The following is a 115,343-nucleotide window of genomic DNA, read 5'->3' on the forward strand; positions in this document are numbered from 1 at the left end:
GTCTGGCTGGCAACCCATTGGTTGTATTGCCGACGCTCGCGAACGATCCGTTGTCGTGCCGTCATTCTTCAATGTTCTTGCATCGATGGCTCACCTAAGCAAGCGATGTGCCAGCCACCTTCTGGAGCAACGCGTAGGCCCGCGACGCCAAAGCTGGTGCAGGTCGTTGCCACATCGAGGTGCAACGTTCAGTTGGCGCGCACAGGAATGGATCATCCACAACGGGCCGCCGCTGTCTCTACGTCAAACACCTCAGACGCTGTGCAGTGAGTACGTCAAATGACGCGTATCCGCACACGACGCGGGCGCATAGCGTTACGCCGCATCTGGCCACGCGAACAATCAACCACAACTCAGGGAACCGTTCATGCGACTCGAATCGATCCGTTTCCGAGGCGCCGCGAGGTGGCGTGCCGCCGCCATCGGCGCCGCGCTAGCGCTGCCTGCGAGCAACGCGCTCGCCGCCGATGTGACTTTGCCACCCATCTCAGTCGGCGCCGGCGTCCGATCGAGCTTCACGCACACCGATCCGGACCTCGGCGAGGACATCAGCGATTTCGAGCTGAACAGCGCGCGCATCTACATCAGCGGCAAGGTGACCGAGAACATCAGCCTGATGTTCAACACCGATTACAACGCCGGCGGCTCGACGCCGGAGACGGTGCGCGTCATCGACGCGGTGGCGCAATTCTCGTTCTCCGACGAATTCAACATCTGGGCGGGCCGCTTTTTGCCGCCGAGCGACCGCGCCAATCTCTACGGTCCGTTCTATGCCAATCACTGGGGCGTGTATCGCGACGGCGTCCAGGACGGCTACCCGTTCGAAACCGAAGGCCGCAACGACGGCGTGATGTACTGGGGCCAGTTCGGCATCGCCAAGATCTCCGCGGGCGCGTTCGACGTGCAAGGTCTCAGCAAAGGCAGCTCGGACGTGCTCTATGCCGGCCGCGTGCAACTGGATTTCTGGGATCCGGAAAGCGGTTATTACCTGAACAGCACCTATTACGGCGAGAAAGATCTGCTCGCGGTCGGCGTCGCAGCTCAGACCGCCGCTGGCGACAACGCCTACTCGGTCGACTTCCTGCTGGAAAAGAAACTGGGCAACAGCGGCGTCGTCACGGTGGAAGCGGAATATGCCAAATACGACGGCTTGGGCGGCTATCCAAGCCCCGCCGCTCCATTCGTTTACGACTCCAGTGACGGCTACTACGTCCTCGGCGCCTATGTGTTTCCGCAAACCGTGGGCATCGGCAAGTTCCAAGTGCTCGCCAAGCACGGCGAGACGACCTACGACTACGGGCCGTTGGGCGACGTCGACCAGACCACCAGCGAGTTGAACCTGACTTATCTGATCAAGGACTTCAACGCGCGCGTCACCCTCTTCTACATCGACTCCAGCTTCGACCCCAACCTGGGCCGCGACAACACCCAGATCGGCGTCGGCCTGCAGGTCCAGATCTAGTCATGCCTTCGGAGCAAACATCCATGCGCAAAACATTCGGGAAATTAGGCGGGCTCGCCGCTGCTGTCGCTTTGCTGGCTACAACTGCCGCGCAGGCCGCCGACACCATCAAGGTCGGCGTGCTGCACTCCCTGTCCGGCACCATGGCCATCTCGGAAACCACGCTCAAAGACACGGTGCTGATGCTCATCGACGAGCAGAACAAAAAAGGCGGCGTGCTGGGCAAGAAGCTCGAGCCCGTGGTGGTCGACCCGGCCTCCAACTGGCCGCTGTTCGCCGAAAAGGCCGAGCAGTTGCTGGTGAAGGACAAGGTGTCGGTGGTGTTCGGCTGCTGGACCTCGGTGTCGCGTAAGTCGGTGCTGCCGGTGTTCGAAAAGAACAACGGCCTGCTGTTCTATCCCGTGCAATACGAAGGCGAAGAGTCGTCGAAGAACGTGTTCTACACCGGCGCCGCACCCAATCAGCAGGCGATTCCGGCGGTGGATTATCTGATGAACGACGTCGGCGTGAAGCGCTGGGTGCTGGCGGGCACCGATTACGTGTATCCGCGCACCACCAACAAGATCCTCGAAGCGTATCTGAAGTCCAAGGGCGTGAAAGACGAGGACATCATGATCAACTACACGCCCTTCGGTCATTCCAACTGGCAGCGCATCGTCGCGGATATCAAGAAATTCGGCTCAGCGGGGAAAAAGACCGGCGTGGTCTCCACCATCAACGGCGACGCCAACGTTCCTTTCTATAAAGAGCTCGGCAATCAGAAGATTTCCGCCGAGGACATTCCGGTGGTGGCCTTCTCCGTGGGCGAGGAGGAACTGTCGGGCATCGACACCAAGCCGCTGGTCGGCCATCTCGCGGCCTGGAACTATTTCATGAGCGTCGATAACAAGGAGAACGCCGAGTTCATCAAGAAGTGGCGCGCCTTCATCAAGAACCCCAAGCGCGTCACCAACGACCCCATGGAAGCGCACGTCATCGGCTTCAACATGTGGGTCAAGGCGGTGGAAAAAGCCAAGACCACCGACGTGAACAAAGTCATCGACGCGATGGTAGGCATCGAGGTTCCCAACCTCACCGGCGGTGTGGCCAAGATGCTGCCGAATCATCACCTGACCAAGCCCGTGCTGATCGGCGAAGTGCGCGCCGACGGCCAGTTCGACACGGTGTGGCAGACCGACGGCCTGGTGCCGGGCGACGCGTGGTCCAACTATCTCCCGGGCAGCAAGGACATCGAAGCGGACTGGGTGAAACTGAAGTGCGGCAACTACAACACCAAGACCATGAAGTGCTCGGGACAGAACTACGAGTAACAGTCTAGGTGAGATCTTTGGGGTGAAATTCCTGAGTTGCACGATGTCGGCGGTCCCGGGCTTGTGTCCGGGACCGCATCTTGTAGCCCGCCACGGCGCGTGGTGGCTCGCATTCCTTGTAGTGCTCGGGATGCTTTCGCACCCCGCGGCCAGCGCAGAAGCGCCCTCCTTCGAGCAGGCGCTCGCCGGCCTCGCTACGGCCAACTTCAAAGAAAAGGAACGCGCGGTGGGCGAGTTGCTCGGCGTACGTCACGCCAACACGCGCACCGTGCTGAACGCCCTGCTGGAAGGCAGTCTCTACTATCGAAAGGCTGACAAGCGCGTGTTCATCGGTGTGGCGCAGGAGGCGAATTTGCAACTGCGCGACGCAGTGAACCTTGCTGCGGTCGGCGCGGCGGACCCCGCGGACTTTTCAAAGATCACGACCAACAACCAGTTGCGGAAGACATTAAGGAGCGCGCTCGCGAGCTTCGATCTAACCGACCCCGACGCGAGTGTTCGGCTCGCGGCCGTGACTCAGATGCTGCGTTCCTTGGATGCGGACAGCATTTCCATCCTGCGTGCGCAGGAACGCACCGAAACCGACGACTCCGTTCGTCAGGCGATCCGCACCGGCCTCGCAATCGCGGACCTGGATCATGAGGACGCCACGAGGCGCCTGGCCGCAGTAGAACAACTCGAAGGCAGTTTGAACCCAGAAGCCTACAACCGCTTGTCCGCCATCGTTTCGCGAGCCGAAGACGGTAGCTATGCGGAGCCTGACGAGAAAGTGCGGAGCGCCGCGCGCGTCGCACTCTCGAGTATCGAGAACTGGCGCAGCTTCTACAGCACGCTCGAAACCTTGTTCTTCGGCCTGAGCCTCGGCTCGGTGCTGGTGCTCGCCGCGATCGGTCTCGCCATCACCTTCGGCGTGATGGGCGTGATCAATATGGCTCATGGCGAGCTGATGATGCTCGGCGCTTACACCACTTACGTCGTGCAGTTGCTGATGCCTCGGCACATCGGCGCATCGGTGCTCGTGGCGATCCCCGTCGCATTCGTCGTGGCGGGCGGCGTCGGAGTGCTGATCGAGCGCGGCGTAGTGCGTTTCCTTTACGGCCGCCCGCTGGAAACATTGCTCGCGACGTTCGGCGTGAGCCTGGTGCTGCAACAGGTCGTGCGCGACATTTTCACCGCCAACAATCGCCCCGTCGAAACGCCGGCGTGGATGTCGGGCTCGTTGCAGATCAACGAAGCGTTCTCTATTACTTACAACCGACTCTATGTCGTGCTGTTCATGCTGATCGTCTTCGTGATCCTGCAATTGGTGCTCAAGAAAACCTCGCTCGGCTTGAAAGTCCGCGCGGTCGCGCAGAACCGAGCAATGGCGAAATCCATGGGCGTGCGCACCGAATGGGTGGACGCACTCACCTTCGGGCTCGGCTCGGGCATCGCCGGCGTCGCTGGCGTGGCTTTGAGCCAGCTCACTAACGTCGGCCCGAACCTCGGCCAGACCTACATCATCGATTCTTTCATGGTGGTCGTGTTCGGCGGCGTGGGCAATCTGTGGGGCACGCTGATCGGCGGCATGTCCCTTGGCGTGGTGAATCAATTCCTCGAACCGTACGCCGGTGCGGTGCTGGCGAAGATCCTCGTGCTCATCGCGCTGATCCTCTTCATCCAGCGACGCCCGCGCGGTCTGTTTCCGCAGCGAGGCCGGGCTGCCGAAGGTTGAACATGCAGACCTCCTCCCATCCTTTGATGAGACTCGTAGCTGGCGGCGGCACAAAAGTGTTTCTAGCGTTGGTGCTCACCGTCGGCGTCGCAGTGCCGATCATGCACCTGGCGTTTCCGGAAGGCTCGGCCCTGCACCTGTCCACCTACACGATGACACTAATCGGCAAGTACATGACGTATGCACTGCTGGCCATCGCAGTCGATCTGGTGTGGGGCTTCTGCGGGATATTGAGCCTCGGCCACGCGGCGTTCTTCGCGCTCGGCGGATATGCGATGGGCATGTATTTAATGAGACAGATCGGCACCCGCGGCGTCTACGGCGATCCGGTGCTGCCAGACTTCATGGTGTTTTTGAACTGGAAGGAACTGCCGTGGTTCTGGCACGGATTCGACATGTTCTGGTTCGCCGCTGCCATGGTCGTCATCGTGCCGGGACTGTTGGCGCTGGCGTTCGGATGGCTGGCGTTTCGCTCGCGAGTCACGGGTGTCTATCTTTCGATCATCACGCAAGCGCTGACCTACGCGCTGATGCTCGCCTTCTTCCGCAACGACATGGGCTTCGGCGGCAACAACGGCCTGACGGACTTCAAAGAGATCCTCGGCGCTGACATCAACGCATCGGGAACGCGAGTCGCACTGTTTCTGGCTTCGGCGCTGGCGCTGGGACTCGGATATCTAGCATGCCGCTACATCACGTTGTCGCGAGCGGGGCGAGTCGTGCAGGCGATCCGCGATGCCGAGAGTCGCACGCGATTCATCGGTTATCGAGTCGAATCGTACAAGCTATGGGTGTTCGCATTCTCCGCCGTCCTGGCAGGCATCGCCGGGGCGCTGTATGTCCCCCAAGTGGGCATCATCAATCCGAGCGAGTTTCAGCCCATCAACTCCATCGAGATCGTGATCTGGGTAGCCGTCGGCGGACGCGGCACGTTGTACGGGGCGGTTGCGGGCGCGGTCATCGTCAATTACGCGAAGACCTATTTCACGGCCGCCATCCCCGAGCTGTGGCTGTACGCGTTGGGTGCGATGTTTGTAATCGTCACGTTGTTCCTGCCGCGCGGCGTCGTGGGGCTGGCCGATCGATTTGCCACACGCACGCGAGTCCAACAACCGGTGACCGCATGAGCGCCAGCACCGCAATCCGCAACGGCTGGCAGAAAGTCTTCGGCGCGGGCGCGAAGAGCGAGCGCCCGCCGCCGGGCGACACTTCGCACGGCACGATCCTGTATCTCGAAGACATCAGCGTCAGCTTCGATGGCTTCAAGGCGCTCAACGCTCTGACGCTTTATATCGACGCGGGCGAGCTCCGCTGCATCATCGGACCGAACGGCGCGGGCAAGACCACGATGATGGACGTCATCACCGGCAAGACGCGGCCGGATGCAGGCTCCGCGTGGTTCGGCCAGAACACCGACCTGTTGACCTTGACCGAGCCGCAGATCGCCGAAGCCGGCGTCGGCCGCAAGTTTCAGAAACCGACGGTGTTCGAACAGCACACGGTGATGGAGAACCTGGAGCTGGCGGTCACCGGCAACAAGGCGATCTGGAGCACGTTGGCCTCCCCGCTCAGTTCCGTACAGCGCGGGCATATCGACGAGGTGCTCGAAACCATTCGTTTACAGGAACACCGCGACATGGGCGCCGGCGTCCTCTCCCACGGTCAGAAACAATGGCTCGAGATCGGCATGTTGCTCGCCCAGCAGCCGCAACTGCTGCTGGTGGACGAGCCGGTCGCCGGCATGACGCCGCAGGAAGTGGAGCGCACCGCCGAGCTGCTGCTTTCGCTCGCCGGCAAACATTCGGTCATGGTGGTCGAGCACGACATGGATTTCGTGCGCTCCATCGCACGCAAAGTCACGGTGCTGCATGAAGGTCGGGTGCTGGCGGAAGGCAGTATCGACGAAGTCCAGAACGATCCCCGCGTCGTCGAAGTGTATTTGGGCGAGTGACGGAGAGACGTGAACGATGCTGGAAATCCGGCGCCTCAATCAGTTCTACGGCGGCAGTCACACCCTGTGGGATGTGGACATGACCATTGCCGCCGGCTCATGCACCTGTCTCATGGGCCGCAACGGCATGGGCAAGACCACTCTGCTCCGATGCATCATGGGATTGCTGCCGGCCACCGGCGAGCTGATGTACGACGGGCAGAACCTTGGCCGCCTCTCGGCCGACCGTCGCGCCGGGCTCGGCATCGGCTACGTACCGCAGGGGCGCGAAATCTTCTCTCAGCTCACGGTGGAAGAAAACCTGCGCATCGGGTTGTCGGCTCGCCGTAACAAACTGCGAGACATTCCCGAGCAGATCTTCGAACTCTTCCCTGTTCTGAAAAAGATGCTACGCCGACGCGGCGGCGACTTGTCTGGCGGTCAGCAGCAGCAACTCGCCATAGGCCGCGCGTTGGTGCTGGAACCGCGTCTGCTGATCCTCGACGAGCCCACCGAGGGCATCCAGCCGAACATCGTGCACGAGATCGGCGACATCATTCTGCGTCTCAACAAAGAGGCGAACCTCACGGTGCTGCTGGTGGAACAGAAATTGCCCTTCGCCCGTCGTGTGGCGAGCGAGTTCCGCATCCTCGACAAAGGCCGCGTCGTTGCAAGCGGCAACATTCCGCAGCTGACGGACGAGCTCGTGCGACAGCACCTGACTGTATGAGCGCGACAGTCGAGCACACTTCTGCACAGGGATGGCGAGCGCAGTTGCAACTGACGTTCGCCGGTCGCGCCGGGCGAACGTGCCTGACCGAGCGACAGCATCATGGCCCCTTGCTCGTGCAGCGGCCTTTTTATCCCGAAGGCAACGTCTGCCACGCTTACATCGTCCACCCGCCCGGAGGTGTCGTTGGCGGAGATGAGCTGACGTTGCAAGTCCACTTACGAGACGCCGCGCACGCCTTGCTGACGACGCCCGCGGCGGCCAAGTTCTATCGCAGCGATGGCCGCACGGCGCGGCAAGAACAAATCCTGCGTGCGAACGACTCCGCGCTGGAATGGCTGCCGCAGGAAAGCATCTTCTATCCCCAAGCCAAAGTTCGCAGCACCACCCGAATCGAACTCACGTCGGGCGCGAAGTTCATCGGCTGGGAGATCGCGTGCCTGGGCCTGCCCGCACGTAAGCAGCCGTTCGATGCGGGCGAACTGCACCTACATCTGGAGCTGTGGGCGGACCACGCGCCGCTGCTCATCGATCGGCTTCGCATCTGCCCGGAGGGCCGATGGGGGCTGGATGGCCACGAAGCAATCGGCACCATGCTCGCGTATCCAGCGACCCGCCCGATGGTCGATGCAGTTCGCGAGCTCGAACAAGCCGGCGTCGAAATGGGCGTGACGCTCGTCGATAAAGTCTTGGTCTGCCGCGCCCTCGCCGCGCAGGGCGAACCGATCAAGCGCGCCTTCATCGAGCGCTGGCAAACATTGCGACCGCAGTTGCTCGATCGCCCGGCAGTGCCGCCGCGGATCTGGGCGACCTGAGGAGAGCCGCTATGGAACTGACACCGAGAGAAAAAGACAAACTGCTGATCTTTACGGCTGCGCTGCTCGCCGAACGGCGCAAAGCGCGCGGCTTGAAGCTGAACTATCCCGAGGCGGTCGCGCTGATCTCGGCGGCCATCATGGAAGGCGCTCGTGACGGCAAAAGCGTGGCCGAGCTCATGAGCTACGGAGCCACCATCCTGACCCGCGAGGATGTGATGGACGGGATTCCGGAAATGATTCCCGACGTCCAGGTCGAGGCGACGTTTCCAGACGGCACCAAGCTCGTGACCGTGCATCAACCCATCGTCTGACGGAAGACCCATGATACCCGGTGAAATGTTTCCAGCCGCAGGCGAGCTCAAGCTCAACGAAGGCCGCGCCACGGTCAGAATCAAAGTCGCGAACACGGGCGACCGCCCGATCCAGGTCGGCTCGCACTATCACTTTTACGAAACCAACGCGGCGTTGCATTTCGATCGTGCAGCGACGCGCGGCTATCGTCTGAATATTGCCTCGGGCACCGCGGTCCGATTCGAACCCGGCCAGGAACGCGAAGTCGAACTGGTGGCTTACGCAGGCGATCGCGTCGTGTACGGCTTCAATCAAAAAGTAATGGGCCAGCTATGACTTCGATCAGCCGTGCCGCCTACGCCGAGATGTATGGACCCACGACGGGAGACCGAGTGCGACTGGGCGATACAGAGCTCATCGTCGAAGTCGAGCGCGACCATACGATCTATGGCGAGGAAGTGAAATTCGGCGGGGGCAAAGTCATCCGCGACGGCATGGGACAAAGCCAGCGCAACGCCGCCGACGTCGTCGACACCATCATCACCAATGCCCTGATCGTCGATCACTGGGGCATCGTCAAAGCCGATATCGGCATCAAGAATGGACGCATCGTTCGCATCGGCAAAGGCGGGAATCCAGATGTACAGCCCGGCGTGGATATCGTCATCGGCGCCGGGACCGAGGTGATCGCCGGCGAAGGCTTGATCGCGACACCGGGCGCCATCGATTCGCACATCCATTTCATCTGTCCGCAGCAGGTCGAAGAAGCCATGATGTCCGGCGTCACCACCATGATCGGTGGCGGCACGGGTCCCGCGACTGGCACGAATGCGACGACCTGCACCTCCGGCCCCTGGTACATCGAACGCATGTATCAGGCGGTCGAGTCGCTGCCCATCAATTTCGGTCTGCTCGGCAAAGGCAACGCCAGCTTGCCCCGGCCGCTCGAGGAACAGATCGAAGCGGGCGTGATAGGCTTGAAGCTGCACGAGGACTGGGGCACGACGCCGGCGGCAATCGACAATTGCCTCGCCGTGGCGGACCGTTATGACGTTCAAGTTGCGATCCACACCGACACGCTGAACGAGTCCGGCTTCGTCGAGGACACGCTGGCCGCATTCAAGGGCCGCGCCATTCACACCTATCACACCGAAGGCGCGGGCGGCGGCCATGCACCGGACATCATCAAAGCGTGCGGCGAAGCCAACGTGCTTCCCTCCTCCACGAATCCGACGCGCCCATACACGGTCAACACCATCGACGAACATCTGGACATGCTGATGGTGTGTCATCACCTGGATCCAGGCATCGCCGAAGACGTGGCCTTCGCGGAATCGCGAATTCGCCGCGAGACCATCGCGGCCGAAGACATCCTGCACGACCTGGGCGCATTCTCGATGATTTCCTCGGATTCGCAGGCGATGGGCCGCGTCGGCGAGGTCATCACACGGACCTGGCAAACCGCGCACAAAATGAAAGTGCAGCGGGGAGCCCTCTCGCCGGACACCGCGCAGAACGACAACTTCCGAGTTCGGCGTTATATCGCCAAGTACACGATCAATCCTGCGCTGACCCATGGCGTCGCGCATGAAGTCGGATCGATTGAAGCGGGCAAGCTCGCTGACATCGTGTTATGGCGTCAGGCCTTCTTTGGCGCGAAGCCCGCCATGATCATTAAAGGCGGCATGATCGTCGCGGCTCCCATGGGTGATCCGAATGCGTCTATTCCCACACCGCAGCCGGTCCACTACCGAGCGATGTTCGGAGCACTCGGCCGAGCGCGCACCTCTACCTCTGTAAGCTTTGTTTCCAAAGCCGCACTTGACAGCGGCATGGCGGAGCGCCTGAAGTTGGACAAGCGACTGGTGGCGGTCCGAGGAACGCGCACCGTGCGCAAGCGCGATCTCGTGCTGAACGATTATCAACCGAGAATCGACGTCGACTCGCAGACGTATGAAGTGCGCGCCGACGGTCAGTTACTGACGTGCGAGCCGGCCAAGGTGCTGCCGCTGGCGCAACGCTATTTCCTTTTCTGACGTGACGCCGTGCTGAATATCACTCGCAAGCTGCCCTCCTCCGGGACTCCCGCCGACGTAAAGCTCGTCCTTCCCTTCCAGCTGCGGAACAAGAGCCGCCTGCGCACCGCGCTGGACACAGGCGAAGAAGTGGGATTGATCCTCGAACGCGGCTCCGTGCTTCGCGACGGAGATCTGTTGCTCGCCGACGATGGCCGTATCGTCGCGGTCGTCGCGGAGCCCGAGACTGTCTCGACAGTGCGGGCGTCAGATCCTTTGGCTTTGTGTCGTGCGAGCTACCATCTGGGGAATCGGCATGTCGCCTTGCAGATCGGCGCGGGCTGGGTTCGTTATCAACACGATCACGTGCTCGACGAGATGGTCCGCGGTCTAGGCCTGAGCGTCACGGTCGAAGAAGCGCCGTTCGAGCCGGAAGCCGGCGCGTATGGCGGGCATTCTCATTCCACCCTCGCACCGCATGCACACGGATAGGCTGCGTCTGCTGCGACTCCTGCATCTGGCCAGTCCTGCGTTGCCGATCGGAGCGTTTCATTTTTCTCAAGGCCTGGAGTACGCGGTCGAAGCAGGCTGGGTAAGAAACGAAGCCGGCGCGCTCGCATGGATCGGCGGTGTGGCGCGGAACGCTATCGGCACACTCGATCTACCCGTGTTACTGCGCTTGCATCGCGCCTGCCGAAGCGGCGACGACGCAAGCCTGCAACGCTGGAGCCGATTTCTGCTCGCATCTCGCGAAACAGAAGAACTGCGCGCGGAAGACCGTCACATGGGCTCGGCGCTCGCTCGCATTCTCAGAGAGCTCGGCTCGTCCGAGCAGCGAGCGGAGCCAGGTTACGCGGAGATGTTCGCTATCGCCTCCGTCCGCTGGAACATCCCTGAAAACGAAGCTCTGCAGGCGTATGCATGGACATGGGCGGAAAATCAGGTCCTGGCCGCGGTAAAACTCGTACCGCTCGGGCAGAGTGCGGGTCAGCGCATCCTGCATTCTCTGATTCCGCTACTAGAAGAGCTCGCGACGCAGGCGCTCGACATTGGAGATGAAGATGTCGGCGCGTGCGCCCTCGTGCAGGGACTGGCAAGCGCGCGACATGAATCTCAGTACACGCGGCTATTCAGATCATGATCGCCGCCGCGTTACCTCTCTGTTGTCCGATCAACGCAATCCGGTTCAAACATAGCTAATAAAAAAATTTCTTGTCAGGGGTGTACAAACGCCGAAGCTCGCGAGTAGTCTGCGGCCCAGAGACGATGACGAATGGCGCATTCAGATGCCATCCATGGGGGAAACCGCAAGACCTTCCGCGGTAGTCAAACCGCCGAGTAGGTATTGTTTTGTTTCAATCCTCGCATTGCTCTGGGTGCTGTTTGCTGAGAGCACCTTCGCCGCGACTTTGCCGCCCGGCTTTCAAGAAGAGATCGTCATCTCCGGACTCACCGAGCCGACCGCGGTGCGCTTTGCATCGGACGGTCGTGTCTTCGTGGCCGAGAAGAGCGGCATCATCAAAGTCTTCGACAGCTTGTCGGATACCACGCCGACGGTGTTCGTGGATCTGCGGACGAAGGTTCATAACTTCTGGGACCGCGGCCTGCTCGACCTCGCGTTGGCGCCCAATTTCCCGAGCAACCCGTGGGTGTACGTCATCTACACTCATGACGCCGCGATCGGCGGCAATGCACCCCGATGGGGATCCGTGGGCGGCACCTCCGATGGATGTGAGATAGATGCTCTCGACGATGGTTGCGTGGTATCCGGACGCATCTCTCGGCTGGAGGCTTCCGGCAACGTCGCCATCGGCCTGGAACAAGTATTGATCGAAGACTGGTGCCAGCAGTATCCGAGCCATTCGATTGGGAGCCTCGCTTTCGGCGCCGATGGTGCGCTGTATGCGAGCGGTGGAGACGGCGCGAGCTTCAACTTCGTCGACTACGGGCAGGACGGCTCGCCGCTCAATCCTTGCGGCGACCCACCGGGAGGCGTAGGTGGAAACATGTCACCTCCCACCGCGGAAGGCGGAGCGCTGCGCAGTCAGGACGTGCGAACGACGAGCGACCCGACCTCGCTCGACGGCGCCATCATCCGGATCAATCCCACGACGGGCGCCGGCATGCCCGACAACCCGATGGCCTCCAGCAGCGATCTCAATGCCCGGCGCATCGTGGCTTACGGCTTGCGCAATCCGTTTCGCATCACCATTCGGCCCGGCACCAACGAAGTGTGGCTGGGCGATGTCGGCTGGAACGATTGGGAAGAGGTCAACCGCCTGATCAGCCCCTCGTCCGCTCCGGTCGAGAATTTCGGCTGGCCTTGTTACGAAGGCGACGGCATTCAGCGGGCTTACGACTCCGCGAACCTCAATCTCTGCGAGAGCTTGTATGCCGCGGGCAGCGGCGCAGTCGTCGCGCCGTACTTTCGATATCACCACAACGAGCTGGTGGTGCCTAACGACATCTGCCCGCTGGGCGGCTCGTCGGTGGCGGGTACCTCGTTCGCCTTCTCGACGGGCGGCTCCTATCCCGCCGAATATCGAGGCGCGTTGTTCTTCGCCGACTACACGCGGCGATGCATCTGGGCGGTTCCGCTGGGCACGAACGGACTGCCCGATATTTCCAGAAGGCGCACGTTCGCTGGCGGCGCCGCGCAACCGGTCCAGCTGCAAATCGGACCCAACGGCGATTTGTTCTATGTCGATCTGGGCGGCACGATCCGGCGCATTCGATATTTCAGCGCGAACCAGCCGCCGGTCGCGGTCGCATCCGCCAACCCAACCAGCGGCGCAGCTCCTTTGACTGTTTCTTTCAACGGCTCCGCGTCGAGCGATCCCGATGGCGACGTGCTGACCTACGCATGGGACCTCGACGGGGATGGCGCATTCGACGACGCTGCAGCCGCCACGGCGAGCTTCACTTATACCCAGCCAGGAACTTATATCGCCACGCTTCGCGTCACCGACACGTCTGGATCGACAGGCACATCGGCGGTGACCATCTCGGTGGGCAATACACCGCCGACGGCGATCATCGATACTCCGCTGGCGAGCACAACCTGGGCGGTGGGCGACAACATCACGTTCTCCGGCCGCGCCACCGATGCGCAGAGCGGCAACTTGCCCGCCTCGGCGCTCACCTGGAACGTCGTGCTGCTGCATTGTCCGTCCACGTGTCATGAACATCCGCTGCAGACTTTCTCCGGCGTCGCAAGCGGCAGCTTCCCGGGCCCCGATCACGAGTATCCGACTCGCCTCGAATTCCGCCTCACGGCCACCGATCCGGGCGGCTTGAGTCACACGACCAGCGTTCAGATCAATCCGCGAACCGTCGATTTGACGTTCCAATCGAGCCCGACCGGGCTGTCGCTCGCTGTGGGATCGACCAGTCAGGCGACGCCGTTTACGCGCACGGCGATTACTGGCTCGACGCTATCGATCAGCGCGACGTCGCCGCAGACGCTCAGCGGTACGCCGTACGAGTTCGTCAGCTGGTCGGATGGCGGCGCACAGACGCACAACATCACGGCGAGCGCTTCGGGATCGCGAGTCGCGACGTATCAGGTGCGAACCGGCGGGCCTGTCATTACCAACGTGGTGGCGCGGCCCGGTCCGAATCGCGTGACCATTACCTGGATCACGGATGTTCCTGCGCACAGCCAAGTGGACTACGGGCCGACCCCCTCCTACGGCAGTTCAATCGAGAACCGCGAGCTAGTCACCAATCATACGATCACCATCATTGGCCTTGCCCGCAAGACACAATATTACTTCCTGGTGCGGAGCCGCGATGCGGTGGGCAGCGAGTCGACCGCCGCGGGGAGTTTCAGGACCAAGTAGCGGAACTTCCCTGGCCACCTGACGTTGCCAGGGAAGGAACGGCAGGTCCTTGGAGGCTTTATGAGCACGCGCGTCACCGTTGCTGGCCATCCTATCCACCCCATGCTGGTCACCCTTCCGATCGGTCTGTGGGTGTTTTCTTTGATCTGCGATTTTGGCTACGTTTTCACTGGCGACGAGCGCTGGGCGACTACCGCGTATTTCACTCTGGGCGGCGGCATCGTCGGGGCGTTACTTGCAGCCTTACCGGGACTGATGGATTTGCTCGGCATCCACGAGGCACGAGCGCAGCGGGTGGCCAAATATCACATGGTGTTGAACCTCGCCATCGTGGTCGTGCAAGCGGCGAGCTTCTGGATACGGACCGAGGAAGGCCTCGCCGAAGTACTCCCGCGAGGGCTTTCAATCGTCGCGGTCGCGGCGCTGATCGTTTCTGGCTGGTTGGGCGGACATCTGGTTCACGTGCTTGGCGTCACACAACCCGAGCACGGTGCGGGAGTTTCCGCGCCACCCCCGACATCCGAAGACCGTCTGCATCCGCGTACCTGATCGCGACGAGATTGACGGCGCGCAGGCGATCGCCGCGATCTACATATATAAACCGGCTACTCCCGGTCCTCTGGAAGCTCGGCGGCGGGTTTCGCGGGTTTGCGCTTTGCCTCCTGCTCGGCCAGCTGAGTGGGCGTGAGCAGGTACGTATCCAGAATCCGTCGAGCGATGGGAGCGGCGAATCTCGAACCGCCGCCGGGTGCGTTCTCCACGATCAGAGCGAGAGCGATCTTCGGTGCTTCGACCGGGGCGAAAGCGACGAACAACGCATGATCGCGTAAATGTTCCTGCAGCTCTCCCGGCTTGCGCACCCGTTCATTGAGCGCCACGGTGAACACCTGAGCCGTGCCGCTCTTACCCGCCATTTTGTAGTACGGCATCGGCTGCAAGAAATAGAACGCCGAACCGCCCGGAGTATTCACGACGTCGATCATGCCGCCGATGGCCACGTCCCATGCAGCGGGATCGGCCGTCTTCGCCGGCGTCAAGGCAACCGGGGGAAGCTCACGAATTTGTCCTGTACGAACGTCGCGAATGGCTCTGACCATGCGCGGCTTGTAGCGCGCTCCGTGAGCCGACAACGTCGCGATGGCATGAGCAAGCTGCAGCGGGGTCATCAGCATCTGTCCCTGCCCGATGCCGACGCTGATCGTGTCGCCGGGAAACCAGACCTGCAGCTCCGGTCGCTTCTGAAAGGCCCGCTTCTTCCATTCGGTCGACGGCAGAATGCCGAGCCGCTCGCCCTGAATGTCGATGCCCGTGGCGCTACCCACGCCGAATTGAGACAGGAAGCCGGCCATCCGATCGATGCCCATCAACCGCGCGACGTCGAAGAAATACACGTCGCATGAGGTCGCAAGCGCTCTGCGCATATCGACCGTGCCATGGCCCTGCGGTTTCCAGTCGCGGCGTGCGCGTCCGTAGCCCGGCGCCGACCACATCCCTCTGCAATAGCGAGTGTCGTGTGGCGTGACGACGCCATACTCGAGTGCCGCAAGCGCGAGGATAGGTTTGACCGTCGAGCCCGGCGGGTAGACGCCTCGAAGCGCCCGGTCGTACATCGGCCGCTTCGGATCTTCCGTCAGCGCAAGATACTGTGCGCGCGTCAGGCCGCGCGCAAAAACGTTTGGATCGAACGCCGGCGTGCTCACGAACGCCAGCACGTCGCCATTGGTGGGATCGATGGCGACGGCCGCTGCACGCTGCCCCCGCAAAGCTTCTTCCGCCACCCGCTGCACGCGCAGATCGAGGGTTAGAAACAAGTCGTTGCCCGCGGTCGGCTGGCGTGTTTCCAGCGGCACGTCCTCCCGACCGATGCGCTCGACACGACGGCCTTGCGCGTTGACCAGCAACTGCTTGACGCCGGGATAGCCGTGCAATTCGCTTTCGTAGGCGCGCTCCACTCCACTCTTGCCGGTCAGCGTCGTGCCGGCGTAGCGGGCCATGTCGAGGCTCTTCTCGTCGTCCTCGCTGATCGCGGCGACATAGCCGATAGCGTGAACGCTGCTGCTGCCAAGAGGGTAGTAACGGGTCAGGCGCGGCACGACTTCGACGCCCGGGAAGTCGTGACGGCGGGCCGCGAAGCGCGCCAGTTCTTCTTCCGTCAGCTGCAGCTTGAGCGGCACGGAATCGAACGAACGACGGCTGCGAATATCCTTGCGGATCCGGGCCAGGTCGGTGCTATCGATCAGCTTGAGCGCCGCCAGCCGCTCCAGCGTCCCATCGAGGTCCGCGACGTCCTCCCGCGTGATCTCCAGCTGGAACGAGGGCGCATTGGTCGCGAGCGGCAGGCCGTTACGGTCGAGAATCAGGCCGCGATTCGCCGGAATGGGTTCGACCTTGATCCGGTTGCCTTGGGATTCCCCGACGTAATAGTCGTATCTCACGACCTGCAGCCAGACCAGGCGGGCGATGACGGCGCCCAGCGCGATCACCATCAGGACGGCGGCAAACAGGGCGCGCTGCTCGAACAGCTCCTGTTCAGCCCGATGATCCTTCAGGCGAATCGACTTAGACATTGATCCGTCCGCGGCGTCCGTGATGACCGAAGTCGCGGACTATGATAATTGTTTTTTATTGGAAGATCTCCGGGAGATCTCCGGGAAACGTTCGATTGGCAGCCCTAAATGAGGATCGCCGCCATGAGTACCCGACTGTGCGTTCGACTGATCTGGGCCGTCTGCCTCGCCTCGACTCACGCAGCGGCGTTCGATGTTACAAAGTATCGCCTGGTGGACCTCACTCATCCGTATGGGGAGGAAACGCTCTACTGGCCATCACGCCCGGCGGATAAGTTCGAGCTCCAGCAGCTCGCCCGTGGCGACACGCCCGGCGGTTACTTCTATTCAGCCAATCGTTTCTGCACCCCGGAGCATGGCGGCACGCATCTCGATGCGCCCATTCATTTTGCTCGCGGCAAGAAATCGGTGGAGCAGCTCGGCCTGGAACAACTCATCGCCCCCGCGGTACGGATCGATGTGCGCGAGCAGGCCAAAGAGAACAAGAGCTACCGGCTTCGTGTGCAGGACGTGCTCGGATTCGAGCAACGGCATGGAAAGATCCGCCCGGGAACCATCGTGCTGCTGCAGACCGGCTGGAGTCGTTACTGGCCCGACCGGAAACAGTATCTCGGTAGCGAGTCGCGCGAGGACGCCAGTGGGCTCGACTTCCCGAGCTACGGCGAGGAAGCGGCCCGACTGCTGGTCGAACAACGCGGCGTGAAAATGCTCGGCGTCGATACCGCTTCCATCGATTACGGTCGCTCGAAGGACTTCATCGTCCATCGAGTCGCGGCGGCGGTCGACGCCGCCGGACTCGAGAATCTAACGCGCCTCGAAGAACTGCCCGAAACCGGCTTCAACATCATCGCCCTGCCCATGAACATCCGGGGTGGCTCCGGCGGACCGGTGCGCGTCGTTGCGCTCGTCCCCCGAGCGGGAGATTAGCTCACGCGCACGACGAAGGCGCCGCCCGACTCGCTGACGAGCACGCGCTTGGGCATGAATGTTTCGATGATGGTGGCGTTCGATCTCAGGTGCTCGGTGACGACGCTGGTCGTGAACGATCCGCCCTGGCCCAGCGCCATCGGCAATAGCAACTGATCCGCCAAGTGTTCACCCACGGCAGCCTCGGAGCCCAAGTATCCGCGTGCTTCGTCGACCGCGCCGGACGCCACATCCTCCGAACGAACGCCGCGCTCACCGAAGCCGGTGAACACTTCAGTGACGTTCGCATGCTCCACAGTGATAGTCACGGCATTGCCCGGCCCCATGTCATTCGACAGGCCGCGAATAAACAGTTGATCCTGCGACCAGTGCAGGCGCTTGCCGATCACTTCCAGCTCACGCTGCCCGATATGGATCGGCAACGCCGCCACATACGCCTCCGCATAGGCGCCCACTTGCTCGCCACGCTCGGTCAACGTCAGCTCGGATAGAGCGGAGGGCGTGATCCGGGCGACGATCTCTCCCCCACCCCGGGGATAGAAACCATATCGGCGCAACTCCAGCTCCACCCGAGCGCCCATGCGAGCGACGAGCGGCAGGAAGGCCCGCTGCAAAAAGTCGAACGGCGGCGAGCCGCGGTTGTGAGTTCCACCCGTGATGCGAACGACGCTTTCCTCCGCCGCCGTCAGCAGCGGCGGCAGCACGGTCTGCAGGACGAGCGTCGAGCTGCCGGCCGTGCCGATCGCAAAAGAATAGCTGCCGCCTTTCAGCCTGCCCGGCTTGAAAGTCAGCTCACGGCTACCGATCTCGTCGCCGACGACCACGGCATCGCAAATCTCCGCCGCGGCTTTCACCGCGGTGAGATGTTGCCGTAACAGTCCCGGCTTATCGCGATTGGCGCGAATGTTCACGATCCGGAACGGCTGCTGGGTGCAAATGGCAAGCGAGAGCGACGAGCGCAAAATCTGCCCGCCGCCCTCGCCCTGCGAACCATCGATCTCGATCATCTTCATCCCTTTACGCACACGACCTGTTTCAAGGTATGGACCACTTCGACCAGGTCACGCTGTGCGTTCATGACCGCATCGATATCCTTATAAGCCGCCGGCGTCTCGTCGATCACATCCTTATCCTTTCGACACTCGACACCGGCCGTCGCCGCACGATGCTCTTCCACCGTGAAGCGCTTCCGGGCTTCGGTACGTGACATCTTCCGGCCGGCGCCGTGGCTGCAGCTATTGAAGCTGTCCTCGTTGCCGAGACCGCGGACGATGTACGAACGCGCTCCCATGCTGCCCGGAATGATGCCGAGCTCGCCCTTGCGGGCGCTCACGGCTCCCTTACGAGTCACGAGAATGTCCTTACCGAAGTGCCGTTCGCGGCTCACATAGTTGTGGTGACAGTTCACCGCCTCGATATGACTTTCGAACGGCTTCGGAATCATCCGACGCACGGCCGCGATCACATTCTGCATCATCACCTCGCGGTTGAGCCGCGCGAAGTTCTGCGCCCACTCCACCGCCTCGACATAGTCATCGAAGTGCTGCGTTCCCTCGGGAAAGTACGCCAGGTCCTGATCGGGCAGATTGATCATCCAATGCCGCATGTCCTCACGCGCCAGCTCGATGAAGTGCGAACCGATCGCGTTACCGACACCGCGCGAACCGCTATGGAGCATGAACCACACCGCCTGGTCTTCGTCGAGGCAGACCTCGACGAAATGATTGCCGGTGCCGAGCGTTCCGAGGTGCACACGGTTGTTGGTGTTCGCCAGATGCGGGTATTTGTCCGTGATTCGTTTGAAGCCTGCATCGAGCTTCGACCACGCGTCATCGACATTGTCGGGAGCACGATCGCCCCAAGAACCTTTGTCACGTTTACCCGGCGAACGTCCGTGCGGCACAGCTCGCTCGATGGCGGCACGCACACCGCTCAAGTTGTCCGGCAGATCGGACGCGCGCAGCGTCGTCTTGGCCGCGATCATTCCGCAGCCAATGTCGACACCCACAGCCGCGGGAATCACGGCCTGCAGCGTCGGAATCACGCTGCCAACCGTCGAACCCTTGCCGACGTGCACGTCCGGCATCACCGCGATGTGATGAAAGATGAAGGGCACGCGCGCCGTCTTCTGCAGCTGCGTCTTCGCTTCGTCCTCCACCGGCACGCCGCGCGTCCACATCTTCACGTGGGCGCCGCCCGGCACGTTCATGGTTTCGTGATTGTTCTCGCTCATGTCCTTCTCCACATTCATGTCGAAAGGGCCTCGGCCGCTTTCGACCCAAAAAACAGACGATCCCGGCGCCGACGACAAAAGGGGATGAAACCCGTGCTCTACCCCTGAGCTACCGCCCCATCGATGTTGGAGCGGACGGGACTCGAACCCGCGACCTCGTCGTTAAAAGCGATGTAGTTCCATCAGCATTCGTCGGCGCCGAAACCGGGTGCGACCGGGCCCAGAGTTGTCGGTGACTTTTTCGACCCAAGCGATGTAGTCACAGACGCATTCCCGGCCGCACCAAACCTTTAAATCAATACTTCCTCGATCTTGTCCACCCAGTGACCCGGCGCCAGCTGGCCCGCGGCAAACGCGTTCACCACGTTGAACACCTCATCCGAGAAGCCGCCGACGTTCAACACATCGCCGCGCTCGGCCGTCTGAGACGTTCCCAGCGGCTGGATGTCGATGCACACCAACTTCGCCTGGCCGTTACGGGCCTTGAAAGCGCCCCACTGCCGCATCATCTCCGTGGGGCCCGCCTTGCCGGCGTCGACCCACGACTGATTGTCCGAAACATAGATCACGAGGTCGGCCTTCTCCTGCCGCGCATTCAGCCACTTCAGCGGCGCGCTGCAGTTCGTTCCGCCCCCGCCGATCGATGCCAGCTTCTCGGCATTCGTCATCACCGAGTCACGCATGTTCAACGCGATCTCGCGGACGTTGTTCTCGAACGGCAGCACGAGCGCGTTCTTGTTCGTCCGCGCCACAGCCGCCGCAACCAGACCAGCGACATCGATACAACGGACCGTGCTCGTCGCGCCACGCCGCGTTCCCGTCACCGCGGAAGCCATCGAGCCCGACACGTCCGGGCATACCACTACCCGACCACCGAACGAACCGATGTTCGTCAACGCAATTTCCATCGCGTCCTGTAACGCGTCCCGCACTTCCGCCGGAATGTCCGGTCCGGTCGCGCGATACGCCGCCATCAACTGATACGGCAGCACCCGAGCCTTCTCGATGGCGACGCGATCCCGCAGCTTGTCCGCGACCACCTGCGCCATGCCCTCGATCTCGAACACTCCGTGACGGGCAAACGTGTTCAAGTTCATCCGCACCATATGCCAGTTGCCACGGCGCGCGACCATCGCCCACTCCTCCCGCTTCAATCCCAGGGCCGTCAGCATCTGGAACGGAACATCGGGAAAATCCTGGGAACGGTCGAACTTATACACGACGTACTCCTGCAGCTTCTGGGGCAGGGCTTCCACCGCGTACGGCTTACCCAGCAACCAGGCATAAAACGCTTCGCGCACCGGATCGTTCGGCTTCGGATGCACCATCCGCACGATATCGGCCAGCGACGGATCGCTTCCGACCGCGGCCTCGATCAAGCGCCGCTCGCCAGCCGAGCTCAACCACTTCTGCACCAGCGCCTTCGGCGCCGAGCCGAGCGACTTACGGCCCACCGCGCCGCTACGAACGATCTGCACGAAGTTACGAAGCATGCGGCCGTTGTCGACCACGCGATCGAACACGCGACGCAGAGAGTCCGGGCTCTTGATCGACAAGACCGCCAACAGCAGCGCCGGCATATCCTTCATCGACGCGTTTTCACGGGCATAGACCGCGGCCTTCGCAATGAACTCCGCATCGAGCTCCTTGCTCAGCTTCAGCACGGTCTCGAGTTGATCCGCACCGGCGGCATAAAACGTGTTGTTCAGGCAGCCGGTCACGGCGTACTGAGCCAGGAGATGCTTGGGCGAATAGCGGTACGCCGGTGCGCCCTCGCTGTTCGTGGCCGTCGCCGCCGGGGCGAACTCGCCGCGCGTTGCTTGGAAAAGCTGCTTGTTGGCCATGGTCGTTGCTCCTTTCTCTGATCTGTCCGTCGCGAGCCGCGGCGCCCCGATGGCGCCGCCCGTTCTGTGTGTGTTTGCTTGCTCGGGGATAGAGATTGCACTGGCTGTGCCATGCAGCATCCCGGCTGGCTGATTCTTCGTAAGTCACTGACGCAGCTATGCATTTACCTGGTCGGCAGCATCGGCCGAGGTTTCAGCCGAGCGGCGCGATGGGCGAAATGCTATCTTTTAAGCGAGCTTCTTTGCTTATTGGATAGAGCATGAAAACCGTAGTCATCGGGTTCCTGGGATCGATTCTGGACAGCGGCGGCGGCCCCGGCCGCTGGGAGAAGTGGCGGCCCAGCGTGTCGATCTGCCAGCACGACGATCTCGTCATCGACCGCTTCGAGATGCTTCATTCCCGCGGACACATACGGCTGGCGGAACAATTGCGAACGGACATCGCCTCCGTGTCACCGGAAACCAAGGTGAACCTGCACGTTTGCGATCCCGCCAATCCGTGGGACTTTCAGGAGGTCTACGGCTGCCTTCACGAATTCGCACGCCAGTATCCATTCGACCTCGAGCGCGAGCGTTATCTCATCCACATCACCACCGGCACGCACGTCGCGCAGATCTGTATGTTTCTATTGACCGAAGCGCGATACTTCCCGGCCGTGCTGCTGCAGACATCCCCGCCTCGTAAGCAGGGCTCGGGGGACGCCGGCGCTTACTCCCTCATCGATCTGGATCTGTCGCGTTACAACCAGATCGGCGCTCGCTTCGCCCGCGAAAAACAGGAGAGCACCGAATTTCTGAAGTCCGGCATCAAGACGCGCAACGCGGCTTTCAACCAGATGATCGCGCGCATCGAACGCGTGGCCGTGCGTTCCAAAGCACCGCTGATGCTCAATGGCCCCACCGGCGCCGGCAAATCGACGCTGGCGCGCCGGATCTACGAGCTGAAGAAGTCGCGCCATCAGATCCAGGGTGAATTCGTGGAAGTGAACTGCGCGACTCTGCGTGGAGATGCCGCGCTCTCCACGCTGTTCGGGCATGTGAAGGGCGCGTTCACCGGGGCGCTGAGCGATCGCGCCGGCCTGCTTCGTAAAGCGCACGGCGGCGTGGTCTTCCTCGATGAAATCGGCGAGCTCGGCATCGACGAGCAGACCATGCTGCTCAAAGCGATCGAGGAAAAGCGCTTCTCGCCGATGGGATCGGACAAAGAAGTCGAGAGCGACTTTCAGTTGATCGCCGGCACCAACCGCGATCTGCGGTTGGCCGTTGCCGAGGGCAAGTTTCGCGACGACCTGCTGGCGCGTATCAATCTTTGGGTATTCGAGTTGCCGGCGCTCCGCGACCGCCGCGAGGATGTCGAGCCGAACATCGACTATGAGCTCGACAGGTTCGCGCGGGACAATGACGTCACCGTGCGCTTCAACGCCGAAGCGCGTAAAGAGTATCAGCGCTTTGCAACCTCCCCCGCCGCGGTCTGGAGCGGCAACTTCCGGGAGCTCTCCGCCTCCATCATGCGCATGGCTACACTCGCCGAAGGCGGTCGCATCACCACTGACGTCGTCGAAGATGAAATCGAGCGGCTGCAGAGCACGTGGCGACCGAAGCCTTCACAAAGCAATCTCGAGTCACTGTTACCGGCGAAAGCCCTTGCAGAGATCGACCTGTTCGATCGACTGCAGCTCGATGTCGTCATCGAGATGTGCCGTTCGTGCGCGACGATGGCGGAAGCGGGGCGAAAACTGTTTGCAGCGTCGCGCACCCGTCGCCGCGCCGTGAACGACAGTGATCGACTGAAAAAGTACCTGGCGCGGTTCAATCTGGATTGGGCGGCGCTGAAGCACTAGCCAGGGCCATGTCCGTGGCCGGATGCATCGCACGTCCGTTGCGCGCGTCGAGCCGGTGGCTTAGCTCGTCAATGTCAGCGCTGTAACCACCAGCGCCACGAGCACCACGACGACGATGGCGATCGTCGTGCCCCTGTCGCGGGCGTATGCGTTGGCGTGTTTCTCGACCAGCCTGTGCCTTGCCGCGGGATCCCCTGAGCCGAGCCTGCCCAGATCGAAAATCAGCGCCTGTGTTCGCGCGATGGTTTCGGGGCTGAGTCGTTGTCCGGCTCGCTGTCGCATCGAGGGATCGTCGAAGTGCTTGTTGACCTCGTCGAGCAACTTTCTCTCCTTGGCGAGATCGGCTTCCGACTCGAGTCGCTTCAGTCCCTCGAACTGCGCTTCGGAGCGCCGTGCACGTTCGATCTCCTCCTCCGACATCGTCGCGGTCCACGCGCGGGCCCTGCCGGTGCGCGCCTTCCAAACGTCGTAGCAGAGTTGGTAGACGAGCGTCGCGGGGAGCTTGGTAAATTTCAGATGGACCAGGATGAAGTTGGGACTGCGCCGGGCCAGCAGATAGCGCGACACTCTGAGCAAAGGATGCAACTTGCTCTCTCGCTCTTTGAGCTGCGGCACATAGAGATCGAGCGAATGCGTCGTGACTCCACGGTAGGTATGGCTTTGCAGGCCGATGGAATCGATCTCGTCCCAACGCAGGAACCCGTAAACAGGCATGCTGAGGCCGTCCCATCGGATCGTAAGCGGCGGCTTGCCGACATCCGGCCCAACAAACAGCGCAAGGATCGCGGCGCCGAACACGAAGCAGGCGAACATGACGATCGTGTCGGTGGCTGGATCCATGAACGCCACCTGTCCGGACACTACCAACCCGGCGGCGGCAACCAGGAGCACAGCGACGCCACTGGCGCCTTTCAGGACGATGGGCTCGCCCATGGCGCTGAGCTGCTGTTTCAGGGCGATAAACTGCTCGGCCAGACGGTCCTCTTCGCGAGCCTCGGCCGCCGGCATCACCTGGCGATACCACAGCAGCGTGATGACTAGCAGAGCGCAGCCGCCTAGAAACAAGCCGAGCGAGGTGTAGCGGTCGAGCGGGGAGCCAATGCCGCCATGGCCAGTGCAACCGCCAACAGCATCGCGGCTAACTTGATTCCCTTAACTGCCGAGACGGACATCGAACCTTCCCAGGAGCAAAAGAAGGCGTATAACGCGGGCCGGAAACCCCAAACAGGCACTGGGTCGCACGCGCGCTCGGGCCACCCCGCTCAACTCTGCTGCGCGATGCCTGGCCGGCCCGGCTCCACCATGAACTGAGCGACGCGACTCGATGGCGTTTGCGTGGAAATCACGTGACTGAGCGAGATCAGCTCCGTCGTCCAGCTCTCATGCGTGACGTTGCAAATGCCATAGCCGCGCCGATCCTCCAGCATGCGAAGCGATGGGTTGCGCCGAAGGATTTCGGCATTGCCAGGAAACGCGCCCAGACCGTCGCCCCCGGAGGTCGCGGAGGAAACGAGAAACTCCGCAGCTACGGGAGCGCCATCCGGAGTACGCAGCACGTCTCCAGCGAAATGTTGATGAGCGTCTCCGCTCAACACCACGGTGTTGGCTATCTTTCGTTCTTGCAGGACGCCGAACAGCCGCTCTCGCGCCGCCGGGTAGCCGCCCCACGTGTCCATGCTGGTGAGGCGTTGAGTCACTGCTTCAGAACGAGACAAATCGAGATCCATCATCAGTACTTGCTGAGCAATCAAGTTCCACCGAGCGGTGGACCGACTCAGGCGGTCGATCAGCCATCGCTCCTGTTCCGTGCCGAGCATGGTGCGCTCCGGCGCGCGAGCTTCGCGGCATAACACTTTGTCGCCGTCGCCGCATGCCTGGTCGGAGCGGTACTGGCGTGTATCGAGAAAGTTGGCGCTGACGAGATCGCCCCAACTCGTGCCGCGATACATGCGCACGCCATCGCGACCTGGAAAGCTCGATCTGCGCACCGGCATGTGTTCGTACCATGCCTGAAACGCCGCAGTTCGGCGCAGCGCGAAAATCTCGGGCGCCGTGCCCTTCTCATCCCGATCGGCCGCCCAATTGTTTGAAATTTCGTGATCGTCAAATGTGACGAACCAGGGCGTGGCGGCATGCGCCCGCTGCAAGTCCGGATCCGTTCGATACTGAGCGTAACGCTGCCGATAATCGTCGAGACTGAACGTCTCACCGCCGAGATGCAGACGAACCGGCGAGAAAGGCACTTCCCTCAATATTCTGAGCGGCGGCGCGGTCGGATATTCGTAGATGTAATCGCCGTAGTGGAACAAGAAATCGAGGTCCGCCTCCGCGAGCGCGCGGAACGCGTGGAAATATCCCTCTTCATAGTGATGGCAGCCGGCGACGCCAAATCGGAGCGATCTGACGGGAGCGCCAGCTACCGGCGTCGTGCGACTGCGGCCAACGTAACTACGCTCGCCGAACGCAGAGAAGCGATACCAATAAGATCGATCCGCCGCGAGCCCTGATACTTCGACGTGGACGCTGTGAGCGAGCATCGGATGAGCGACGGCAGTTCCGCGTGCCACAACGTCGCGAAACCTCTCATCGCTCGCAACTTCCCAAGCAACATCAACCGGGCGCGCCGGCATGCCACCATGCGGTTCAAGCGGTGACGGCGCAAGCCGGGTCCATATCACAAAGCCATCGGGCGACGGATCGCCCGAGGCAACGCCGAGCTGAAACGGCGTGACATCGAACCCTTGCGCCCGAAGCCTCGGGGGCGACAGCAATGCCGCCCCCGAAAGACCCAGACCTGCGACGAGCGCGCGACGCGTGATGCGCATGCCTTTCCTCAGAAGTCCCAGGTGGCCACCAGGCGCAACGTCCTGCCGAAGATAGGACGACCGAAGATCACTTCGTCGGTTCCTTGACCGGTGAGCCCGTCGACGCGCGGATTGCCTTCGGTGACGCCCTCCTCGTTAGTCAGGTTGGTGACAACGGCCTGCAGGTGCACATCGCCGATTTTAGCCGTCGCGCCGAGATCGACCGTCGTGTAATCGGGCAATTCGGTCGAGTTCAGCGCGTCGACGTAACGACGACCGGCGTACGAAACGTTTGCATACAGCGTGGTCGGCACCGCGCCGATGTCGAAGAATACCGTCGGGGTCAAACGCGCGATCCACTCAGGCACGCGCGCCGGCAACTTGCCGTTGAACTGGTCGCCGAGGTTGCCGTAGGTCTGCTCCTGGAGCTCACGCTGCCGCGGTCGCTGCCAGGTCACATTGCCCGCCAACTCGAACGCACGGAACGGTCGCCACGCCATTTCGGTTTCGATGCCGTACACCTTCAACTTGCCCCAATACGTCGCGCTCTCGTTTACGCCGGTGATCGGATTCACTGTGGGCCCCGGCACGGACAGCTGATCAAAGTCGCTGTAGAAAGCGGTCGCGAACATCGACAGCGGGCGGGTGTTGTACTTGAGCCCGATTTCCGCGCCGGTGATCTTGTCATCTGGCGCGTTGTTGTTGGTCACCGCAGCCCAGAGGTTTCGACTGCGGAACGCCTTGGTGAAACGACCGAACATCGCGTACTCCGAGTTGAACTCGTAGTTCGCGCCGAGCGTCCAGGCGAGGTTATCGTCCTTCTGCCGATACACGGCGGTGCGACCGCTGTTACCCTGCTGAGCGTTGTCGGCGATAGTGGTGGGATCGCCGTAGTTGCGTGTCTCGGTGAGCCAGCGCAAGCCCGTCTGGTCGTACCATTCATTGCGGATGCCGGCGTCGAGCGTGAATGCATCCGTGACCTTCCACGAATCGGCCAGATAGATCGCGTAGCGCTCGGAATCAGCCGTGCCGCCGATGTAATAAGAACCGTAACGAAGGAAGCCGTCGTCGGTCACGGAGCCGAGCACGTTGCCCGCGGCATCCACCGCCAGCAGATCGAGTCGGCGAGCAAGGCCGCCCACTTCGTTCAACGAATCCTGCAGCAGGCGCTGATGGGTCAAGTCCGCTTGCGAATAGCTCAAACCCGCCGTGAGGCTGTGATCGCCAATGTCCTTGGTGACCTGCAGCTCGTCGATGACCGTCGAGCCTTCGGTCGGCACATAACGATACGACTGCTCGATCACCAGGCCGCGTGAGCCCGACGGATCCCAGCCGATGCGACTATTGCCCGCGCCGCGGTCGTTCGCGAGAACGTAGTTCAAGGCCGCGACGTTGGGGCCGAACGCGGCGCGCGCGGCAGCCAGCTTGCTTTGCGCATAGCTCTGATAATCGAAAGCCTGCGTGGTGGAGAACAACGCGTCGAGATCCACGTTGGCGTTGAGATAACGCAGCTTGTTGGAAACATTCCAGCCATTACCGAAATCGCGCGTGAAATCGAGCCCGGTCATGAACACCGTGGCGTGCCGCCCATCGGCGATGTCGCGCTGAATGGAGTCGGTCTGGTCGCCGGTGAACGTCTTGACGATGTAATGCCGGTTGGCGTTGGACATCATCGTGCCCTCCAGCGGATCGATGAGATCGGCGAGCGAGCTGCCGTCGCGCGGATCCTTGAGGGGAATGGGCAGATAGAAAACGTTCGTCTCGTCGATGTACTTGGCGTACGCCGTGACCTCGCCGCCATCGAAGCGCTTGGTGAGATTCAGGCGGAACTGGCCGCCCTCGTCGGTCGGAAAGCCGGGGTCGCGATAGCCATCGTGGCTGCGCATGAAGCCGCCGGCTGCGTAGTACCAATCGTTGCCCATCGGGCCCGAGGAATACGCGTCTACGCGCTGCATGCCGCTATCCTGCCAGGTGAGGCGCGTCGCGCCTTCCGGAGTGTCGCCGCCTTTGCGCGTGATGGTGTTGATGACGCCGGCCGGCGCATTACTCGTGAAGATCGGCGCTGCGCCAGAGCGCACGGCCTCGACGCGTTCGGTCATGATGTCGCTGCGTGCGAACGAGTCGCCGTTCAGATAGATCTCGTTGGGATCCTGGAAGAACAACATGCCGTCTTCCACGATGGCGATGAAGCGCGTGCCGAACGAGCCCGGCAGGCCGCGCGGGCTGATGTTGTTGTTGGATTCGCCGCCGGAGGCTTCGACATAGAAGCCAGGCAGCTTGCCAATCAGATCGGCCGTGCTCTGGGGCGCGAGCAGCTGAATCTGCTCTTCGTCGATGGTGGACACCGCATACGAAGTTTCAAACTTCGACATGCGCTCGGCCGTGCCGGTCACGACGACTTCGTCGATGTACAGACCGTCGCCACCGCTGCCCTCCACGCCGTCCGCCCCCGCCGCGTCACGGCGAATGATCAACGAGCCGGATTCGTCTTGCGTGATACGCAACGGCGTGCCGGCGAGCAGGCGCTCCGCCGCTTGTCGGGGCGTCATGTTTCCATTGAGCGCGGGCGCTTCGTAACCTTCGACTTCGTCGGGTCGAAACAGAATGTTGGTGTTGGTCTGTTTCGCGAGCTGCTCGAGCGCGCTGGCGAGAGGCTGCGCTGCCGTCGCGATGGACACGGCCTGCATCTGGGCGTGAGCCGGGCCGAGAGCGGCGCCGAACAGTACTGCGGCCACCGTGTTGGCGACGATGTGACGACGAAGTTTCCGGCGGCGATCGCGACGATCGCTACGGCGGGGCGTGACAACGGACATGGCTTCTCCCAATCGCTCTTTCTGCTCGACCTGCTGGTCGCGCGTTATTGACGAACGATCGGGGGCTACCCTCACCCCGCTTAGAAGAAACTTTTGTTACAGCGCGCGGATCCGAATCACGCGATCGGACTCTTCCACCCGGATGGGCAGCAACCGCGCCAATGAGCGGGCAAACGCGCTGTTGTCGCCCACTCGATACACGCCGCTGATGCGCAACGCCGACGCGCGCTCGTCCATCAGCACCAGTTCGCGTTCGCTGTAACGGTTCATCTCGGTGACGACCCGCGCCAGCGGTTCTCCTCGGAAAGCGGCATGGCCCGACTGCCACGCCAGCATGTCGTTAAGGTCCGGGCGATCGTGCTCCACATGGAGTTCCGCATCGACGCGAACTCGCTCGCCCACGCTGATTCGAACGGCGGCATTGTCAGCTTTGGCCAGTGTTGCCACGCCCTCGATGGCAAGCACCGACAGCTCATCCTCCTCTCGCCGCATGTCGAAGCGACCGCGCGCGACGGTGAGATCGTGCTCCCCGGCATTGACGGAGAACGGCCGTGGATCGGAGGACACTTCGAACAAAGCCTGTCCGCGACGAAGCTCGATGCGCCGCTGCTCGGAATCGAAGCGCACCTTCAGTGACGTTTCAGTGTTCAGCAACAGTCGCGAACCATCTTCGAGCGTGAGCCTGCGCTGCTCGCCTCGCGCCGTCGTGTAAACGCCCGCAGTCGCGATAGACCACTGCAGCCCAAGGCCACCCACACCGAACACCGCGAGCGATCCTGCCAGCATTTTTCGTCTGGAAATGAGCCGTCGCGGCGCAGGCTCACTGCGAGGAAAGTCGCGCAGCGCGTCCATGTCGTCCCAGATCGTCGCGACATGCTCGAAGCGTTCGGCGTTCATGGGATCGGCCGCAAGCCACTGACGAAAGCGCGCTTCATCGTCGCGCGTTCGGTGCTCGGCGCGCAATCGTGCTAGCCAGGCGGCCGCTTCCGCATAATCGGGTGGCACCGTTGGGGGCATGCGCATCAATAGTCTTTGGTCCACTCCGCCAGAAACTGCATGGCGCGAGCGATGTGTTTCTCGACCGCGCTCACGCTGATCGACAGCTTCTCGGCGATCTCGACGTATTTCAAACCATCGAAACGATGCATCAGGAACACCTCGCGCGTGCGAGGCGACAGCTCCTTCAATCCTGCACGAACCCGCGCCAGTCGCTCGTGTGCTTCGAGCGCCTCGTCCGGCAGCGGCGCCGGATCGCGCAGAAAAAAAGTAGCGGGGTCGAACGGCACCGGCGCGGCGGGGTGTTGAGCCCTGCGATGCTCGTCCCAAGCCTGGTTGACCGCGGCTTTCACCAGAAATGCTTCGGGATTGGCGATATCGCCGCTGCCGCGTTCGAGCGTACGAACGACGGCGACGTGCGCCAGATCTTCAGCTTCCGCGTGACGGGTCACCCGGGCAATGTGGCGAATCAAGCGTCGCCAGTCGATCTCGGCTCCAAACAGTTCCACTTCCTGCCTCCCGGAGGCGCGGAACCATAGCGGCCATTCACGACACTTTTATGACAACGCTCAAGAACAGCTCGCGGTCGCTTTGGTCGTCACCGCTCGTCCGGCCGTGTTGATGGTGACGACGCGCGCTTCGCTAGCGGCGGTGGTACAGACGGTGAAAGCGACCGGAGTAGCGTCGACGCCGGTGGGCTGAAAGATCACGCGGGTGATGGCGCCCGCGGTAATCCTCAAACCTCGCTGGGCTGAAGCCTGACGACGTAACGTCGTATCGCCGCGGACGATCCAACCTTGTTCCCAGCCGCCGGACGTTGCGCAGTTCTCGCCGTCCGACGATACACACATCGTCACCGGAGTATTGCGCTTGATCGCTTCACTGCGAGCCAGGTGCGCACTGGCCACGAGATCGGTGGCCGCGGACCGCAGTTCGCTACCGGCCGAGGCATTTTTGAAGGATGGCACCGCAATGGCCGTCAGGACCAGCACCACTGCGATCGCGACCATCGCTTCGATCAATGTGAAACCGCGTCGAGCGCGTCGCATGGCCGTGCTCCTCATCGCTGGATGTACCAGTACACGCGTCCTTTGGGCTGCCTCGGCGCCGACGTGCTCGGTATCGGCGGCTCTTTGGCGTCGATAGCGGAGTTGTCGCCACAGCCAATGCAGTAGGCCACCGTTCTATCGCCCATGTCGACCATGCCCGCGACCGGCGAAGGCGGCAGACCGGTGTCGGGCGGCAGCGGTGCGGAGCGATCGAGCCTGCCATTCAGTCGGGCTGCATTCAGATAAGAGACGTTATACACACGCGCAGTGCCCAGCCTGCTGGTACACGCTCCGGGCGGGGCCACGTCGGGAGTATGAGTGCTGAAGCTCACCGCACCGAAAATGGTGAGCGCCGAAGTCACGACTTGCTCGCTCGGACGCATCCCCAGGTACCATCCCTTTTTGAGCGCGAGGTCGGCGGGCGATGGATCGGCGCTGCCGGTGATGGGCCACAGCGAATCGAGACAGAGCACGGCGGCGCCACAGGTGCTCGCTTCGCTCGACAACCACGTGCTGTCGGTCGGCCGGTCCCGCAACATGAAAAAATAATTGGTCACGCTGCTGGCCGCGGTGTAAGTGCGCAGCGGTTTCTCCCGATCGCCGGAGCCGAACAGCAACACGTACTCGCCATTGTCGTCGAGGATGTCCGGAACGAACATCAATTTGCGATTGTTTGGGCAACTGTCCGTGGTGCTGCATCCGAGCGAGGCGATCCTGGTGATGGTCCATGAAGCCGGCACCACCGTTCCGATGTCGATTCGATAGACATTGCCGCCGAGATCCACTGCGTAAGCGTACTTGGCGAGACCCGTCGTGCGGTCGGGAACAATGGCGATATCCGCAATCACCCCGCGAGCGGTGTCGAAAGTCTTGAGCAGCGCGCCGCTGTCCGCATCCAGCACGTAGATCTTGTTTCCTTTAGTGGCGGACGTGCAGGTGTGCGGGTCGCGATCCTCGCAGGTGTCGTAACCGCCGCCCATGACGATCAAAGGCGAAGCCCCAGCAGCGTAGCCCGCGGTCTTGATCGGCTTGGCTGCGGACCAGGTCTGCCCGATGCCGGTCAGACCCGAATCGCAGTTGCTGTCGCTCACGACGCCGGTGACGGGAAAATTGTCGAGACAACCTTTGCGCCACTTGAGCGTGACAGTAGCAGGATCGCTGTTCGACACGCCGAACGCGTAGACACCGCGTCCCCCACGCCGCATGGGCGCATACACTGCTGTGCTGGAACTGCCCGTGAATGCAGTGATGGGACCGTCGATCGCATACGGCTTGGGAGCGGCGCCCACGGAAGTGACATATGGGAAACTGATCTGAGCGGTGTTGTCGCGCAGTCGTTTGATGTGCGAGTAGAACTCTGGCGGAACGAATCCCCACAGTTCGCCGCCGGCAGGCACTGTTCCAATACTGGCGCTGGTATTGCCGTTGACGGCGCGGAATATGCCGTCGTTGCCGCCATAGAACACCACGACCTTGGGCGCCGACGGCGTGCCGAAGTCGATCGCCATCGGTCGCGAGTGCACGACATCGCCGTGCGTGGACGGACGCATGGTCGTTCTGACCGTGTCCCTATTCTCATCGTCGACGTCGACGCCGCTGGCCCAGTCGATCAAGGTCTCACGCTCGGTTGTGCTCGCCGCGCCCAGGCGTGCTTGAGTAATGTTCGAATTCGCGGTGTTGAAGTTGCTGAGGCTGGAGCATGCACCTGGCGTACAAGTCCTCAGCGTGCGCGCCGCGCTACCGCGGAGCTTGAACGCATGCGCGCCCTTCTCGACGATGTTGCCATCCGGGAAGTTCGACACTCGATACAAGGTCGGCGTCGAGCCCGTCGGCGGTATGCACTCGCCCGCGGGACTGAATGCCCAATAGTTATCGGGCGTGGTGGGTGTCCAGAAGCTGCGCGCGCATTCGGTGATGAAGCCGGTCGTATTGTTGATCGCGGTAACCCGGTCAGCATCCACGAGTCGCAGCACGCCGTTGACGAAACCGAGTTGATATTGCTTCAGATTGCCCACCCATCGCGGATAGGCGCCGGCCTGCGGACGAAACATTCCGATGAACACCTGATTCGCATGCGCGCCCTGGGTGTTGGTGCTCACTGGCAGGCTCACCGACGCGAACACGCTGTTGACGGCCTGGATCTCCGAGAGCACGCGGGTCACGGCATTGGCGATCTCCTGGCCGGCGTTGACGCTGGAACTGACGCCGATATATCTACCGCCGCCGACGCCTTCGGACATGCTGAACAGCACGCGGCTCCATCCCGGCCCCTGCCCGGAACTGCTCGGGTCCACATCGATCGCGTAGGTCGTCACCCTGAGGCTGCCCTGCTGCATGAAGCGGGCCCATTCGTCGCTGACGTTCGTTTGTGAGCCGGTCGGCGACACCGGAATCTGAGTCGTATCTCCACCCGCCGCGGCCAGCAGGCTGTTCGACTGCGAAATGAACTGATTGTTGTCCTGAGGAGCGCCGTTGCTGATATAGACGATGTAGTTCCTGCCGCATCGAGAGCTGGCGGAGAAGTTGTAGGTCGTCGCGCCCTTGGAGCTCAGCGCATTGCCAGGCAGTGCATAGATCTGCCGCATGGCCGCCAACGAGGCCGGCGTCGTGGCGCTGCTCGACCAGTCCGCGCCGGTATTGCCGGTAAAGTCCGTTTTCGCTTTGTTGTTGCCGGCGTAAGGCGCGCCCCCAGAAAGATATCGATAGGCCTCGGCCATCACCAGACTCGAAGCGCCGGCATTCCCCTTGTCCGTGCCGACATCCAGCGCGGCTATCATGGCCGAGTATTTGCGCTTGTTGTCCGCGGTCATCGGGCGTATGGCCGCTCGCATATAACCGCCGGACACACTGTTGTTGCCACTGCCCGTCTCCGCGGCGAACATCAGACCGATATTGAATCTCGCCGTGCCGTCGGGATTCTCGGGAAGGGCCGCGAAGGTATTCGCCAACGCCGCCACCTCGCTCTGGAAAGCCGCCGACCAGTTGGCGGTGTTGTCCAGGATGAACAGCACGTTCGGCAACCCGTTCGAGTCGGCGGGATTGCCGACGAACAAATCGATATCTTCCGCCTGCGGCGCGCAGTGATACATCGTCAGGGCGGCGATGGACAGGATCTTTGTAATTAGCGATCTCATCGGCGGACTCAGCGACACGCGGCGTCGTATTCGGCTTGTGTCAGCAGCACTCGCACTCCCTGGTGCACTAGCACGGAAGCACCGCTGCCCTTGAGGTCTCTCGCGCTGGCGGCGAGGTCCCAGATGGTCTGGTGAAAGGTGCTGCCCGCGACTGCGAACTTCTCGCCCAACGTGACACTGCTCGGGGCACCGCCCGCGATGACGATCTCGGAATCGCGGACACAAGCGGGGACTGAGAAAGTGACCTCGTAGTCGGGCTCGTCGTCGTTGTCGATATCGACCTCGATGACCTGGGCCGCCGGCGCATCCGTGAACGGCGAGCTCAACACTTGTTCGATGGCTTTGTTGGCGCCCGCGATCGCTTGGTCGCGCGACTGCATATTGCCCACCGCCATGAGATTCGTGGTGCTGAGATTGAACGCGCTGGTCACCAACACAGTGATGAGCACCAGCATGATCAGACCGATTGCAAGTGTGGCGCCACGTTGGGACTTCATGGCGGCGTTTCCCGGCGCGCCGAAACATTGATCAGCGGCACACTGGTGGAGAACACGTGGCGCTTGTAGTCGTCGTTCGCGGCGGCGACGGTGCTGGCCAAGGGGCAAGCGCCGTCCGCGTCGAGCTCGCCGAGACAGTAAGTGCGATTGTCGAGGTGGCCAGGTGTGCGGTCGCGGCTCCGCACGAGCATGTATAACTTCACTGCCACGACATTCGTGAGCTGCGCAGCCGTGCAAGGCGTGGCGACGGTACAGCGCACGAACTCATCCGGCGCACCGTCGCCGCGGTTCCTGGGAGATGTTTTGGTCTCTGCATCTGCCCACTGAATGGCCTGCGTGTAGTTCACCGCTTCGCCGGAATCGCTGACGTTGTCGAGCCCCAGTTCGACCCTGAAACCTTCGATGCCGTCGATCAACGCCACTGGCGCTTGCTGCCCGAGCGTGCCGCCGGAAACATCGAACTGCGAGCGAACCAGGGTCGGAATCACGTCGCCCGCCCGATCCGGATGCGGAAAATCGTGGACGTAATACAGGTTAGAGACGAATCGGCGCTTGTCGGCCGTCGTACCGCTCGTCACCGGCAATCGCGGAGGCGAGCCCGTACCGACGCAGTCCCTCTCGTGCAGCGGAAACGATCCTGTGCCGAGCATGTATTCGAAAGCGTACGTAGTGGTGGTGTCCGGAACGATCGACCATGGCTGGCTCATGGTGGCCGTCATGGTGCTGCCGTTGTATGTGAGAACGGAGTTCAGCTGGCCGGCGCCCGTTCCAGAGACCGTGCGAATGGCGAGCCCGGCATATACGTTGCTGCTCGTGGCAGCGCCGTAAGAGAGTACTAACGTGTTGCTGGCGGCGCCTTGTGCCGTGCCGGCATTCCTTTCGGCCTTGCATGACGAGCTTTGTAAGTACAAGCGGCCGGGCGTGTCGGGTGCGCAGTTGCCCTCGCCAGGCACACAAGTTTCGGCGTGGCGGATCGTGAGCACGTCGGTGCCGTTTCTCTTGGTGAGCGGCGACACACAGGTGGCCCCAGCCGGCAGGATTTCGTCCGCCTGCACGGCGATGCCGAGCAAATTGTTTCGATGCGAGCTATTCCATGGGGCGTAAGGTTGGCAGGGGTTCGGAATGACGCTGGGAACGTCCGCTGGAGCCGTCGACACAGCATGGTCGTCGAATTGAGGAACGTAGCCGCCCCAATAGCCGGCGTGCACCAGATCGTCCTGCAACAGCTGCGCGGCAATGCGCCCGTTCTCGATCACTCCATGGGTCTTTTCCATTTCGCGATGGCTGGCCGACGTATTGACGAACAGCCCGATCATCGCCGCCAGGATGAGCAGCGACAGGACCATCGAGATCATCAGCTCGATGAGAGTAAAGCCGCGCGCTCGTTTCATGGCGGCGCGCTCAAGCTGGCGATGCGGACGACCGTCGTGACCGCGCGCCGACAGCGATCCTGACTGCAGTCCGATTCGCCATCGTCGTCATATTCGCCCTGTCCGCACGCGACACTGGACGGTGGCGCGGACACGGGGCCGAGCCCCTGCCACGCCACCGTGATCATGTATTCATTGTTGGGCAGCTGTTCGACGCAACCGCGCCCACCCACCATCGCGCCGACATTACTTTCCGTTGTTGTGACTTCCGCTGCACCCTGCAACGCCTGGCACCATTCCGCCGCGTCGATCTCCGGTCGCGTCGCTGGATCGGTCGGGCAACTCATGCCGGCGCCGAGCGGCTCATCGGTGACGTACTCGGCGGCGCTAGCGCGGTTGACGACGATTCGGCTGGCCATGTCGTTCAGCAGAAGCAGCGCTTGAACGCGCTGATACGATTCCATCTCCGAGAGCAGCATGCGTTGCTGCAAGCCGGCGAGCCCCAGCAGGCCGATGGAAACAATCAGGACGGTCACCAGCACTTCTATGAGCGTCGTGCCTCGCTGCGCACCCGCGATCGATGAGCTCATCGCTTCCATTTCTCTGGCGGAGCCTTTTCGCCGGAACTGGTGAGTGTCAGCGGCGCGGGCAGATTGTCGGCGGCTTGTGCACCGATGCCGGTGAAGGTTATGACGAAGGCCGGCGCCGGACCCGCACCGAGCTCGATGTCCCACGTGTAGTTCTGGCTCACCTCGCTGGGCAGCGCAAAGCCGTTCGCCTCGAGCGTCGCCTTGTCCGCATATTCACGATTGGCCAGCAGATACTGCTGCTCGCGATTGGCCACATCCATCATCACCGACTGCGCGGCGGAGCGTTTGCCGCGGATCACGAACTGCCGATAGCTCGGTACCGCAATGGCCATGATGATGCTGAGCACGGCCACCGTGATCAGCAGTTCCGTCAATGTGAATCCATGCCGCCGGTTGTTGGGCAGGGTTCTTCTGACGTCGTGAGATCGAGACATCGCATTGCGCTTGACCGAGCGATGTGAGCTCGCTCATTTCCTCCGACGGCTTGTCTACGACAGGTGAGACCGACGTCGCATTCGTGCTTTCCACTGCGTCTCACCACGTTGTAGAAACAACATGGTCGAGCACGGATGACGCGTCGCCGCGCTGCCGATTCTCAAGGGGCCGCGGGCGCCGCTGCAGGGGGACGAATCACGATCAACTTGTCGTCGGGCTGAATGCGCAGGTCAGCCTCCCAGAAGTTGAATGTATGCTGCCCGCGCACGACGCGCAGGATGCGCGAATGGATCTCGGCGGGATGTCGGCCGACTTCGTCCTCGTGCGGTGCGCGCTCGATGAGCGTCACCTGCCCGCCCGCGCTGATCAGGTCCATCACATAAGTCGCCAGGTGATTCGATTCGATCGAGTCGGCCATGAGAATGCCGCCGACGCGGGAAGGCAGCACCGTGGAGTTCGCTCCGCTCTGACGAACCAGCTTGTCGTTCTCGGCCTCCTCGACGCGGGCGACGATCCGAACTTCGGGTGCAATGTGTCTGGCCGTGAGCGTGATCAACACGTTCGTATCGTCGCGATCCGTGCAAACGATCAAGGCGCGCGCATGGGAAAGCATCGTCTCGCGCAATGTTTCCTCGCTACTGGCGTCGCCGAGGATGCCGATGTAGCCATGCTCCGCCGCATCCTGCAGGCGTGCCTGGTCCAGATCGACGATCAAGATGTGTTGTTTGTCCATGCCACGAGCGGCAAGCTCGGCGGCGGCGCATCGTCCGGAGTGTCCGTAGCCGCACACGACGACGTGCCCCTGCAATCGCGCCTGGAGTCTGCGCATGCGAAAGTCCTCGATCAGATGTTGGAGCACGAACTGATAGGCCGTGCCCACGAAAATCAGCCAGACGAACAAGCGAATCGGCGTCACGAACACCGCATCGACCAGACGCGCTTGAGGCGTGACGGGCACGATGTCCCCATAGCCCACCGTCGTCACGCTCACCATGGTGAAGTACACGACGTCGACGAACGAGATCTCGCCGTCGTGATTGTCACGCAGGCCGTCGCGGTCGACCCAAAAGACCGCAATCACCAGCAGGAACAGGAACACCACCAGGGCGGAACGCAGCAGCAGCGTACGTTTGACGCTCAGCTCGCCACCGATGAACAGGCGCCGGCCCGGAATGCGGGCGCGACGATTCAGTGCCTCGGACGCCGGATGGATCGGCCGGTCAGGCATGCCCGCGCTCATGCAGAAACATTCATTACCGCCAAGGATGAAGACTCGTACGCCGTCGTACCGCCCGATGACCTGCGAAAGCAACCAGCGCGGTAAGCGCCGCGACGGCGCCCAGCGCCAGCGGGCGATGGCGCGTGAACCGCCATTGCCAGCTACTGCGGCGGGCTTCGCTATCGAAGCGGCCATGCGCGCCGGGATTATTGTCGCATGGCTCATATAAATTCGCGCACGCATCGGCCGGCGTCGTCTCTGGCGTGATCTGTCCCGCATACCCTTGCTTGGCCAGAATGCGGTCGAGCCAGCCCGGGAAGAGTTTGTTGCCCGTGACTGCTTTCACTGCCGGCCAGCCGACGAACACTTCGCGACGTCGGTGCCGCGACGCCCAGACGATGGCTTCCGCCGCCAGTTCGGGCTGAAAGATGGGCGGCACCGGCATGGGCCGCTTGCCCACCAGATTCAGCGCCCAATCGAATTGCGGCGTGTTGAATGCGGACAAATGCACCATGGTCACGTGAACGTTGCTGCCGTCGTGGAGCAACTCGGAACGCAGCGAATCGGTGAACCCTCGCAGCGCATGCTTGGCTGCGCAATAAGGCGCTTGCAAGGGAATCGCTCGATAGGCCAGCGCCGAACCGACTTGAACGATCACACCGCGGTCGCGTGCCCGCATGCGCTTCAACGCGCTGAGTGTTCCGTAGACAGCGCCGAGATAGGTCACTTCGGTGGCGCGCTTGACCTGCTCGCCCGTGAGCGCGCCGATCGGGCCAAAAATGGTGACCATCGCATTGTTCACCCAGACATCGATGCGGCCCCACTCCTTTTCGACTTGCGCCGCCGCCGCTTCGACCTGCGCCTCATCCGCGACATCGACCGGAATCGCCAGGGCCAAAGCGCCGGCCGCTTCGACTTCCGCGCGGGCCGCCGCCAGGCCTCGCTCGCCTCGCGCAAGTAATGCGATGCGCGCTCCGGGACGTGCAAATGCGTGGGCCGCAGCGCGCCCGATGCCCCCAGAAGCTCCTGTTATTACGACGACTTGTTCGTTGTGTTCATCGGGGGTGGCCATATACATGCAAAGGATTGCGGGGCCCTGGGCGTTCCCGCCCGATTGCATAGATTCTCTCCCCCGCGGGAACTTCCGCCGGAGAATCGAGTTATTGTAGGTTCTGCAATTTTTCGCCCCTGTTTGTCGGGCAAATAGTACAAGACACCCGGTCTCCGCCCCGGGACCGTCGGAAACATCGCACTTATGTCAGTAGAACAGATTCCTCTGACCGGCCCACGTCCGGTCGAAGAAGAACTGCGCCGTAGAATCCAGGATGTCGAAGACTTCTTCGAAAACGGCGCCATCGGTCTGCACATCGTCAGTGGCGACGGCATCATCCTGCGGGCCAACAAGGCCGAGCTGGATCTGCTCGGCTACACGGCCGAAGAATACGTGGGCCGGCACATCGCCGAGTTCCACGCCGATGCGCCGGTCATCGGCGATATCCTGCACCGCCTCTCGTGCGGCCAGAAGCTGGAGCGGTATCCCGCCCGGCTGCGAGCCAAGAATGGCGCCATCAAGCATGTGCTGATCACGTCCAACTGCCGCTTGGAACACGGGCGGATGGTCAACACGCGATGTTTTACGATGGACGTAACCGAGCTTCGTCAGGCCGAGCACGCCCAACGCGAGAGTGAACGACAGATGCGGGATCTGCTCGAAGCGCTCCCGGCCGCCGTGTACACCACCGACGCGTCTGGACGAATCACGTTTTACAACAAAGCCGCAGTGGACATGGCTGGCTGCACGCCTCGCGTCGGTCAGGAATGGTGTGTGACCTGGCGCCTGTATACGCCGGACGGCGTGCCTCTGCCGCACGATGAATGTCCCATGGCGATCGCGCTGAAGGAGAATCGCCCCGTTCGCGGCGCTGAGGCCATCGCGGAGCGTCCCGACGGTACGCGCGTGCCTTTCATTCCTTATCCCACGCCGCTGCACGATGCGAATGGCACGCTCGTCGGCGCCATCAACATGCTGGTGGACATCACCGACCGGAAACAGGCGGAGAATCGACAGAAGGTTCTGATCGACGAGTTGAATCATCGGGTGAAGAACACGCTCGCCACGGTGCAGTCACTGGCCGCGCAGACGGCGCGGCACTCGGACAACTTGAGCGATTTCTTCCCCAAATTCCAAAGCCGCCTGCTGGCGGTGGCGCGGGCGCACGACCTGCTCACCAAGCGTCATTGGGAACAAGTCCCGCTCGGACCGCTGGCCACGGAAGTCTTATCGCCCGTGGCCAATGCAGCCAGCGGCCGCGTGACAATCGATGGCCCGTGGCTCGATCTGAGTCCGCGCGCGGCGCTGAGTTTGACCATGACACTCAACGAGCTCGCCACCAACGCCACGAAATACGGCTCGCTCTCGTCCGATCAAGGAGCGCTATCGGTCCTCTGGCAGCTGTCGGAGGACGCCAAAACTCTGATCATCCAGTGGCGGGAGTCCGGCGGTCCGTCAGTCACTCCGCCGACTCGCCGCGGCTTCGGCACTCGGCTGATGCAACGCTGTATCGAGAGCGACCTGGGGGGCGTCTTCGATCTCGCCTTCGAACCCGGCGGCGTCTGCTGCCAGATGACCCTGCCTGTCTCACGCTGCGCTCCGCATGGCTGATCTCAAGGGCCTGAGAGTTCTGGTCGTCGAAGATGAAGGAGCCATCGCACTGTTGATCGAGGACATGCTGCTCGACCTGGGCTGCGAAATCGCAGCCTCCGCGCCGCAACTCGACAAGGCGTGCGCGCTCGCATGCACTCTCGAGATAGACATTGCGGTGCTCGACTTGAACCTCGACGGCCACTCGGCGCTGCCAGTCGCGCACCTCCTCAAAGACCGTCGCATTCCTTTTCTCTTCAGCACCGGCTACGGCATGAGCGGGATCTCGCCGGAATTTAAATCTCACCCTGTGCTGGCCAAGCCGTTCGCGCTGGCCGACCTGCGGGCCAAGATGTTACTCACCCTGCAGGTGCACGCCGCTTGAGCACCATTCCGACGGAGTCGGGCGCGGTCTGAACGAATCCGAATCGAGCATAGAGACTCTGCGCCTGGCCGTCCGCGATGAGGCTGACATAGCCGCTCTCGGGAACGTTGGCGTCGAGATACTTCAGAATCTCAGTCATGATCGTTTTGCCGATGCCCCTTCCCTGATGCGCCTCGAGCACGGCGATGTCGACGACTTGATAAAAACAGCCGCCATCGCCCACCACGCGGCCCATGCCGACGGGACCCGTCGCATCTAACACTTGCACGGCGAACAAACTTCGCGGCAGCCCTCGCTCCGCCGCCTCGATCGTCTTTGCGCTGAGGCCCGAGCCGGTGCGCAGGCGTCGATAGGTTTCGATGGAGGGGATTTCGCAAACAATGGAATAGGTCATGGTGAAGCCAGGAGTCAGTCCGACGGCATCGTACTCTAGCGCTTGTCGAGACTTTTCAGGAAGGAGGAAACCATTTCGGCTGCCGTGACGCGAAGATCTCTTATTGATTGAGCTTGAACGCCGCGACCGCGTCCGACAGTTTCTGCGCTTGTGTGTGCAGGCTTTCGGCGGCCGCCGACGCCTCTTCGACCAGCGCGGCGTTCTGTTGCGTCATCGTATCCATTTGAGCGATGGCTTCGTTCACCTGCTGGATGCCTTCGCCCTGCTCCGCGCTCGCAGATGTGATCTCGCCCATGATGTCCGTCACTCTGCGCACGGAAGTAACAATGGCCGTCATGGTGCTGCCCGCCTGATCGGCCAGCGCGCTGCCGGCATCGACTTGTGCGACGGACTCGCCGATTAACGCTTTGATCCGTTTGGCAGAGGCATCTGATCGCTGCGCCAGCGTTCTCACCTCGGTCGCCACGACGGCGAAGCCGCGTCCGTGTTCGCCGGCGCGGGCCGCCTCCACTGCGGCATTCAACGCCAGAACGTTACTCTGGAAGGCGATGCCCTCGACTTCCTCGACGATGCGATGGATCTCGTCCGACTGATGTTTGATCGTGCCCATCATTGCCACGACTTCCGCCACTGCGCGACTTCCCTTGTCGGCAGTGTCATAGGCCGAGAGCGCAAGCTCATTAGCCGCCTTCGCACTATCGGAATTGTTCTTTACCGCGCTGGTCAGCTCCTCCATCGAGGCCGCCGTTTCTTCGAGCGACGCCGACTGGGCCGCCGTGCGACGAGACAGGTCGGCATTGCCCGCGGCAATCTGACCGGACGCGACCGTGATCCCCTGCGATCCGTTACGAACGTTGCCGACGATTTCCGCCAGGCCCTGACTGATGCCGTTGATCGCCTGCATCAGCTGCCCGATCTCGTCGTTGCGATCGACAGGTATCTGGGTCGTCAGATCGCCCGCCGCCAGCTGTTGCGCGGCCTTTCTCGCCGTCGCAATCGATTCGGTGACCATGCGGTGAATGAGCACATACACGATCGCCGCCACCGCCAATGCACCGATCAGGCCCACAGCTACGGGGACGTTACGTGCGATCAGGAACAACGCCGCCGTCAGCACGAGCACCACCGCGGCGATTTTCAAACCGATGCTCAGTGGCTCGTGCTTGCTGACATCGATGCCGACATACAGCGCGCCGATCACGTTGCCCGAGGCGTTCTTGAGCGGGTCGTACTGAGTCAGATATTGGGTGCCGAACAGGGTCGCGTATCCCATATAGGATTCGCCCTTCAGCAGCCGCTTATATCCAGGATGCGCGCGACTCAGGCTGGTGCCGAGCGCCCGCTCGCCGTTCTGTTTCTTGATCGAAGTGGAAATTCGGACAAAGTCCTCGCCGCTGCGGGCGAAGATGGTGGCGGTCACGCCGGTCTGCTGGGTAAATCGATCCGGAATGGAGCAGTCGAGATTCAGATCGGCGCTGCCGCTTTTCAGGACCGGCGTGGCCTGCCCCATGACCTCGACGCGCCGGCCGGGATCCAGAGAAATCGGCTGCTGCAACGAGCTTCGAAGCAGCGACGCGCAATGACCGATCCGCCGATGCAACGGCGAAAAGGCGTCGAAGCTCATGATGGATGCCACGCTCGCCACTCAGATCTACCCCCCAACCTGAGGCGATCCGGAAACGATCCGGATCCGGCGGTCGCGATGGCCGCCCTGCTGCAGAAGCTACGTCGAAGCCGGGCCTTGTGGGATAAGGATTCTACGTGGTGGTCGGGCCGCGGGTGTTCGTCTATTACAACTAGGATCTATTGCCAGGTACGACGTCGCAGCCGGACGGCGGCGACGTCGACCATGACGAAAATCAGAGTGACGATGATGACTTGCTCGGTGTCGATTGACAGCGCTTCCGCGAACAGCACTAGCGGCAACAGCGCTTCTCCGAGCTGATCGACGCCCAGGAATTCGGCGCCGGGCGCGAGCTTCATCCGGCGCTTGACCAGGCTCGACAATGCATCGGCCAGCAGCGAGACCGCCGCGAAACCCGCTCCAACCCAGGCTGGCAATTGCATGATTTGGGCGGCCACCGCGCTGGCCACGATGCCTGAGGCGAGGCCACGCCAGGTTTTGTGACTGCCGAACAGCCGTTCGCCATCCGGCAGCACGCAACCGAAATCGAGCGGCGCCGCCCAGCGCTCGTTCGTGAGCCTGGCGACGATCACCGGCACTGCATTGGCCGTTACCAGCAATGCAAGTGCGCGGGCTGTTTCGATACCGGTACTCATCAGCTCATCCATGCCCCTATGTATGAATAAGCAGCAAGCTGAGCTGGGAGTTCCGGCGGCTCATCTCATTTCACGTCGGCCACGCGCGGTGCGCTCTTGTCACCTGCCGTCGTGCCGATCAACTGCAGGCGCGCCGGATGGGCCACGATAAAGGTGTTGGTGTCGATGCCCCGCGCGTTCCAGGTATTCGCGACGAGCACAGCCGGATGATGACCTAGCTTCTCGCTCGCGAGCGCATTGTCCGCAACGGCCGATCCCGCCGTACTCGCGAGGACCGCGGATAACAGAATTAGATGTGACTTCATGACTGCTCCCAGGTGGGTTTTGAATAGGGTGCTACCTTATTCGTGACCCACCCGCGGAAACAGCGGCCAGCGCGCACTTGATTGATTCCGCGCGAGCAGGAATGCGTCGGGATCGTTATGTGCTCAGTCCAGAAAAATCTTAGCGAGGCCGCTCTGCACCGAGTTCGCGCAGCTTTTCGTCGCGCGCCCGCGTCGGCGCGATCTCATACGCACGAGTGAAGTCGTGCAACGCCGCCGCGCGATTGCCTTTGCGCTCTTCGATGAGGCCGAGGTTGAAGTACGCAGCAGCCAATTGATCCGAGTCCGCCTCATCCAACAGATGATGTTCCAGCAGCGCTTTGGCTTCATCGAGCTTGCCCTGCTTGGACCAGACCAGAGCGAGGTTGTTGGCGTCCGCCAGCGTCGGTTCCTGGTTCATGCGATAGGCATTCTTGTAGTGCTTCTCGGCGGTGGCGAAGTCGCCGGAGCGATATGCCCTGAGGCCGGCGTCCAGATGATAGCCATGAGTGGCGGTCTTGCCGGACTCGAGGACATATTTCTCGCCATCGAACGCATAGACGGCCGTGGAGAATTCCGGATTGGTGCGATGTCCGACGTTTGTCGGTACGAAGATGCGGGCGTAGCCGTTGCGAGGCACGCCATACCACCAGCCATCGGGCCCTCCGACGAAGTCGCCAATGGAGACTCGGTTGCCTTCACGTTCGATCATGACCGTGGTGAACGGATAGCCGGTGCCCAAGTAGATTCGCGGCGGAGTCAACATGATTTCGCAGCGACCGTCGCCGTTCAGATCCACACCCGCCGCTGCTTTGGCTTTGCCAGCTTCGCCGTATTCCGGGTCCGAGTTCTCGGCCTCCACGGCTGTGAGCACCTCGATCGGCATGTCGCACCTGGCATCGAGCTCGATGCGGTCGGGATAGAGATAGAAGTCGGCCGCGGAAAGGCCGGGCGACACCGCCAACATCGCTAGCAGAACTCTACGCACGAAACCTCCGTGTGACCGACTCTCAGCGCACCGTGAACACGATCCGATCCAGCACCTTGCCCTGCTCGTCGCCAAGCTCCAATGCATAGGAGCCGGCCTTCGGCGTCCACAGCGTGACGCTATCGGCGCGAGCGAGCTCGGAGCCGTTGAGTTTCAGGCGCATCGAGCGGGTCGCGCCTTCGGTGCTGATGGGCAGTTTCTGATACGCGGGGGGAATATCCGGATCGACCGCGATCACCATGCCGTTCGCGGGGCTGGCGATGCGCGGGATGGGAGCGGCCAACGCGACAGTGACCTTTGGAGCGCTCTGCTGATCGCTCGTGAACCATTCACGGCGAGGCGCTTCGACGTTATCGGCAAACCGGGTGGACACTGCTACAACGTTGGGCGGAGGCGCAGGCGCGATCGAAGGCACATTCCGATGCAATCTGCTCATCATCTCGCTCCACACGGGCGCGGCGCCCGTGACGCCGCTGACATCGTGCATGGAGTCGCCTTCGAAGTTGCCGACCCAGACTGCGACGGTGTACCGCGAAGAGAATCCGACACACCAGTTGTCGCGCATATCCTTGCTGGTGCCAGTTTTCACGGCGCTCCAGAACGACGTGTTCAAGTGATTGTCGACGCCGAAGGTAAGCGTGCGCGCCGCTGGATCGCTCATCATGTCCGCTACGATGAAACTCACATCCGCCGGCAGCAGCGCCCGCTCCTCTTTCTGGCGCTGTTCCGGCACCACATGCAACGGCGAACTGCGACCGCCCCGAGCCAGCGTGCGATACGCCTGCGCCTGCTCCCAGAGACTGACCTCAGCGGAGCCGAGCGCCAACGAGTAACCGTAGTAGTCGCCCGCTTCGGTGATGTGCTCGTAGCCGAGCGCATACAGCCGATCCCGAAACGGCTCGACGCCGACCAGCACCAACGTGCGCACCGCCGGAATATTGAGTGAGTTGCCCAACGCCGTGCGCACGCTGACCAGGCCTTTGAACTCCTTGTCGTAATCCTGCGGGATGTATGCGCCGGTGGCCGTGTCCAGATGCACGGGCATGTCCTTCACCAGCGAAGCCGCGTTCAAATAGCGTCGCTCCATGGCGAGTGCATAAAGAAACGGCTTGAGCGTCGACCCCGCCTGTCGCAAGGCTCTCACGCCGTCCACGTACCGGGCACGCGACTGCGGCCCTGCCGAGCCGACGTATGCAAGAACATCCGCCGTCTCGTTATCGACGACGAGGACCGCACCGTCTCGCGCGTTTTCATCGGCGAGGCGACCGAGCTGCTGTTCCAACACATCGCGCGCCGTTCGTTGCAGCCCGGCGTCGATGGTCGTTTGCACACGCTGGCCAGGCGAGCTGAGCAGCGTATTCGCAAGCTGCGGGGCCAGTTGAGGCGCAGCGGATCGTTCGAATTCGTTCGACAGCAGCGTCATGGCGGCAAGCTTGATCTCGCCGCAATCGATCGTGATGTTCGCGACTCGCGCACGGCTGCAGGCCCGCGCTGCCACTCGGTCCGGCGACGCTCCCGGCTGCGGCAACAGCGCCGCGATAACGAGGCTTTCCGACAAACTCAGTCCCGATGGCACCTTGCCGGCAAGCACGTAGGAAGCCGCGGCGATGCCCTGCAACTCGCCTCGATAGTGCAAGAGATTCAGATAGGCATCGAGGATCTGCTCTTTGGTCCAGCTCGATTCCAGAGCGCGCGCCAGCCGAATCTGATTGCGCTTGTGCGACCACGCCTGCAGTCCTTCGCGAGCTCTAGGCGACTCACGCAACAGCGACGCCAACTGCATCGTGATCGTGCTCGCGCCTCGATGCTCGCCACGCAGGTAGCGATCTCGCATCGCGCCCAGCACGCTGCGCCAGTCGATGCCGTGATGCTGATAGAAGCGCGCGTCCTCGCCTCGAATGACAGCCGACACGAATGCAGGCGAGATAGCGCTCAAGGGTTGCCACTCGAAGCGCCGCACCTTCATGTCGATTCGCACCGTATCGATCACCTCGCCATTGCGATCGAGCAGGAAAGCATCTGACGGAGTGAATTGCGCGCGCACATCATCAAAGGACGGCGCGCGCTGGGGCCATGCAATCACAACACCGCACAGCGCGATGAAGGCCGCAGCAGCACCGATGATGATGGCCCGTCGGATTCTCACGGCTGCGGCTCCACCGCCAGCACGGCATTTGGCACCTCACCGAACATCTCCGGCGCGTACATCGCCTCGACACGCGTCGCCGGCAACTTGAACTCTCCGGGGTTGTTCAAGCGCACCGTGTATTCGACGGTCCAGCTTCCCTTCGGCACGAAGCGGTAGTACGCACGGAAGGCATCGAACTTCCGTTCCTCGAACGCGAGCCATGCCCAACCCTCGCGACGTTCCTGCTTGGTCATCAACCCGGATTGACCCCCGAGCCCGCTGCCCAGAATCGTTGCGCCCGCCGGCACCGGATCGTCGACCACAACCCAGCTCATGTCGGACTGCGCTTCGATTTGTAACGTCACGCGCGCCACGTCGCCTCGCGTCCAACGACCCGGCGTCTGTTGTTCGATGGGCGTAACCGTGCGAGTCGTTTTGTAGCCCGAGGACAACGGCTTATCGAGCGGCAACGCCGCTGTCGCGCGAACGATCGCCCAGGGCGCGCCCGTGCCTTGATGAGCGACATCGAGCGAGGCAAGCCCCTCCTGCCAAGGCAAGTTGATCTCCTCGCTGCTCGCCTTGGTCGGCCACTGGACTTGCTTCTGCTTGCTGGCATAACGCACGTCGGTCGCACCCATCACCGGGACGGATTCGAAGGCCGCGGAAAACTTCTCCATTGCCAGCACGCCCCAGGCGTTCGCGACAGTGGTGTTCCAATGTCCTTCCTGCTGCCGTCCCATGGCGCCACGAACCAGCCGCGGAATGTCCTCGCGCCACTGCGGCTCATCCAGCACCGAGAGCAGCATGCGGTTCGCGTTGGAGTCTCCCGAAATCATCAGCCACCACAGCGCGTCGTTGCGTTCGGTGGAGAAGCCCATGGTCGTACCCTGGAAGTTCAAGCGTGAGCGCAGAATGCCCAGCGCCTGTTCGCGCCGTTCTGACGCAGCTTGAATGTCCGGCACCCGCCGCAACACGCTCAGCCAATCCAGCACCGCCGAGGTGGGCCACAGATCCGGCGCGATATCGATGCTCTCCAGCATCTGCGCATGGGCCGCGCCGTAACGAGACAATGCTTCGATCGCCGCCATCTTGCGAATTGTCAGATCGGCCGTCGGCAAGGGCGAGCCGCGGACCAGTTTGCCTTCGATGAAGCGCGTCAGCGCATTGATCAAGCGATCTTTGTCCTGCTCCAGCAACTGCCAGTCCGCTTCATGCGCGATGGCGAGCACATACGCGGTCAGCGTATCGTCGCCCCACAACCAGTCGCTCGGGAAATATTTCAGCAACCCGTCCGAGTCCATGTAAGCAGGCAACCGCTCGGTCCATGACTTCCAGAGCGCTTCATCGCGCAGAACCACGGCGCGGGATAACTGCTGCTCCAGGCAGGTGTAGCGATACCAGGTCATGTATTCGCGCACGCCATCCAACCCGTCACCGAGCCGAGCGCGCAATGTGACTTCAAGGCCACCCCTTCCCTTGATCGAGCCGGCCGGCCGCTCGGCGGGAATCGACAGCGGCGCGGTGAGTTGCGAGATGGTCGCCTGATACGTTCTCACCGGGTAGGCCGCGATCACGGCCTGCTTGAGTTTGATTCGATCGGTGGCCGAGCCGTCGGACACTTTCGCCGTCACGTCCCAAGTCAGATTGGAAACATCGACGGGAACGACCACGTCCCAAGTCACATCGCGCGCCTGACCCGGCGGAAGATCCACTTTCCGAACCGGCAGCGAACGGCTGCCCAGTTCTGCAACCTTCGGCTGCGCTTCCACGACCAACGGTCGATCGGTCGTGTTCCTCAACGTGAATGTCGCCGCGAAACGGTCGCCCTCGCGCACCAGCGGCGGCAGTCCCGACAGCAGCATCAGGTCCTGACTGGTGGCAATCGAGGCCGTGCCCGTGCCGAACAGATCATCGGACCCATGAGCCACCGCCACGACGCGGAACGAAGACAACGAATCGTTCAACGGCACTTGCAACGACGCATTGCCCTGCGCATCCAGCTTCACCCGGCCCTGCCAGAGCAGCAGGCTATTGAATTGCTCGCGAGCGCGATCGCGTTCACGACCGCCGCCGCCGCCATGAGGCACGGCTTTGCGACCGTAGTGACGCTTGCCCACAACCTGCATTTGCGCCGTCGACGTCCACACTTCGACACCGCGCTCTCCCATCATGGCGGCCAGCAAATCCCAGGTCGGGTTCGGCGCGAGATCGAGTAGCGCCTCATCGACGGCGGCAAGTGCGATCTCCGTGCCGGCAGGAAGCGGCTGACCGTTGTCAAGCTCCACATGCACCTGCACGGCCGCCTTCTCGGCGACCTTGTACACGCTGCGATCCGGCGTCACGCGAACGTTGAGCCGATGCGGCTTCCAACCGACATTGATCTTCGCCATGCCGAGCCGGTACGCGGGCTTGTTCAAATCCACCAGCGCCGTGACTTCTTCCTGGCCGTCGGCTTTAGACTTTCGTCCGCTGCGTTCGACGCGCCCACGCACCGCCAGCACCGACACATATACATTGGGAGCATAAGCGTCGGCGATCGGCACTTCGACGATGGGCGCCTGACCTTTCAGCCGGACCGTGAAGCTCGAAAGCACGCCCTCGCGCGCGACCGTCACCAACGCCGTCGCTTCCCTGAACGGCATTCGAACCTGGAAGCGCGCGGTGTCGCCCGCTTCGTATTCTTTTTTCTCCGGCAGCACGTCCATGCGATCGCCTTGCGTCCCGGCGAACCACCAATCGTCCTTGCCCGCCACCCAGAAGGAAGAAGTCGCGCCAGCCACGCGTTGCTGCGCGTCGGCGGCTTCGGCGCGCACCAGCACTTCGCCGCTCACGCCCGGAGAGACATCGCACATAACGAGACCCTGCTCGTTGGTGACACCATCGCAGGTCACCGGCAGCCGCTTGGTTTCGCGCGTTGTTTCATACGCGTAAAAGCCGCCGATCAAACGCTTGCGATACGAGTACGCGGTGGATTGATACATCGACACCTTCACCGCCTGCTGGGCGCGCGGCTTCCCATCGAGGCCCAGCACCACCACGCGGAAGCGCATTTCTTCGCTGCTTGCTACCCAGCCGTCGCGACGAATACCGACGCTGAGTTCCGAAGGAACGAGGCGCACACGCCCTGTCGCAGTCAGCAGTTCGCCGTTGGCATCGGCGTATTCGAGCTCGGCGGTGAGCTGCGCGGGAGTGTCGAGACGTGGCAGGCCAGTTACAGTCACACGTGCCGCGCCTTCGCCATCCAACGTCACCGGCAAGACCTGCACCTTCGCGGCTGGCGCGGGCACATCGGCATCGTCCTCGTCCTCCGAATAGAAATACGAGGAATCGCCCGTGCGAATGCCTTCCTTCACCGGCGCGCCGCCGAATTGATAGTCCGAATAACCGGGATACTGCATACGCCGCGGCTCGACCACCGTGCGCAACTTGGTCGCGAGACCTGATGCGCCGCCGCCGGACATATAAGCCACATGCAAATCGAGCACGGCGGAATCCTGTTGTACGAGCGGCTGCGCCGACCCGACCACGCTGGCGCGCATGGAAGGCAGCCGGAACTGCTCTACCTTGAACCCCGCGCTTTGATGGAAGCTCTTGCCGTCGGCGAGGGCGATCTGGTAATCGCCCATCTTCGCTTCGGCGGGAATCGTCCATGTGTTTTCGGCCACGCCGTCGGCGTCGAACTGCGCCTCGAGCTCATATTGTTGTCCGCTGCCGGAATGAGAGATCTGAACTTTGCGAGTGCCAGACGCCGACGCCGGCAAACTCATGCCCGTCGAATCGTGACGGCGCAGGAAATGTTTCATCGACACCGTCTCGCCGGCGCGAAACAATGCCCGATCGAGCACGGTGTGATAGATGTTGGCCTGCCACTCCGAGGACGTCCGCAACCCGAATCGATGGGGCGCGATGCCTTCGCTCCAGCTCGACAGAGTGAAACTGAAGTCCTCGTCCTGCTGAGCAAGCACCAGCAGCGGCGAGGGACCGTAACCGCAATAGCCGCTCTCATGAGGCTCGCCCAGTGACGTGGCGATCTTCGCGATGCCGTCGCGATCGGTGCGCGCCTCGGCACGCTTGGCGCCGCCGCAGTAGTCGACGATGGTGATCGCGGCGTCCTTGACCGGCTGACCGTTATCCAGGCGCGTGACCCATATCGACGAACTCTCGCGTCCCCAATTGAAGTGCACGGCCAGATTGGTCACCAGCGCGGACGTGGCCACATACCGCAGTTGATCGCGTCCGAGCAGCGACTGGCCGAGCAGCCGGCTGCCGATCTCGACGACATAGAAGCCGTTCTGCTTCAGCGGAATGCCGATGACTTCCGCCGGCTTTTGCCCGGAGGGTTTGGTCAGCGTGAACCCGGATGTCACGTCCTGCGTACCGACGAACACCGATCTCGTGCCGGTCATCTCGCGCCAGATCATCGGCTGGTCGCCGCTATGGAGCTCCGGATTCTTGACGTATGTGCCCGAGCGCTCTTCCACCTCACGCAGGCGCTCCAACCAATTCGCGATCGCTGCGGGATCCGCGCCGATTCGCAACGACTTCGCAGGCAGTTCCTCTCGTCCGCCGCCGAGCTCGGGCTCGACATTGCGCAGCGTGACCGGGAGCACGCCACCCTCCTCGGCTTCGAGAATGCCGAAGGAGGCCGGAAATCTCGCGAGCGCCGGATACTCGTCGATACGCAGGTCCAGAGGAAAACGCGAGGCGTTTTCCAGCGCTCGGCCGGCGTCATCGCGAAGACTCTCCGGCATCTCGACCACAACGGTCGACGCATCTGGGAACGGGCTGGCAAAGGTGATGTCTTCGACCATCGGCGCGGTTTTCTCGGTGGTGTGCGGACGAAGCTCGTCGCCGTCCTGCGTGCGAATCCGCACGGCGAGCGCCAGATCGCGAGGCACTGGCGCACTAAACATCACGCGCACCGGCTCCATCGGCATGCATCCAGCCCGAGCATTGGCACGGGTGCATTCGACGCGCGCCGTGAATGCGGGACGAACTTTGAACACCAGCGCCTGATCGCGACCCATCGGCACGCCACTCTCGGTCGTGACACCTTTGCCCCAGTGCAAGCGCATCTGCGTCGCCGGCGCGAGGCGACGTTTGCAACGAACCACCGCGATCCGCTCCTCGGCGTGATCGACTTCTTCCTTGCGAAGTCTGGCGTTTGAGATCCGGCCGTCCTTCCACAGCAGTTGGAAATATTGGTAGCCGAGCGAGCTGCGCTCCTCGAGCATCTTGGCCCGGGGCTCGCCTGCCAGCACCTCCAGCGGAATCTGCTCTTCGATGCCGTCGACGACGCAGTGGGCGTGCGCTTCGATCGACTTCGCCGTGGCGGGCGCGGCCAGCTTGAGCAGGAAGATCTGCTCCTCGTCCACCTGCCAACCCTCGTCGGGATAGGAGTCCAGGATGGCCGGTCCACCGGTCGTAAATTTGAATGAGCGAGGACCGTTCAGCGCCTGGCCGCTCAGGCTGCGCACGTCGTCACGCAGACGGAAGGTGCAGCTCAGGCCCGCCGGCAGATCGGCATCGAAGTCATAGACCCAATGACGAGTGTCGGCCCAGCGGCCCTTGCCGGCAGCGGGACAAGTCACGGCGAATGGATCGGCGAGACGAGGATCGCCGAGCGCCACCATCGGCACAGTGAAACGCGCCGTGGCCTGCCGCACTCCGCGCATCTCCCCTTGCGGGGAAAACAGATCGACCTCGGCGATGGGTTCGGACGGCGCCTCGCCCGTCTGGGCGAACACCATGAATGCAACGAATTGCAGAACGATGCCGATCCCTGCCGCCTTCATCTCGATCCTCCGTATGGGGTCCCCGCGGATGTTCAGGCGGCGGACGGTCTGGCCGATGTCCGGAATCGGACCGACCCAAGATCAATCGTGGCAATTTGTGGCAACGACGTCTGACGAGCGCGTCTCAGCCTGCGGGCCAGTGCCGCAAATTTGCACCGGTTTCGGGTATCGTCCGGCGCTGGCCTGCCAACGAGCCTGCGAATGACTCACTCTGCAAGCACCCTCGCTCTTCAGGACGCCGCCCGTCACCTGCGCCATACCATCCGGACCGCGACGGAGGGCCTGATCGGACGCGAGCAACTGGCTGAATTGATCGTGCTGGCGGCCGTCGCCCAGGAACATCTGCTGGTCATCGGCCCGCCCGGCACGGGCAAGAGCGCGGTGGTCAGACGAGTGGCCCAGGCGCTGGGCGGAAGTTACTTCGAATATCTGCTCGGCCGGTTCACGGAACCTTCTGAACTGTTCGGCGCGGTGGATCTGAAGAAGCTGCGCGAAGGCACCGTCGAAACCGACGTGACCGGCATGCTGCCCGAAGCGGATGTCGCGTTCCTGGACGAAGTGTTTCTGGGCTCCACCGCCATCCTCAACACGCTGCTGACCATTCTCAACGAGCGACGCTTCCGTCGCGGTCACACGCAAGTTCAATGTCCGCTGCGCGTGTGCGTGGGCGCAGCCAATGGTTTGCCGGAAGACGAGGCGCTCAGCGCGTTTGGCGATCGTTTCCTGTTGCACGCCTTCATCGAGCCGCTGCCGGACCATCACCTCGAAGCCATGCTGAGCGCCGGCTGGCGCTCGGATCAAACGCCGGTGCTGCCAGCGGGCGGGTTGGCGCACATGGATACATTGTCCCGGCATTTGACGGAGGTGCAGCTGGACGGCGCGCGCCCGGCGCTCGCCAACGCGATCCGCAAACTGCGCCAGGCCGGCATTCACCTCTCGGATCGACGCATCGTTAAATCGCAGCGATTGATTGCTGCCGCGGCCGTGTTGGCCGGACGTCTGGAAGCCGGCGAGCAGGATTTGTGGCCGCTGCTCTACGCGATTCCGACCAAGGAAGCACAGCTCAACGCCCGCGAAGTGCTCGCGTCGTTGCTGGCCAACTGCGCTCATCCACATCTTTTCAGCGCCGTGGAAGAAGCCACGATGCAGCCGATGTCTCGCGCCAGCCGATTGGAAGAAACAGCGCGGGCATTGCTCACTACAACGTCAGCGGATTCCGCGAAGCAGGTCGAATCGGTGCTGCGTGAGATCGATGCGAACTTCACCTTGGAAGGCATGCCTCCGCAGCTCAGCGAACTGCGCGCGAAGCTGATGCGTCTGATGGTGGCGCCCGCGTGAATCTGAACGATTCGCTCCCCTGGCGATGGCAACTCGATCCATCGCCACCCGAGCCGCGCGCGGTCGTGGCTTGGCATGCAGCGTCCCGCTCGCTGCACGCCCGACTCGGGCAGTTGCCCGATCACATCCAGAAACGTTTGTACGCCACTGCCAATCGTGACGTGCTCGTCGTCACCGGCCCGGCCGAAGATCTGCCGTGGGCGCCCGGAGTTTCTTATGCAGCCGCCTCGGCCGACGCGCCCACGTTGTGGCGGCCGACCTTGATGCGGCCGGACGCGCCACATGATCTGCTCTCACGAGCGTTACAGCAGCGGCACGCACGCCAACCTCTGTTGTTGTGGCACGAGCCCGACGCGGTCATTCCGCTCGATCGTCTGCTGGCCATCACTCCCCAAGTCCTCGCACGCATCTCCGAGCAATGGCAAGCGTCGTGACATCGCTGCCGGATGCGCTCACGCCATGGAGCGCCTGGCTGAAATGGTTCGCGCCGGACCTGGCGGCGGACGTGGGCTCGCTGCTGCAACGTTTGCAGCCGCTGTTCGGTCCCTTCCGAGGTCAGGACCAGGGCGGCGAGCCTGACTGGCAAGGGCTCGACGATCTGCGCTCGCGAGGTCCTTACGAGCGTTTGCTCGCCACTGAATGGTTGCTCGCCGACGAGGTTCCGGACGAGTTCCTGCGTCGGGCAGTGAGCGGCGAACATATATTTCTCTCGCCGCGCCCGAGCCGACGCCGCGCGCAGCGAACGCTCGTCGCGTTGTTCGATGCCGGCCCATTACAACTCGGCGCGCCTCGTCTGGGCCACATTGCATTGTGGATTCTGCTGGCCCGACGAGCGGTGCAAGCCGGGGGCGAGATGCGCTGGGGCGTGTTGCAGACGCCTGGCGAGTTGATGGGCGCGGCAGACGTTCAATATCTGCGAGCGCTGCTCGCGAAACGATCGTTCACGACGCCGGACGCAACTCATCTGGAAAAGTGGCGTGCGTCGATCGATGAATCCGACAGCGCGAACGGCGAGCGCTGGCTGATCGGCTCACCTCATTTAGATGTGAGCGGGACCGCCTTCACCCATCGCGTCCACTTACGCAAGGCCCTGGACGGCAAAGCGCTCGACGTGTCGCTGCTGGAGCGAGGCGCGGAGCGAAGAATCTCACTGCCGTTGCCCAAACAGGAGGCGACCCTTCTGTTGCTGCGAGGCTCGTTCGGCGCGCCTCTGGCCCCGCAACCGAGCACGGGCGAGCCGAATGCAGTAGCGCTGCAACGACCGCCGATCATTTCTTACGACGGCACGCGCATCGCCGTCGCTTTGCGCGACGAGCCGGCGGCTTCGGTGCTTCACGTCCCGAAATCATCCATCGACCGCTCGCCGGCGCCGCGGCTGCAACGATGGAGCTATGGCTACTCGGCGTTGGCCGCAGCCCTGGTGGGAAAGGGCCTGGGCGTGCTGATCGCCGATCCGAATCGGCTGCGTTTCTGGCCAACCAACATGGTCATCCAGCCCTTTCCTCCTCAAGAACAGTTACATGCGCCCGGCAACACCGCGGCGTGGTTGCCCTCAATCTGGTTGCGTGGCGCGCAATCGCATCGTATTTGCGTCATCGACCATTCCAGACGCCTGGTGCGATGGGATGCAGCCATTAAAAACAAACGCGAGATCACGGCCGAACCCGAACTGCACCTGGTGCAAGCGGACACGCTGGCGCTCGTGCAGATCAGCCAGGATCTGGCGGCTTTTGCTTGGTACGCGGACAACAACGTGTGGTTCACCCGGATCGGCGTGATAGGTTCGCCGCACGATGTAAGAACGCTATGTGAAGCACCGCCCGACGCGGAAGTTTTCTTCGGCCGCGGCTGCTTCTGCGCCGTGCGGATAGCCTCGGACAGCTGGCGCATTTGTAATTGGAATGCACCAAGCGAGGCGTACCTCGCACGTATGTCGAGCGAGCTTCGCGTGATCGGCGTGTTGCGCGACCAGGGTCGCCGCGTCGGATTGCTCACGTTGGATAGTAACAACTTGCGCATGCACTCGGTCGACGGCTCCCACGAAGTGCTTTACACCGCACCCTCGCGGATCCTGTCTCATTCGGTGTGTCCAAACAGCGGGCTGGTGGCCATGCTGACCATCGACCGGCAACTGATTGCGTTCTCCGCAGCCACTCAGGAGCTGCGCCTCTGCATGCCTACCGGACGTGGGAATCATGCAAGCGCCTGATACATCCACCGTACGCGTGCAGCAGCCCACGCTGCGAGGGTGGCAATCCGTCGCGGCGGTCTGGTTTCCCGCGGATTGGTTCGATCCGACGACACAGGCGCGACGCATTGTTTCATGCTGGCGGCCCGGCGCGAGAGCGATGCGCTTTCCTCGCGGCGACTTGCTGTGTTACGCGACCGCCATTGATATGGATTGTCATTGGCTGCCCGGTTGGCCGTTGCGACAACAGGGCCGCGTCCTCTGCTCCGCTGCGCTCACCGATCAGGAGCGCGCTGCTGCGCCCGACGGCGACGTACTCATCGTGCTGGGCGCGGAAGTTCTAGCACTACATACGCGCGACGCCGTGCCGCTCGATCCTGCCGCCTGGCTGGATATCGGACGGCTGACGCTGCATGAAACATACGATTGCACCACACCGCCGCCCACGCCGATCGTGCTGGATCTGGAAGCGCGCCCATTGCGTGAAGTGCTGGGCGACGCCGTGCCGCCCGCCAGCGCCGAGCAAGCAAAGTTCATCGACGCGTTACGCAAGGCCAAGCGGCCCGAGCAAGGGAAACGTTCCAGTCGCATGACGAGGACGGGCGAAACGTCCGGTTCCGACGGCTTCTCGTTCTCGTTCATTATCAAATGCACCCTCGTGATCGTCGTGCTCGGCAATCTGAGTCGAGCCGCACCGGACATGCTCCCATTGCTGCTGGTGGTAGCGATCCTCGCAGCTATTGTTCTTCCGCTGCTCGGCGCACGACGGATCGTGCCCGTGATCGTCAGCAAGATCGTCGAGAGCGCGACGCAGGACCAGATGCCGGCGCGACGGAGCAAACAAACACAACCGCAGCGCTGGCGACAGGTGCTGGCGCGCTGGCTGATGGCGTCGCAGCTCGGGCGCCTGGTTGGGCGTGCGCAGGCCCGATACATGCGTCGCATGCTCGGCCTGTTCGAGGACGGCAAGCTGGATGAAGCGCTGCGCCACGCCATTCCGCTCGGCGGCGAATCGCTCGGGCAGGCGTTCGGCACGCCACAGGCGCGGCAAGATCTCACATTGTCGTCTGGGGGTGGGCCGACCGCGACATTGAATCTGGGCGACGCCTTGGAACAGCACCTGCGCACGTTGTATCGCAAGGCTTTCGACAAGCTGGATCGCGAAGGCCGCATCGACGAAGCCGTGTTCGTGCTCGCCGAGCTGCTGAACGCCAAGCAAGAAGCCCTGGACTATCTGGAAAAACATCAGCGCCTCGAACAAGCGGCCGAGCTGGCGTTGGGTTGGGACATGCCGTCCGACGTCATCGTGCGTTTGTACTGCCTGGCCGACAACTGGCAACGAGCCATCGCGGTCGCTCGTCGCGACAAGGCGTTTGCCGGCGCCGTCTTGCAGCTGGAAAAGAAAGCGCCCGCCGCCGCCCGACGTTTGCGGATCGAATGGGGCGCGATGTTGACGCAGCAGGGCGATTGGCTCGGCGCGGTCGAGGCCGTGTGGCCGGATGCATCGCTGCGATCGGAAGCCACGGAATGGTTGCTCACGGCCGAGGCAGCCGGCGGCAGACTGGCTGCCCGCGCGCTTCTGCAACGCGCCGTGCTGCTACCGGACACGTTGGACAAATATTCCGATTACTTGCAGGACCTGCGCAGCGATCCCCTCTTGTGGGCCGACCGCGCGAATCTGGCCGAAGCGCTGCTCGCCATGGAGCGAGGCGACGTCCCTCCCGAATTCGCCGCCATCGTCGCGCCGATGGTGATCGTCGATCACGCCCACGGTCACCGTCGCTTCGATCGGAACGCTCTCCAGCAGCTCGTGAGTCTCTCGGGCGACCGGCTGCTGGAGGCTGACTTGCCGACGCGGGACTGGCCAGTCTTGCAGCGGACTCCTCTTGCAAAACATGGCGATGTCGTGGAACTGGAAGGACCGGCGACGACCGGCGCACACCCCATCCTCGACGCCGTGCCGCTACACGATCAGCGTTATCTGATCGCGCTCGGCGAGGCTGGCGCTTTCGTGATCGATGGCAGCGGCCGAACGCGCGCTCAATTCGCAATTCCGGCGCAATGTCTGGTCGTCTCGCAAAGCCGGCAAATGGCGCTGGCCCTGGCGCGTCGTGAATCATTATGGCGGGTCAGCCGCATCGACCTCGCGCAAAGAAACATTGTCGACCTGGGCTTGGGCGAGCTCGATCGCTTTGGTAATTACTTCGACGGCGTGAATTGGTCCATTGCGCGCGGCAATCGCCTGCAGGTGCTGGACACACAACAGTCGCTGCGAGAAGTCGTCTGGCAGGTCGCCGACCTGCCGGGCCCCGTGGTCGCACTGACCAGCGCCATGCATCTGGAGCACGCCTTGGTCATGCTGAAAGACAAAGGCATGGAACAATGGATCTACCAACTGCCGCAGCGTCGCCTGCTCTCGCGTGACCTTGTGCCCGACGCGGAAGGCAAGATGCGTCTGCTGAATTCGACCCGAGGCATCGTCGAAGTCGCGATGGAGCCGCTCGCTTCCGACGAGCTCGTGCTACACGTGGAGTGGAACCGCTTCGGCGGCAAATTCGACTATCGCTTACGGACCTTGCCCGAAGCTCCACTGGCGCTGTGGACCGACGCCGATTGGCTGGTGATCAGTTTTCCGGCGGCAGATGGTTACGAAGTGCACTGGATACTGCTGACGAGCGGCGAGCTTCGCGCGCGTGTCCGCTGGCCCGGCCAGATCGCACCAGCCATTCGCGCCGTCGGCCACGAATGGGTGCTGTTCGATCGCAGCGGTCGGCTGATGAGCCTCAACGTCGAGGATGGGCAGCACCACAACGTGACGCTGCGCTGAGCCTTCCGCTTTCCTTATTAATGAGCGTTCCGCTCGCTAAATAAAGCTTCATAAACCATTTCCCTGGCTGCACGACTGCCAAGGCGCGCCCGTGTCCGCGCACTTGCCACCGGTGTCAATTGCTAATACCCTAATGTGAAATCGAGTTTCATATTATGGGATTCGTAAACTCGACGCAGTCGATTGTTGAGTCATCCAAGGTCAGGGGGATTGATAGTGCTCCAGTCTTCGAATCGCAGCCTCGTGCGTGTGGCTGTCCGCTCCGCCATCACCGCTGCTTTGTCCACAGCCGTGATGTCACAGGCTCTGGCGCAACAGGCGAACCAGCCGTCGTCCCAGGACTCGGCTCAACAGGCGCAGCCCGAGGAAATCGTCGTCACCGGCTATCGCATGAGCCTCAATCAGGCGCTCGAAGCCAAGCGCGCGGAAGTCGGCGCAGTCGACGCCATCCTGGCCGAGGACATCGCGGACTTTCCCGATCTGAACCTCGCCGAATCCATCCAGCGCATTCCCGGCGTGACCATCAATCGCGAAGGCGGCCAGGGCCGCACCATCACAGTCCGCGGTCTGGGTGGCGATTTCACCCGCACCAACATCAACGGCATGGAGACTGTTGCCGGCACAACGGGCAACCGCGGCCGCGGCTTCGATTTTAACGTGTTTGCGTCCGAACTGTTCCAGAGCATCGTCGTTCGCAAGACACAGTCAGCGGACCTCGACGAAGGCTCGCTCGGCGCCACGGTCGACTTGCAGACGGCGCGGCCCTTCGATTTCGACGGCTTCAAGACGGCGCTGTCCGGCCAGGCCAGCTACAACGATGTGACCGAGGACACCAATCCTCGCGCCGCCGGCCTCATCAGCTGGGCGAACGAGGGCAAGACGTTCGGCGCACTGTTCTCCGCGGCCTATAGCGAGCGCAATCCCTTCGACGAAGGCTTCGGCACCACGCGTTGGGAGGACAACGGCACGGCGGCGTTCGAGCGCTCGCGCATCAGTCCCGACCAGGCATTCAGCCCCAGAGGCAACTACGCCGGCTGTATTCCTTGTACCTCGCAGGCCGAAATCGACGCGGTCAATCGATCCTTTCATCCGCGCATTCCGCGCTACGCCGAGAGCTTGCTCGAGCAGAAGCGCTACGGTCTGACCGGCGCTCTGCAGTGGGCGCCGACCGAGAAGACGCAGATCAATCTCGATGCGCTGTACGCCTACTACAGCAGCCAGACCGAGAACGCGAACGCCGGCTCGATCTCCTTCAGCCGCTTCAACGCCGAAGGCATCAACGAAACAGTCGTGCGCGATTACCAGATCGACGGCAACGGCAACCTGGTTTACGGCGTGTTCGACAATGTCGATCTGCGCTCCGAGAACGGCTTCGAGCGGCACATCACCAAATATCACCAGTTCACGCTCAGCGGCACGCACGAGTTCACCGACCGCTTCCGCATGAACGCGCTGGTCGGCACCAGCGAAAACGATCTGGATACGCCGTATAACTTCTCCTTCGCATACGATGCGGCCGACGTCGATGGCTACACCTACGACTTCCGCAACAACAGCCGCTTCCCGCTCCTAGTGCACGGTATCGACATGACCAATCCCGACCTGTGGACGCTGGTCGCCGCCCGCCGTCGCGAGAGCTCCATCGTCAACAGTTACGACACCGCCAAGTTCGCGGTGGAGTACGACTTGAACGACAACCTCACCGTGAAGGGCGGCGCGCTGGTCAAGAGTTTCGAAGTCGATATGCAGGACTTCTCCTCCGGCGGCGACCTGGCGGCAGCCCGCCAGCTGGTCGGCGTGGGCGCCATCGCCCGCAACCTGCCGATCGGCCGCGACATGGCTATTCCGGCCGGCTCGGACCGCAATTACATCGTGCCGGATGTTTGGAAATCGGCGGGCTACGTGGGCTTGTTCACCGACCCGTTCTACGCCCTCAATGTTTCTGGCACCGACACTCGCAACGTGCAGGAAGACGACGCCAGCGCGTTCGTGGCCCTCGACTTCGAATATGACGTGTTCGCGATGCCGCTGCGTGGCTCCGCCGGCGTTCGCTACGCGCAGACGGACGTGACTTCAGTAGGCATCCTCCAGCTCAGCCCCACGGAGTCGCAGGTGGCGAAAGTCGAAAACGACTACACCGATACCCTGCCCTCGCTGAATCTGGCGCTCGAAGCCACCGATGACTTGATCGTTCGCGCGGCCGTGGCCAAGGTGATGGCGCGTCCGAACCTGGGTGACCTGACTCCCGGCGGCAACATCGACAACACGTCGCGCACCATCCGTTTCGGCAATCCGCTGCTCAATCCGTTCCGCGCCACCAACTACGACCTGGGCGTGGAGTGGTACTTCACCGACGAAGCGTTGGTCGGCGCCGCCTTGTTCTACAAGGACATCAAGTCTTTCAGCGTTCGCGACACGGACGGCATTCCCTTCAGCCAGACCGGCTTGCCGATCGAACTGGCCGGCGGCAACGATCCGTCGACCTCCTATGAGGTGTCGCGCATGATCAATGGCGAGGGTGGCTGGATCCGCGGCATCGAGTTGCAGTATCAGCAGCCCTTCACGTTCCTGCCGGGCGCGCTCAGCAACTTCGGCTTCACCGGCAACTACACGTACATCGAGTCCGCCGTCAAATACGATGGCGGGCTGCGTAACGACCTCCGGGACCTGTCGAACAACGCGTGGAACGCGACGCTGTACTACGAGACTGAGAAGTTCAGCGCGCGCGTTTCCTCGGCGTTCCGCGGCGAGTATCTGACAGCGTTCCCGGGCGGCAACGGCAACTCGGAGGAAGGCGTGAACGATGCGACCACCATCGACGCATCCGTCTCTTATAACGTCACCGAGGACCTGACGCTCTCGCTGGAAGGTTTGAACCTGACCGACGAGTACACGGACGCTTATGTGGGCGACTACAACCTGGTCTCCCGCTATCGCCACACGGGTCGCGAGATCCTGCTCGGCGTACGCTGGACGTATTAATCACTTTGTTTTGTCTGAACGGGCGCGCATGAAAGCTACACGCAAGATTGGATTGCTGGTGGCGCTCATATCGAGCGTATCGATGCTGGGGGGCTGTACGGCCCCCATCCTTGCCTCCCAGGGCGCGCCCGTTCAGGCCCCTCCAGGGTCCGCTGAAAAATACTTCAGCGATTGGCCCGCGGAGGCGGATCCCGCGACGGTGGGCCGTCGCATCGCGAACAACTGGGTCGCGCGCAACTTCGATTTCCAGATCAATTCGTTTCACCGTTGGATCATCTATCCAGAAATCTGCGTGTGGTACGGAGCGTTGGAAATCGCCGATCTCAGCAAGGATGAGTCGCTCAAACAGCAGCTGATCGGAAAGTTCGATCAGTTCCTGACACCCGAAGGCGCGCGCCGCCTGAGTCCGCGCGCGCACGTCGACTACCGCATCACCGGTGTCGTGCCTTTGGAAATCTACATGCTCAACAACGAGCAGAAATATCTGGACCTCGGGCGCGATTACGCCGATAAGCAGTGGGCGACCACCACGCCCGATGGCATCACTACCGAAGCACGTTACTGGGCCGACGATCTGTACATGCTGCCCGTGCTCCAGGTGCAGGCTTATCGCGCCACCAAGGATCTGAAATATCTGGATCGCGTTTCCATGACCATGGTGGCGTATCTGGATAAGTTGCAGCAGCCGAGCGGCCTGTTCCTGCACAGCCCCGACTCGCCCTTCTACTGGGGCCGCGGCAACGGCTGGGTCGCCGCCGGCATGGCGGAAGTGCTGTCGGTGTTGCCGCCCGAACATCCCAACTACGCCCGCATCATGAAAAGCTACAAGCTGATGATGGCCGGCCTGCTCAAGTATCAAAGTGCCGACGGTCTGTGGTTGCAGCTCATCGAGCAGCCGGACTTCTGGCCGGAAACTTCCGGCAGCGCTATGTTCGCCTTCGCGATGGTCGAAGGCGTGAAGCGCGGCTGGCTGGACGCGAACACCTACGGCCCCGCCGCTCGCAAGGCCTGGCTCGGACTCGTGCAGTACGTCGATTCAGCCGCGAATATCAAGGAGGTCGTCGTGGGCACCAACAAAGCATCCAACGAAGTCGGACCGGACCTCGAGGTGCAGAAGAAGTTTTACTTCGACCGGCCACGACGGACTGGCGATCTGCATGGTCAGGCGCCGATGCTGTGGACCGCGGCGGCGTTGCTCCGATGAGCGCGCGCCGTGTCACCGCTGGCCTCGCCAGCGCGATTGCCGCCGTTCTGAGTTTGCATGCCTCCGCCGCCCTCGCCGGCAAAGCGACTATCGTGCTTCACAACGATGGCAAGCTGGCGCGGCCCGCCGAGACCATCGTCATTCCCTATACGGAAGTGAAGAAAGCTCTGCCCGACGTTGCTTTCGATCAAGTGATCGTGCGGGATTCGAAAGGCTCGGTGGTGACTTCGCAGGTCACTGCGATGAAACACATTCATCGGGGTCCGGCCCACTATGACGATTTGATCTTCCAGCACGACTTCGCCCCTGGCGAGCAGCGCGCCGTATTGACCATTGAAACCACGGCGACGCCGCAGCCTCCGTTCCCGAGCAAAGTGTGGGCGGGCTATGTGCCCGAACGTTGGGACGACATCGCTTGGGAAAACGATCTCACCGCGCACCGCGCCTACGGCCCCGCGTTGGAGTTACCGAGCGCCAAACCCGATCAGATGACGAGCAGCGGGCTCGATCTATGGACCAAGAAAGTGCCCTACCTCGTGCTCGATCGCTGGTATCGCAAGGGCCATGACGGCCTGCACGCCGACACTGGCGAAGGTTTGGACTTCTACGAAGTCGGCACCAATCGCGGCGTGGGCGGCGTCGGCATCTGGAACGGGCAGCAGCTGTCCGTCTCCAGCAACTGGCGCAAGTATCACATCTACGCCAACGGTCCACTGCGCGCGATTTTCGAGCTCGGCTATGAACCCTGGGATGCAGGCAATGGCGTCAAGGTGAGCGAGACCAAACGTTTTATCGTGGATGCCGGTCAGCAGCTCGACGAGATCCGCAGCACGTTCGACTTCACTCCTGCTCCCGGATCGGACGGTACAGTCACCGTCGCGGTCGGCCTCACCGAGCATCCTTCCAAAGCGAATGTCGCAGCCACGCGCAACGAGCAAGGCAAGTTCATTTCGCTTTGGGAGCAGTACAACGATCACCCCTCTCACGACGAGCTCGGCAGCGCCATCATGCTCGCGCCCGAAACGAAGCTCGCCGGCTTCGCGCGCACGACGCCGCCTGCCAAGGGACGGCCTGACAGCTTGCTGCTGGTGAAGGTCAAACCGGGCGAAACGATTCGCTACTTCGCCGGCGGCGCCTGGAAGCCGGCGGGAAAGATCACGACGGCGGCCAGCTGGAACAACTATCTGATTGCCAAAGCGGCGCGGCTGGCCGCGCCGGTCCGCGTCGAGATCAATGCGACGGCCGCTCCGCCAACACCGTGATCGGGCTGGCGCCGATCAGACCGGCCGGCAGCGGCTGCAGGTTCTCCATGTCCTGAGGCTGGAAGCGCTCGCCAAAGCGCAGGTTGAGCAGCCGATAGTCCGGCGCCGTGCGACCGGCCAACGTGTTGATGGCGAGATTGCCGACGCGCAGCTCGATGTTGTTGCTCCCTCCTCTCACATAGCGAGTGATGTCGAGCTCGTAGGGCGGCGCCCAGATCGATCCGGCGCGCTGCCCATTTACGTAGACCTCGGCAGCTTCGCGCACCGGGCTTTCCAGCCAGGCGCGGCCGCCTCGTTGTTTCTCATCGAACGGCACGGGCATGCCCTCTCCCAGGCTCAGAACGAAACGAGCGTCGAGCTTCGCGACCTCGAAGGCACGCTTGTACGAGGCGACGCCGGAGTAATAGCGAGTCTTCGCATCGTCGGTCCAGGAAGTGAGTTTGTTCTCGGTCCGCTGCAATTGCAGAGGCGCAAACTCGACCTGCCAGTCGTTGGAAATATCCGCGATGACGGTTCTGGAGCGGTTTGGGGAGCTTTCACGCCCAGCCTTGGCTCCGAACACCACGACGGTGGACTCGTACGGAGCGAGCTTGAGCGTCACCTCCTCGCCCGCGAGCGTCATCGTCGCGCCCGTCATTGGATTCCACAGCTGCGCGGGCCGGTTGCGCCCCTCACGGAATCTCGCCTCCGCAGTGACAGACTGGTTGGTCGTGTTGGCGACAAAGTAGATATCGGCGTTCTCCAGCTTGCGACGGATGAATCCGACCGCCGGCTGCTGCCGATCGAGCAGCAGATCGGGCGCAAGCAGCTTTCGCAGCGCTGCGCCCAGCTCATTCTCTGCGACAACCCTCGTGCGCGCCCGTGTCCTCAACAATCTCTGCGTGGTCGCCTCGATCTGCATGGCCATCACATCGGCGGAGCGATGGCCCGCAGCCAACGCGGGCGGCTTGCCGACCACGAGGACCACGCCGCCCAAGCGAGCAAACTGCTCGACCTTTTGATATGCAATCACGTCGATGCGCGACAGGTTCGGCAGCACGAGGACGCGATAGCGGGACGCTTTGTCGAGCGAAGCTGCGTCGATGTAGTCGAAGCCATAGCCCGCATCCAGCAGCTGCGCCGTCAGCGCCGGCGTCACGAAGTTCTTCACTTCGTCGCTGACAGTGGCGCGCCCCGGCTTGGTCGCGGCCCACGCATCGTTGGTCGGCAGCAGGATCGCGACGTCGTTGGCCGGGCGGCCCTGGCGCAAGACGTAGCTCACTCGCTGCAAATAACGCGAGATGTCGGGCATCGCAATCCACCAGGGGTTCTGATCGCTGAACACGGCGGCGGCGTACAGGCTCCAGCCCGGCTCGGCAACGCCGGGCGGCGTGTACGGCCAGCCATGGCCGATGAGCTGATTGATGCCTTGAAGGAACAACACGTCCGCCTCGGCCTTCATGTCGAGCGGCGTGGCGCGGAACGATGGCGAATGCAGCCAGGTAAACGCTTCGGCGGACGTGACTTGCCGATCGAACAGATGACTCGCGGATGTCGCCCAGCGGGTGGTCGAGAAAGCGCGCCATTCATGGCCCTCGCCTTCGGGCAACGCGACGAGCGCATTGCTCGACAGCGTCACAGGCGGGAACCCGTATGTTTGCGAGCGGAACTTGGTGCGATGTTTTTTCGCCCAGTCGTTGGCGGGCATGAGATAGCGCTCGTCGACCAGCTCCGAAAGCGTCTGCCCCCAGTCGTGGCGAACGCCGGCCGCCCGCTCGTCCGTCTCGAGAAACAACGCCGGCAGGAACGGCAGCAAGTCATAGCCGCGGCGACGTTTGAATTCATCGAGCAGATCGTCCGTCCAATCGGCCCGATACACTTCGAGGCTGTCGCTGAAGACCGCGGCGGGCGGCTGCTCGCCGAAAGCTTGCATCAAGCGGTCGCCGACCGCGCCGAGATGATTGTCGATGGCCGCGCGGCTCATGTGATCGAGCACGAAGCCTTCGCCGCCGATGCCGGGTCGTTTCACCTGCTGGCCGGTGCGACTCTGCAGAAAGAACAGCACCGTGCGTTCGGTGGTCGAGTTGGCATCGATCTGCACGCGCGGGCCCGTGGGCATCGGCAGTTGCTTGAGCGTTTTGGTTTGGATGCTGTCGAGGCCGCCATCGCCGATGAATGCAGCGAGCAGCTTTTCTCCCGGACCGACGCGCGGCGTCGGCAAAGAAACTTCGCCCGGTGCGAGCAACAGCTTTTCCATTCGAATCTGCGACGCCGCCTGCGTCACGGGCACATGCGGGCCGCCGAAAGGCCAGCCGCTGCCGAGCGTCATATCTACACGGAGCCCCTGCACGCGCCCTTCCTGCGCCGCGAAGCGCACGGCGTCGATGAATTCATCCGACAGATACGTGAGATTGCGCAGCCCGGTATTGGGATCGTCGAGCGACAGCGGATACACCGGCTGAATCTCGAAACCGCCGAAGCCCCCTGCTCTCATCGCGGCGATCTCACGCTTCAACTCGGGTTTGCTGACGGCGGGGCCGAACCACCACCAGCGCATCATGGCGCGCGCATCGTCGGGCGGCGCCTGAAATCCGGCTCGAACCTGCTCGACGGTAACGGGCGCCATTGTTTGACTCGCTGCCAACAATGGCCACAGCAGGAACCATTGCACGGCGAGCGCACTCACAAGTCGTGTGCGGGTCGTGATCATTCCGCCATCTTATTTTTTATAACTCGAAAGCGTCAATGCGACGCGCACGGAGGTAATCGATGCGAACCAGTCTGAGCGCGACGCTCACGATGTTGACCATGATGTTTGCCGGCACACTGCCGGCACGCGCGGCCGACCAGGAGCCGCCGACCGAATGGATCGACCAGGACACCGCTCATCGCGTGGTCCGGCTCTCCAAGGAGCCCGGCACGGCGAGCCTGTATTTCCATCAAAACAGCTATTCGCCCGACGGCAAGAAACTCATTGTCACAACCAAGGACGGCCTCGCGACCATCGATCTGGAGACTCGCAAGATCACGCCGATCGCCAAAGGCGACGTGCGAGTGATGGTGACCGGCCGAAAGAGCGGCAACGTGTATTACACGCGCCAGGACGAAAAGGACAGCAAGGCGCGCTGGGTCTACGCGACCAACATGAACACGCTGAAGACGCGCAAGATCGCCAAGATCCCGCGCGGCAATCTCAACACGGTGAACGCCGACGAAACTTTACTGCTCGGCTCGTGGGTCAATGGCGAAGAGGTCCAGGTGGGCGCGCCGCCCAAGGAGCAGCAATACGGGCCGGACGGCAAGCCCATTACGTATCACCAGGCGCGCGGCCTGCGCATTCGTCAGGTGTTCGAGCAGCGGCTCGAGCGCACGATCTTCACGGTCAACATCGCCACCGGCGAGATCAAGAGCGTGCACACCGCCCGCGATTGGTTGAACCATTTGCAGTTCTCGCCCACCGATCCGACGCTCATCATGTTCTGCCATGAAGGTCCGTGGCACGAAGTCGACCGGTTGTGGACCATCCGCACCGACGGCTCGCAGCTCACCAAAGTCCATGAGCGCACCATGCACATGGAGATCGCCGGCCACGAATTCTTCTCCAAAGACGGCAAGACCATCTGGTACGACTTGCAGACGCCGCGCAGTGGCGTGTTCTGGGTGGCGGGCTACAACCTCGAGACTCACGAGCGCACCTGGTACAACCTGACGCGCGATCAGTGGTCCATCCATTACAACGTCAACGCCGACGGCACCATGTTCGCCGGCGACGGCGGCGACGAAGTGCAGGTCGCGCAGGCCAAGGACGGTAAGTGGATTTATCTGTTCCGTCCGGTCGTGTCCAAAAATCTCGCGACCGGTCCAGTGTCGAAGCAGAACCTGATCCACGGCGGGCACTTCGAGGCCGAGAGGCTGGTCAACATGAAGAACCACGACTACCGGCTCGAGCCCAATGTCACATTCACGCCGGATCAGAAGTGGGTGGTGTTCCGCTCCAACATGCACGGACCGACGCACGTGTACGCCGTGGAGATCGCCAAAGCGAATGCGGCCCCTGACAATCGAACATCCGCGCAGACATCGTCGACGGCTGCTCCCAAGCAGCCGATCGATCGTCAGGCGCTCACTAACCGTCACAATCCCGAGCTGACCAGCATCGATCCGTCCGCGCCGCTCATGGTCGGCAACGGCAACATTGCCTTCACGGCCGATATCACGGGCCTGCAGACGTTTCAGGATCAGTACTCGGCGCTCGTTCCGCTCATGACCCAGGCTCAATGGGCCTGGCACAGCTTTCCCAATCCGCAAGGCTTCAAGGAATCCGACGGTGAGACGCTGATCGATGTACGCGGCAAGAAATATCCTTACGCCTACTACTCCGACTGGAAGGATGCGGCCAAGCCCGCGATTGCCTGGCTGCGCGAGAACCCCCATCGGTTCTCGCTCGGGCGATTGAGCCTGCATCTGAAGTCGAGCGACGGCAAAACAGCGAAGTTCGCCGACCTCAGCAACACACAACAGACCTTGGATCTCTGGAGCGGCTCTCTGCAGAGCCGCTTCACCTTCGACGGCAACGAAGTCCAGGTGCGGACCCGTGTGCATCCGACCCTGGACATGATCATGGTGGAGCTGACCTCGCCCCTGCTGGCGCGTGGTCAGCTTGGCGTCGATCTGAAGTTCCCGGGTGTGTCGGCCAAGCTCAATCCCGATCCCGCCGATTGGAATCGTCCAGACAAACATCAGACCATCGAGCGCAAGCGTGACGCCCGCCAACTGACCCTGGATCGCATCCTCGATGACACCCGCTATCACGCCGTCGCACGCGCCGACAGCGATGTGACTTTTGCGCCTGCCGGTCCGCATAGCTATCGCATCCTGCCTGCCGGCAAGCCCAACAGCCTCACACTGATGGTGGCGTTTGCTCCGGAAACGATCGCGCAGCCGTTGCCGACTGCCGCTGTGGCGAACCGGGATGTCGCGAGCCACTGGCGCGATTACTGGACCAAAGGCGCGGCGGTGGATTTCTCCGGCAGCACCGATCCACGAGCGGCCGAGCTCGAACGTCGCGTCGTGTTGTCTCAGTATTTGATGGCTTTGAATGGCGCCGGCACGGTGCCGCCGCAGGAAGAGGGTCTGTTCTCCAACAGCTGGAACGGCAAGTTCCACCTGGAGATGCACTTGTGGCACTCGGCTCAGTTCGCGCTGTGGGGCCGGCCGGAGCTGCTCGAACGCAGCATGTCCTGGTATCTGGATCACTTGCCCGATGCCAAGAAGCGAGCGGCTCGACACGATGTACGCGGCGCGTGGTGGCCGAAGATGGTGGGCCCGGAGGGACGCAACAGCCCGAGCAAGGTGTCGCCCTTCATCATGTGGCAGCAGCCGCATCCGATTTACATGGCGGAGCTGCTCTATCGCGCCAAGCCGACTCGTGAAACCTTGACCAAATACCGGGAGCTGGTCTCGGAGACGGCCGACCTGCTCGCGTCCTTCCCGCATTTCGACCAGAAGCGCGGCCAGTATGTTTTAGGTCCGCCGATCATTCCCGCGCAGGAAGTGTTTTCTCCGCTCGAGACGTTCAACCCGACGTTCGAGCTCGAATACTTCCGCTTCGGCTTGACCACGGCCCAGCAATGGCGTGAACGTCTCAGTGAGCCTCGCAATCCCGACTGGGATCGCGTGCTCGCCAAGTTGTCGCCGCTGCCCGTGAAGGACGGGCTGTATCTCGCGACGGAATCGTTCCCCTCGTTGTGGGATCAGGCCCGCAGCGCGGAGTGCTCGAACGGCAAGACCAGACCGGAATGTTTCAACCGCGATCATCCGTCGTTCCTGGGTGCGCTCGGTCTGTTGCCTGGCGCTGGCGTCGATCAGCCGACCATGAAGCGCACGCTCGCCGCGGTCCAGAAACATTGGGATCTGCGACAGACCTGGGGCTGGGATTACCCGCTGATCGCGATGACAGCCGCGCGCCTCAACGAGCCGGAGACGGCAGTAAACTTCCTGCTGTTCGACGCCAAGAACAATCAGTTTGGATCGAGCGGCATGACGCCGCGTGTTCACCTCGACGAACATGCGGATAGTTTCGTGCCCACCGCCGAAGGAGCAGCCAAGCCCGTCGGACCCGATGGGCCGGGCTACACACGCGCGGCAGAAACATACTTCCCCTCCAACGGCGGCTTGCTGCTTGCCGTGGGCATGATGGCGGGAGGTTGGGATGGCGCGTCGGGCGACGCGCCTGGATTCCCGAAGGAAGGTTGGGTGGTCAGGGCAGAAGGCTTCCGCGCCCTGCCCTGACGCTTGCGGCGGGACTAACGAACGAGGCTGTTTAGATACAGCTCGATGTTCGTATAACCGCCCTTGGATGCGAGCGACGCATCGGACGCGTCGTTCGGGTTCAGTCGATGTGACTTCTCCCACGCGTCCGACATACCGTCGCCGTCCGCGTCCGAGGGCGCGGCGGCCGTCCGGATGTCGGGCCAGCCACCGACTTCCTTTTGGCTGTTGATCAGCTTGCCAGTGTCCTTAATGACCGAGTCCACCACTCGCACGTCCACCGCATCCCGCTCTTTGGACGCACCCGCGAACGCGAGCACGCTCTTATAAGCATCAGGCGCTGACTCGGTCCTCACCGGCCCGAACTCGAACGGCTTCTCCGTCTTGAACACCTCGGGCTTTTGCGAGGTGACGACCAGCGACCACTGGTCCTGCACCAGCTTGCCGTCCATATAGTTGCCCGAGAAGTGGGTCTTGCCGCTGGCGTTGCGGATATACAGCGCCACCGGCCCGCCCGTCGCCGAACCCTGCTGATACCAGTTGTTGACGAAGTTCGAGCGCGTATTGGCGTTGCTGTTCAGATCCGCGCCGGCGGCGAAGCGCGACGTGTTGTCGGGCCTGCCGTAAAACGGATCCATGTTGTAGCCGCGCTCCAGTCCCGGCTTCCAGTTGTAGAAGTCCGTGGTCGCGCCCGGACCCCAGTTGTAGAAAACGTTGTTCCTGAAATCCATGACGATGCCTTCCGGATCGTCTTTCGCGCCGGCGTAGTTGCCGATGCGTGGCATGCGAGCTTCGTGGTGCGCCCACAAGTTGTGATGGAACGAATATCGCGCGCCGTACGACCCTTGAATCAAACTGCCGTAGCCGTGCTGCCCTTTCTGATGGCCGGCATCGTTCAGGGATTCGGAGATGATCGACCACTGAACGGTCACGTCGGTCAGATGTTTGATCCCTTTTTCAACTCGCTGCGTCACCGACAGCGTCTCGTCGTTGGACCAGCTCACCGAACAATGGTCGATGACGATGTTGCGACCCTGGCCGACGGACAGCGCATCGGATTCGAGCTTCATCTCATCACCCAGTCTGGCGCGGATGTAACGGACGATGACTTCGTTCGCGCTGATCTGCAGTGGATAGTCCCGCAGCGTGATGCCGCCGCCGGGAACGGATTGGCCGGCGATGGTGATGAAGTCGTTGCGGATCTGCAGCGGGCTCTTGAGACGAATCGTTCCGTCGACGTCGAACACCACGATGCGCGGCCCTTCCGCTTCCACCGCCGCACGCAGCGAGCCAGGACCGGCGTCATTCAAATTGGCGACCTTATAGACCTTGCCGCCACGACCTCCTTGCGTGAAGCGGCCAAAGCCTTCCGCGCCCGGGAACGCGATCAGCCGTTCTTCTTTAGCTTCGCTCGCTTGCGCAGTCGTCATACAACTCAGCGCGGCGAGCACTGCCAAGCTCAGAGGCGAGCTAATTTTTGTCATGCGACTCATCAGAGCCCCCGGATATTCGTGGATTGTTTGACGTCGACCGTCTTGCCATCCAGCGACAGGATGGTCACGTCGTTGAACGTGAAGTTGTCCGCGTTCGCGATGCTGCCCGCAGCCCACGTGTCGAGATGCAATCGCTCGAAGCGGAAGTTCTTCAGCGGCTTCTCCGGATACGCGGAAATCTCGAATGCCGTCTTGCCACCCACCGCCTTCACGTCGTGAATGTACACGTCGCTCAGCTGCGGAATGCCTTTCTGCTTCGGCACTGGCGTGGAGAGCGTCTTCCAGTAATCGGGATACTCTTTGATGCCGTCCGGAATCTTCGCGTAGCTGTAGGCCGGGTACCAATTCAAATTCACGCGCATGACGGTCGGGACGTCCTGCGTGAAGATGTCGGAGATCTCGATGCCGGAAATGTTGCCGCCGCGGGTCTGCGCCGACTTGAACAGGATGCCGACCGGCGTCGGGTGATAGACCTTGATGTTCGAGACTTTGATGTTTCTGAAGCCGCCGGAGGTTTCACTGCCGAATGTCACGCCAGCGGCTGCATCGCGGACGACGCAATCGCGAATGACGATATCTTCCGTCGGCCGTGCGACCCGCAGACCGTCGGCATCGCGCCCCGCCTTCATGCACAGCGCGTCGTCGTTGCAAGTGATGTCTGCCTTCTCCACCAGCACCTTGCGCGAGGAATCGATGTCGATGCCGTCGGTGCTCGGGCCGCGACCGCCCTCGTTGTTGCGGATGATGACGTTGTAGACCTCGATGTTCTGCGAATAGCAGATGTGCACCGTCCAGAACCCGGAACGATACATCGACAGATTTTCGATGCGGACGTTGTCGGCTTCGAAGAGTTGAATCAGGCGCGGCCGGCGGCAGTCGTAGTCGGCGGCCCAGCGAATGCCCTTGGGATCGTACTCGCGGCGCTTGGCCCAATAGCTGTCCCAGAACACTTTACCGTCGCCGTCGATGATGCCGTCGCCGGTGAGCTTCACATCGCGTTCCTTGTAGACATTGATCAGCGCGGCGGGCCAGGTCATCTCGATGCCGGCGATCCGAGTCGGCAACATCGGGTAGTCGTCGATGTTCTGCGAGCCGAGCAGTCGGACGCCCTGATCGACCTTGAAGGTCATGCCGGCTTTCAGAAACAAAGCGCCCGTGCGATAGGCGCCGCCGTCGAAGAGCACCGTTCCTTTGGTTTGGGCCGCGGCGTCGATGGCGGCCTGGATCGCTTTTGTATCGAGCGTCTTGCCATCGCCTTTCGCGCCGAAATCCTTCACCTGATGGGTGTTCGCCTGCTTCGGCGCGATGCTGGCCGCGGCGCTGCTCCGGGAAGCGAGCGACGCACTCGCACCCGTCAGCGCGGGAAGCGCCACAGGCGTCGCGGCCAGAGCTTGCAGGAGGGAACGACGCTGTATCGACATGATTGAAGTCTCCTATGATCTGTGTGTCGCTCGCGGGGATGTGAACGCGTGATCTTCATTTCACATCGACCTCTTGCAGCCGCGGCGACAAGAGATGGATCACCAGCAATGCGACCAGATAAACCGTACCCGCGATGATGAACATCGGCGTATAGGTCCCGAGCTGCTCGAGCACATAACCGACGTACTTCGCCATCAGCATGCCGCCGAGCGCGCCGAACATGCCGCCGATGCCGATGACTGAGCCCACCGCACGGCGCGGGAACACGTCACCTGGAATCGTGAATAAGTTGGCCGAGAAGCCCTGATGGGCCGCGGCCGCAAGGCCCACGATCAGCACCGCAAGCCACAGCGAGCTCACCTGCTGCGCGAAGAACATCGGCGTGACCATCAACGCACAGACCAGCATCGCGGTCTTGCGAGCAACATTGATCGACCGACCGCCGCGAATCAGCTTCAGCGAGAACCAGCCACCCGCGATGCTGCCGACGTCCGCCAGCAGATAAACCACCACCAGCGGGGGTCCATAGCTCTTGAGATCGAGGTTGTAAGTCTTGGCGAAAAAGTCCGGCAGCCAGAACAGAAACATCCACCAGATCGGGTCCGTCAGGAACTTCGCCGTGGCAAAGGCCCAGGTCTCCTTCTTACGCAGCACCGTGCCCCAACCGACCTGCTGCATCGGCGGATCGGGCGGATCGCTCTCGATGTGCGCCAGCTCGGCCGCACCCACGCGCTTGTTCAGCCGTGGCGCGCGATAAAACATCAGCCACACCGCCAGCCACAACAAACTGACCACGCCGGTGATCACAAAGGCGGCCTGCCAGCCCAGAGCAACCGTGATGCTCGGGATGATCAGCGGCGTGATGATGGCGCCGACATTGGAGCCCGCATTGAAGACACCGGTGGCAAAAGCGCGCTCGCGTTTAGGAAACCACTCGGTTACAGCCTTCAGTCCGGCTGGAAAACTTCCCGCCTCGCCGACGCCGAGCGCCACGCGAGCTGCGATGAAGTGCGCAACGCTGCTCGCACCGGCATGCGCGATATGCGCCACTTGCCAGATCGCAAACGCGACGAAATAGCCCCAACGCGCGCCGACGCGATCGACCGTGCGGCCCCACACGACATACGCCACCGCATACGCTGCCTGGAACCAGAACACGATGTTGGCGTAGTCGACTTCGCTCCACTGGAACTCTTTGGACAGCACCGGCTTCAAGATGCCGAGGATCTGCCGGTCGACATAGTTGATGACGGTCGCGATGAACAGCAGGCCGCAGATCACCCAGCGCTGCCGGCCCACTCGCGTGCTGCTATCGATCTCCTCGAACGTGGGAACTGCCGACTCAGAGCGCATTACCGTACCCCACGATCACGACCGACAGCAGCAGCACGCCGATGCCGAGGAACACGGTCGCCAGTGTGGCCTTGCTCACGCCACGCCATTCCTTCAATAACAGGCCCCACAGATTGCCGAGCGCGATGATGAACGCCATGTGCAGGATCCACGACGCCGCGCCGTTCGACAGCTTGCTCTCGCCCATGCCGTAGAAAAAGAACTGCAGGAACCAGGTCGTGCCCGCGACCAGCGCGAACAGATAGTTGCCCGCCAGCGGCGCTTCCTTGTTGGTGTAATCCGAGAACGAACTATTGCGGGCCGCAAGCACCAGACACCACAGCAGGTTGGTCGTGAGGCCGCCCCACAACACCACCACGAATACGACGTTGTTCCGGAACAGCGGGTTGGCCCCGGCGACTTCAGCCATTTGCGCCATGGGCTTACCGGCCTCCAGGCCGAAGTTGAAGCACGCGCTGAGGATGCCCGAGATCACGGCCACCGTAAGACCGCGCGCCAGCGCGAACTCCTGCACCGACGCTGTTTTCTCAGCGGGCGAAAGCTCACGCTCTTTCATCACACCGGCGCGGCCGCAGATGGCGATGCCGATGAGGCACACGAACACGCCGAGCACGACCAGTTGCCCGCCCGTATCGGCCATGAGGCCGGAGAATGTTTCTCCTTCCAACCCAGCGATGTCGCGATAGATCGGCGGAATCAGCGCGCCGAACGCGGAGCAGAAGCCCAGCACCACCGACACGCCGAGCGACAACCCGAGATAGCGCATGGACAATCCATACGTCAGGCCGCCAATACCCCACAGCAGACCCATGAAGTAAGTCCAGAACACCGTCGAATCCGGCGCGGCTCGCACGATGTCCATATAGCCCGGCACCGTGAGCGTCGCGGCTACCCACGGCGCGATCAGCCAGGAGGCGATGCCGCCCACCAGCCAGTAGGTCTCCCAGGACCAGCGGCGGACGTTCTTGAACGGCAGATAGAAGCTCGCAGAAGCGAAACCACCGATGAAGTGGTAGATGACACCCAGGAGAATTTGCATCAGACGCGGTAGATCCGTTCGGCGTTGGTGACAAAGAGCGCGCGTCGCTCTTGCGGAGAGCAGCCAGTCACGATGTTTGCATACGCGTGCCATAGCTCCGCGTAGCTGGCGTGCAGGCCATCGATGGGGAAATTAGATGCGAAGCACGCGCGCTCGGCGCCGAACGCGTCGATCGCGTCCAGCACGCTCGGGCGCAGGCTTTCGACGGTCCAGTAATGATCGAACATCACCAGTCCGCTGATCTTCACGCTGACATTCGGCAGCGACGCGAGCACACGCAGGCCGTCGCGCCATTCGCGCCAGCCCGTCAGGGTGCGATCCACCCACATGCCGGCGTGATTCAGGACGAAAGGAATATCGGGATTCTCGCGGATGACCTCCGCAGCCAGCGCCACCTGTGACGGATAGACCTGCAGGTCGAAGGACAACTTATGCTTCGCGAGCAGGCGCAGGTTGGCGCGCCATTGGCTTTCCTGCATGTAGTGGCGCGAGACATAGTCGTACAGCGGATTCGAGTGCACGTTGAGAATCTGCCGGATGCCGCGCAGATTCTTCGACTCGGCGTGCGCCTCCAACGCCGTTGCGGCGTCGGGTTTCGACAGATCCACCAACGCGACAATGCCCTGCGGATAACCCGTCGAATCAGCAAGAGACTGCAGCCAGCGAGTCTCCGCGACGGGATCCTGCGGATTCGCTTCGACGTTGATGATTTTGAGGACTTCGATATCCCCCGCTCCGCCGCGCAGCTCACCAGGTGTGAACGTGCGCGGTAAGAGACGATTGTCACCGGAGTAGGCAACGCTCGCGGGCGAGAGCCAGGGCAAATGCACTTGCCCCAGATCCCACAGATGCACGTGTGGATCGACTACTTGCACTGCTCCCCCTCAGTCCGACCGGTCAGTACGTCGTACGGCCGCCGGAAATATCGAACGTGGCGCCAGTGCTGAAGGAGCACTCCGCGCTCGCGAGCCAGCTGCACAGCGACGCGACTTCGTCGATCTCGCCGACGCGACCGATGGGAATGCGCGAGACCATGTAATCGATCTGCGCCTGCGTCAGCTGCTTCAGAATGGGACTCGCGAAGGTCGCGGGCGTCACGCAGTTCACGCGGATGCCGGTTTTCGCCAGCTCCTTACCGAGCGACTTGGTCAGGCCGATCACGGCCGCCTTGGACGTCGAGTAGGCGGACGCGTTGGGATTGCCTTCCTTGCCGGCCACCGAGGAAATATTCACGATGCGCCCGTAATCGCGCTCCTTCATGAAGGGCACGAGGAACTTGTTGGTGTAGAACACACCGTTCAAGTTGATGTCGATCACGCGACGCCATTCTTCCGGCGGATACTCCCACAGCGTGGTCGTCGGTCCGGTAATGCCGGCGCTGGCGACCAGAATATCGATGCGCTTACCGAGCGCCTCGTAAGACGCTTTGGCGGCCTGGGCTACTTGCGCTTCGTCCGAAACATCGACCTTTTGAATGTGAACCGCGCCGGTGGACTGCCGGGCTTGCTCGAGACCTTCGGCGTCACGATCCCAGATGCTGACCTTCGCGCCTTCCTTGGTGAAGCGCTCGGCCAGCGCCAGGCCGACACCCGAAGCGCCGCCCGTGATGACCGCCGTCTGACCGGCGAAGCGATTCTGGTAGATCGTTGTTGCCATCAGCCCCGGCTCCATGCGACGACCTTTTGTTTCTGTTCGCCGAGCTTGTCGATGCCCAGGTGCATGGTGTCGCCCGCCTTCAACCAGATCGGCGTCGGCTTCTGGCCCAGGCCCACGCCCGGCGGTGTGCCGGTGGTCACCAGGTCGCCCGGCTTCAAAGTCACGAAGCGGCTCAGGTAAGCCACGATCTGCGCGCAATTGAAGATCATGGTGTTCGAGTTGCCGGTTTGCATGCGCTTGCCGTTCAAGTCCAGCCACATGTCGAGGTTCTGCGCGTCGCCGACTTCATCGGGCGTCACCAGCCACGGGCCGACCGGGCCGAAAGTGTCGAAGCCTTTGCCTTTGTCCCACGTCGGACCGCGCTCGAGCTGGAAGGCCCGCTCGCTTACGTCGTTCACCAGCACGTAGCCGGCGATGTAATCGAGCGCTTCGGATTCGGCCACATGACTCGCTTCCTTGCCGATGAAAAATCCAAGCTCCACTTCCCAATCGGCCTTGGTCGCTTCCTTGGGCAGCATCACGTCGTCGTTCGGGCCGTTCAGGCATGAAACAAACTTGGAGAACACCGGCGGCTCGGTGGGAATCGGCATATTCGATTCGCGCGCATGGTCGGAGAAGTTGGTACCGATGGCGATGAACTTGGAAATGCCGGTGACGGGCACGCCGTAACGAGGCGTGCCGGACACGGCGGGCAGCGAGCTCGGATCGAGCGCCGCCAGCTTCGCCAGGCTTTGTTTGGAGAGCACGGCGGGCGTGATATCGGCGATGTGGCCCGACAGATCGCGAATGGTACCGCTCCCGTCGAGCAGCCCGGGCTTTTCCTGGCCCTTGGGGCCGTAACGTAACAACTTCATGCGGAATCCTTCGGGAAACTCAGTGGGTGTAAGGACGGTGCAGCTTGCAGTCCGGATTCAACCGGACGCCGAAGCCGGGGCGATCGAGCTCGGTGGCCTTGAGCTTGCCGTCGACCGGCACCGGCTCATCGAGCAGCAGCGGATTGAACATGGGCACCACGCGGTCGGCCTTCGGCGCCATCATCAGGAACTCCGCGAACGGCGAGTTATGCCGTGTGATCACGAAGTGATAGCTGTACACGGAGGAGCCGTGCGGAATGACGAGCGCGCCGCGTGCATCCGCCAGCGCCGAAATTTTGATGAGCTCGGTGAGACCGCCGCACCAACCCACATCGGGCTGGATGATGTCGCAGCAGCCCATTTCGAGCAGCATGCGGAAGCCCCAGCGCGTGGCTTCGTGCTCGCCGGTGGTGACCAGCATGCCCTTGGGCGCTTGTTTCTTGAGCTCGGCGTAGCCCCAGTAATCGTCGGGGGACAGCGCTTCTTCGATCCACTTCAGACCGTACTCGTGCGCGGCGTGCGCCAGCTTGACCGCGTAGTTCAGCTCCAGGCTCATCCAGCAATCGAACATGAGCCAGAAGTCCGGGCCGACCTTGGAGCGCATCGCCGCCAGCTCTTCGAGGTTCTTGCGAAAGCCTGCCGCGCCTTCGGCCGGGCCGTGATGCAGAGGCATTTTGCCGCCGATGAAGCCCATCTTCTGCGCCAGATCGGGGCGTGCGCCCGTGGCATAGAACTGCAACTCGTCGCGCACCGCGCCGCCGAGCATGTGATAGACGGGCTCGTCGCGCAGCTTGCCGACGAGGTCCCAGAGCGCCAGATCGACGCCGCTCAGCGCATTCACCACCAGACCTTTGCGGCCGTAGTACTGGGTGGAGAAGTACATCTGGTCCCAGATTTTTTCGATGTCGGTGACCGGCGCGCCTTCAAGGAATCGCGCGAGATGCTTTTCGACGATGTAGGCCGCCGGCTCGCCGCCCGTGGTCACCGCGAACCCGACCGTCCCGTCAGAAGCTTCGATCTCCACTACCAGCGTGCCGAGCACGTTGATGCCAAAACTCTGGCGGCTCTGGCGATACTGGGGATAGCGGCTCATGGGGGTGGCAATGTGATCGTCGATCCAATGCCCTCCGCCCTGATCGTGATAATCCGCGCCGCCTCCGCGCACCACGAACGCGCGAACCTGCTTGATGGTGGCCGGTCTGTTCATTTTCTCCTGGATCTCACTATGTGGGATGAGATATTATAAATTGGGACCAACGGACCAAGCAACCGCTAAACTCTAGCCAAGGTAGCCCTCATGAATTCGGTCACCTCCAAGAATAAGAGTAAGCCCGCGCTGCCGGCCAACCAGCCGAGCGGCTCGCAGACGCTATTTCGCGGCCTCGACGTGATGGAAGCGGTCTCCGGCGGCACCATCGGGCTCGCGGAGCTGGCCGAACAGCTCGGCCTCACTCGCAGCACCACCCACCGCCTCGCCTCCGCGCTGGTCGAGCGTCGGTATCTCACATTCACGCCCGGCGAAGGTTACAGGCTAGGGCCGAAGTTGCTCGAGCTTGGCTACAACGCCAATCAGCAAATGGATGTGCCGCGCGTGGCGCGCCCTTATCTCCAGGAGCTCGCCGATGCGAGCGACGACACCATCCATCTCGGCGTGCTCGCGGACTGGCGCGCGTTGTATCTGGATAAGATTCCCGGTCGCCGCCGCATCGAGATCAGCTCGCGCGTCGGCGAGCGTCAGCCGCTGACGACCACCGGCCTCGGCAAGGCGCTGATCCTCGATGAGAGCGAAAGCCGCTGGCGCGAGCTGTGGAAAAGCGAATGCGGCGGCAAGTCGTCGAGCACCGATTGGGAAACATGGTTGAAGCGCATGCGCGGCTACGCGCAGAAAGGCTACGCCTTCGACTTGGAAGAAAACGAAGATCGCATTCGCTGCGTCGCCGCCCCGATCCGCAAAGCGGGCGGACGCATCGTCGCTGCGATCAGCGTGTCGGGCGCCGCTCAATATATGAGCGACGCCCGCATGGCCACGCTCGCCGCGACGGTAAAGGAGACCACCGCGGCGATCAGTGAGCAGTTCGGTTGGCTGAAGGAGGAACCCTCCGACAAGGCCAACGCCCCTCGCCCACGCGACAAGGGACGTCGCATCTGAAGACAGGCTGCATCGATGTTATTGCAAGATAAAGTTGTTCTTATCACCGGCGGCTCTCAAGGCATCGGCGCCGGCACCGCCCTCAGCTGTGCCGAGCACGGCGCGCATGTCGCCATCAACTACCATGGCAATAGCGCGGACGCGGACCATGTGGTCGCGGAAGTCAAAAAGAGAGGCCGCCGCGCCATTGCCGTGAAAGGCGACGTTGCCGACGCGTCGACCGCGACCGCGTTCGTCAAAGCAGCCGTGAAAGAGTTCGGCAAGGTCGACGTGTTCGTCAGCAACGCGGGCATCTGCCCGTTCCATTCGTTCCTCGACATGCCGCAGGAAACATTGGAACGCACGCTCAAGGTCAATTTGCACGGCGCCTATTACATGACTCAGGCCGCCGCCAACCAGATGAAGGATCAGGGCAAGGGCGGTTCGATCATCGCCATCAGCTCCATCAGCGCGCTGGTCGGCGGCGAATATCAAACGCATTACACGCCGACCAAGGCGGGCGTGCACTCGCTGATGCAGTCCTGCGCCATCGCGCTCGGCCGCTACGGCATTCGCTGCAACTCCGTGATGCCCGGGACCATCGAAACCGCCATTAATAAGGAAGACCTGGCGCAACCCGGCAAGCGCGAATACATGGAAGGACGCATTCCTCTGGGCCGCCTCGGCCGTCCCGACGACGTCGCCGGCTGCGTCGTGTTCCTCGCCTCCGACCTCGCGGGCTATGTCACTGGCGCGTCGGTGCTGGTGGACGGCGGGTTGTTCGTCAATCTGCAATAACTTCAGACCTTCAAGGCCCGCGCGATTATGTGCGGGCCGGCTTCTGTATTCGTCCAAGTCACGCCTCGATCCTTCAAGCACTGCGTGCCTGCCGATGGGACACTCCCACGGCAATCGGGACGATACTTTGGAGGGCGCCATGAGTGCGGACACTGGGAGCTCGGTTCAAACCAAGGTCTATATGACTCCGGACGGGCGCGCCGTCATTGAGCAGTCCAGTGAGGCGGTCGTCGTGCTCACTTCGGAGCAGATCCTCACGGTCATCAAGGAGCTGCACGCGTGCTACGATTACTGCGCGGCTTGGAAGCAACCGACGTGAGCAATCCAATACAGATTCTGCTGCAGACGACGATCGAGTCGACCGAAAACGACTGGCACATCGGTCGGTTTTCGATATTGCGCGACTATCTCGCTTCGCTGCGAGACGCCGCCGGCGCCCCACTCTTCCAAGTCACCGCTAGGGATCGAGACAAGGTCGGCGCGCCCGACTCCGTTCTCTCCACGCTGGATCGTTCGAATTACGACGAGCTGTGGCTATTCGCTGTCGATGTCGGCGATGGTCTTCACGACGAGGATCGTGAGGGCATCCAGCGGTTTCGAGCGCGAGGCGGTGGGCTCCTGCTCGCTCGCGATCACATGGACCTTGGCTGTTCCGTTTGCGATCTCGGGTCGGTGGGCGCGGCCAATCTATTTCACACGCACAACGTCACGTGGCCGATCCCGCCTCCGGATGACCGCGGCACGCCGCAGATTCAGTGGCCGAACTTTCACTCGGGCCCAAACGGGGCGCCGCAGCGTGTGCGAGCAGAGCTCCCATTGCATCCAGTGATGCGCGATGCTGACTCCGAGACCGGCGCGATCATGTTTCTTCCTGCCCATCCGCATGAAGGGGCGGTCGTTGCACCCGCAGGAGATCAATTTGCGCGCGTGATTGCGACTGGAACGAGCCTGGCCACCGGGCAGCGATTCAATATCGCGGTCGCCTTCGAGCGTTCGGAGATCGAGGGCCCGGCGATCGCCGAGTCCACGTTCCATCACTTCGCCGACTACAACTGGGATCCCAAACGGGGCAGCCCCGACTTCGTCAGCGAAACACCTGTCTACGACCTGCCGAACAATGCGCGCGCGATGGCGTCGGTGCATCGCTACGTTCGCAACGTAGCCATGTGGCTTGCCGGACGACTTTGATGATCCTCCTGCATGAATACTATCGACGCCCACGAGTCCGAGGTGGATAGCTCCGCAATGATTGCGGAGCTGAGCTGGCGAGATGCCTGGTCTCTGCAGGCTTAAACCAACGTGAAGCCGCCGTCGATGGCGAACACCTGGCCGGTGACCCAATCGGCGTCGCGGCTGGCGAGCGCCACGATCCAGCGCGCGACATCTTCTGGCACGCCGCGGCGACCCAGCGGGATCACTTTGCGCTCCTGCTCTTTCACGGCTTCGACTTCAGCAGACGACAGACGCATGCGATCACGCAGGAATTCGGACTCCACCGGTCCCGAAGCTACAGCGTTGACTCGAACACCTTGCGGCGCGAGTTCGAGTGCCCAGCAGCGCGTCAGTTGTTCCAACGCCGCCTTGCTCGCGCAGTAGTCCCCGAAGCCGGCCACCGCCTTGGTCCCCAGGCTGCTCGAGATATTGATGATCGATCCTCGCGATTTAACGAGATGCGGTACAGCCGCAGCCGCGAGCAGCGTCGGACCGAAGGTGTTCACCGCATAGATCGATTTCAGATGTTCAAGCGTCGTGTCGGCCAACGGCATCGGCGCGCCCGCGCCCGCGTTGTTGACCAACACATCGACCCGGCCCCACAGCTCGACAGCCTTATCGATCGTCCGACGCGCGTCCTCGGGATTTCCGGCGTCAGCGGTCAAGGAGGCGATACCGGGCGTTGCCCGCGTGATCTCCTCGAGCACCGTGGCCCGGCGGCCGGTGATCAGAACATTGGCGCCGGCGCTGGCGAAGTCGCGAGCCGCCGCCAAGCCGATTCCACCACCGCCACCGGTGACGATGACCGCTAGATTCTTTACGTTCACTATTTACTTCTCCTGGGATTACACGGGCTCGCTGATGCGAGCTCGACGCCAGGCTCGCGGGCTTTCGCCGACGATCCGGCGGAACAAACGTGTGAGATGCGATTGATCGGCGAGGCCGCAGTCCAACGCGATGTCGCTGAGCGAAGCATCGGTCGACAACATGAGCCCTTGCGCGCGCTCCACACGCCGTCGGATGACGTACTCGTGTGGCGGCTCGCCGAAGCTATTGCGGAACGCTCGGCCGAAGTGCGACGGATTCAAACGCACCAGCGCGGCGAGCTCACCGTTGGTGATCGAACGATCCAGATTGGTTTCGACATGACTCGTGACCTTGCGGATCTGCCACGGAGACAAGCCGCCGCGAACCGGTGCTTCCTTCGGGGCGGCTTCGCTTCCGCCCATCTTTTGCAGAACTTCAGTGGCGCGCCGCAGGCTCTCCTCGGCGATGCCGCGCTCGTCGTCGAGCGCGCTTCTGACAGCGGAACACAGTTCCGCCATCACCGAGTGCATCTGATCCAGCGAAAAGCCGTGCTTGGACTCCGAAGGCGAGTAAGTCGACAACCCGAGGCTGGCGGGCGGCTCGACACTCTTGAGCGCAAACGAAAGGATTGAATTATCCATGGTGGAATCTCAGCTACGGAGGAAGGTCAGCAGATCGGTGTTGATCCGATCCTGATGCGTGGTGGTCAGCCCATGCGGCGCGCCGGGGTAGTAGATGGCCTTGGCGCCTTTGACGAGCTTCTCGGACTTCCTGCCCGTATCGTTCACCGGCACGATCTGATCGTCTTCGCCGTGCATGATCAGTGTCGGCACGTCGATCTTTTTCAGGTCCTCGGTGAAATCGGTTTCCGAGAACGCCTTGATGCACTCGTACGCATTCTTCAGGCCCACCTGCATGCTCCACAACCAGAACTGATCGAGCGTGCCTTGCGAAACCTTCGCGCCTTCGCGATTCGCGCCGTAGAACGGAATTGCAAAATCTTTGTAGAACTGCGAACGATCTTTCGCCAGGGATGCGCGCAGGTCGTCGAAGATCGCAAGCGGGATGCCTTCCGGGTTCGCCGGCGTTTTGAGCATGATCGGCGGCACTGCTCCGATGAGCACCGCCTTGGCCACCCGCTTGCTGCCGTGACGCCCGATGTAGCGCACGACTTCGCCACCGCCGGTGGAATGTCCCACCATCGTGACGTTCTTGAGATCCAGCGTTTCGATCACGGCTGCCAGGTCGTCCGCGTAACCGTTCATGTCGTTGTTCGAAGACGCCTGCTCCGAACGGCCGTGACCGCGACGATCGTGCGCAACCACTCGGAATCCCTGCTGCACCAGGAAGTGCATCTGGCCATCCCAGGCATCGGCGTTGAGCGGCCAACCGTGGGAGAAGGTCACCACCGGACCGCGGCCCCAATCCTTGTAATAGATCTGGGTGCCGTCTTTACTGGTAATCATGTTCACAGTGCGTGTTCCTATGGTTTGCGGAGAAGGAGCAGGTCGTTGCTCCGAGCGGCTGGCCAACGCGGCAGTGGACAGCCCAGCCGCCAACGCGCCAGCGATGAGAACTTCGCGTCGGCTGGCTGCGGTTGAAGTGGGGGGCGAGTTCATCAAGCTTCTCCGTCGATTGAGGTCTTCAGGCCGTCTCGTCTGTGCAAGACTTTCCCACCTCATCGCGCCCATCCCAAGTTCAGCGACGTGAAACGGCGTTAAACGGCGTTAAGAACGCGCTAGTGCCGCGCTATGGACTGGCGCAATTGTTTTTGCGCCGCTCCGGGCGTCGTGCGTGCAGCGCTTTCGATGGGACGGTCAGTGACTATCCGATTGCGCGTCCGAGTCAGATCAAGGATAAAGAGCGGCGCTCTCGTCATCCTTTTGCCAACAGATCGAATAGAAATGCCGGCGACCGATTCCCAGTTGGACACTGAGTCCGCCACCCGGCTGGTGATCCGCATAAAGTTGACGCCGCAAGACCCGCCGCAGCCCGCTGCCCGGCCGCGCTTCAGCAGAACTGCGGTGCTGCTGACTCTTGGAGTTGTCGCGGTGCTGCTTTGGCTTGGCATCGGCATCTTGAGACTCGACCCGCCTTCCCCGCCTGCTGTCACGGAGCGGCCGTCTTCGAAGCCGGCTACTGAACCGACGGCGGCGAGTTCGGCGGCGACTGCGGCGAGACCCCTCGAGTTGGAGGCGCGGCAACAACCAGATGCGCCGCCCTCAAGCATCGACGAAGTGATTCCGGACGTCCCGCAAAGCGCGCTGGACACTATCCGGGGCACAGTCAGAGTGTCGGTCCGAGTCGGGATCGACAAACAAGGCCGGGTTGTCGATACCGCCGCGGAAGATCGAGGGCCGAGCCGCTACTTCGAGCGGCTCTCCCTCGAAGCATCGAAGAAATGGACATTCACGCCAGCGAATTCGGCAGATCGGCGAGAGATGCTCGTAAAGTTCAACTTCACGCGCGACGGCGCGACAGCTCACGCCAGTCCACTACAGTAGGGAAGCTAAAGGCGTTCAGTCCTTTTTCCGCGCTTCGCAGACAGCATCGAAATTTTGTAACGCATTGTTCGCGACGTAAACCATCTGTTCGGTGACCAGCTCGTAGTATCTGCTGCCTGGGTAGTAGGCCGTTCGAAGCTTACGAGCATCGATTGCGCCGGCGTCTTCCAAGGCCCGCAGCGATCGGTTCAATACATCGGTCATTGCGGTCATGAGCCATGCCTCGGCTTCGGTTCGATTGGCGGTGTCCATATTTGAATAGGTTGTTGACGTTAAGTGCCTCGATGCGCTCGACAATGTTAAAGTAACCAACGGCACCCGTCTCATCCAGCTATTCCGGGGTAGTTCAGCGGTAGAACGCTCGGCTGGTACCGAGTGGGCGCTGGTTCGACTCCAGCCCCCGGACTCAACTCATTGGCATTATGAGCGAACGCGACGAACAACCGCCGGCTGAAGCAAAGCGGACCGGCGTGAATCCCGGCTACGCCATGGGGCAGCTGGCGAAAGCGCTGATGAGCATCGCGGAGAGTGCCGACCCCGAAGTTCGCGAACGAGCACGAGCGAAGGTCGCGCGCTGGGAAGCGGTGCTAACGAACATGCTCACAGGCTCCGTCGAGTACGGCAGTCGAGCGCCGGTTCAGGATGTTCCGCCGTGGGCAACGCTGGAAGTCATCACGGGCGGTTTTGCCACGGGACAACTGTTGGCGGGCGGACCCTTGCTCGAACATGAGCAACCCTTGCTGGCTCGATTGCCGTCGGTCGAGCCCGGCGCCGAGCGGCGGGTGCTCAACGGATATTTCCTCTCCGACGAAGGTCTGCAAGACCTGCAAGATCGGCTCGCGAAGGGTCGGTATGAAATCAACGTTCCCGAGGAGGCCGCGCTGCTCGTAGCCGCCTGGTTGGCGCAACGAGAACACACGAATGAAGCGCGCGACCTGATCGAAAGTCTCGCGCCCTACTTCGAGAAGCTGCGCTTCTATCCGGTTCCTACAGACAAATCGCAGTCTGCCTCGACGTCTCGCGCACACCTGCAAACGGTGGGCGAGACGCTTCACGACCTGAAGGCGATGCGCAAGAACCTACGAGTTCTCGCCCAGAAGGAGGCCGTCGAAATCTGGGCGCCGCTCTACGATCGAATGGTCGAGCTGCTCGCAGAAACCGTCGTCAACGACACACCCTGCGCCAGATTTCCATCCGACTGGGCAACGAGAGCATCGCTCCTGCTCCAGCGATATTCCGAACTGCGAAACAATCATCGTCTATGCTCGAAGCCCGAGCGCCCCAAATATCACTTCGCGCAAGTACGCGAGCTTCTGCGCCGCGCGGCCGAAGATTCGCGCTCGGTGACGAGTAAGGACATCGCAAGGCTTCGCACCATCCTGCAGCGATACGTGACCAAGCGAGGGGCTCCTGGCTCGGCGCAGTGTGTGGCCGCGCGTCAGCGTCAACTCAACGATGTCACGGGACCTACTCACCAACAAATCGCAACCGTGGTATCCGCTCGGCTGCAGCAGCACCCGACTTCGGAAGGACTCGATTCCATCGACGGATTGATCCGCCCCATCGCCGAAGCCGAGGCAGCCACCTTCGACATGCCCGCAGGCACGGCGATCCCCGAGTCGATCCTGCACAAAATCGAACGCTGTTTGAATCAGACGATAGACGAGCTCATCGAGCGCGGGCTCGTCTCGTCGGGAGAAACGCTGGCTCGCCTGCTCCCCCAGATCACATCTGGTCTCCGCGCGCGAGGCTTCAGCGATCCGGCGCTACGAACGCTTTATGCAGCCACGTATCGGGCGTTCCGACGCCGGCGCTCGCTCCTACTTCTGAACCTCGAGAGCCAGGTTCGCCTCAACGAGCTGCCCTGGGTTGCGGCGATGGAACGATTCCGGATCGTGAACGGCGATGAGCGCGCCGTGGCGAGGCAAGCACTCGAGGAAGTCTCGGCTATCACGATCTCAGCCTTTCCTCACGTGATACTGCCAAACAAGCTGCTGCAGGAATTGCGCGCGTTGATCAAAGGCGCGGGACGAGATACTCCGTTGGTCGACGAGCTTGCCGCGGATATCTTCATGGGGCAGTTCTCCGGAAAGTTCGTCAAAGCCGCTCACATCGCTGCGTGGTTGCTCGAAGGGTCCCTCTATGCAACCTACTTCGACATCGACTACCAGCAGGTGCTATCGATACGCGTGCCGCAGTCCGAAGAAGGACAGCGCCGAGACAAAAAGCCGCAGCCTGACGAGCTCGCGGAACTCTGCGCATCGCGCGCCGGCGTGCAGACGAAGGCAGGGCGCAGTACCGCCGAGAACGGCATGATCATCGAACAGCAACAGATCCTGACGACTCAGAATCTCGCGCCCTTGTTCGTCGATGCGGACTTGAATGCCCGGCTGCGCAATCAGCTCTGGGACATGGCCGATCGTTGTTTCAGATGGATCTGCCAGCGTCACCAAATGAAGCTCGACGACCCTCACTCACGCCTGCTCATGCTCAAGAACACGGCGTATGCCTGGCGACAAATGATCTTCTATCTCTCGCTTCAGGACCGCGGCGACGTTGCCAAGTTCTTGGCCTCGGCCGATGCGCATCTGCGCGAGCAGTCCGAGGGCTTTCAGCAGCGCTTCGCACCCGTCTTGCGCGGCCTCGCCAACGCGGTTCAGGGCAAACCGGCCACCGACGACGGCGGCCGCCGTTTCCTCGGATGGTCGAACGTGCATCACTGGCTGTTACCGGGCGGTTCGCCATAGCGCTGGATGATCGGAGGAAAGCCGACAGGATCCAGAGTTCCTGTCTGTCTGGCGCTCCGCGAGATGGCCGATGTGGCGCCGGCTATCGGCCCCAAGTCACGGAAACAGACGGCGGATTGGTGGATAATGGCGGCCGGTGGCTAATGCATTTGGGTGATCAACTTGACGGAACGACCGGGTCGCGACGAGAAACCGCTGTACGAAGCGATCATTGACGCCCAGAAGCTTGCTTTCGCGCCCTTCTCATTTCACGCCGCGCTCGCACTGAGAGAGCTCGGCATTCTGGAAGCGCTGGCGGACTGCCGGCCGGACGGGCTGACGGCCGAGCGCATCGCGGAGCTCACACGCGTGCCGGTCTACGGCGTGAAGGTGTTGCTCGAGTCCGGCGTAGTGTCCGATCTCGTCGCGCTCGAGGGAGACCACTTCCGCATTCGCCAGCTCGGAATGCTGGTCCTCCGCGACCCGATGACTCGGGTCAACATGGATTTCACGGCGGACGTTTGCTACCGAGGGGTGGCGCATCTTCGCGAGACGGTGATGACCGGCAAACCGGCGGGACTGAGTGAGCTGGGGCCCTGGAACACAATCTATGAAGGTCTCACCCAGCTGCAGCCGAAGGCTCAGCAAAGCTGGCTCGCCTTCGACCACTACTACTCGGATCCCATGTTTCCTGCGGCGCTGCCGAAAGTATTCACGGACAAGCCGAAGCGGCTGCTCGATGTCGGCGCCAATACGGGCAAATTCGCGATTGCCTGTTTGAATCACGATCCGCAAGTGAATGTCACGTTGCTCGATTTTCCGGGGCAGCTCGAGATAGCGCGTCAGGCCATCGTTGCCGAGGGTCACTCGGCGCGCGCCACGTATCATCCGATCGACTTCCTGGACGCCTCGATCGAATTTCCGCCCGGCCAGGACGCCATCTGGATGAGCCAGTTCCTCGATTGTTTCGGCGAGGACGAGATCGTCTCGATTCTCGAGCGCGCACGGCGCGCGCTCTCGCCACAGGGTCGCATCTATATCGTCGAAACGTACTGGGACAATCAGCAGCACGCCGCCGCACGCTACGTGCTCGCAATGACGTCGCTGTACTTCGCTTGTCTCGCCAACGGCAACAGCAAAATGTACAGCTCGGCCGCCATGCGCACCTGCGTACAGCGGGCAGGACTCGAGATCGAGCGTGAGTTGGAACGCTTCTCAGCCAGCCACACGATGTTCGTCTGCCGTTAGGAGAAGCTTCGCAGCCCGCATCGCTCCGTCGCCGATAACTCTGTCGGCGACCGCGAGTGCTTGCACGCGAGTGCCGGCAGTCAGCGCGGATTCGAGCGCGGCCGAGAACGATTCGGCCGTGGGCGTCGGCCCGTTGTGGGCCGCGCCGATGCCCAAGTCCCACACTCTGCTGGCCCAATAAGGCTGATCACCGATTTGAGGCACGACAACTTGGGGAGCCCCTGCCCGAGCGGCGGCTGTCGTCGTGCCCGCGCCGCCGTGATGAACCACGGCAGCCACGCGAGGAAACAACGCTTGTTGGTTGATCTCATCGATGATGAAGCAATCTGCAGCGTCATCCACCAGGGCTAGCTCCGCCCAGCCACGCGATATGAGAACGCGGCGGCCCTGAGCGCGCACGGCGTCGATCGCCATTCGAGCGAAGTCCTTCGGCGCTTGCAGACTTCCGAAGCCGATGTACACGGGCGGCGTGCCGCCATCGAGGAACGACAGTAGATCCGACGGAAGCGGCCGCTCATCCGGCAGGATCCACGCGCCGGTCTGCACGACGTCTAACTTCGATGGACGTCGCCAGGGCGCGATCACAGGATCCGCAGCGAGCAATGGCCGATCCGTCCAGCAGTAATCACGCACGTTATCGACTTTCGGTAAACCGACCGATGCTCGCAATGTATTGAGCCCGCCGCCGAAGATCTCGTTCATCACCTGCACGTCTCTATCCCAGAGGGCCTGGTTGTCAGTCACGCCCGGCGGATGCGGATGGCTCGGATATTCGAACGGACGCTGATACGGCGAAGGTAGAAACAACGGGCAATAAGCCGCGTGTACGTAACGGATGCCCCGCTTCTCCGCCACGGATCGCGCGGCGGCGACGGAGGAAAAGAGGCCGGTCGCAACCATCACATCGCATCCCTGCGCCGCTGCGTCGATGGCTTCGTACTGAGCTGCCATGACCTGCGCGGCCATCATGGGCAAAGAGATCGTCGCGCGCTTCGGCCACACTTCGGCGAGCCACTGACGCACCGACCTGAAGGCAGGCAGCAACGGCACGCCGGCATCGGCAAAAAGTTTCAGGAACTCCTCATCCGGAGGTGCACACACGCGTGCATCCGCACCGAGCGCGCGTAAGGCGACGCCCAATGCGAGCAAAGGCTGAACATCTCCACGTGATCCAAAGGTGGATAACAACACACGCATTTTCACGGCTCCCTTGACTGCAAGGCGGGCGATGCTGCCCCAACGCCCGGGCCTTCCAGCAAGCCCCCGCATGCGGTATATTCTCAGCACGCCAGGCGGAGATCGGTTCTGGCGTAAAAAAGGCGCCTCCCGGAGGCGCCTTTTCATTTGGAGCATCGTTCGCTAATTCGGGTCAACGCATGAGGACTGGAACGACCCACACGAATGCAGCGCCTATGGCATAGCCGACCGCGGCGCCCCAGAACAGCACGCCACTAACCCGTCTCAACCTCATGCACGCCCTGGCGGCATCCGGCTCGGTTGGACACGGTAGATACGACGCGTGCCGTAACATGACGCCGCTGATAACGAGCATCCCGCCGGCAACAGAAAACACCAGCAGCTTGTGTTCGCTGAGCCAGATGAGCTGAGGCACCGCCGAAACCAGCCCCACCAGCACGGCGCCAGCGCCCAGCGACACCATCACGGCCGGCAAGACGCAGCACACGAGAGTGGCCGAGCTTGCGAGCAAAGCAGCCGCGGATGCGCCGACGGTTCCTTTCAAAGTGACACTCACTTATTCAACCTCGAGCGCAACTCGTCCATCGAGTGCTGCGTGCGTTCGATGGCCTTCACGTCGTATCCGGCATCGGTGAGCGCTTTGCGCAGATCGGCGTCGGCTATATCGGCTCCTTCTTTAGTAACAACGGCGACGAGTCGGTTTTCCAGACTCACCAGCACCTCCTGCGTCGCCGGATTCTTGCGCAATGTTTTCTCGATGCCCTGCGCGCAGAAGCCGCAGACGAGGCCGTTCACGGTCATTTCGATCGTTCCGGCATGAGCGACGCCCGTGGCGAGCAGCGTGAATGAAAGCAGCAAACTTGAAATTCTCATCGTGATAATTCCTAAAAGTTGAACATGAGCATGGCCTGGAGCTTGCCTTCGCGGGTCGCGCCGGCCTCCAGCCATGCGTTGTGTTTGAAAAATCGGATCAAGGCGGCCCATTCGGTCCCGTTGAACAAGTCACCGGTGTATTCCCGCCCCTGAACGACGAACCAGACCGCGAGTGTTTCGTAGTCGTGCTCGTACGGCGCGACGCCCAGCTGCAATGTGTCGATCCGATGACTGAAGGCGCTGGCATCGTAGTAATCGGTCCGGAGGGACGAGTACACGCGGCGTGTTTCATAGTCGAGCTGTCCGCCCGCATGCCAAGTGAGCTCGTTCGCGCCCGTCTCCCCGATGTGCGCTCGCCCGAGCCCGCCCCAGACAAAAACGTTGGCCTGCGCCGATTCGAAGTTCCAACGCTTGGGCAGATAGTTGAATCGAACGTAGGTGATATCGCGCGTGTCGTCGTTGACATCGCTGTTGAGCGACAGGTGCCCGCCGCCCACCGAATACCGAAACGTCGGCGCATAGAACGCCTGCACTTCGGTCATCGTGCCGGCGCCGTACTCCGCCATCACCGTGGTCCCGTCGGCGAAGGCAATAGGTTTGGCCACCGCACTCACACAAGCGGCGCTGCTCAGGAACGCCATCGACAGCGCGAGGCGTCCAGGAAGCATCTTCATAGGATGACTCCAAGAGGTAACAGAAATGCACGGCACGTCAGTGCCGCGATGGTTACGAGCTCGGAATCAGGCGATGGGCGGAGGGACTAATGGCGCGTAGCTTGGCCCGGCGAAAGCCGGCTGAGCGAAAGTGGTGCTCGTGCTATAGCTCGCGAGGCGAACAGGCGCGGAGACGACAAAAGACGCTTGGGCAACGGTGCACTGGACGGTGCAACCCATGCTGGCCATCGCCCCATCGGGGCAGCAGGCGCAGTCCGTTTGCATTGCCTCGTGACCGGCACAATGCTGCTCTTGTCCATGATCCGAGGGCAAACCGCCGCCCACGGGGACGACGCCTTGCAGAATCAAGGCGATGAACAGCATCCAATTGAAGACGTGCCGGCGCATACAGATGGGCACAGTGTAGAACGAGCGATTCCGGAGATCCAGTCGCCACAGCGTCGCTCGCGTCCAAATCTCCCTAGGCCCCTTCAAGAGCCCATTCGCCACATCGCCGACCATGTTCCCCGACGGAACAGAGGAGCGGCACATGAAGATCGTGGTGATTGGCGGCAGCGGACTGGTCGGCGCGAAGCTCGTGAGCAACCTGCAACATCGGGGTCACGATGTTGTATCGGCATCGCGGCGGACCGGCGTCAACACCATCACCGGCGAAGGGCTCGACGAAGCATTGGCGGGCGCGCAGGTTGTGGTTGACGTGACCAACTCGCCCTCCTTCGAAGATCCCGAGGTCACACAGTTCTTCCGTTGCTCCAGCCGCAACCTGATCGCCGCTGCAGAAGCGGCGCGGGTGAAGCATCACGTCGTGCTGTCGATCGTCGGCACGGATCGTCTGCTTCAGAGCAGTTACTTTCGCGCCAAAATGATCCAGGAAGACCTGGTCAGCTCGTCGACGATTCCTCACACCATCCTGCGCTCGACTCAGTTCTACGAGTTCATGCCGCGCATTCCGGAATCAGACGCAGATGAGAGTACCGTGCGCGCTTCACCGGCGCTCGTCCAGCCGCTGGCGTCCGGTGAAGTCGCCGCCGCGCTCGCCGATCTGTCAACGGCGCTGCCGCGCAATCGAATGATCGAGTTCGCGGGCCCGGAGTGCTTTCGTCTCGATGACATCGTCCAGCGTGTGATGCTCGCCTATCGAGATTCACGTGAAGTCGTCACCGATCCGCAAGCTCGTTATTTCGGCGCGTTGCTGGGCGACGACACGCTGACGCCGGATGAAGGCGCGATCATCGGCGTGGGAACATTCGACGATTGGCTGAGAAACACGGCAGTCCCGGAAACCAACACCCGCCGGAGCGAATTGATGTCCATGAGCTCTTGATCGTTGCCCGCCTCGCAACGAAGAAGACGGGGCGTCAGCTTGTCGAGGGGCTGTTTCGGAAGGCGCATTTTCCACCCGTTCATGCGCGATTCCACCGCTGCCGGCGCCATCGCCGCACGGTGCCAAACAGTTACACGACGACGCGACGGCGGGCATTCCCTCGAGACTAGCGCGATTGGGCCAAGAACCATGTGACGAGACGCGTCCAAGTCGCCGCAAGCTTCGTCAAGAGATATCCACGACGCTCGCACAACATCACAGCACACGATGTGTGACCTCGGATCCCGGACAATAGTAGGAGCAAGACATGAAAATCGTAGTCATCGGCGGCACCGGCCTCATCGGCTCGAAGCTCGTCAACAAACTTCGCCAGGCCGGGCACGAGGTCCTCGCCGCGTCTCCGAACTCGGGGGTCAACACGCTCACCGGCGAAGGCGTGGACGAAGCGCTGACCGGCGCTCAGGTGGTGGTGGACGTCTCCAACTCGCCCTCCTTCGAGGACGCCGAGGTGCTGAAGTTCTTCGACACGTCGACTCGCACACTGCTCGCGGCCGAAGCGCGACTCGGCGTCAAACATCATGTGGCCTTGTCCGTGGTGGGCACCGCTCGCCTGCAGGAGAGCGGCTATTTTCGCGCCAAGCAGGCACAGGAAGCTCTGATCAAGGCGTCCTCCACGCCTTATACGATCCTGCACTCGACCCAGTTCTTCGAGTTCATCGGCCGCATCGCGCAGTCCAGCGCGGACGGTAAGAGCGTTCGCGTCTCGGACGCGATGATTCAGCCCATTCTGTCGGACGATGTCGTCGCGGCGCTGGCCGACGTCACGCTTGGCACTCCGCTGAACGGCACGGTGGAAGTCGCCGGCCCGGATCGCTTCCGCCTGAATGAGATCGTCGAGCGCACGCTGAAGGCGACTGGCGATTCGCGCACGGTGATCACAGATAAGAACGCCCGTTATTTCGGCGCTCTGTTGAGCGAGCAGACGCTCACTGCCGATGCTGGCGCACGCATCGGTGCGACGCGCTATCCGGATTGGCTCAAGCTTCAGTCTGCTGCGGCTCCGGCGACCGCCGCGGCTGCACGTCACTGAGGCGCAAATCCATGCAGCATCGCTAACGACCCCAAACCGAGGAACTGATCGTGTCCAAACTCAAGTTCTGTGGAATTCTGCTGGCTGGCGCGTGCAGCGTCATGGCGACGGCGCAGGCGAACGATGCCGCTCACCCCAAGGTCACCGAGTTGTTCACCAAAGCGCTCGCAGATTATCCGGGTAAGGAAGCGCTGATGATCACGGTGGAATTTCCTCCCGGCGCCGTGGACCCCGTGCACAAGCACGATGCGCACGCGTTCGTGTACGTGGTCGAGGGTTCGATCGTCATGGGCGTCAAGGGCGGCCGCGAAGTGACGCTGAAGCCCGGCGACACCTTCTACGAAGGCCCGAACGATCTGCACACCGTCGGGCGCAATGCCAGCAAGACCGAGCCGGCCAAGTTCATCGTCCTGCTGCTCAAGGAGCAAGGCAAGGACTTCTTCATCCCGGTGCAGTAGTCGGGACGATCCGATCACAGATGCGGGGGCGGTTCGCGCCCCCGCAGCTTTGTCATTACAGCGCGCCGTTGTCCCAAGGACCGGTGATGGCGAACGTGATGCCGGGCGATTGCACGTTCACGAACATCCACTTCTCGTAGAAGCACGCTCCGCACCACTCGCTGCCGGCGTAGTTGCCGGGACGGATGGTGCTGAGGATCTTGCCGCCGGCCTTGAAGATGGCGTCGACGCGCGCGATCTGTCCCTGATTCAGGTTCACGCCGTTCTCGGCGAACACGAACGTGCCGCCGCTCTGAGTCAGGCCGCGCAACCGCTGAATGCTGTTGCCGCCGTCTTCGCACAGAATGATGCCGCCTCGCGGGCTCACCGCGATGTTGTCGGGATTGTTACATTCGGTGTTGCTGACGCCGCCGCCCATGGAATTGAACACCATCTGCAACTGTTCGCGACGCGGGTCGTAAACGAACACCTGACCCTGGCGAGCCAGGCCGCCGTTGGTGCAAGTGAAATAGATCTTGCCGCTGTCGTAGAAGCAGCCTTCGGGGCGCGAGAAGCACGCACGACCCGGAGCCGAGTTGTAGATGCGGCCGTTGATCGCTTCCACGTCCGTCACGCGCACCCACTCGACGTCCCAGGTCGTGCCCGCGGGGAAGTCGACGTACGCGCCATTCAGGCCGCTGAAGTTGAAGTTGTCGGTGCCGACCACCTTGAGCGCGTACAGCTCGCCGCCTTCGGCCAGCTTGCCGTACTTCTTCGGCACGAACTTGTAGAAGCCGCCGGGAGTCACGTCTTCAGTCTGATAGACATTGCCAGTGGCGGGATCGACCGCGACCGCTTCCCACTCCGACTTGCCCATCGCGCGCAGCGGCTGGCCAGTCGCCGTGCCATAGCCCGGCACTTCGAAAATCCAGCCGTGACGCACGCCGGCCGGAGAAACGTTGCCGGCTTCTTCGCAGGTGAGCCACGAGCCCCACGGCGTGCGGCCGCCGGCGCAGTTGCGAATCGTGCCGGTGAGCGACGCATGCGAGCTCAGGAACTTGCCGGCCACCGCGTCGAACAGCACGTTGGTGGTGCCACCGAACCCATAGCCCGGGTCGTAAGCGGCCGGCGCGTTGAAGGCGATGCCGCCGGTGCTCTGTTCATGGTTGCGAACCAACGCGATCTCGTTGCCCCGCGCGGCGACGACCGCCATGCCGTCGTGCACGCCCGGCGTGCGCTGGCCATCGGCCATGAGCTGGCCCGTCCAGCCGTAAGTGAAATAGGAAAAGCCCGCCGGCAACGAGATCAACGCGAGGCCGGTCGTGAGATCGCGCACCGGCGCGACCGGGCCGTAATCGTCCGAGTACGGCAGCTCCACTGCCTGTGCTTCGCGACGCGCGAGCATCGCGGCGAAAGAAATCGAAGCGGCGCCGACCACGCCGTTTCTGATGAAGTCACGACGGCTGGTCACCGGCCGAACTTCGTCGGCCGATGCACGCAAAGAATCGCTCATGGCTTAACCCCTATCTCTTTTAAGAAGATGAACGCGAGCTGCTCGCGTCCGGACGGACGCGGCAACAGCGAGCGAAGGGTGAGCCGAATATGTTTAACTACCGTGTCGTCGGAACGATGATTGCGTGACAGGCGTCACCTGACTAGGATGTAAAAATGAAAAACTTACCTGCTAGCGACAGCCCCTCCGAGCTCATTTCAAGACGAATCGAGGAGCTGGGTGACTGGCGCGGGAAGACTCTGGCGCGGATGCGCAAGCTCATCAAGGAAGCCGTGCCGGAGGTCGTCGAGGAATGGAAGTGGATGGGCACGCCCGTCTGGTCCCACGGCGGCATCCTCTGCACCGGTGAATCCTATAAGAGTGTCGTGAAGCTGACGTTCGCCAAGGGCGCGTCGTTAAAGGATCCAGCGGGCCTGTTCAATTCGAGCCTGGACGGCAACGTGCGCCGCGCGATCGATATTCGCGAGGGCGAAGAAGTCGACGCGTCGGATTTCAAGGCGTTGGTGCGCGAGGCGGCCGCCCTGAACGGTGCGGGCAAGGCGGCCAAGGCCAAGACCGTCAAGTCTGCCAAGACCGCCAAGGCGAAAGCTCCGGCCAAAAAGAAGGCCAAGGCCTGATTGCCGCCCGCCGGCGCTCCCCGCGCCGGCGCCGCCGTAACAACGACTCACCTGTCAAAGCGTCCGCGCAGACCGACCATCACGATGCGGCCCGACTCGAAGAAGCTGTAGGTGGCGTTGGAGAACTGCTGATAAGAGCGCCGCTCCTCTTCGGAGATGTTGACCACGTCGATAGTGAGCTGCGGAATCATCTCCGACACGCCGAACATCTCCGAGAAGTCGAAGCTCGACGAGAAGTCGTACTGCGTGTAGTCGTCGGCGAACAATTCGGCGCCGAGCACACCCGATTGATTGCTGTTCGGACCCGAGCTCTGCGATCCCTGACTATGCGTCACCGACACGCGCGCGCTGATGCCACGCTTGTCGTAGTAGATCGTCGCGTTATAACTCTCCGGCGGCACGCCGATGGCGATGGCCGGCGCCGCACCCTCACCTTTCTGGTCGATGATGGTGTAGTTGGCCGTGAAACCCAGGCCATCCAGGGCCGCCACGAACACGCCGATCGGTTGCACCCAGTTGAACTCGAGGCCGTTGATGGTCAATCGACCGCTCGCGTTCACGATCTGACGCAGTTCCACGAGAGCGCTGGTGCCACCACGGCCATTCACCGCGTCGCGTTGTTGCTGAGCCAGTGACTCGAGCGTGATGCCGTACTGCGCGAGATCCGCGAACGTGACTTGCTGCGAGATCCGCTGAGTGAATCCCTCGATGCCCTTGCGGAACGCAGCGATGCCGAAGTAACCCTCCGCGCCCGTGTAATACTCGAAGCCAAAGTCGATGTTGTCCGAGAGGTAAGGATCGAGCTCCGGATTGCCGAGATCCACCTGCGATACGTCGGCGTTGCGAATCGATACGCCACCCAGCATGTCCGTCGGATTGCCGCGAGTCATGGTCTTGGACAAGCCAGCGCGCACGATGGCGTTCTCGGTGAGATTCCACGACACGTTCGCTGACGGCAACCAGTTCTCGTACGTCGTGTCTCTGGTTTCGATGGAGACCAGATCAGGAAGCTTCTGACCCTCGGCCAAGGCCGCGTTGGCCGCGTTGAACGAGGTGACCCGCGAAGTGACCGACTGATCGGTGCGCACCCAGCGCACACCGACGTTGTAGCGCAGGCGATGCTCGTCCACATCCATGTCGCCATTCACTTGTGCGAACAGCGCCGATACATCCTCGTCGATCGTGCCCCAGTTGGCTGTCGATGGCGTGGAGCCGGATTCGGGCGCGGCGGCGCGCACGGCGTCGTAATTTGAATCGCGACGGAACTGATCCCAGTTGACCGTCGCCACGCCGAATCCCGTCGGATGCAAATAACTCGGCACCGATGCGTTCGGAATCAGCGAACCCGCGTACGGTCCAGCATAGGCGGGATAGCTGGTCTGGTTGGGAATCGCCTGGATGGCCGGAATCTGTGCCGCTGTATCGCCCCGACACTGCGGCTGTGCATTTGGATTCACCGCGAAATTGGCGGGGCTGCCGCCGCACACGACTGCCTGCCACTCCGCATCGGCGCCCAACGGACGAATGTCGCGTGTGACTTCATCGTACGCGCCACCGCCCCGTACGCTGAAGGCGCTATCGCCCCAGGTCACCGCGAAGCGAGCGCCCATCGTCTCCGTCTCGCGTCTTTCGTCCTGCAGGTTGACGCGACCGACGTCGGTGCCGCCGCGATCGGTGATCAACCACTGCCAGCTGTTCGGATCGTTCAGATCCACGCTCGAAGTGATTGACGGAATGTCTCCGCCGGTGTTGCTGAAGTTGACCGTCCCGGTGTCGGAGATGAACAGCACCGTCGAGGCCTGACGATCGAACTCGCTTTTTGTGTAGTTGCCCTGTACGTCGAAGCTCAACCGCTCGGCGATCTGCCAGGTCATGCCGGGATTGGTGCCCCAGAATTCGGTATCCTCGATATAGGGCCGGAATTCCAGCATGAACTGCGAGTTCGGAAACACGCCCGAGGTCGCGACACAACCGTTGGTGCAGTCGGCACGATCCACCTGCATCTGCGTCGGCACGGGGCGGCCGCCCTGACTCCCTGCGCGTATGGCCCAGGCCACGGCCTGGCGGTCGAACTCGCTTTCCTGCTTGCCGTACATGGAGTCGAGGAAGAACTGCATGTCCTCGGTCGGACGGAATTCGAGACTCACGACGGCGTTGTAACGATCGCGGTCGCCATCTTCGAACATCGTGCGACCCAGTCGCGGAATCACGGCGTTGTCGATCTGCGTGATGCTGAGGCCAGGATTGTTCGCCAGCAGGAACGCCTGATCGATGGGAGCACCGGGCGTGAGGCCCGCCGCGATCGTGCTCGCATTGTTTGGAACCGTGGCCACCGTCGCTGGACCGTTGCCAGCAGTAGTATTACAAGGCCGCGGCGTTCCATTCGTATTGAATCCGCACTGAGCTTGCGTCAACGCCAGGTTGGCCCAGCCCACGGTCTCGAAACCGGTGGTCGCGATTTTGCTGCGAACCGCCGTCACACCCGCCAGCACGCCGAATCTGTCCCAGGTGTTACTTGCGATCAGTGCGCCGCGCGCCCCGAGGTCGTCTGCGTTGCTGTTGTCGGTGCCCTGAATCGAGTACGTCAGATGCGCGCCCTCGGTATCGAACGGCCGCGCCATGCGCATATTGATCGTGCCGGCCGCGCCGCCTTCGACCATGTCCGCCGACGGCGTCTTGAACACTTCGAGTTTCGAAAACAGCTCTGGCGGAAACAGATCGAGCGGCACCTCACGATTCGCGCTCGCGCCTTCTTGAGCCGCCGTCGCGACGGCAACCGGCGCGTTGTTCAACAGCACTCGCGTGAAATTCGTGTTCAAGCCGCGGATCGCGACCGTCGTGCCTTCGCCGCTGATTTCTCGGTTGATCTGGATGCCGGGAATGCGCTGGAAGGACTCGGCGATATTGGTGTCCGGAAACTTGCCGATGTCCTCGGCGAAGATGGCGTCGACGAAGCCGACCGATTCGCGCTTCGCCGCCGTGGAATCTTCTAGGCTTTGTCGGAAGCCGGTGACGACCACCTCTTCCAGTTGTTGGGCTTCAGTCTCTTGAGTCTGAGTCTCCTGAGCGCCGACCGCGGTGGCCGCGGTAAGAAACGTTGCCGCGACCGCTCCCTGGCGCGCTCGGCGAAAGGACGCATGCAGCTTGGCCATACGAATTCCCCCTGGCGTGATTTTTTGCGTTCGAATCGGAGTGGTCGGACCAGTCCTACCGGCCAGGCTCGACTGGCCGGACCAATCTCGGCGCTTGCACCGATGAACTCTCGAACACCTTCAATGTGTTCCGTCCTTGCTCGCGAGTTAAGTGTTTGCGAGATGCAGCGGCGCCGGCCTCTCGTTCATGCCAATATTCCGTGACAGTGCAAACAACAAATATTAACGTCTGAGTGCACTACCGCCCATGCGTGGCAGCTGAACACGCTTGCGTGTTATATCCGGCCATCGCGCATCACGGGATAGACAAGGAAGACTTCCCGACATGGACGCCAACACAGCCATCATTCCTTTACAGCTGCATCCCTTGGGGTTCATTGAAGCGTTCACGCAACTCGGCGCCGGGCTCGACGCTCTGCTCCGAGGAACGAACATTTCTCAACCCATGCTGGATGACTCGCGTGCGCGCATCTCTTATGCGCAGCAAGCGCGACTCATCGGCAACGGTCTGGCGAGTTGCCGTCAGGCGGGACTGGGCTTGCTGGTGGGACAGCTATTCGACTGGAGTTATTACGGAACGGTGGGCGGCGTCGTTCAGTGCAGCCCGAGCCTGCGCGCCGCGGGCGAAGCGTTCCAGCGCTATCTCATGATCGCGCAACCTTGGTACGCATTCAGAGGACGACGGCCGACGACCTATCTCGATCTCGACGGCATGATCATCGATCCGCTCGATTGTTTTCCCGTCGGCGACGCGCCCGCCGTGCTTCAACAATTCGAACGCGAGTTCCGACTGGCGGTGCAGCTGCGCATCTGGGATCTGTGTGGCAACAAATCGGCGGCGAACACCGACGTGCACGTCTGCCTCAGCCATCCCGAGCCCAGCCACGTTCATCTGTATCGCAATCTGCCCTGCGCGTCGGTCCGGTTCGACTGCGCCCGCTCGTATATGGCCGCGCATCGCAGCTTCGTCCTGGATCCGTTCCGGCCATTTCGTCGTCGCGCGTTCGATCGCATGATTCAGCACTGCGAGCAGGAGCTGAACGACTCGCAAGTCGAGCCGAGCTACGCCGCCAAGGTGCGGTGGCATTTGCTCGCGGGTTTCAACAAGCGGCCGACGCTCGAGGAAATCGCCTCATTATTGAGTGTCACGCCACGCGCCCTGTCACGGCGGCTCGAAAGAGAACGAGTGACCTTTCGAGAGATCGCGCACGAAGTCCGGATGGAGCTCACGGCGCATCATCTGCGCTGCTCGCGCCTTAGCGTCGATCAGATTGCGGAGCTGATGGGCTTCTCGTGCACGTCGAGTCTTCGACGCGCGATCCGGGGTTGGAGTGGCAGCGCGGTCGGCGTGATGCGAACGGTCCGTACCTACCATTCGTCGCCGAAAGCGGTAAGTCATGTCATAGCGCGCTCGTAGCCACACTCTCTAACATCGTTCCTGGTTTCGTTCGAGTCGGCCTCAGGTCTGCGTTGAGAGCTGACTCGCGCTCACAAGCCGGGGATCCGCATTCGGAGAATCTGGCGACCTTTGCGCGTGATGCCATAGAGCTCGCCCGGCGTGGACTCGTCCCAATCGATGGCCTGGCCTTCGATGGGCACGGCGATCGTGCCGACGTGATCGAGCACCGCGCCGGCTTTTGGAAACGCGAGGATGTACAGCTCCGGATGATCGTGGCCGGTGACATACAACCGGCCATCCGGCCCCCAACCTCCGCCGGAGGAGCTCATCGGCGCGAAACGTTCCAGCACCGACGCAGGAAAGCTCCAGCTCTGCGTCTGTCGCCACTCGTCATCGAAGCGGATGAGCACAGTATGCCGGTGATCGCGCGGAGCTTCGCCGCCTTTGCCGTCATAGTTGGCGAAGGTAGCCCACCAGGCGCCGTCACGTCGCTCGACCCATGTGAGCGAGCCACGGCCTGGGCCCAGCGATACGGTGCGAATATGGCGTAGCGACACCGGATCGAAGAACTCGACGGTGCTCCAATGCGGCACCGCTGGGAAATTCGAATTCGCGCACACCAGCCGCGCGGTCTCCAGCCTGATGACGCTGCAGGAATTGATGTGTGGGAACTGCGCCTTGTCGCCTTCCCAGATCGCAACACGCTCGCCGCTGCGCTTGTCGTATTTGGCGATGGTCGAATTGGCGACTGCGTAGACGTACTCTGCATCGACCGCCACGCCTTGGCGTGCTTCCGGCGCGGAGTATGTGCGTAGAACTTCCGCCGTAGCTGCGCCCTGCGGAGCGTCTGCAAACACAACAGTGGATTGCAGCAGCGCCACGCAGGCAAAAGCAGTTATCGATTTCATGACGACTTCAGGGCGAGAATGTCAGACCCACCCACCAGGTACGGCCATAGTCACCAATCTCCTGCAGATACCGCTGACCCGGACCGGTGTTCTCCCGACGATTGGTGCCGGTCAGGTTCTCACCCGAAGCGAAGAACGTCAGCGCGCGATTGTAACGCCAGGTGACGTTTGCATCGTAGGTGCGACGGCCCATCCAGTACTGATCCGCATTCGGAATGGTGTCGTGAATGGTCTCGAGGAAGCCGCCGAGATAATTGTGAGAGATGCGCACCTCGAACGGGCCTTGCTGATAGAACACGGTCTGATTCATGGTGTAGTCGGGCTGCATGAAAAAGCCCGTTTCCCGCGGCCCGGCCGTCGTCAGGAACGTGAAGTCAGAATCCAGCACGGTCGCGTTCACATTGAAGCCGAGACCGTCGAACGGCGCCGGCAGGAACGTCAGTGTCTGCTGCCAGCCGAACTCGACGCCGCGCAGCTTCGCCGACTGCGCATTGCGAGGCTCGCTCACTTCGACATTCTCCACGCCGTTGCCGATGCCCAGGTCCAGCATCTGATTCGAAGTCAGCGTGAAGATTTCGTTCTTGATGTCCTTGTGGAACAGGCCGAGGGAGATCGCGCCATCCTTGGGATAGTACTCCAACGACACGTCGAAGCCGCGGCTCTCACGCGGCTTGAGGTTCGGATTGCCTCGCGACAGCACGGCCTGGCTGCCCTCGAATGTCAACGTCTCACGAGCCGCGAGCGAGGAAAAGTCGGGACGACCGATGGTGTTGGTCCACGCGCCACGCAAGACCAGATCGTCGCGCAAGTCGTAACGCACATGCAGGCCCGGCAGCAGATTGTCGTAGGAACCGCTGGAGCTCACCGGGATGAACTCGCCATCGAAAGCGCGCGTGGAATCCGAATCGATCTCCGTCCTCTCATACCGCACGCCCGCGATAACAGTCAGGGGGCCTTGCTCGTATGTGCTCTGGACGTAGCCCGCGACCACATCTTCGGTCACTTCGTAGTCCGACGCGATGTTGTTCACCGCAGCCGCGAAGCTCGACAGATTGTTTGCTACGAGCGCTCGCGCGGCCCGCTCATCGACACGCTGATCGATCGTGAACTGCCCGAGGATCCGCTCCGACGGGCCATTCGTCACCACGTCTGCCAGCGTGGTGGTGAATCCGGCACGCGGCGTGTATATCGTCTGGCTCTGATCGTTGTCACGCTCGGTCGAACGCAACACCGTTCCCACTTTCAGCTTCACAGAGTCGTCGAGCCAGCCGGTACGGATGTCGAGATCGGTGCGCGCCTGCGTCACATCCTCGATGCTCAACGTCTTGCTCACCGTGTTCGAGTTGAACGCGTAGTTGGCGGGATTGTCGTATGCCGCCTGATTGGTTGGATTGAAGCTGAACACGAACTCCGAGGTGTCGTAGTTGAAACCGAAGTTCGAGGCCGCCGCGCCAGTCGACGTCCGATAGTCGAAGCTGTTGTTGGGCGCATCGAGCTTGCCGCGCGAGAACAGCGCATCTCCTGACCATGTCAGCGCGTCGGTGGCGGCCCATTCGAATGAGGCACGCCCCAGCGACGCAGTCCGCCGCGTGATCGGGTGGTTGAGATGAATGTAGCCGCGGCCGCGCTCGAACGTACCGCTGGTCGGCGTCTGATTGCTCACGCTGCCGATGGGCTCGATACGATATTCGATGCGCTCTTCGTCATCTTCCATGTCGGCATACAGGCCGGACAATTGGGCGCGGAAGGTATCGGTGGGCCGCCAGTCGAATTTGAGATTGGCGCCTTCGCGAGTCTTGGTGTTGTTGTACCAGAACAGCCGGTGCTGGACGGGCACTTGAATGCCGTTGCCCGTAGCGCTGCCGGAATCCACAGGCGCTCCGGCTGCGTTGTACTCGCGAATCGACGGTGTCGCTGCTTCGAACTGCGGAATGTCGATGTCGATCTGTTCGGTGGATACGCCGACGACGATACCGAATTGCTCGTCAGCGCCGAACTTCGTGCCACCCGCGACCGCCGCGCGATAGTTGGTCTTGTCGTTGCGAACGTCGCCTTTGTTCTCAGCGTCGCCCAGCGAAACCAGAGAATTCAGGAACGGTTCCGGCGAGTCGAAGGCGCTGCGCGTCACGATATTGATGATGCCGCCGATGGCGTTCGCATCCTGCTCCGGCAACACCGTCTTGACGACTTCGGCGCGGCCCACCATGACCGACGGCACGATGTCGAGCGGCACGGTTCGCGAGCCACCTTCGATGGCGCCGATGACAGCACCGTCGACGGTCGTGCGATTGTAGGTCGAGGTCAAGCCTCGCAACACCGGCACGCGCGGCTCGCTTTGATCTTCCATCACCGACACGCCAGGAATGCGTCGCAGAGCCGCCGCCGTGTTGTGATCGGGCAGCTTGCCGATGTCGTCGGCGGACACCGCGTCGATGACCTGCAATGCCTCGCGTTTCACTTCGATGGCTGCGCGTTGCGCCTCGCGCTGACCGGTGACCACGACCTCTTCGACGTCCTGCGCCATCGCCGAAGTCGCGAGCAGCGACGAAATCAAAGGAATTGCAACGTGTCCACGCGACAGAACGGGCATCCACTGAGCTCCACGGCAAATTGAAGCCGCAGGCTAGGGCCCGTGAGAGACATCAAGATGAACGTTGTCTTGCAGAATTGTTGCCGCCGTCGTCATTGACGGCGCAACAGTCAGGACTCGCTACGCTGACGCCGCGGCGCGTACCAGCAACACACCGCGACCGGCGCGGCCAACGTTAACCACGCGAGCACATCGCCGGCGTCGTCCGAAACGAGCGCCGAGATGAGACCGACGGAGGTGAGCACACCCAAAATGATCGGCGCGGTCCACACGCGAATCTGCCGCTTGGCGCTCATGGAGTCGCGCCCTCCGTGGCGAGCATGCCGAGGCGGGCCTCGACCGGAACATTGCGCTTCTTGACCCACAAGTAGACGCCGCTGCCGAGCACGACGATGGCGAGGATGTCGAGCAGCGCCCACAGAATCTTCAGCACCATGCCACCGTAGTCGCCGAAGTGCAGCGGCTGCGACACGAGCAGCGCCTTCACGTACCAGGGCATCGAACGGCTATCGATCATCTCGCCCGATTTCGCATCGATCAGCACAGGGGTCAGCAGCTTCGAGGTGAGCGGCGTGGAGCCATGCATGAATGCGATGTAGTGATGCGGAGTCGCGAAATCAGTGCCGGGGAAAGCCATGAAGCTCAGGTCGGCATCCGGCACGGTGGCGCGCGCCGTCGCGACCGCCTGATCGGGGGAACTGAATTCCTTCAGCGGCGGCTGACCTTTGTACTTCGCGGTCATGGACGTGACCTCGGTCTGCTGCCACAGGCCCAGGATCGGAATCGCCAGCGTGTTGATCACGCCCGTCACGCCGACCACCATCAGCCACATCAACGTCGCGATGCCGAGCAGGTTGTGCAGGTCGAGCCACTTGATGCGCGAAGAGCGCTCATGCCGGACCGAACCGAACGGCAGCTTGCGCATGAAAGGTCCGTAGACGACGGTGCCCGACACCAGCGAAGCCGCGAGCAACAGTCCCATGAGCCCCAGGAACAGCGTGCCTGGCAACCCGGTGAACATGTCGTAGTGCAGGCGGAACATGAAGTTCATGAAGCCCTGATTGAGCGGGTACTCGTGCAGGAAGTCGCCGGTGCGCGCGTCGTACATATAAAAGGCCGACGACTCGGGCGAGCTCGGAGTCTCGGCCAGCGATACAAACCACGCCTCGGGTTCGTCCGGATCGCGAAACACGAACGTTACGACGTCGTCGGGGCGCCGGGCCTGCGCGGCCGCGACGATGTCATCGAGGTTCGCCCGCGAAGTCACGCCGGGCAATTCGGGCGGCTCGATCGAGTAGCCGGTGGCGTGATCGATCTCGTGATAGAAGATCAACGGCAGCCCGGTGATGCACAACATAAGAAGAAACAGGGTGGACACCAGGCTGGTCCACTTGTGCACCCAATACCAACGGCGAATCGCTGTCGCGCTCAGCATGAGATCCGTCCCGACAAGGAAGCTGTCGTTATACCGTCAGACGGCAGTCAGTTTCAAATGCGAACCATTTTCGGCTGATAATAGTTTCCGCCGTTAATGCAAACCATTATCATCTTCTCCCAATAGTGGGCCGGGACGGCACGGACCTGTTGCGCCAAATCCACGGAGAAGTCATTGATGTTCAAGAGAACTTTGCTTGCGGCCGCAGTCGCGACCGCATGCATGCAGGCCCGCGCAGCGGAACCGGCTGAGGCGCCAGCAGCGCGCCCCACTCCTCCGCCGCCGGACCGCGAGAAGCCCACTCGCATGGCTCCGGTCCGCGTCGAAGCGGATGCCGAGGAGGACAGCCTCAAGGCCGAAACTCAAAGCAGCTCCAGCAAACTCGAGCTGACTCTGCGCGAAACGCCGCAGTCGATCTCCGTCATCACGCAAGAATCGCTGCGCGCCCGCCAGGTCGTCGACTTCGGCCAGGCGCTGGAAATGTCCGCCGGCGTGAATCAGTTCAGCGGCACCGGCATGTTCGGCGGCATCCCCGGCTTCGGCTTCAACGAAGTCACGATCCGGGGCATTCAGGTCGATTCCGTCCACGACGTGCGCGAAGACGGTTTCATCAACACCACCTACTTCGCCATTCCCGACATGGCGATCTACGAGCGCATCGATGTGATCAAGGGGCCGAGCTCGGTCGCGTATGGCCGCGGCAGCGCCGGCGGCGTCATCAATCGTATCCGCAAGAAGCCGCTGGCCGAGTCGCGCGGTGAAGTGGCGCTGAGCATCGGCTCGTTCGACACCTATCGCGCCGACTTCGATATCACCGGTCCGCTGAACGATTCGAAAAGCGTGCGCGGCCGGCTGGTCGCCGCCTATGGTGACGAGGGCTCATTCGTCGACGGCGTCGAAACTCAACGCACCGTGCTGGCGCCTAGCATTGATTTCGATCTCACCGACACGACGCGACTGCTGCTCGAAGGCTTGTATCAGCACGAAGAGTTCATTCCCAACACCGGCATGCCGCTCGCCCCACGCGGCGATGGCTTCTTCGACGCGCCTGACGTGCGCCGGACGCTTTACTTCGGCGTGCCCACTCGCGAAAAGAACGAGTGGGACATTCACTCGGGCAAGATCCAGCTCGAACAGGCCCTGGGCGATCGCTGGTTCACGACGCTGCGGCTGGATGCGAGCAAGACCAAGAGTCCGATGCAGGCGGATCGGTACGCCTACGGCTTCGAGGACGGTAACACGCAGCTGCTTGGCAATCAGTTCGACATCGACCGCGACATCTGGGCGGGCGAATTGCAGATCACCGGCGACCTCGACGTTGCGGGCATGCCGGTGAAGGTCGCGGGCGGCATCGAATACAGCGACAACGATTACCACCGTCGCGGCGCCTACGCGTTTGCAGGCTACGCCAATCTCTACACCGACGACCTCTCCAGCCTGCCGTACACCGAGCTTCAGCCGGGGCGCGAGTACACCACTCGTAACAAGGCCAGCAGCGCGTATCTCCAGGCGCAGATCCGTCCCATCGAGCGCCTGGCCGTGCTGGTCGGGCTGCGTTACGACGATGCGGACGCCGAGTACAACTCGATCACCGACGCGGTCCTTGCGACGAAACAGGACGACGACATCACCGGCCGCATCGGCGTGACTTACGACCTCACCGAGCAGGTGTCGGTCTACGGCATGTATGGCGAGTCGTTCAAGCCCACCATCTTCGATGTCGCCGAGGACGGCAGCATCCTCGATCCGGAAACCGGCGAGATCTACGAGCTCGGCCTCAAGTCCGAATGGTTCGAACAGCGGCTCGCCGTCAACGCGGCCGTGTATCGCATCGATCGCGACAAGGTTCCAATCTCCATCGAAGGCTCGCCCGGCAGCTTCTTCGCCATCCCGAGCGGCCTGCAGCGCTCCGAAGGCTTCGAGATCGAAGTCAATGGTGAGCCCCTGCCCGGCTGGAACCTGAGCTTCGCGTACAACCAGCTCGATTCGGAGTTCGAGAATCCCGACGATCCATTCTTCGGCGCGACGCCCGGCGGCGCGGCCGACTGGCAGGTCGGCATGCACACCAGCTACGAACTGCAATCGGGTCCGCTCAGGGGCTTCGGCATAGGCGGCACCGTATTCGCCATCGACGATCGCGGGCTCAGCACATTCTCACGCGGCATGCTCGAGGGTTATGAGCGCGTCGATCTGAACTTCTTCTACAAGGGCCTGCCCTCGTGGGAGGTGGCGCTGCTGATTCGCAATGTGCTCGATGAACGTTACATCGAAGGCGCGGATCGCCCGGGCGCCATCGCGCAGTTCGGTTCGCCCACAGCGGCATTGCTGACCGTACGTCGCAGCTTCGGACAACAGTAACCCGTGTCCGACGCCGACGCGCATCGTCAACTCGCGCACCTGCATGCGATGCGGGGAGCCAAGCTCCCCGCACTGACGGAGGCCCGCCGTGCGTGCGAGCTTGCGCCCGATGATCCTCGCAGCTGGTCGGATCTCGGGCGCGTGCACGCAAGGTTTGGCGAATTCACTCAGGCGATGAATCAGTTCGCCGAAGCCCTCAAGGTGGACTCCCAACACGCCGACAGCTGGCACAACCTGGGCACGGCTCTGAAAAAACTGGGGCAGCATCAGCCGGCGTTCGCTGCATTCAAGATGGCCCTGCGGCTCGAACCCACTCGCGCGGATACTTATCTGAATCTGGGCAACCTGCTGATCGAATCGGGCCAGCTCGAAGATGCAGTGGAATGTTTCGAGCGCGCCGCTCGTCACGATCCACAACTCGCCGCCGCACGCACGCGGCTGGCCGAGCACGTGTCCCAGCAGGGAAAGGTTCAACAAGCCGAAACTCTGTTTCGTCAGGCGGTGGGACTCGACCCGGATCAGGTGCAAGGTTGGTTCGGCCTGGGCCGCACGCTGGAAGATCTGGGCGATGCCGAGAACGCGCTCGCTTGCTATCGGCAAGTGCTCCAGCGGCGGCCTGATCATGCACAGGCGCTCGGTCAATATCTCGCGCTGTTGCGTGAAGATGCGCCAGCCGAATGGCTCGATTCGGCTCGCGCCGCGCTGCATAAGGAATCCGTGGTCGACGAAGCGAAGGCGCTCATCGGCTACGGCCTCGCGAAATATCACGACCGTCGCGGCGAGTTCGCTGCTGCCGCCAGCGCCGGGACGATTGCGAATGCCTCGCGTCGTCGCGTCGCGGGCTCACTCCAACTGGAGGAGCTGCGCGCTCGCGTCGACAACGTAATGGCGACTTACACGTCTGAGTTCTTCGATAGTCGCCGTCGCTTCGGCGTGGGCACGGATCAACCCGTATTCATCGTGGGGCTGCCGCGTTCGGGCACCACTTTGTGCGAGCAGATTCTTGCTTCGCATCCGCTCGTGCACGGCGCGGGCGAGCTTCCCGATCTTGCTCGCCTCAGTGTTCGTGCGCTCGAAGGCGCCGATCTGCCGCCATGGCAGGCAGCGTTGCAGCTGACTCAGCCCAAGAGTCTCGAGCTCGCCGCTCAGTATCTGCGGTCGCTACGCAACGGCGCGCCCAAAGGTTGCCTGCGCATGAGCGACAAGTCGCCGCTCAATTTCTTCCAGCTCGCCTTCGCGGCTTTGCTGTTTCCCAATGCGCGGGTGATCCATTGCAGGCGCGACGTGCGCGACAACGCCTTGTCCATCTGGATGGAAAACTTCAGCCCCGACCAGGGCTACGCCACGGACTTCGGCGACCTCGCCTGCTTTCACGTCGAGTACCAGCGGCTGATGGAACACTGGCGCAAAACTCTGCCGCTGCCCATTCTCGACCTGCAGTACGAAGACACCGTCAGCGACGTTGAAACGCAGGCGCGACGACTGCTCGCCTTTCTCGACCTGCCCTGGGACGAGCGCTGCCTCGAATTTCATCGCAACGATCGCGCCGTTCAAACCCCCAGCCGCTGGCAGGTCCGCCAGCCCATCTATTCCAGATCCGTGGGACGGTGGCGCCATTACGCCCCACATCTGGAGTCGCTGCTGGCTGCCTTCCCACTCGACCCGTCCGTGTAAGCAGGCAAGGCTCGTTGCCGAGCCCTGCCCTCATCAGCATCAGCCCATCGGGCCGAAACGTTCGATCAATGCGGCTTTACAGGAAGCGTCGTTCGTCGGCACGGAGCCGGTGGCGAAGGCCGTCGGCATCGAGCCGGACCAACGCGAGAGATCCTCGCCGAAGTCGAAGCTGTAGTCGCGAGCGGCGCCGTCTGCACTGAGCGCCTTCAGCAACATCGGACGCACGCCACCGGCAACTTCAACGTTCAGCGTCAGCGTGTGGTCGTCCAGCAGGCTCCAGCGGCCGCCGACGAGCAACGCGCCGTTCGGATCGCTGCTGGTGACCGTATCGAAATCGCCATCGTCGCCGCGATAACGCACGCACACGTCGATATCGCCGCTGCGAGCATTGGCGTTGCCGCTCACGAAGAACAGCGCCGCGCCCTGCTCGTCCACCTTGTTTACGCTAACGCCGAATGAAGTGTTGACGATGGCGGCGAACGTGCCGGCCGCCTCGGCCGGAATCGTCGCGCTGGTGCTGATGGAGTTGGACGCTGGATCGAAATTGAAAGCCGGATCGATGAGCATGCCCGCATCGATTGCGCTCGTGCCCAGCCCCGTCAAATCCGCCCCGAGCCGGTTGCCCTGACGGAGCTGGTTGTGAACCCACCCGGTCAGATCGCTCAACTCGGGATCCTGCGGATTGGCCAACGCACGCTCGGCCGCGATCGCCTGCACGCGCAGGATTGCCTGCAGTTCCTGCATCGAGGCCGTTCCCTGCACCGCCGTGACGAGCTCTTCGTTCAGACGAACGAGGTCCGCGGAGAACTGCGCGAGACCGGCGAACGACGCCGGGTTCGGCAGCTGATAACTGTCGGTGAGCGTCTGGCCCGGATACATCGCTGCAAAGATCGCTTCGCGAGCGGCCGCCGTGATACCCGCCGGGGTTGAGAACGCCTCGGCGAACGAAGTGGGAATGCCACCGATAACGCCCATCTGCTTGGCGATGGCGATATAACCGGCCGCCCAGGTATCGTCCTCCACGTCCTGGAAGGTCGCGGGAGTGATCGCCAGATTGCCGATCTCTCCAAAGGTGCGCGCCAGAAGCGCAGTGAGCTGCGCGCGTGACATCTGGGCCACGGTATCGCCGTCCAGCAAATCGTCGTCCAGCGATCCGTTCGGCGCGAGAATGCCCGCGTCGATCAGCGCCTGGAGCTTGGCGTCCGGCGTCCTTGGAGAATCCGCGACCATGCTGGTCACCGGTGTAACGAGTCGCATGTCGTCACGATTCAGCTCGCTCGAACGCAAACTGAGCACGCCCTTGAACGGCAACTGAGTCACCGTGTCGTAGCCGCCCGTCACGCGAATGAGCACTGCCTCGTTCGCACCGACGGTGCCACGAAGACAGTGCAGCGTGAGTCCGCCAGTCGCGCAGTAGTCCGTTCCAGTGCGGTGGTTATATGAAAAGTAACCGTCGGTGTCGGTGATGGCGCGAGGCTCGAACGCATCGAGTTTATTGTTCTCGTTCAGGTCGACGTACACGTTGGCGCCAGCGAGATATCCGTCGATAGCGCGCGCATAGAATGCACGGCTGCTTACGCCAGCGTTATTGTTGCTGCCGACGTCCTGCGTGCCCGTGCTGCCGCCGCTGCACGCTGTCAGTCCGATCATGCCAGTGGCGAGCGCGCCCGCCAGAATCTTCTTGCTCGTTGTCATTCTGTTTATCTCCATCGCTTCCTGAATCAATAGCTCATCTCGAACCCGAGGTTGAACGCGAGGGTTCTGGGAACGGAGCTACCGTCGATATCCGTCGACTCGAGGCCGCAGGCCACGTCGAAATGCACCGCGCCGAAGAACGTGAAGCCCACGGACGCCGAGCTGAGCTCGGTGCCGGCCAGGTTCTTGCGATAACCCAGCCGCAGGTCCGGCAGCCAGTTGGTTTGCGTCTTGTAACCGAGCGCGACCTTCATGTTCTGATTGAGATCGCCGACCGGATCGTGCACGTCGTTGAGATCCACGCTGGCCGCGAGCGAGCCCGCGCCGGAAGCGAAGAACATCGCACCTTCCAACGTGGCGAGACGTTCGAGCGTCCAAGTCTCGTTCAGAGCGATACGATCGCCGTAGAACGCGGCCGTGTAGCAGTTGTACTGCGCGCTGCCGCTCAGAGCGCCGCAATTGGTGCCGATGGCGCCGTACTCGAACTCGGGCTCGGTGAGATTGGCGAGCGTCATGCCGACGCGGTAATTGGAGAAGTCGAAGATCGCGCCGACATCGAGCGTCACGTTGCTCGACTTGCGCTCGTTCGCGTCGTAGCTGTCCTCCAGAATATCTTCCACGTCTTCGTCGTCTTCCACCGCATCCAGCGCAACGACTTGTTTGCTGAGCGTGGCCTGCAGATAGCGCACGTTGCCGCCGACGATCAGCTGGCCCGCGCTCGGTTTCCAGACCGGCCGGCTGAAGCCGATCGCGATCTCGTCGATCTGCCCCGCCTTGACGTAGGCGGCCGAGGCTGTCTCCACTTCTTCCGACACCGCGTTATATGTGAGCGGAGAATCGAGGAAGCCGAGTCGCGCCTGGGCGCTGATGTTGGCGTCGGCGGTGAACACGCCGAGCTCGCTGCGATAAAGCATCGGGAACAGCGGCACCTGCACGCCGGCCTGCACCTTCACATAGCCGTCGCGGCTGAGCGGATCGAGAATGCCGTTGAAGCGCCCGACCAGGGCGTTGCCTTCGGACAGCGAGATATCGTCGCGATCCAGCTCGTCGATCAGGTCGTCGATTTCGTCGGCGAAGTTGTCGACCGGGCCGACCTCCATGCCGACACCGAAGGAGCTGAGGATGCCCATGCGGAACGTCGAATCGGGCGCGATCGCGAATTCAGCGCCAGCGGGATTGCGTGTGGCATAGAGCGAAGTCCAGGCGCCGGAGGCGCCATTGTCGGAGAGATTGGGACCTGCATCGAGGAACCCCGGCGCCGCGAACGACGCGCAGGAGAACAGCGCCGCACCGATCGCGGCAGTGACTACGAAACTCTTCACAGAAGGGACCTCCGACCATTTTTTGCGTATCGAGGTCGACCGTGCGCGCTGCCAGCCAGTGTTTTGTAATGGCGCCGGTCGAGCTGTTGTCATAGAACGGCGTGGCTCGCAGGCAACTGAAGCCGCGCCGACGGCTTTGGCAAGGATTTTTGACGGCGATCACGCCGTGCGGCGCGATTCAGAACTGCGCGTAACGCCGCGTCAGGAAAACACTGCCTGCATCGCAAGGGAACTAGCGTGGGCGATATTCCGTTGCTGCGTCAGAACTCGCGCTCGACGTGGGTTCGCAGGGGGGCCTCATGCGTGCATCGCTGTGTCTTTCCGCGTTAGTTCTCAGCGGCGGTCTGGCTTCATTCGCCGCTCCCGTCATCGCCGCGCCAGCGGTACTCCTCGAAACAGCAAGACTCGTCCCGTCCGACGGCGCTCCCAACGGCGGCTTCGGTCGCGCTCT

The 115,343-nt window shown here is 62.2% G+C and carries 91 protein-coding genes and 1 tRNA gene (2 of these 92 cut by a window edge); 42 read left to right on the forward strand and 50 right to left on the reverse strand.

Annotated features, from left to right (window positions below):
* Positions 1-65, reverse strand: the 5' portion of a protein-coding gene (locus tag VGD45_RS00395) for a hybrid sensor histidine kinase/response regulator (RefSeq protein WP_331153276.1). It extends 3,301 nt beyond the left edge of the window; only the first 65 of its 3,366 coding nucleotides appear in the window; its start codon is at positions 63-65; its stop codon lies beyond the left edge, outside the window.
* Positions 66-367: 302 nt separating this feature from the next.
* Here VGD45_RS00395 and VGD45_RS00400 point away from each other — a divergent pair, with 302 nt between their 5' ends.
* The 14 genes from VGD45_RS00400 to VGD45_RS00465 all read left to right on the forward strand — a co-directional run bounded on the left by VGD45_RS00400 (position 368) and on the right by VGD45_RS00465 (position 14,661).
* Entirely contained in the window at positions 368-1,462 is a 1,095-nt protein-coding gene (locus tag VGD45_RS00400; protein WP_331153277.1) for a porin, read from the forward strand.
* Between the two features lie 23 nt (positions 1,463-1,485).
* Positions 1,486-2,772, forward strand: coding sequence for an urea ABC transporter substrate-binding protein (gene urtA, locus VGD45_RS00405; protein ID WP_331153278.1), 1,287 nt, complete (start codon positions 1,486-1,488; stop codon positions 2,770-2,772).
* A gap of 130 nt (positions 2,773-2,902) precedes the next feature.
* Entirely contained in the window at positions 2,903-4,486 is a 1,584-nt protein-coding gene (urtB, locus tag VGD45_RS00410; RefSeq protein WP_331153279.1) for an urea ABC transporter permease subunit UrtB, read from the forward strand.
* Positions 4,487-4,488: 2 nt separating this feature from the next.
* Complete coding sequence (urtC, locus tag VGD45_RS00415; protein ID WP_331153280.1) at positions 4,489-5,613, forward strand: urea ABC transporter permease subunit UrtC; 1,125 nt, start codon at positions 4,489-4,491, stop codon at positions 5,611-5,613.
* Positions 5,610-6,437 (forward strand): urea ABC transporter ATP-binding protein UrtD, encoded by an 828-nt coding sequence (gene urtD / locus VGD45_RS00420; protein WP_331153281.1) that lies wholly within the window; start codon positions 5,610-5,612, stop codon positions 6,435-6,437. The genes urtC and urtD overlap by 4 nt, the downstream gene beginning before the upstream one ends.
* 16 nt (positions 6,438-6,453) lie before the next feature.
* The gene (gene urtE / locus VGD45_RS00425; protein WP_331153282.1) at positions 6,454-7,146 is read left to right on the forward strand and encodes an urea ABC transporter ATP-binding subunit UrtE; all 693 of its coding nucleotides are present in this window, start codon (positions 6,454-6,456) and stop codon (positions 7,144-7,146) included.
* A complete protein-coding gene (locus tag VGD45_RS00430; RefSeq protein WP_331153283.1) occupies positions 7,143-7,961 on the forward strand; it encodes an urease accessory protein UreD in 819 nt (272 codons plus the stop codon). The genes urtE and VGD45_RS00430 overlap by 4 nt, the downstream gene beginning before the upstream one ends.
* Positions 7,962-7,972: 11 nt before the next feature.
* A complete protein-coding gene (gene ureA, locus VGD45_RS00435; RefSeq protein WP_331153284.1) occupies positions 7,973-8,275 on the forward strand; it encodes an urease subunit gamma in 303 nt (100 codons plus the stop codon).
* A gap of 10 nt (positions 8,276-8,285) precedes the next feature.
* Positions 8,286-8,591: an urease subunit beta gene (locus tag VGD45_RS00440; RefSeq protein ID WP_331153285.1), complete on the forward strand. Its 306-nt coding sequence runs from the start codon at positions 8,286-8,288 to the stop codon at positions 8,589-8,591.
* On the forward strand, positions 8,588-10,291 hold the full coding sequence (gene ureC, locus VGD45_RS00445) for an urease subunit alpha (RefSeq protein ID WP_331153286.1): 1,704 nt from the start codon (positions 8,588-8,590) through the stop codon (positions 10,289-10,291). The genes VGD45_RS00440 and ureC overlap by 4 nt, the downstream gene beginning before the upstream one ends.
* Positions 10,292-10,300: 9 nt before the next feature.
* Complete coding sequence (ureE, locus tag VGD45_RS00450; protein WP_331153287.1) at positions 10,301-10,762, forward strand: urease accessory protein UreE; 462 nt, start codon at positions 10,301-10,303, stop codon at positions 10,760-10,762.
* On the forward strand, positions 10,716-11,411 hold the full coding sequence (locus VGD45_RS00455; RefSeq protein WP_331153288.1) for an urease accessory protein UreF: 696 nt from the start codon (positions 10,716-10,718) through the stop codon (positions 11,409-11,411). The genes ureE and VGD45_RS00455 overlap by 47 nt, the downstream gene beginning before the upstream one ends.
* 235 nt (positions 11,412-11,646) lie before the next feature.
* Positions 11,647-14,112 carry a PQQ-dependent sugar dehydrogenase gene (locus VGD45_RS00460; protein WP_331153289.1) on the forward strand — a complete coding sequence of 822 codons (2,466 nt, stop codon included), beginning with the start codon at positions 11,647-11,649 and terminating at the stop codon, positions 14,110-14,112.
* A 60-nt stretch (positions 14,113-14,172) separates the two neighbouring features.
* Positions 14,173-14,661: a DUF2231 domain-containing protein gene (locus tag VGD45_RS00465; RefSeq protein ID WP_331153290.1), complete on the forward strand. Its 489-nt coding sequence runs from the start codon at positions 14,173-14,175 to the stop codon at positions 14,659-14,661.
* Positions 14,662-14,717: 56 nt separating this feature from the next.
* Here VGD45_RS00465 and mrdA read toward each other — a convergent pair whose 3' ends face one another.
* On the reverse strand, positions 14,718-16,679 hold the full coding sequence (gene mrdA, locus VGD45_RS00470; protein WP_331153291.1) for a penicillin-binding protein 2: 1,962 nt from the start codon (positions 16,677-16,679) through the stop codon (positions 14,718-14,720).
* 123 nt (positions 16,680-16,802) lie between these two features.
* On the opposite strand from mrdA, the gene VGD45_RS00475 reads away from it, so the two are divergent.
* A complete protein-coding gene (locus VGD45_RS00475) occupies positions 16,803-17,606 on the forward strand; it encodes a cyclase family protein (protein WP_331153292.1) in 804 nt (267 codons plus the stop codon).
* Here the strand turns inward: VGD45_RS00475 and rtcA are convergent.
* The 3 genes from rtcA to VGD45_RS00490 form a co-directional block, all read right to left on the reverse strand.
* Entirely contained in the window at positions 17,603-18,613 is a 1,011-nt protein-coding gene (gene rtcA / locus VGD45_RS00480; protein WP_331153293.1) for an RNA 3'-terminal phosphate cyclase, read from the reverse strand. The two genes, VGD45_RS00475 and rtcA, sit on opposite strands and share 4 nt — an antisense overlap.
* Positions 18,614-18,615: 2 nt before the next feature.
* Positions 18,616-19,839: an RtcB family protein gene (locus tag VGD45_RS00485; RefSeq protein ID WP_331153294.1), complete on the reverse strand. Its 1,224-nt coding sequence runs from the start codon at positions 19,837-19,839 to the stop codon at positions 18,616-18,618.
* Positions 19,840-20,129: 290 nt separating this feature from the next.
* The gene (locus tag VGD45_RS00490; RefSeq protein ID WP_331153295.1) at positions 20,130-21,683 is read right to left on the reverse strand and encodes a hypothetical protein; all 1,554 of its coding nucleotides are present in this window, start codon (positions 21,681-21,683) and stop codon (positions 20,130-20,132) included.
* 260 nt (positions 21,684-21,943) lie between these two features.
* On the opposite strand from VGD45_RS00490, the gene rtcR reads away from it, so the two are divergent.
* Positions 21,944-23,524 (forward strand): RNA repair transcriptional activator RtcR, encoded by a 1,581-nt coding sequence (gene rtcR, locus VGD45_RS00495; protein WP_331153296.1) that lies wholly within the window; start codon positions 21,944-21,946, stop codon positions 23,522-23,524.
* Positions 23,525-23,584: 60 nt separating this feature from the next.
* Here the strand turns inward: rtcR and VGD45_RS00500 are convergent, their stop codons facing one another.
* The 13 genes from VGD45_RS00500 to VGD45_RS00560 all read right to left on the reverse strand — a co-directional run bounded on the left by VGD45_RS00500 (position 23,585) and on the right by VGD45_RS00560 (position 39,509).
* Entirely contained in the window at positions 23,585-24,589 is a 1,005-nt protein-coding gene (locus tag VGD45_RS00500; protein ID WP_331153297.1) for a hypothetical protein, read from the reverse strand.
* 197 nt (positions 24,590-24,786) lie between these two features.
* A complete protein-coding gene (locus VGD45_RS00505) occupies positions 24,787-26,349 on the reverse strand; it encodes an alkaline phosphatase D family protein (RefSeq protein ID WP_331153298.1) in 1,563 nt (520 codons plus the stop codon).
* 8 nt (positions 26,350-26,357) lie between these two features.
* A complete protein-coding gene (locus tag VGD45_RS00510; RefSeq protein WP_331153299.1) occupies positions 26,358-29,141 on the reverse strand; it encodes a TonB-dependent receptor in 2,784 nt (927 codons plus the stop codon).
* A gap of 96 nt (positions 29,142-29,237) precedes the next feature.
* Complete coding sequence (locus VGD45_RS00515; protein ID WP_331153300.1) at positions 29,238-30,164, reverse strand: FecR family protein; 927 nt, start codon at positions 30,162-30,164, stop codon at positions 29,238-29,240.
* Entirely contained in the window at positions 30,164-30,646 is a 483-nt protein-coding gene (locus VGD45_RS00520) for an RNA polymerase sigma factor (protein WP_331153301.1), read from the reverse strand. Before VGD45_RS00520 ends, VGD45_RS00515 begins: the two co-directional genes overlap by 1 nt.
* 60 nt (positions 30,647-30,706) lie before the next feature.
* Entirely contained in the window at positions 30,707-31,186 is a 480-nt protein-coding gene (locus VGD45_RS00525; RefSeq protein ID WP_331153302.1) for a GspH/FimT family pseudopilin, read from the reverse strand.
* A gap of 11 nt (positions 31,187-31,197) precedes the next feature.
* Positions 31,198-34,320: a pilus assembly protein gene (locus VGD45_RS00530; RefSeq protein ID WP_331153303.1), complete on the reverse strand. Its 3,123-nt coding sequence runs from the start codon at positions 34,318-34,320 to the stop codon at positions 31,198-31,200.
* Between the two features lie 8 nt (positions 34,321-34,328).
* Positions 34,329-34,817, reverse strand: a complete 489-nt coding sequence (locus VGD45_RS00535; RefSeq protein WP_331153304.1) for a hypothetical protein — start codon at positions 34,815-34,817, stop codon at positions 34,329-34,331.
* Complete coding sequence (locus tag VGD45_RS00540) at positions 34,814-36,208, reverse strand: PilW family protein (RefSeq protein ID WP_331153305.1); 1,395 nt, start codon at positions 36,206-36,208, stop codon at positions 34,814-34,816. The genes VGD45_RS00535 and VGD45_RS00540 overlap by 4 nt, the downstream gene beginning before the upstream one ends.
* Entirely contained in the window at positions 36,205-36,777 is a 573-nt protein-coding gene (pilV, locus tag VGD45_RS00545; protein WP_331153306.1) for a type IV pilus modification protein PilV, read from the reverse strand. Before pilV ends, VGD45_RS00540 begins: the two co-directional genes overlap by 4 nt.
* Positions 36,774-37,211, reverse strand: coding sequence for a type IV pilin protein (locus VGD45_RS00550; protein WP_331153307.1), 438 nt, complete (start codon positions 37,209-37,211; stop codon positions 36,774-36,776). The genes pilV and VGD45_RS00550 overlap by 4 nt, the downstream gene beginning before the upstream one ends.
* A gap of 161 nt (positions 37,212-37,372) precedes the next feature.
* Positions 37,373-38,452: a potassium channel family protein gene (locus VGD45_RS00555; protein WP_331153308.1), complete on the reverse strand. Its 1,080-nt coding sequence runs from the start codon at positions 38,450-38,452 to the stop codon at positions 37,373-37,375.
* A gap of 13 nt (positions 38,453-38,465) precedes the next feature.
* Positions 38,466-39,509 (reverse strand): SDR family oxidoreductase, encoded by a 1,044-nt coding sequence (locus VGD45_RS00560; RefSeq protein WP_331153309.1) that lies wholly within the window; start codon positions 39,507-39,509, stop codon positions 38,466-38,468.
* Positions 39,510-39,686: 177 nt separating this feature from the next.
* Here VGD45_RS00560 and VGD45_RS00565 point away from each other — a divergent pair, with 177 nt between their 5' ends.
* Together VGD45_RS00565 and VGD45_RS00570 are read left to right on the forward strand one after the other, a co-directional pair.
* A complete protein-coding gene (locus VGD45_RS00565) occupies positions 39,687-41,093 on the forward strand; it encodes a sensor histidine kinase (protein WP_331153310.1) in 1,407 nt (468 codons plus the stop codon).
* Positions 41,086-41,457, forward strand: a complete 372-nt coding sequence (locus VGD45_RS00570; RefSeq protein ID WP_331153311.1) for a response regulator — start codon at positions 41,086-41,088, stop codon at positions 41,455-41,457. Before VGD45_RS00565 ends, VGD45_RS00570 begins: the two co-directional genes overlap by 8 nt.
* Here VGD45_RS00570 and VGD45_RS00575 read toward each other — a convergent pair.
* The 7 genes from VGD45_RS00575 to VGD45_RS00605 form a co-directional block, all read right to left on the reverse strand.
* Positions 41,432-41,851: a GNAT family N-acetyltransferase gene (locus tag VGD45_RS00575; RefSeq protein ID WP_331153312.1), complete on the reverse strand. Its 420-nt coding sequence runs from the start codon at positions 41,849-41,851 to the stop codon at positions 41,432-41,434. The genes VGD45_RS00570 and VGD45_RS00575 overlap by 26 nt on opposite strands.
* Before the next feature lie 100 nt (positions 41,852-41,951).
* On the reverse strand, positions 41,952-43,475 hold the full coding sequence (locus tag VGD45_RS00580; RefSeq protein WP_331153313.1) for a methyl-accepting chemotaxis protein: 1,524 nt from the start codon (positions 43,473-43,475) through the stop codon (positions 41,952-41,954).
* Between the two features lie 179 nt (positions 43,476-43,654).
* Positions 43,655-44,131: a CDP-archaeol synthase gene (locus VGD45_RS00585; RefSeq protein ID WP_331153314.1), complete on the reverse strand. Its 477-nt coding sequence runs from the start codon at positions 44,129-44,131 to the stop codon at positions 43,655-43,657.
* 65 nt (positions 44,132-44,196) lie between these two features.
* Positions 44,197-44,436: a hypothetical protein gene (locus tag VGD45_RS00590; protein WP_331153315.1), complete on the reverse strand. Its 240-nt coding sequence runs from the start codon at positions 44,434-44,436 to the stop codon at positions 44,197-44,199.
* A gap of 139 nt (positions 44,437-44,575) precedes the next feature.
* The gene (locus tag VGD45_RS00595; RefSeq protein WP_331153316.1) at positions 44,576-45,421 is read right to left on the reverse strand and encodes a tetratricopeptide repeat protein; all 846 of its coding nucleotides are present in this window, start codon (positions 45,419-45,421) and stop codon (positions 44,576-44,578) included.
* Positions 45,422-45,443: 22 nt separating this feature from the next.
* Positions 45,444-47,567, reverse strand: a complete 2,124-nt coding sequence (pbpC, locus tag VGD45_RS00600; RefSeq protein ID WP_331153317.1) for a penicillin-binding protein 1C — start codon at positions 47,565-47,567, stop codon at positions 45,444-45,446.
* Entirely contained in the window at positions 47,564-53,344 is a 5,781-nt protein-coding gene (locus VGD45_RS00605) for an alpha-2-macroglobulin family protein (protein WP_331153318.1), read from the reverse strand. The genes pbpC and VGD45_RS00605 overlap by 4 nt, the downstream gene beginning before the upstream one ends.
* A 201-nt stretch (positions 53,345-53,545) precedes the next feature.
* On the opposite strand from VGD45_RS00605, the gene VGD45_RS00610 reads away from it, so the two are divergent.
* From VGD45_RS00610 to VGD45_RS00640, 7 genes are all read left to right on the forward strand, one after another.
* Positions 53,546-54,682, forward strand: coding sequence for an AAA family ATPase (locus tag VGD45_RS00610; RefSeq protein ID WP_331153319.1), 1,137 nt, complete (start codon positions 53,546-53,548; stop codon positions 54,680-54,682).
* Positions 54,679-55,116 carry a hypothetical protein gene (locus VGD45_RS00615; RefSeq protein WP_331153320.1) on the forward strand — a complete coding sequence of 146 codons (438 nt, stop codon included), beginning with the start codon at positions 54,679-54,681 and terminating at the stop codon, positions 55,114-55,116. The genes VGD45_RS00610 and VGD45_RS00615 overlap by 4 nt, the downstream gene beginning before the upstream one ends.
* The gene (locus VGD45_RS00620; RefSeq protein WP_331153321.1) at positions 55,101-56,891 is read left to right on the forward strand and encodes a hypothetical protein; all 1,791 of its coding nucleotides are present in this window, start codon (positions 55,101-55,103) and stop codon (positions 56,889-56,891) included. Before VGD45_RS00615 ends, VGD45_RS00620 begins: the two co-directional genes overlap by 16 nt.
* On the forward strand, positions 56,878-59,697 hold the full coding sequence (locus VGD45_RS00625; RefSeq protein ID WP_331153322.1) for a bpX6 domain-containing protein: 2,820 nt from the start codon (positions 56,878-56,880) through the stop codon (positions 59,695-59,697). Before VGD45_RS00620 ends, VGD45_RS00625 begins: the two co-directional genes overlap by 14 nt.
* A gap of 216 nt (positions 59,698-59,913) precedes the next feature.
* On the forward strand, positions 59,914-62,679 hold the full coding sequence (locus VGD45_RS00630; protein ID WP_331153323.1) for a TonB-dependent receptor: 2,766 nt from the start codon (positions 59,914-59,916) through the stop codon (positions 62,677-62,679).
* Between the two features lie 28 nt (positions 62,680-62,707).
* Positions 62,708-63,883: a glycoside hydrolase family 88/105 protein gene (locus VGD45_RS00635; RefSeq protein ID WP_331153324.1), complete on the forward strand. Its 1,176-nt coding sequence runs from the start codon at positions 62,708-62,710 to the stop codon at positions 63,881-63,883.
* The gene (locus VGD45_RS00640) at positions 63,880-65,145 is read left to right on the forward strand and encodes a DUF4861 family protein (protein ID WP_331153325.1); all 1,266 of its coding nucleotides are present in this window, start codon (positions 63,880-63,882) and stop codon (positions 65,143-65,145) included. Before VGD45_RS00635 ends, VGD45_RS00640 begins: the two co-directional genes overlap by 4 nt.
* Here the strand turns inward: VGD45_RS00640 and VGD45_RS00645 are convergent.
* On the reverse strand, positions 65,114-67,834 hold the full coding sequence (locus VGD45_RS00645) for a glycosyl hydrolase (RefSeq protein WP_331153326.1): 2,721 nt from the start codon (positions 67,832-67,834) through the stop codon (positions 65,114-65,116). The two genes, VGD45_RS00640 and VGD45_RS00645, sit on opposite strands and share 32 nt — an antisense overlap.
* Positions 67,835-67,893: 59 nt before the next feature.
* Here VGD45_RS00645 and VGD45_RS00650 point away from each other — a divergent pair, with 59 nt between their 5' ends.
* Positions 67,894-71,415: an oligogalacturonate lyase family protein gene (locus VGD45_RS00650; RefSeq protein WP_331153327.1), complete on the forward strand. Its 3,522-nt coding sequence runs from the start codon at positions 67,894-67,896 to the stop codon at positions 71,413-71,415.
* Positions 71,416-71,429: 14 nt separating this feature from the next.
* Here VGD45_RS00650 and VGD45_RS00655 read toward each other — a convergent pair whose 3' ends face one another.
* The 8 genes from VGD45_RS00655 to rhmD all read right to left on the reverse strand — a co-directional run bounded on the left by VGD45_RS00655 (position 71,430) and on the right by rhmD (position 80,418).
* Positions 71,430-72,824 (reverse strand): hypothetical protein, encoded by a 1,395-nt coding sequence (locus tag VGD45_RS00655; protein WP_331153328.1) that lies wholly within the window; start codon positions 72,822-72,824, stop codon positions 71,430-71,432.
* A 62-nt stretch (positions 72,825-72,886) separates the two neighbouring features.
* Positions 72,887-74,308, reverse strand: coding sequence for a glycoside hydrolase family 28 protein (locus VGD45_RS00660; protein WP_331153329.1), 1,422 nt, complete (start codon positions 74,306-74,308; stop codon positions 72,887-72,889).
* A gap of 55 nt (positions 74,309-74,363) precedes the next feature.
* Entirely contained in the window at positions 74,364-75,662 is a 1,299-nt protein-coding gene (locus VGD45_RS00665) for an MFS transporter (RefSeq protein WP_331153330.1), read from the reverse strand.
* On the reverse strand, positions 75,652-76,701 hold the full coding sequence (gene rhaT, locus VGD45_RS00670) for an L-rhamnose/proton symporter RhaT (protein ID WP_331153331.1): 1,050 nt from the start codon (positions 76,699-76,701) through the stop codon (positions 75,652-75,654). The genes VGD45_RS00665 and rhaT overlap by 11 nt, the downstream gene beginning before the upstream one ends.
* Positions 76,701-77,576, reverse strand: a complete 876-nt coding sequence (locus VGD45_RS00675) for an amidohydrolase family protein (protein WP_331153332.1) — start codon at positions 77,574-77,576, stop codon at positions 76,701-76,703. The genes rhaT and VGD45_RS00675 overlap by 1 nt, the downstream gene beginning before the upstream one ends.
* A gap of 22 nt (positions 77,577-77,598) precedes the next feature.
* The gene (locus VGD45_RS00680) at positions 77,599-78,357 is read right to left on the reverse strand and encodes an SDR family NAD(P)-dependent oxidoreductase (protein WP_331153333.1); all 759 of its coding nucleotides are present in this window, start codon (positions 78,355-78,357) and stop codon (positions 77,599-77,601) included.
* Positions 78,357-79,211 (reverse strand): fumarylacetoacetate hydrolase family protein, encoded by an 855-nt coding sequence (locus tag VGD45_RS00685; RefSeq protein WP_331153334.1) that lies wholly within the window; start codon positions 79,209-79,211, stop codon positions 78,357-78,359. The genes VGD45_RS00680 and VGD45_RS00685 overlap by 1 nt, the downstream gene beginning before the upstream one ends.
* Positions 79,212-79,230: 19 nt before the next feature.
* Positions 79,231-80,418 carry an L-rhamnonate dehydratase gene (gene rhmD, locus VGD45_RS00690; protein WP_331153335.1) on the reverse strand — a complete coding sequence of 396 codons (1,188 nt, stop codon included), beginning with the start codon at positions 80,416-80,418 and terminating at the stop codon, positions 79,231-79,233.
* A 90-nt stretch (positions 80,419-80,508) separates the two neighbouring features.
* On the opposite strand from rhmD, the gene VGD45_RS00695 reads away from it, so the two are divergent.
* The 4 genes from VGD45_RS00695 to VGD45_RS00710 all read left to right on the forward strand — a co-directional run bounded on the left by VGD45_RS00695 (position 80,509) and on the right by VGD45_RS00710 (position 83,325).
* On the forward strand, positions 80,509-81,360 hold the full coding sequence (locus VGD45_RS00695) for an IclR family transcriptional regulator (RefSeq protein ID WP_331153336.1): 852 nt from the start codon (positions 80,509-80,511) through the stop codon (positions 81,358-81,360).
* A gap of 15 nt (positions 81,361-81,375) precedes the next feature.
* Positions 81,376-82,137: an SDR family NAD(P)-dependent oxidoreductase gene (locus VGD45_RS00700; RefSeq protein WP_331153337.1), complete on the forward strand. Its 762-nt coding sequence runs from the start codon at positions 81,376-81,378 to the stop codon at positions 82,135-82,137.
* Between the two features lie 139 nt (positions 82,138-82,276).
* The gene (locus VGD45_RS00705; RefSeq protein WP_331153338.1) at positions 82,277-82,456 is read left to right on the forward strand and encodes a hypothetical protein; all 180 of its coding nucleotides are present in this window, start codon (positions 82,277-82,279) and stop codon (positions 82,454-82,456) included.
* Positions 82,453-83,325: a hypothetical protein gene (locus VGD45_RS00710; RefSeq protein WP_331153339.1), complete on the forward strand. Its 873-nt coding sequence runs from the start codon at positions 82,453-82,455 to the stop codon at positions 83,323-83,325. Before VGD45_RS00705 ends, VGD45_RS00710 begins: the two co-directional genes overlap by 4 nt.
* Before the next feature lie 101 nt (positions 83,326-83,426).
* Here VGD45_RS00710 and VGD45_RS00715 read toward each other — a convergent pair whose 3' ends face one another.
* From VGD45_RS00715 to VGD45_RS00725, 3 genes are read right to left on the reverse strand one after another with little or no spacing between them, the layout of a single operon-like run.
* Positions 83,427-84,179 (reverse strand): SDR family oxidoreductase, encoded by a 753-nt coding sequence (locus VGD45_RS00715; RefSeq protein WP_349263179.1) that lies wholly within the window; start codon positions 84,177-84,179, stop codon positions 83,427-83,429.
* A 15-nt stretch (positions 84,180-84,194) separates the two neighbouring features.
* Positions 84,195-84,797, reverse strand: a complete 603-nt coding sequence (locus VGD45_RS00720; protein ID WP_331153341.1) for an AraC family transcriptional regulator — start codon at positions 84,795-84,797, stop codon at positions 84,195-84,197.
* Between the two features lie 9 nt (positions 84,798-84,806).
* Entirely contained in the window at positions 84,807-85,622 is an 816-nt protein-coding gene (locus tag VGD45_RS00725) for an alpha/beta fold hydrolase (protein WP_331153342.1), read from the reverse strand.
* 438 nt (positions 85,623-86,060) lie between these two features.
* Between VGD45_RS00725 and VGD45_RS00730 the strand changes: the two genes are divergently transcribed.
* Positions 86,061-86,660: a hypothetical protein gene (locus VGD45_RS00730; protein WP_331153343.1), complete on the forward strand. Its 600-nt coding sequence runs from the start codon at positions 86,061-86,063 to the stop codon at positions 86,658-86,660.
* Positions 86,661-86,675: 15 nt separating this feature from the next.
* Here VGD45_RS00730 and VGD45_RS00735 read toward each other — a convergent pair whose 3' ends face one another.
* Positions 86,676-86,873: a hypothetical protein gene (locus tag VGD45_RS00735; protein WP_331153344.1), complete on the reverse strand. Its 198-nt coding sequence runs from the start codon at positions 86,871-86,873 to the stop codon at positions 86,676-86,678.
* Between the two features lie 122 nt (positions 86,874-86,995).
* Here VGD45_RS00735 and VGD45_RS00740 point away from each other — a divergent pair.
* The 3 genes from VGD45_RS00740 (at position 86,996) to VGD45_RS00750 (ending at position 90,634) form a co-directional block, all read left to right on the forward strand.
* Positions 86,996-87,066: transfer RNA gene (locus tag VGD45_RS00740), tRNA-OTHER, on the forward strand.
* A gap of 16 nt (positions 87,067-87,082) precedes the next feature.
* The gene (locus tag VGD45_RS00745) at positions 87,083-89,407 is read left to right on the forward strand and encodes a hypothetical protein (RefSeq protein ID WP_331153345.1); all 2,325 of its coding nucleotides are present in this window, start codon (positions 87,083-87,085) and stop codon (positions 89,405-89,407) included.
* A gap of 162 nt (positions 89,408-89,569) precedes the next feature.
* On the forward strand, positions 89,570-90,634 hold the full coding sequence (locus tag VGD45_RS00750) for a class I SAM-dependent methyltransferase (protein ID WP_331153346.1): 1,065 nt from the start codon (positions 89,570-89,572) through the stop codon (positions 90,632-90,634).
* Here VGD45_RS00750 and VGD45_RS00755 read toward each other — a convergent pair.
* From VGD45_RS00755 to VGD45_RS00770, 4 genes are all read right to left on the reverse strand, one after another.
* Entirely contained in the window at positions 90,602-91,831 is a 1,230-nt protein-coding gene (locus tag VGD45_RS00755; protein WP_331153347.1) for a glycosyltransferase, read from the reverse strand. The genes VGD45_RS00750 and VGD45_RS00755 overlap by 33 nt on opposite strands.
* A 172-nt stretch (positions 91,832-92,003) precedes the next feature.
* Positions 92,004-92,387 carry a hypothetical protein gene (locus VGD45_RS00760; protein ID WP_331153348.1) on the reverse strand — a complete coding sequence of 128 codons (384 nt, stop codon included), beginning with the start codon at positions 92,385-92,387 and terminating at the stop codon, positions 92,004-92,006.
* Positions 92,384-92,704 (reverse strand): heavy-metal-associated domain-containing protein, encoded by a 321-nt coding sequence (locus tag VGD45_RS00765; protein ID WP_331153349.1) that lies wholly within the window; start codon positions 92,702-92,704, stop codon positions 92,384-92,386. The genes VGD45_RS00760 and VGD45_RS00765 overlap by 4 nt, the downstream gene beginning before the upstream one ends.
* Before the next feature lie 11 nt (positions 92,705-92,715).
* On the reverse strand, positions 92,716-93,378 hold the full coding sequence (locus VGD45_RS00770; RefSeq protein WP_331153350.1) for a hypothetical protein: 663 nt from the start codon (positions 93,376-93,378) through the stop codon (positions 92,716-92,718).
* Positions 93,379-93,907: 529 nt separating this feature from the next.
* Between VGD45_RS00770 and VGD45_RS00775 the strand changes: the two genes are divergently transcribed.
* The 3 genes from VGD45_RS00775 (at position 93,908) to VGD45_RS00785 (ending at position 96,250) form a co-directional block, all read left to right on the forward strand.
* The gene (locus tag VGD45_RS00775) at positions 93,908-94,702 is read left to right on the forward strand and encodes an SDR family oxidoreductase (RefSeq protein ID WP_331153351.1); all 795 of its coding nucleotides are present in this window, start codon (positions 93,908-93,910) and stop codon (positions 94,700-94,702) included.
* A 307-nt stretch (positions 94,703-95,009) separates the two neighbouring features.
* Complete coding sequence (locus tag VGD45_RS00780) at positions 95,010-95,792, forward strand: SDR family oxidoreductase (RefSeq protein WP_331153352.1); 783 nt, start codon at positions 95,010-95,012, stop codon at positions 95,790-95,792.
* Positions 95,793-95,893: 101 nt separating this feature from the next.
* On the forward strand, positions 95,894-96,250 hold the full coding sequence (locus tag VGD45_RS00785) for a cupin domain-containing protein (protein WP_349263180.1): 357 nt from the start codon (positions 95,894-95,896) through the stop codon (positions 96,248-96,250).
* A 55-nt stretch (positions 96,251-96,305) separates the two neighbouring features.
* On the opposite strand, the gene VGD45_RS00790 is transcribed toward VGD45_RS00785, so the two are convergent.
* On the reverse strand, positions 96,306-97,742 hold the full coding sequence (locus tag VGD45_RS00790) for a PhoX family protein (protein ID WP_331153354.1): 1,437 nt from the start codon (positions 97,740-97,742) through the stop codon (positions 96,306-96,308).
* 155 nt (positions 97,743-97,897) lie between these two features.
* On the opposite strand from VGD45_RS00790, the gene VGD45_RS00795 reads away from it, so the two are divergent.
* A complete protein-coding gene (locus tag VGD45_RS00795) occupies positions 97,898-98,359 on the forward strand; it encodes a DUF1801 domain-containing protein (RefSeq protein WP_331153355.1) in 462 nt (153 codons plus the stop codon).
* 47 nt (positions 98,360-98,406) lie between these two features.
* On the opposite strand, the gene VGD45_RS00800 is transcribed toward VGD45_RS00795, so the two are convergent.
* Positions 98,407-101,511, reverse strand: coding sequence for a TonB-dependent receptor (locus VGD45_RS00800; protein ID WP_331153356.1), 3,105 nt, complete (start codon positions 101,509-101,511; stop codon positions 98,407-98,409).
* A 325-nt stretch (positions 101,512-101,836) separates the two neighbouring features.
* On the opposite strand from VGD45_RS00800, the gene VGD45_RS00805 reads away from it, so the two are divergent.
* Positions 101,837-102,928 carry an AraC family transcriptional regulator ligand-binding domain-containing protein gene (locus tag VGD45_RS00805; RefSeq protein WP_331153357.1) on the forward strand — a complete coding sequence of 364 codons (1,092 nt, stop codon included), beginning with the start codon at positions 101,837-101,839 and terminating at the stop codon, positions 102,926-102,928.
* 71 nt (positions 102,929-102,999) lie between these two features.
* Here VGD45_RS00805 and VGD45_RS00810 read toward each other — a convergent pair whose 3' ends face one another.
* From VGD45_RS00810 to VGD45_RS00825, 4 genes are all read right to left on the reverse strand, one after another.
* Positions 103,000-103,818, reverse strand: coding sequence for a hypothetical protein (locus tag VGD45_RS00810; RefSeq protein ID WP_331153358.1), 819 nt, complete (start codon positions 103,816-103,818; stop codon positions 103,000-103,002).
* Between the two features lie 7 nt (positions 103,819-103,825).
* Positions 103,826-106,408, reverse strand: coding sequence for a TonB-dependent receptor (locus VGD45_RS00815; RefSeq protein WP_331153359.1), 2,583 nt, complete (start codon positions 106,406-106,408; stop codon positions 103,826-103,828).
* A gap of 110 nt (positions 106,409-106,518) precedes the next feature.
* Complete coding sequence (locus tag VGD45_RS00820) at positions 106,519-106,704, reverse strand: hypothetical protein (protein ID WP_331153360.1); 186 nt, start codon at positions 106,702-106,704, stop codon at positions 106,519-106,521.
* Positions 106,701-107,840: a PepSY domain-containing protein gene (locus tag VGD45_RS00825; protein WP_349263181.1), complete on the reverse strand. Its 1,140-nt coding sequence runs from the start codon at positions 107,838-107,840 to the stop codon at positions 106,701-106,703. Before VGD45_RS00825 ends, VGD45_RS00820 begins: the two co-directional genes overlap by 4 nt.
* A 309-nt stretch (positions 107,841-108,149) precedes the next feature.
* On the opposite strand from VGD45_RS00825, the gene VGD45_RS00830 reads away from it, so the two are divergent.
* Positions 108,150-110,201, forward strand: a complete 2,052-nt coding sequence (locus VGD45_RS00830) for a TonB-dependent siderophore receptor (protein WP_331153362.1) — start codon at positions 108,150-108,152, stop codon at positions 110,199-110,201.
* A gap of 3 nt (positions 110,202-110,204) precedes the next feature.
* Complete coding sequence (locus VGD45_RS00835; protein ID WP_331153363.1) at positions 110,205-111,875, forward strand: tetratricopeptide repeat-containing sulfotransferase family protein; 1,671 nt, start codon at positions 110,205-110,207, stop codon at positions 111,873-111,875.
* A gap of 39 nt (positions 111,876-111,914) precedes the next feature.
* Here VGD45_RS00835 and VGD45_RS00840 read toward each other — a convergent pair whose 3' ends face one another.
* Both VGD45_RS00840 and VGD45_RS00845 read right to left on the reverse strand, forming a co-directional pair.
* On the reverse strand, positions 111,915-113,570 hold the full coding sequence (locus tag VGD45_RS00840) for a hypothetical protein (RefSeq protein WP_331153364.1): 1,656 nt from the start codon (positions 113,568-113,570) through the stop codon (positions 111,915-111,917).
* A 26-nt stretch (positions 113,571-113,596) separates the two neighbouring features.
* Entirely contained in the window at positions 113,597-114,892 is a 1,296-nt protein-coding gene (locus VGD45_RS00845) for a conjugal transfer protein TraF (protein ID WP_331153365.1), read from the reverse strand.
* A 299-nt stretch (positions 114,893-115,191) separates the two neighbouring features.
* Between VGD45_RS00845 and VGD45_RS00850 the strand changes: the two genes are divergently transcribed.
* Positions 115,192-115,343, forward strand: partial view of a hypothetical protein gene (locus VGD45_RS00850; RefSeq protein WP_331153366.1) — the start only. Its footprint extends 2,038 nt past the window's final position; 152 of the gene's 2,190 nt are visible here — the first part of the coding sequence; the start codon lies at positions 115,192-115,194; the stop codon falls past the right edge of the window.

The sequence above is a fragment of the Steroidobacter sp. genome (assembly GCF_036402275.1).
In the GTDB taxonomy this organism is placed as follows: domain Bacteria; phylum Pseudomonadota; class Gammaproteobacteria; order Steroidobacterales; family Steroidobacteraceae; genus Steroidobacter.

Coding starts and splice junctions, on each gene's coding strand:
- VGD45_RS00485 (WP_331153294.1), bottom strand. CDS start 19,839: ATGAGCGAGAACAATCACGAAACCATGAACGTGCCGGGCGGCGCCCAC.
- VGD45_RS00490 (WP_331153295.1), bottom strand. CDS start 21,683: ATGGCCAACAAGCAGCTTTTCCAAGCAACGCGCGGCGAGTTCGCCCCG.
- VGD45_RS00590 (WP_331153315.1), bottom strand. CDS start 44,436: ATGAAGTCACATCTAATTCTGTTATCCGCGGTCCTCGCGAGTACGGCG.
- VGD45_RS00640 (WP_331153325.1), top strand. CDS start 63,880: ATGAGCGCGCGCCGTGTCACCGCTGGCCTCGCCAGCGCGATTGCCGCC.
- urtB (WP_331153279.1), top strand. CDS start 2,903: ATGCTTTCGCACCCCGCGGCCAGCGCAGAAGCGCCCTCCTTCGAGCAG.
- VGD45_RS00475 (WP_331153292.1), top strand. CDS start 16,803: ATGAGTACCCGACTGTGCGTTCGACTGATCTGGGCCGTCTGCCTCGCC.
- VGD45_RS00820 (WP_331153360.1), bottom strand. CDS start 106,704: ATGAGCGCCAAGCGGCAGATTCGCGTGTGGACCGCGCCGATCATTTTG.
- VGD45_RS00540 (WP_331153305.1), bottom strand. CDS start 36,208: ATGAAACGAGCGCGCGGCTTTACTCTCATCGAGCTGATGATCTCGATG.
- VGD45_RS00830 (WP_331153362.1), top strand. CDS start 108,150: ATGGCTCCGGTCCGCGTCGAAGCGGATGCCGAGGAGGACAGCCTCAAG.
- VGD45_RS00565 (WP_331153310.1), top strand. CDS start 39,687: ATGTCAGTAGAACAGATTCCTCTGACCGGCCCACGTCCGGTCGAAGAA.
- VGD45_RS00580 (WP_331153313.1), bottom strand. CDS start 43,475: ATGAGCTTCGACGCCTTTTCGCCGTTGCATCGGCGGATCGGTCATTGC.
- VGD45_RS00465 (WP_331153290.1), top strand. CDS start 14,173: ATGAGCACGCGCGTCACCGTTGCTGGCCATCCTATCCACCCCATGCTG.
- pilV (WP_331153306.1), bottom strand. CDS start 36,777: ATGAGCTCATCGATCGCGGGTGCGCAGCGAGGCACGACGCTCATAGAA.
- VGD45_RS00725 (WP_331153342.1), bottom strand. CDS start 85,622: ATGATTACCAGTAAAGACGGCACCCAGATCTATTACAAGGATTGGGGC.
- mrdA (WP_331153291.1), bottom strand. CDS start 16,679: ATGTCTAAGTCGATTCGCCTGAAGGATCATCGGGCTGAACAGGAGCTG.
- rhaT (WP_331153331.1), bottom strand. CDS start 76,701: ATGCAAATTCTCCTGGGTGTCATCTACCACTTCATCGGTGGTTTCGCT.
- VGD45_RS00695 (WP_331153336.1), top strand. CDS start 80,509: ATGAATTCGGTCACCTCCAAGAATAAGAGTAAGCCCGCGCTGCCGGCC.
- VGD45_RS00770 (WP_331153350.1), bottom strand. CDS start 93,378: ATGAAGATGCTTCCTGGACGCCTCGCGCTGTCGATGGCGTTCCTGAGC.
- VGD45_RS00660 (WP_331153329.1), bottom strand. CDS start 74,308: ATGTCGATACAGCGTCGTTCCCTCCTGCAAGCTCTGGCCGCGACGCCT.
- VGD45_RS00625 (WP_331153322.1), top strand. CDS start 56,878: ATGCAAGCGCCTGATACATCCACCGTACGCGTGCAGCAGCCCACGCTG.
- VGD45_RS00650 (WP_331153327.1), top strand. CDS start 67,894: ATGCGAACCAGTCTGAGCGCGACGCTCACGATGTTGACCATGATGTTT.
- VGD45_RS00525 (WP_331153302.1), bottom strand. CDS start 31,186: ATGCGACGCGCTCGACGCGGTTTCACATTGATCGAAGCGATGGTCGCG.
- VGD45_RS00840 (WP_331153364.1), bottom strand. CDS start 113,570: ATGACAACGAGCAAGAAGATTCTGGCGGGCGCGCTCGCCACTGGCATG.
- urtD (WP_331153281.1), top strand. CDS start 5,610: ATGAGCGCCAGCACCGCAATCCGCAACGGCTGGCAGAAAGTCTTCGGC.
- VGD45_RS00515 (WP_331153300.1), bottom strand. CDS start 30,164: ATGCGCATGCCCCCAACGGTGCCACCCGATTATGCGGAAGCGGCCGCC.
- VGD45_RS00620 (WP_331153321.1), top strand. CDS start 55,101: ATGGCAAGCGTCGTGACATCGCTGCCGGATGCGCTCACGCCATGGAGC.
- VGD45_RS00535 (WP_331153304.1), bottom strand. CDS start 34,817: ATGAAGTCCCAACGTGGCGCCACACTTGCAATCGGTCTGATCATGCTG.
- VGD45_RS00735 (WP_331153344.1), bottom strand. CDS start 86,873: ATGACCGCAATGACCGATGTATTGAACCGATCGCTGCGGGCCTTGGAA.
- VGD45_RS00550 (WP_331153307.1), bottom strand. CDS start 37,211: ATGTCTCGATCTCACGACGTCAGAAGAACCCTGCCCAACAACCGGCGG.
- VGD45_RS00665 (WP_331153330.1), bottom strand. CDS start 75,662: ATGCGCTCTGAGTCGGCAGTTCCCACGTTCGAGGAGATCGATAGCAGC.
- VGD45_RS00645 (WP_331153326.1), bottom strand. CDS start 67,834: ATGATCACGACCCGCACACGACTTGTGAGTGCGCTCGCCGTGCAATGG.
- VGD45_RS00575 (WP_331153312.1), bottom strand. CDS start 41,851: ATGACCTATTCCATTGTTTGCGAAATCCCCTCCATCGAAACCTATCGA.
- VGD45_RS00585 (WP_331153314.1), bottom strand. CDS start 44,131: ATGAGTACCGGTATCGAAACAGCCCGCGCACTTGCATTGCTGGTAACG.
- VGD45_RS00430 (WP_331153283.1), top strand. CDS start 7,143: ATGAGCGCGACAGTCGAGCACACTTCTGCACAGGGATGGCGAGCGCAG.
- VGD45_RS00400 (WP_331153277.1), top strand. CDS start 368: ATGCGACTCGAATCGATCCGTTTCCGAGGCGCCGCGAGGTGGCGTGCC.
- VGD45_RS00510 (WP_331153299.1), bottom strand. CDS start 29,141: ATGTCCGTTGTCACGCCCCGCCGTAGCGATCGTCGCGATCGCCGCCGG.
- VGD45_RS00785 (WP_349263180.1), top strand. CDS start 95,894: ATGGCGACGGCGCAGGCGAACGATGCCGCTCACCCCAAGGTCACCGAG.
- VGD45_RS00790 (WP_331153354.1), bottom strand. CDS start 97,742: ATGAGCGATTCTTTGCGTGCATCGGCCGACGAAGTTCGGCCGGTGACC.
- rtcR (WP_331153296.1), top strand. CDS start 21,944: ATGAAAACCGTAGTCATCGGGTTCCTGGGATCGATTCTGGACAGCGGC.
- VGD45_RS00755 (WP_331153347.1), bottom strand. CDS start 91,831: ATGCGTGTGTTGTTATCCACCTTTGGATCACGTGGAGATGTTCAGCCT.
- VGD45_RS00730 (WP_331153343.1), top strand. CDS start 86,061: ATGCCGGCGACCGATTCCCAGTTGGACACTGAGTCCGCCACCCGGCTG.
- VGD45_RS00795 (WP_331153355.1), top strand. CDS start 97,898: ATGAAAAACTTACCTGCTAGCGACAGCCCCTCCGAGCTCATTTCAAGA.
- VGD45_RS00530 (WP_331153303.1), bottom strand. CDS start 34,320: ATGAGATCGCTAATTACAAAGATCCTGTCCATCGCCGCCCTGACGATG.
- VGD45_RS00680 (WP_331153333.1), bottom strand. CDS start 78,357: ATGGCAACAACGATCTACCAGAATCGCTTCGCCGGTCAGACGGCGGTC.
- VGD45_RS00780 (WP_331153352.1), top strand. CDS start 95,010: ATGAAAATCGTAGTCATCGGCGGCACCGGCCTCATCGGCTCGAAGCTC.
- VGD45_RS00555 (WP_331153308.1), bottom strand. CDS start 38,452: ATGAGCGCGGGCATGCCTGACCGGCCGATCCATCCGGCGTCCGAGGCA.
- VGD45_RS00560 (WP_331153309.1), bottom strand. CDS start 39,509: ATGTATATGGCCACCCCCGATGAACACAACGAACAAGTCGTCGTAATA.
- VGD45_RS00800 (WP_331153356.1), bottom strand. CDS start 101,511: ATGGCCAAGCTGCATGCGTCCTTTCGCCGAGCGCGCCAGGGAGCGGTC.
- VGD45_RS00505 (WP_331153298.1), bottom strand. CDS start 26,349: ATGCGCATCACGCGTCGCGCGCTCGTCGCAGGTCTGGGTCTTTCGGGG.
- urtA (WP_331153278.1), top strand. CDS start 1,486: ATGCGCAAAACATTCGGGAAATTAGGCGGGCTCGCCGCTGCTGTCGCT.
- VGD45_RS00745 (WP_331153345.1), top strand. CDS start 87,083: ATGAGCGAACGCGACGAACAACCGCCGGCTGAAGCAAAGCGGACCGGC.
- VGD45_RS00805 (WP_331153357.1), top strand. CDS start 101,837: ATGGACGCCAACACAGCCATCATTCCTTTACAGCTGCATCCCTTGGGG.
- ureC (WP_331153286.1), top strand. CDS start 8,588: ATGACTTCGATCAGCCGTGCCGCCTACGCCGAGATGTATGGACCCACG.
- VGD45_RS00815 (WP_331153359.1), bottom strand. CDS start 106,408: ATGCCCGTTCTGTCGCGTGGACACGTTGCAATTCCTTTGATTTCGTCG.
- ureA (WP_331153284.1), top strand. CDS start 7,973: ATGGAACTGACACCGAGAGAAAAAGACAAACTGCTGATCTTTACGGCT.
- VGD45_RS00455 (WP_331153288.1), top strand. CDS start 10,716: ATGGCGGGCATTCTCATTCCACCCTCGCACCGCATGCACACGGATAGG.
- rtcA (WP_331153293.1), bottom strand. CDS start 18,613: ATGATCGAGATCGATGGTTCGCAGGGCGAGGGCGGCGGGCAGATTTTG.
- VGD45_RS00765 (WP_331153349.1), bottom strand. CDS start 92,704: ATGAGAATTTCAAGTTTGCTGCTTTCATTCACGCTGCTCGCCACGGGC.
- VGD45_RS00605 (WP_331153318.1), bottom strand. CDS start 53,344: ATGAAGGCGGCAGGGATCGGCATCGTTCTGCAATTCGTTGCATTCATG.
- VGD45_RS00700 (WP_331153337.1), top strand. CDS start 81,376: ATGTTATTGCAAGATAAAGTTGTTCTTATCACCGGCGGCTCTCAAGGC.
- VGD45_RS00440 (WP_331153285.1), top strand. CDS start 8,286: ATGATACCCGGTGAAATGTTTCCAGCCGCAGGCGAGCTCAAGCTCAAC.
- VGD45_RS00685 (WP_331153334.1), bottom strand. CDS start 79,211: ATGAAGTTGTTACGTTACGGCCCCAAGGGCCAGGAAAAGCCCGGGCTG.
- rhmD (WP_331153335.1), bottom strand. CDS start 80,418: ATGAACAGACCGGCCACCATCAAGCAGGTTCGCGCGTTCGTGGTGCGC.
- VGD45_RS00810 (WP_331153358.1), bottom strand. CDS start 103,818: ATGAAATCGATAACTGCTTTTGCCTGCGTGGCGCTGCTGCAATCCACT.
- urtC (WP_331153280.1), top strand. CDS start 4,489: ATGCAGACCTCCTCCCATCCTTTGATGAGACTCGTAGCTGGCGGCGGC.
- urtE (WP_331153282.1), top strand. CDS start 6,454: ATGCTGGAAATCCGGCGCCTCAATCAGTTCTACGGCGGCAGTCACACC.
- VGD45_RS00705 (WP_331153338.1), top strand. CDS start 82,277: ATGAGTGCGGACACTGGGAGCTCGGTTCAAACCAAGGTCTATATGACT.
- VGD45_RS00720 (WP_331153341.1), bottom strand. CDS start 84,797: ATGGATAATTCAATCCTTTCGTTTGCGCTCAAGAGTGTCGAGCCGCCC.
- VGD45_RS00570 (WP_331153311.1), top strand. CDS start 41,086: ATGGCTGATCTCAAGGGCCTGAGAGTTCTGGTCGTCGAAGATGAAGGA.
- VGD45_RS00775 (WP_331153351.1), top strand. CDS start 93,908: ATGAAGATCGTGGTGATTGGCGGCAGCGGACTGGTCGGCGCGAAGCTC.
- VGD45_RS00635 (WP_331153324.1), top strand. CDS start 62,708: ATGAAAGCTACACGCAAGATTGGATTGCTGGTGGCGCTCATATCGAGC.
- VGD45_RS00655 (WP_331153328.1), bottom strand. CDS start 72,824: ATGACGACTGCGCAAGCGAGCGAAGCTAAAGAAGAACGGCTGATCGCG.
- VGD45_RS00610 (WP_331153319.1), top strand. CDS start 53,546: ATGACTCACTCTGCAAGCACCCTCGCTCTTCAGGACGCCGCCCGTCAC.